Origin of the sequence: Candidatus Borrelia undatumii, assembly GCF_020882015.2 — a bacterium.
Lineage (GTDB): Bacteria > Spirochaetota > Spirochaetia > Borreliales > Borreliaceae > Borrelia.
This window is the reverse complement of the sequence record NZ_CP086555.2, coordinates 461,373-576,715: the sequence shown is the minus strand read 5'-3', so window position 1 is coordinate 576,715 and position 115,343 is coordinate 461,373. Positions and strand designations below refer to the sequence as shown.

General features: G+C 34.2%; 117 protein-coding genes, 6 tRNA genes and 1 other RNA gene (2 of these 124 cut by a window edge). 35 read left to right on the top strand and 89 right to left on the bottom strand.

All coding sequences use genetic code 11. The annotated features are described in order from the left end of the window. Positions 1-424, top strand: partial view of a molecular chaperone HtpG gene (gene htpG, locus LKV13_RS02825; protein ID WP_229089095.1) — the end only. 1,424 nt of this gene lie to the left of the window's left edge; 424 of the gene's 1,848 nt are visible here — the last part of the coding sequence; the start codon falls outside the window, past its left edge; it ends in the stop codon at positions 422-424. A gap of 24 nt (positions 425-448) precedes the next feature. On the opposite strand, the gene crr is transcribed toward htpG, so the two are convergent. The 6 genes from crr to LKV13_RS02795 all read right to left on the bottom strand — a co-directional run bounded on the left by crr (position 449) and on the right by LKV13_RS02795 (position 6,327). After that, positions 449-1,018 carry a PTS glucose transporter subunit IIA gene (gene crr, locus LKV13_RS02820; protein ID WP_229089093.1) on the bottom strand — a complete coding sequence of 190 codons (570 nt, stop codon included), beginning with the start codon at positions 1,016-1,018 and terminating at the stop codon, positions 449-451. Positions 1,019-1,020: 2 nt separating this feature from the next. Continuing rightward, the gene (gene ptsP / locus LKV13_RS02815) at positions 1,021-2,742 is read right to left on the bottom strand and encodes a phosphoenolpyruvate--protein phosphotransferase (RefSeq protein WP_229089710.1); all 1,722 of its coding nucleotides are present in this window, start codon (positions 2,740-2,742) and stop codon (positions 1,021-1,023) included. A gap of 14 nt (positions 2,743-2,756) precedes the next feature. Next, the gene (locus tag LKV13_RS02810) at positions 2,757-3,017 is read right to left on the bottom strand and encodes an HPr family phosphocarrier protein (RefSeq protein ID WP_229089090.1); all 261 of its coding nucleotides are present in this window, start codon (positions 3,015-3,017) and stop codon (positions 2,757-2,759) included. Positions 3,018-3,174: 157 nt separating this feature from the next. After that, positions 3,175-4,038 (bottom strand): FAD binding domain-containing protein, encoded by an 864-nt coding sequence (locus tag LKV13_RS02805; protein WP_229089088.1) that lies wholly within the window; start codon positions 4,036-4,038, stop codon positions 3,175-3,177. Continuing rightward, a complete protein-coding gene (locus LKV13_RS02800; RefSeq protein WP_229089086.1) occupies positions 4,035-4,496 on the bottom strand; it encodes a (2Fe-2S)-binding protein in 462 nt (153 codons plus the stop codon). The genes LKV13_RS02805 and LKV13_RS02800 overlap by 4 nt, the downstream gene beginning before the upstream one ends. After that, entirely contained in the window at positions 4,483-6,327 is a 1,845-nt protein-coding gene (locus LKV13_RS02795; RefSeq protein WP_229089084.1) for a hypothetical protein, read from the bottom strand. Before LKV13_RS02795 ends, LKV13_RS02800 begins: the two co-directional genes overlap by 14 nt. A 253-nt stretch (positions 6,328-6,580) precedes the next feature. Here LKV13_RS02795 and LKV13_RS02790 point away from each other — a divergent pair, with 253 nt between their 5' ends. After that, complete coding sequence (locus LKV13_RS02790) at positions 6,581-8,305, top strand: hypothetical protein (protein WP_229089082.1); 1,725 nt, start codon at positions 6,581-6,583, stop codon at positions 8,303-8,305. 5 nt (positions 8,306-8,310) lie between these two features. On the opposite strand, the gene ligA is transcribed toward LKV13_RS02790, so the two are convergent. Further along, positions 8,311-10,323 carry an NAD-dependent DNA ligase LigA gene (gene ligA / locus LKV13_RS02785; protein ID WP_229089080.1) on the bottom strand — a complete coding sequence of 671 codons (2,013 nt, stop codon included), beginning with the start codon at positions 10,321-10,323 and terminating at the stop codon, positions 8,311-8,313. 344 nt (positions 10,324-10,667) lie between these two features. Between ligA and LKV13_RS02780 the strand changes: the two genes are divergently transcribed. The 6 genes from LKV13_RS02780 to LKV13_RS02755 are packed head-to-tail and all read left to right on the top strand — an operon-like array spanning position 10,668 to position 15,870. Then, a complete protein-coding gene (locus tag LKV13_RS02780; protein WP_229089078.1) occupies positions 10,668-11,048 on the top strand; it encodes a response regulator in 381 nt (126 codons plus the stop codon). Positions 11,049-11,058: 10 nt separating this feature from the next. After that, complete coding sequence (fliS, locus tag LKV13_RS02775; protein WP_229089077.1) at positions 11,059-11,478, top strand: flagellar export chaperone FliS; 420 nt, start codon at positions 11,059-11,061, stop codon at positions 11,476-11,478. A 31-nt stretch (positions 11,479-11,509) separates the two neighbouring features. Then, positions 11,510-11,866 (top strand): hypothetical protein, encoded by a 357-nt coding sequence (locus tag LKV13_RS02770; RefSeq protein WP_229089076.1) that lies wholly within the window; start codon positions 11,510-11,512, stop codon positions 11,864-11,866. Beyond that, entirely contained in the window at positions 11,863-14,631 is a 2,769-nt protein-coding gene (gene polA / locus LKV13_RS02765) for a DNA polymerase I (protein ID WP_229089075.1), read from the top strand. The genes LKV13_RS02770 and polA overlap by 4 nt, the downstream gene beginning before the upstream one ends. Next, on the top strand, positions 14,610-15,221 hold the full coding sequence (gene coaE, locus LKV13_RS02760; RefSeq protein WP_229089074.1) for a dephospho-CoA kinase: 612 nt from the start codon (positions 14,610-14,612) through the stop codon (positions 15,219-15,221). Before polA ends, coaE begins: the two co-directional genes overlap by 22 nt. Beyond that, positions 15,205-15,870, top strand: coding sequence for an SPOR domain-containing protein (locus LKV13_RS02755; protein ID WP_229089073.1), 666 nt, complete (start codon positions 15,205-15,207; stop codon positions 15,868-15,870). Before coaE ends, LKV13_RS02755 begins: the two co-directional genes overlap by 17 nt. Here LKV13_RS02755 and LKV13_RS02750 read toward each other — a convergent pair. The 6 genes from LKV13_RS02750 to LKV13_RS02725 all read right to left on the bottom strand — a co-directional run bounded on the left by LKV13_RS02750 (position 15,853) and on the right by LKV13_RS02725 (position 21,482). Continuing rightward, positions 15,853-17,220, bottom strand: coding sequence for an FGGY-family carbohydrate kinase (locus LKV13_RS02750; protein ID WP_229089072.1), 1,368 nt, complete (start codon positions 17,218-17,220; stop codon positions 15,853-15,855). The genes LKV13_RS02755 and LKV13_RS02750 overlap by 18 nt on opposite strands. A 4-nt stretch (positions 17,221-17,224) precedes the next feature. Beyond that, the gene (locus LKV13_RS02745) at positions 17,225-18,445 is read right to left on the bottom strand and encodes a ribose-phosphate pyrophosphokinase (protein WP_229089071.1); all 1,221 of its coding nucleotides are present in this window, start codon (positions 18,443-18,445) and stop codon (positions 17,225-17,227) included. 201 nt (positions 18,446-18,646) lie between these two features. Further along, complete coding sequence (locus tag LKV13_RS02740) at positions 18,647-19,279, bottom strand: hypothetical protein (RefSeq protein WP_229089070.1); 633 nt, start codon at positions 19,277-19,279, stop codon at positions 18,647-18,649. 95 nt (positions 19,280-19,374) lie between these two features. Next, positions 19,375-19,908 carry a tetratricopeptide repeat protein gene (locus tag LKV13_RS02735; RefSeq protein WP_229089069.1) on the bottom strand — a complete coding sequence of 178 codons (534 nt, stop codon included), beginning with the start codon at positions 19,906-19,908 and terminating at the stop codon, positions 19,375-19,377. A 73-nt stretch (positions 19,909-19,981) separates the two neighbouring features. Continuing rightward, positions 19,982-20,953, bottom strand: coding sequence for a hypothetical protein (locus tag LKV13_RS02730; protein ID WP_229089068.1), 972 nt, complete (start codon positions 20,951-20,953; stop codon positions 19,982-19,984). A gap of 301 nt (positions 20,954-21,254) precedes the next feature. Continuing rightward, a complete protein-coding gene (locus LKV13_RS02725) occupies positions 21,255-21,482 on the bottom strand; it encodes a KTSC domain-containing protein (protein ID WP_229089067.1) in 228 nt (75 codons plus the stop codon). Positions 21,483-21,854: 372 nt separating this feature from the next. Here LKV13_RS02725 and fusA point away from each other — a divergent pair, with 372 nt between their 5' ends. The 7 genes from fusA (at position 21,855) to LKV13_RS02690 (ending at position 27,562) form a co-directional block, all read left to right on the top strand. Continuing rightward, positions 21,855-23,933: an elongation factor G gene (fusA, locus tag LKV13_RS02720; protein ID WP_229089066.1), complete on the top strand. Its 2,079-nt coding sequence runs from the start codon at positions 21,855-21,857 to the stop codon at positions 23,931-23,933. A gap of 15 nt (positions 23,934-23,948) precedes the next feature. Continuing rightward, positions 23,949-24,644 carry a Bax inhibitor-1/YccA family protein gene (locus LKV13_RS02715; RefSeq protein ID WP_229089065.1) on the top strand — a complete coding sequence of 232 codons (696 nt, stop codon included), beginning with the start codon at positions 23,949-23,951 and terminating at the stop codon, positions 24,642-24,644. A gap of 72 nt (positions 24,645-24,716) precedes the next feature. Beyond that, positions 24,717-25,067 (top strand): bactofilin family protein, encoded by a 351-nt coding sequence (locus tag LKV13_RS02710; protein WP_229089709.1) that lies wholly within the window; start codon positions 24,717-24,719, stop codon positions 25,065-25,067. Further along, positions 25,064-25,699 (top strand): tetratricopeptide repeat protein, encoded by a 636-nt coding sequence (locus tag LKV13_RS02705; protein WP_229089064.1) that lies wholly within the window; start codon positions 25,064-25,066, stop codon positions 25,697-25,699. Before LKV13_RS02710 ends, LKV13_RS02705 begins: the two co-directional genes overlap by 4 nt. 46 nt (positions 25,700-25,745) lie before the next feature. Continuing rightward, positions 25,746-25,818: transfer RNA gene (locus LKV13_RS02700), tRNA-Lys, on the top strand. 85 nt (positions 25,819-25,903) lie between these two features. Beyond that, positions 25,904-25,976, top strand: a tRNA-Lys gene (locus LKV13_RS02695). 122 nt (positions 25,977-26,098) lie between these two features. Continuing rightward, a complete protein-coding gene (locus tag LKV13_RS02690; RefSeq protein WP_229089063.1) occupies positions 26,099-27,562 on the top strand; it encodes a hypothetical protein in 1,464 nt (487 codons plus the stop codon). On the opposite strand, the gene LKV13_RS02685 is transcribed toward LKV13_RS02690, so the two are convergent. From LKV13_RS02685 to LKV13_RS02670, 4 genes are read right to left on the bottom strand one after another with little or no spacing between them, the layout of a single operon-like run. Beyond that, positions 27,563-30,373, bottom strand: coding sequence for a M16 family metallopeptidase (locus LKV13_RS02685; RefSeq protein WP_229089062.1), 2,811 nt, complete (start codon positions 30,371-30,373; stop codon positions 27,563-27,565). It abuts the gene before it with no gap. Continuing rightward, positions 30,370-31,113 (bottom strand): hypothetical protein, encoded by a 744-nt coding sequence (locus LKV13_RS02680; protein ID WP_229089061.1) that lies wholly within the window; start codon positions 31,111-31,113, stop codon positions 30,370-30,372. The genes LKV13_RS02685 and LKV13_RS02680 overlap by 4 nt, the downstream gene beginning before the upstream one ends. 19 nt (positions 31,114-31,132) lie before the next feature. Then, a complete protein-coding gene (xth, locus tag LKV13_RS02675) occupies positions 31,133-31,891 on the bottom strand; it encodes an exodeoxyribonuclease III (RefSeq protein WP_229089060.1) in 759 nt (252 codons plus the stop codon). 20 nt (positions 31,892-31,911) lie between these two features. Then, positions 31,912-32,670 (bottom strand): MBL fold metallo-hydrolase, encoded by a 759-nt coding sequence (locus tag LKV13_RS02670; RefSeq protein ID WP_229089059.1) that lies wholly within the window; start codon positions 32,668-32,670, stop codon positions 31,912-31,914. 316 nt (positions 32,671-32,986) lie between these two features. Between LKV13_RS02670 and LKV13_RS02665 the strand changes: the two genes are divergently transcribed. From LKV13_RS02665 to LKV13_RS02655, 3 genes are read left to right on the top strand one after another with little or no spacing between them, the layout of a single operon-like run. Further along, positions 32,987-34,279 (top strand): hypothetical protein, encoded by a 1,293-nt coding sequence (locus LKV13_RS02665; RefSeq protein ID WP_229089058.1) that lies wholly within the window; start codon positions 32,987-32,989, stop codon positions 34,277-34,279. A gap of 2 nt (positions 34,280-34,281) precedes the next feature. Continuing rightward, on the top strand, positions 34,282-34,899 hold the full coding sequence (locus tag LKV13_RS02660; RefSeq protein WP_373464033.1) for a glucosaminidase domain-containing protein: 618 nt from the start codon (positions 34,282-34,284) through the stop codon (positions 34,897-34,899). Continuing rightward, complete coding sequence (locus LKV13_RS02655; protein WP_229089057.1) at positions 34,886-35,692, top strand: TIGR02757 family protein; 807 nt, start codon at positions 34,886-34,888, stop codon at positions 35,690-35,692. Before LKV13_RS02660 ends, LKV13_RS02655 begins: the two co-directional genes overlap by 14 nt. A gap of 262 nt (positions 35,693-35,954) precedes the next feature. Here the strand turns inward: LKV13_RS02655 and LKV13_RS02650 are convergent, their stop codons facing one another. From LKV13_RS02650 to LKV13_RS02640, 3 genes are read right to left on the bottom strand one after another with little or no spacing between them, the layout of a single operon-like run. Continuing rightward, on the bottom strand, positions 35,955-36,107 hold the full coding sequence (locus tag LKV13_RS02650; protein ID WP_229089056.1) for a hypothetical protein: 153 nt from the start codon (positions 36,105-36,107) through the stop codon (positions 35,955-35,957). A gap of 58 nt (positions 36,108-36,165) precedes the next feature. Beyond that, positions 36,166-36,963, bottom strand: a complete 798-nt coding sequence (locus LKV13_RS02645) for a type III pantothenate kinase (protein WP_229089055.1) — start codon at positions 36,961-36,963, stop codon at positions 36,166-36,168. After that, a complete protein-coding gene (locus tag LKV13_RS02640) occupies positions 36,956-38,764 on the bottom strand; it encodes a hypothetical protein (RefSeq protein ID WP_229089054.1) in 1,809 nt (602 codons plus the stop codon). The genes LKV13_RS02645 and LKV13_RS02640 overlap by 8 nt, the downstream gene beginning before the upstream one ends. Before the next feature lie 118 nt (positions 38,765-38,882). Here LKV13_RS02640 and LKV13_RS02635 point away from each other — a divergent pair, with 118 nt between their 5' ends. Further along, positions 38,883-39,335 carry a hypothetical protein gene (locus LKV13_RS02635; protein WP_229089053.1) on the top strand — a complete coding sequence of 151 codons (453 nt, stop codon included), beginning with the start codon at positions 38,883-38,885 and terminating at the stop codon, positions 39,333-39,335. A 93-nt stretch (positions 39,336-39,428) separates the two neighbouring features. Here the strand turns inward: LKV13_RS02635 and LKV13_RS02630 are convergent, their stop codons facing one another. From LKV13_RS02630 to LKV13_RS02620, 3 genes are read right to left on the bottom strand one after another with little or no spacing between them, the layout of a single operon-like run. Beyond that, the gene (locus LKV13_RS02630; protein WP_229089052.1) at positions 39,429-41,009 is read right to left on the bottom strand and encodes a SpoIIE family protein phosphatase; all 1,581 of its coding nucleotides are present in this window, start codon (positions 41,007-41,009) and stop codon (positions 39,429-39,431) included. Continuing rightward, complete coding sequence (gene nadE, locus LKV13_RS02625; protein ID WP_229089051.1) at positions 41,002-42,552, bottom strand: NAD(+) synthase; 1,551 nt, start codon at positions 42,550-42,552, stop codon at positions 41,002-41,004. The genes LKV13_RS02630 and nadE overlap by 8 nt, the downstream gene beginning before the upstream one ends. Before the next feature lie 42 nt (positions 42,553-42,594). Continuing rightward, a complete protein-coding gene (locus LKV13_RS02620) occupies positions 42,595-43,077 on the bottom strand; it encodes a glutathione peroxidase (protein ID WP_229089050.1) in 483 nt (160 codons plus the stop codon). 256 nt (positions 43,078-43,333) lie between these two features. On the opposite strand from LKV13_RS02620, the gene LKV13_RS02615 reads away from it, so the two are divergent. Genes LKV13_RS02615 through rlmB form a run of 4 tightly spaced genes read left to right on the top strand, consistent with a single transcriptional unit; the run spans position 43,334 to position 47,638 of the window. Further along, complete coding sequence (locus LKV13_RS02615) at positions 43,334-43,882, top strand: nucleotide exchange factor GrpE (RefSeq protein ID WP_229089049.1); 549 nt, start codon at positions 43,334-43,336, stop codon at positions 43,880-43,882. Between the two features lie 24 nt (positions 43,883-43,906). Beyond that, positions 43,907-45,805: a molecular chaperone DnaK gene (dnaK, locus tag LKV13_RS02610; RefSeq protein WP_229089048.1), complete on the top strand. Its 1,899-nt coding sequence runs from the start codon at positions 43,907-43,909 to the stop codon at positions 45,803-45,805. Beyond that, the gene (dnaJ, locus tag LKV13_RS02605; RefSeq protein WP_229089047.1) at positions 45,805-46,902 is read left to right on the top strand and encodes a molecular chaperone DnaJ; all 1,098 of its coding nucleotides are present in this window, start codon (positions 45,805-45,807) and stop codon (positions 46,900-46,902) included. The genes dnaK and dnaJ overlap by 1 nt, the downstream gene beginning before the upstream one ends. Before the next feature lies 1 nt (position 46,903). Next, positions 46,904-47,638, top strand: coding sequence for a 23S rRNA (guanosine(2251)-2'-O)-methyltransferase RlmB (rlmB, locus tag LKV13_RS02600; RefSeq protein WP_229089046.1), 735 nt, complete (start codon positions 46,904-46,906; stop codon positions 47,636-47,638). A 179-nt stretch (positions 47,639-47,817) separates the two neighbouring features. Here the strand turns inward: rlmB and trxB are convergent, their stop codons facing one another. From trxB to der, 7 genes are all read right to left on the bottom strand, one after another. Further along, positions 47,818-48,798: a thioredoxin-disulfide reductase gene (gene trxB, locus LKV13_RS02595; RefSeq protein WP_229089045.1), complete on the bottom strand. Its 981-nt coding sequence runs from the start codon at positions 48,796-48,798 to the stop codon at positions 47,818-47,820. A 70-nt stretch (positions 48,799-48,868) separates the two neighbouring features. Then, on the bottom strand, positions 48,869-50,605 hold the full coding sequence (gene pheT / locus LKV13_RS02590; protein WP_229089044.1) for a phenylalanine--tRNA ligase subunit beta: 1,737 nt from the start codon (positions 50,603-50,605) through the stop codon (positions 48,869-48,871). Next, on the bottom strand, positions 50,606-52,153 hold the full coding sequence (gene pheS / locus LKV13_RS02585) for a phenylalanine--tRNA ligase subunit alpha (protein ID WP_229089043.1): 1,548 nt from the start codon (positions 52,151-52,153) through the stop codon (positions 50,606-50,608). 12 nt (positions 52,154-52,165) lie between these two features. Continuing rightward, positions 52,166-58,756, bottom strand: coding sequence for a SpiroCoCo family coiled-coil protein (locus tag LKV13_RS02580; RefSeq protein ID WP_229089042.1), 6,591 nt, complete (start codon positions 58,754-58,756; stop codon positions 52,166-52,168). A gap of 16 nt (positions 58,757-58,772) precedes the next feature. Beyond that, the gene (locus LKV13_RS02575; RefSeq protein WP_229089041.1) at positions 58,773-59,459 is read right to left on the bottom strand and encodes an HAD family hydrolase; all 687 of its coding nucleotides are present in this window, start codon (positions 59,457-59,459) and stop codon (positions 58,773-58,775) included. 5 nt (positions 59,460-59,464) lie between these two features. After that, entirely contained in the window at positions 59,465-60,715 is a 1,251-nt protein-coding gene (locus LKV13_RS02570) for a hypothetical protein (protein ID WP_229089040.1), read from the bottom strand. Beyond that, on the bottom strand, positions 60,712-62,031 hold the full coding sequence (der, locus tag LKV13_RS02565) for a ribosome biogenesis GTPase Der (protein ID WP_373464032.1): 1,320 nt from the start codon (positions 62,029-62,031) through the stop codon (positions 60,712-60,714). Before der ends, LKV13_RS02570 begins: the two co-directional genes overlap by 4 nt. 143 nt (positions 62,032-62,174) lie before the next feature. On the opposite strand from der, the gene LKV13_RS02560 reads away from it, so the two are divergent. Next, complete coding sequence (locus tag LKV13_RS02560) at positions 62,175-62,870, top strand: GerMN domain-containing protein (RefSeq protein WP_306701192.1); 696 nt, start codon at positions 62,175-62,177, stop codon at positions 62,868-62,870. 17 nt (positions 62,871-62,887) lie between these two features. Here LKV13_RS02560 and LKV13_RS02555 read toward each other — a convergent pair whose 3' ends face one another. The 31 genes from LKV13_RS02555 to tuf all read right to left on the bottom strand — a co-directional run bounded on the left by LKV13_RS02555 (position 62,888) and on the right by tuf (position 80,222). After that, positions 62,888-63,679 (bottom strand): TlyA family RNA methyltransferase, encoded by a 792-nt coding sequence (locus LKV13_RS02555; protein WP_229089038.1) that lies wholly within the window; start codon positions 63,677-63,679, stop codon positions 62,888-62,890. Beyond that, positions 63,660-64,451: a TIGR00282 family metallophosphoesterase gene (locus LKV13_RS02550; protein ID WP_229089037.1), complete on the bottom strand. Its 792-nt coding sequence runs from the start codon at positions 64,449-64,451 to the stop codon at positions 63,660-63,662. The genes LKV13_RS02555 and LKV13_RS02550 overlap by 20 nt, the downstream gene beginning before the upstream one ends. Continuing rightward, a complete protein-coding gene (rny, locus tag LKV13_RS02545) occupies positions 64,441-65,982 on the bottom strand; it encodes a ribonuclease Y (RefSeq protein WP_229089036.1) in 1,542 nt (513 codons plus the stop codon). Before rny ends, LKV13_RS02550 begins: the two co-directional genes overlap by 11 nt. Positions 65,983-66,056: 74 nt before the next feature. Beyond that, positions 66,057-66,428, bottom strand: coding sequence for a 50S ribosomal protein L17 (gene rplQ, locus LKV13_RS02540; protein WP_229089035.1), 372 nt, complete (start codon positions 66,426-66,428; stop codon positions 66,057-66,059). 16 nt (positions 66,429-66,444) lie between these two features. After that, positions 66,445-67,476 (bottom strand): DNA-directed RNA polymerase subunit alpha, encoded by a 1,032-nt coding sequence (locus LKV13_RS02535; protein ID WP_229089034.1) that lies wholly within the window; start codon positions 67,474-67,476, stop codon positions 66,445-66,447. A 12-nt stretch (positions 67,477-67,488) separates the two neighbouring features. After that, a complete protein-coding gene (gene rpsK, locus LKV13_RS02530) occupies positions 67,489-67,878 on the bottom strand; it encodes a 30S ribosomal protein S11 (RefSeq protein ID WP_229089033.1) in 390 nt (129 codons plus the stop codon). A gap of 27 nt (positions 67,879-67,905) precedes the next feature. Continuing rightward, complete coding sequence (gene rpsM, locus LKV13_RS02525) at positions 67,906-68,283, bottom strand: 30S ribosomal protein S13 (protein ID WP_229089032.1); 378 nt, start codon at positions 68,281-68,283, stop codon at positions 67,906-67,908. A gap of 9 nt (positions 68,284-68,292) precedes the next feature. Continuing rightward, positions 68,293-68,406 (bottom strand): 50S ribosomal protein L36, encoded by a 114-nt coding sequence (gene rpmJ / locus LKV13_RS02520; protein ID WP_229089031.1) that lies wholly within the window; start codon positions 68,404-68,406, stop codon positions 68,293-68,295. 9 nt (positions 68,407-68,415) lie between these two features. Then, the gene (secY, locus tag LKV13_RS02515; RefSeq protein ID WP_229089030.1) at positions 68,416-69,720 is read right to left on the bottom strand and encodes a preprotein translocase subunit SecY; all 1,305 of its coding nucleotides are present in this window, start codon (positions 69,718-69,720) and stop codon (positions 68,416-68,418) included. A gap of 12 nt (positions 69,721-69,732) precedes the next feature. After that, positions 69,733-70,170: a 50S ribosomal protein L15 gene (gene rplO, locus LKV13_RS02510; protein ID WP_229089029.1), complete on the bottom strand. Its 438-nt coding sequence runs from the start codon at positions 70,168-70,170 to the stop codon at positions 69,733-69,735. Beyond that, on the bottom strand, positions 70,163-70,474 hold the full coding sequence (gene rpmD, locus LKV13_RS02505) for a 50S ribosomal protein L30 (protein WP_229089028.1): 312 nt from the start codon (positions 70,472-70,474) through the stop codon (positions 70,163-70,165). The genes rplO and rpmD overlap by 8 nt, the downstream gene beginning before the upstream one ends. A gap of 3 nt (positions 70,475-70,477) precedes the next feature. Beyond that, entirely contained in the window at positions 70,478-70,972 is a 495-nt protein-coding gene (gene rpsE / locus LKV13_RS02500; RefSeq protein WP_229089027.1) for a 30S ribosomal protein S5, read from the bottom strand. 14 nt (positions 70,973-70,986) lie between these two features. Then, complete coding sequence (rplR, locus tag LKV13_RS02495; RefSeq protein WP_229089026.1) at positions 70,987-71,346, bottom strand: 50S ribosomal protein L18; 360 nt, start codon at positions 71,344-71,346, stop codon at positions 70,987-70,989. Positions 71,347-71,363: 17 nt separating this feature from the next. Further along, positions 71,364-71,906 carry a 50S ribosomal protein L6 gene (gene rplF, locus LKV13_RS02490; protein WP_229089025.1) on the bottom strand — a complete coding sequence of 181 codons (543 nt, stop codon included), beginning with the start codon at positions 71,904-71,906 and terminating at the stop codon, positions 71,364-71,366. Positions 71,907-71,919: 13 nt separating this feature from the next. Next, on the bottom strand, positions 71,920-72,318 hold the full coding sequence (gene rpsH, locus LKV13_RS02485; protein ID WP_229089024.1) for a 30S ribosomal protein S8: 399 nt from the start codon (positions 72,316-72,318) through the stop codon (positions 71,920-71,922). 9 nt (positions 72,319-72,327) lie between these two features. After that, positions 72,328-72,513: a type Z 30S ribosomal protein S14 gene (locus tag LKV13_RS02480; RefSeq protein ID WP_229089023.1), complete on the bottom strand. Its 186-nt coding sequence runs from the start codon at positions 72,511-72,513 to the stop codon at positions 72,328-72,330. 15 nt (positions 72,514-72,528) lie between these two features. Further along, positions 72,529-73,077, bottom strand: coding sequence for a 50S ribosomal protein L5 (gene rplE / locus LKV13_RS02475; protein ID WP_229089022.1), 549 nt, complete (start codon positions 73,075-73,077; stop codon positions 72,529-72,531). A gap of 3 nt (positions 73,078-73,080) precedes the next feature. Continuing rightward, complete coding sequence (rplX, locus tag LKV13_RS02470) at positions 73,081-73,386, bottom strand: 50S ribosomal protein L24 (RefSeq protein WP_229089021.1); 306 nt, start codon at positions 73,384-73,386, stop codon at positions 73,081-73,083. Positions 73,387-73,395: 9 nt separating this feature from the next. Continuing rightward, positions 73,396-73,764 (bottom strand): 50S ribosomal protein L14, encoded by a 369-nt coding sequence (gene rplN, locus LKV13_RS02465; RefSeq protein ID WP_229089020.1) that lies wholly within the window; start codon positions 73,762-73,764, stop codon positions 73,396-73,398. A 27-nt stretch (positions 73,765-73,791) separates the two neighbouring features. Continuing rightward, a complete protein-coding gene (rpsQ, locus tag LKV13_RS02460; RefSeq protein WP_229089019.1) occupies positions 73,792-74,046 on the bottom strand; it encodes a 30S ribosomal protein S17 in 255 nt (84 codons plus the stop codon). A gap of 4 nt (positions 74,047-74,050) precedes the next feature. Continuing rightward, the gene (rpmC, locus tag LKV13_RS02455; RefSeq protein ID WP_229089018.1) at positions 74,051-74,251 is read right to left on the bottom strand and encodes a 50S ribosomal protein L29; all 201 of its coding nucleotides are present in this window, start codon (positions 74,249-74,251) and stop codon (positions 74,051-74,053) included. A gap of 3 nt (positions 74,252-74,254) precedes the next feature. After that, complete coding sequence (rplP, locus tag LKV13_RS02450) at positions 74,255-74,671, bottom strand: 50S ribosomal protein L16 (RefSeq protein WP_229089017.1); 417 nt, start codon at positions 74,669-74,671, stop codon at positions 74,255-74,257. An 18-nt stretch (positions 74,672-74,689) separates the two neighbouring features. Then, positions 74,690-75,547 carry a 30S ribosomal protein S3 gene (gene rpsC, locus LKV13_RS02445; RefSeq protein WP_229089016.1) on the bottom strand — a complete coding sequence of 286 codons (858 nt, stop codon included), beginning with the start codon at positions 75,545-75,547 and terminating at the stop codon, positions 74,690-74,692. A gap of 3 nt (positions 75,548-75,550) precedes the next feature. Next, positions 75,551-75,913 (bottom strand): 50S ribosomal protein L22, encoded by a 363-nt coding sequence (gene rplV / locus LKV13_RS02440; RefSeq protein WP_229089015.1) that lies wholly within the window; start codon positions 75,911-75,913, stop codon positions 75,551-75,553. Between the two features lie 5 nt (positions 75,914-75,918). Next, entirely contained in the window at positions 75,919-76,197 is a 279-nt protein-coding gene (gene rpsS / locus LKV13_RS02435) for a 30S ribosomal protein S19 (protein ID WP_229089014.1), read from the bottom strand. Between the two features lie 9 nt (positions 76,198-76,206). Beyond that, positions 76,207-77,040, bottom strand: coding sequence for a 50S ribosomal protein L2 (gene rplB / locus LKV13_RS02430; RefSeq protein ID WP_229089013.1), 834 nt, complete (start codon positions 77,038-77,040; stop codon positions 76,207-76,209). A gap of 21 nt (positions 77,041-77,061) precedes the next feature. Beyond that, entirely contained in the window at positions 77,062-77,358 is a 297-nt protein-coding gene (gene rplW, locus LKV13_RS02425) for a 50S ribosomal protein L23 (RefSeq protein WP_229089012.1), read from the bottom strand. Between the two features lie 21 nt (positions 77,359-77,379). After that, on the bottom strand, positions 77,380-78,009 hold the full coding sequence (gene rplD, locus LKV13_RS02420; RefSeq protein WP_229089011.1) for a 50S ribosomal protein L4: 630 nt from the start codon (positions 78,007-78,009) through the stop codon (positions 77,380-77,382). A gap of 1 nt (position 78,010) precedes the next feature. Continuing rightward, positions 78,011-78,640: a 50S ribosomal protein L3 gene (gene rplC, locus LKV13_RS02415; RefSeq protein WP_229089010.1), complete on the bottom strand. Its 630-nt coding sequence runs from the start codon at positions 78,638-78,640 to the stop codon at positions 78,011-78,013. Between the two features lie 38 nt (positions 78,641-78,678). Next, entirely contained in the window at positions 78,679-78,987 is a 309-nt protein-coding gene (gene rpsJ, locus LKV13_RS02410) for a 30S ribosomal protein S10 (protein ID WP_229089009.1), read from the bottom strand. Positions 78,988-79,037: 50 nt separating this feature from the next. Next, entirely contained in the window at positions 79,038-80,222 is a 1,185-nt protein-coding gene (gene tuf / locus LKV13_RS02405) for an elongation factor Tu (protein WP_229089008.1), read from the bottom strand. A 603-nt stretch (positions 80,223-80,825) separates the two neighbouring features. On the opposite strand from tuf, the gene LKV13_RS02400 reads away from it, so the two are divergent. Continuing rightward, positions 80,826-81,155, top strand: a complete 330-nt coding sequence (locus tag LKV13_RS02400; protein ID WP_229089007.1) for a hypothetical protein — start codon at positions 80,826-80,828, stop codon at positions 81,153-81,155. A gap of 93 nt (positions 81,156-81,248) precedes the next feature. Here the strand turns inward: LKV13_RS02400 and LKV13_RS02395 are convergent, their stop codons facing one another. The 16 genes from LKV13_RS02395 to LKV13_RS02320 form a co-directional block, all read right to left on the bottom strand. Beyond that, positions 81,249-82,610, bottom strand: coding sequence for an MATE family efflux transporter (locus LKV13_RS02395; RefSeq protein WP_229089700.1), 1,362 nt, complete (start codon positions 82,608-82,610; stop codon positions 81,249-81,251). A 282-nt stretch (positions 82,611-82,892) separates the two neighbouring features. Beyond that, positions 82,893-84,176, bottom strand: coding sequence for a UDP-N-acetylglucosamine 1-carboxyvinyltransferase (gene murA / locus LKV13_RS02390; protein ID WP_229089006.1), 1,284 nt, complete (start codon positions 84,174-84,176; stop codon positions 82,893-82,895). A gap of 47 nt (positions 84,177-84,223) precedes the next feature. Further along, positions 84,224-85,048 (bottom strand): YmdB family metallophosphoesterase, encoded by an 825-nt coding sequence (locus tag LKV13_RS02385; RefSeq protein ID WP_229089005.1) that lies wholly within the window; start codon positions 85,046-85,048, stop codon positions 84,224-84,226. A gap of 247 nt (positions 85,049-85,295) precedes the next feature. Next, on the bottom strand, positions 85,296-85,799 hold the full coding sequence (gene lspA, locus LKV13_RS02380; RefSeq protein WP_229089004.1) for a signal peptidase II: 504 nt from the start codon (positions 85,797-85,799) through the stop codon (positions 85,296-85,298). Positions 85,800-85,808: 9 nt separating this feature from the next. Further along, a complete protein-coding gene (locus tag LKV13_RS02375; protein ID WP_229089698.1) occupies positions 85,809-86,555 on the bottom strand; it encodes a Nif3-like dinuclear metal center hexameric protein in 747 nt (248 codons plus the stop codon). Between the two features lies 1 nt (position 86,556). Next, positions 86,557-87,246: a peptidoglycan editing factor PgeF gene (gene pgeF / locus LKV13_RS02370; RefSeq protein ID WP_229089003.1), complete on the bottom strand. Its 690-nt coding sequence runs from the start codon at positions 87,244-87,246 to the stop codon at positions 86,557-86,559. Further along, positions 87,243-88,034 carry an LPS export ABC transporter ATP-binding protein gene (lptB, locus tag LKV13_RS02365; protein WP_229089696.1) on the bottom strand — a complete coding sequence of 264 codons (792 nt, stop codon included), beginning with the start codon at positions 88,032-88,034 and terminating at the stop codon, positions 87,243-87,245. The genes pgeF and lptB overlap by 4 nt, the downstream gene beginning before the upstream one ends. After that, positions 88,012-88,701 carry an LptA/OstA family protein gene (locus LKV13_RS02360; RefSeq protein ID WP_229089002.1) on the bottom strand — a complete coding sequence of 230 codons (690 nt, stop codon included), beginning with the start codon at positions 88,699-88,701 and terminating at the stop codon, positions 88,012-88,014. Before LKV13_RS02360 ends, lptB begins: the two co-directional genes overlap by 23 nt. After that, positions 88,698-89,228, bottom strand: a complete 531-nt coding sequence (locus LKV13_RS02355; protein ID WP_229089695.1) for a hypothetical protein — start codon at positions 89,226-89,228, stop codon at positions 88,698-88,700. The genes LKV13_RS02360 and LKV13_RS02355 overlap by 4 nt, the downstream gene beginning before the upstream one ends. A gap of 476 nt (positions 89,229-89,704) precedes the next feature. After that, positions 89,705-90,220 carry a nucleoside-diphosphate kinase gene (locus LKV13_RS02350; protein ID WP_229089001.1) on the bottom strand — a complete coding sequence of 172 codons (516 nt, stop codon included), beginning with the start codon at positions 90,218-90,220 and terminating at the stop codon, positions 89,705-89,707. 282 nt (positions 90,221-90,502) lie between these two features. Further along, complete coding sequence (gene recR, locus LKV13_RS02345; protein WP_229089000.1) at positions 90,503-91,087, bottom strand: recombination mediator RecR; 585 nt, start codon at positions 91,085-91,087, stop codon at positions 90,503-90,505. Between the two features lie 3 nt (positions 91,088-91,090). After that, on the bottom strand, positions 91,091-91,390 hold the full coding sequence (locus LKV13_RS02340) for a YbaB/EbfC family nucleoid-associated protein (RefSeq protein ID WP_229088999.1): 300 nt from the start codon (positions 91,388-91,390) through the stop codon (positions 91,091-91,093). A gap of 3 nt (positions 91,391-91,393) precedes the next feature. Beyond that, positions 91,394-93,019, bottom strand: coding sequence for a DNA polymerase III subunit gamma/tau (gene dnaX, locus LKV13_RS02335; protein WP_229089694.1), 1,626 nt, complete (start codon positions 93,017-93,019; stop codon positions 91,394-91,396). A gap of 133 nt (positions 93,020-93,152) precedes the next feature. Continuing rightward, positions 93,153-93,250: signal recognition particle sRNA small type (ffs, locus tag LKV13_RS02330), an RNA gene on the bottom strand. A gap of 2 nt (positions 93,251-93,252) precedes the next feature. Further along, positions 93,253-93,339 (bottom strand) — tRNA-Ser (locus LKV13_RS02325). A 15-nt stretch (positions 93,340-93,354) separates the two neighbouring features. Beyond that, a tRNA-Arg gene (locus tag LKV13_RS02320) sits at positions 93,355-93,428 on the bottom strand. A 123-nt stretch (positions 93,429-93,551) separates the two neighbouring features. Here LKV13_RS02320 and LKV13_RS02315 point away from each other — a divergent pair. Further along, the gene (locus LKV13_RS02315) at positions 93,552-94,250 is read left to right on the top strand and encodes a DUF3298 domain-containing protein (RefSeq protein ID WP_229088998.1); all 699 of its coding nucleotides are present in this window, start codon (positions 93,552-93,554) and stop codon (positions 94,248-94,250) included. 38 nt (positions 94,251-94,288) lie between these two features. On the opposite strand, the gene LKV13_RS02310 is transcribed toward LKV13_RS02315, so the two are convergent. The 4 genes from LKV13_RS02310 to LKV13_RS02295 form a co-directional block, all read right to left on the bottom strand. Next, positions 94,289-94,375: transfer RNA gene (locus tag LKV13_RS02310), tRNA-Ser, on the bottom strand. 67 nt (positions 94,376-94,442) lie between these two features. Next, positions 94,443-94,531 (bottom strand) — tRNA-Ser (locus LKV13_RS02305). A 64-nt stretch (positions 94,532-94,595) separates the two neighbouring features. Next, positions 94,596-95,903: a tetratricopeptide repeat protein gene (locus LKV13_RS02300; protein ID WP_229088997.1), complete on the bottom strand. Its 1,308-nt coding sequence runs from the start codon at positions 95,901-95,903 to the stop codon at positions 94,596-94,598. After that, positions 95,896-97,413, bottom strand: a complete 1,518-nt coding sequence (locus tag LKV13_RS02295) for a fibronectin type III domain-containing protein (RefSeq protein WP_229088996.1) — start codon at positions 97,411-97,413, stop codon at positions 95,896-95,898. The genes LKV13_RS02300 and LKV13_RS02295 overlap by 8 nt, the downstream gene beginning before the upstream one ends. Positions 97,414-97,529: 116 nt before the next feature. On the opposite strand from LKV13_RS02295, the gene uvrC reads away from it, so the two are divergent. Continuing rightward, complete coding sequence (uvrC, locus tag LKV13_RS02290; RefSeq protein ID WP_229088995.1) at positions 97,530-99,329, top strand: excinuclease ABC subunit UvrC; 1,800 nt, start codon at positions 97,530-97,532, stop codon at positions 99,327-99,329. 68 nt (positions 99,330-99,397) lie between these two features. Here uvrC and LKV13_RS02285 read toward each other — a convergent pair whose 3' ends face one another. Beyond that, positions 99,398-100,054 carry a hypothetical protein gene (locus tag LKV13_RS02285; RefSeq protein WP_229088994.1) on the bottom strand — a complete coding sequence of 219 codons (657 nt, stop codon included), beginning with the start codon at positions 100,052-100,054 and terminating at the stop codon, positions 99,398-99,400. A gap of 33 nt (positions 100,055-100,087) precedes the next feature. Further along, the gene (gene holA / locus LKV13_RS02280; protein WP_229088993.1) at positions 100,088-101,077 is read right to left on the bottom strand and encodes a DNA polymerase III subunit delta; all 990 of its coding nucleotides are present in this window, start codon (positions 101,075-101,077) and stop codon (positions 100,088-100,090) included. A gap of 59 nt (positions 101,078-101,136) precedes the next feature. On the opposite strand from holA, the gene LKV13_RS02275 reads away from it, so the two are divergent. Continuing rightward, entirely contained in the window at positions 101,137-102,318 is a 1,182-nt protein-coding gene (locus LKV13_RS02275) for a glycosyltransferase (protein WP_229088992.1), read from the top strand. Here the strand turns inward: LKV13_RS02275 and LKV13_RS02270 are convergent. After that, entirely contained in the window at positions 102,284-103,123 is an 840-nt protein-coding gene (locus LKV13_RS02270) for a mechanosensitive ion channel family protein (protein WP_229088991.1), read from the bottom strand. The genes LKV13_RS02275 and LKV13_RS02270 overlap by 35 nt on opposite strands. A gap of 168 nt (positions 103,124-103,291) precedes the next feature. On the opposite strand from LKV13_RS02270, the gene LKV13_RS02265 reads away from it, so the two are divergent. From LKV13_RS02265 to aspS, 7 genes are read left to right on the top strand one after another with little or no spacing between them, the layout of a single operon-like run. Continuing rightward, a complete protein-coding gene (locus tag LKV13_RS02265) occupies positions 103,292-103,870 on the top strand; it encodes a chromate transporter (protein ID WP_229088990.1) in 579 nt (192 codons plus the stop codon). Positions 103,871-103,872: 2 nt separating this feature from the next. Continuing rightward, positions 103,873-104,412, top strand: a complete 540-nt coding sequence (locus LKV13_RS02260; protein ID WP_229088989.1) for a chromate transporter — start codon at positions 103,873-103,875, stop codon at positions 104,410-104,412. Then, complete coding sequence (rpoN, locus tag LKV13_RS02255; RefSeq protein WP_255643247.1) at positions 104,409-105,680, top strand: RNA polymerase factor sigma-54; 1,272 nt, start codon at positions 104,409-104,411, stop codon at positions 105,678-105,680. The genes LKV13_RS02260 and rpoN overlap by 4 nt, the downstream gene beginning before the upstream one ends. Next, on the top strand, positions 105,655-105,951 hold the full coding sequence (locus LKV13_RS02250; RefSeq protein ID WP_229088987.1) for an HPF/RaiA family ribosome-associated protein: 297 nt from the start codon (positions 105,655-105,657) through the stop codon (positions 105,949-105,951). The genes rpoN and LKV13_RS02250 overlap by 26 nt, the downstream gene beginning before the upstream one ends. Before the next feature lie 6 nt (positions 105,952-105,957). Next, the gene (locus LKV13_RS02245; protein ID WP_229088986.1) at positions 105,958-106,236 is read left to right on the top strand and encodes an HPr family phosphocarrier protein; all 279 of its coding nucleotides are present in this window, start codon (positions 105,958-105,960) and stop codon (positions 106,234-106,236) included. A gap of 59 nt (positions 106,237-106,295) precedes the next feature. Continuing rightward, complete coding sequence (locus LKV13_RS02240; protein ID WP_373464040.1) at positions 106,296-108,356, top strand: cation:proton antiporter domain-containing protein; 2,061 nt, start codon at positions 106,296-106,298, stop codon at positions 108,354-108,356. A gap of 3 nt (positions 108,357-108,359) precedes the next feature. Then, entirely contained in the window at positions 108,360-110,126 is a 1,767-nt protein-coding gene (gene aspS, locus LKV13_RS02235) for an aspartate--tRNA ligase (protein ID WP_229088984.1), read from the top strand. A gap of 15 nt (positions 110,127-110,141) precedes the next feature. On the opposite strand, the gene LKV13_RS02230 is transcribed toward aspS, so the two are convergent. The 5 genes from LKV13_RS02230 to yidC form a co-directional block, all read right to left on the bottom strand. Then, positions 110,142-110,552, bottom strand: coding sequence for an Hsp20/alpha crystallin family protein (locus LKV13_RS02230; RefSeq protein WP_229088983.1), 411 nt, complete (start codon positions 110,550-110,552; stop codon positions 110,142-110,144). A 215-nt stretch (positions 110,553-110,767) separates the two neighbouring features. Further along, complete coding sequence (gene fbaA, locus LKV13_RS02225; protein ID WP_229088982.1) at positions 110,768-111,847, bottom strand: class II fructose-bisphosphate aldolase; 1,080 nt, start codon at positions 111,845-111,847, stop codon at positions 110,768-110,770. A gap of 126 nt (positions 111,848-111,973) precedes the next feature. Continuing rightward, positions 111,974-113,029, bottom strand: a complete 1,056-nt coding sequence (locus LKV13_RS02220) for an NAD-dependent epimerase/dehydratase family protein (RefSeq protein ID WP_229088981.1) — start codon at positions 113,027-113,029, stop codon at positions 111,974-111,976. Between the two features lie 125 nt (positions 113,030-113,154). Next, positions 113,155-113,865 carry an RNA-binding cell elongation regulator Jag/EloR gene (gene jag / locus LKV13_RS02215; protein WP_229089693.1) on the bottom strand — a complete coding sequence of 237 codons (711 nt, stop codon included), beginning with the start codon at positions 113,863-113,865 and terminating at the stop codon, positions 113,155-113,157. 9 nt (positions 113,866-113,874) lie between these two features. Then, a protein-coding gene (gene yidC, locus LKV13_RS02210) for a membrane protein insertase YidC (RefSeq protein ID WP_229088980.1) crosses the window boundary here: on the bottom strand, positions 113,875-115,343 show its 3' portion. It continues 154 nt past the right edge of the window; the window shows 1,469 of its 1,623 coding nt (coding positions 155-1,623); its start codon lies beyond the right edge, outside the window — the gene reads right to left on this strand; it ends in the stop codon at positions 113,875-113,877.

The following is a 115,343-nucleotide window of genomic DNA, read 5'->3' as shown; positions in this document are numbered from 1 at the left end:
AGCGATTAATAAAAACGAAACAAGCAATGAATTAAAAGATGAAAACTTTAAAAAAACTGAGGAAGAATTCAAAGATATCTTGCTAAAAGTAAAAGAAATGCTTGAAGACCAGGTCAAAGACGTTCTGCTATCAGCCACACTAATAAAAGAACCATCGGCAATCATTATTGATAGCGCAGACCCTACGTATCAAATGCAAAAAATTATGCTGTCAATGGGGCAAGAAGTGAAAGAAGTAAAGCCTATCCTTGAGCTCAACCCGAACAACAAAATCATTCAAAACTTAAAAAATCTAGACAGTGAAAATCTGAAAAAAATAAGCATCATTCTTCTTGAAGAGGCAAGAATAACTTCAGGACTACCCAGCAAAAATCCAAGCCAATTCATCAATATTCTGAATGAAATCCTAGAGAAAAGCATATGATAACTAGGGAGGGGCACTCGCCCCTTATTTTCTAACTCTCAGAACTAAATCCTTGCCAGCCTCAACGGGCTTGGTTTGGGATATCTTGTTTCTAATATCTTCCGTTAAAGAAGTAGAAGCGGGCAAGATATACTCGGAACCGTCATCAAACTTACCAAATACATATTCAATACTTGAGACCTCATCAGAGTTTGCAATAACAACGGGGGTAACCACGGATTCTGCGTGCGCCTTTAAATAGTCAAGATCAAGTCTAATAACAACATCTCCCTGCTTCACACTCATACCCTCTTCGGCAACCCTTGTAAAACCCTTCCCATTTAAATTAAGAGTATTAATACCGAAGTGAACAAAAATTTCAACACCTTCTTTAGTTTCAAGACTAAAAGCATGATTTGTCTTGAAAATCTTACCAATAGTTCCGTCGCAAGGCGCCACCAATTCACTACCCGTTGGCACAATAGCAACTCCATCCCCAACTATCTTTTCGGCAAATGCCTCATCTGGAACCTTATCAATCGAAACAACCTTCCCACTAACAGGTGCTATCAAATCCAAAGTAGCGGCCTTTTTAAAAAAATCTAAAAACCCCATAACTAATCTCCTATAAATTTATCTAAATATTTTAAAGTCTCTGACTCTAATTTACTATTCAATACCCTATTAGCCAATTCACTAAGCTCAGATATCGTATATTTTTTTAGTAAATACTTAATCCTGAGTGAAGCGCTAGGGATCATGCTCAAAGACCTAAATCCAAGACCAACAAGAATTAAAGCTCCAGCCTCATCGCCCCCAAGCTCACCACAAACAGACACATCAATCTCAGAGCTATTCCCAACATCAAAAACATTCTTTATTAGTCTTAAAACAGCGGGATTATACTTGTCATACAAATTTGCTATCTTCTGATTCCCACGATCTACTGCTAAAGTATATTGAGTCAAATCATTCGTACCAATACTAAAGAATTTTAATCTACTAGAAAGTTCGGAAGCAACTAAGGCTGCTGAAGGCACTTCTATCATACAACCTATTTCCAAATCCTCATCAAAAGGTAAATTCCTAGATCTTAAATTTTCTTTAGCACGACTGACAAAGTGATCAATTATGTCAATATCCTCATATCTAGTAAGCATAGGAACCATTATTCTTACCCTACCATAATGACTGACTCTAAAAATTGCATTAAATTGAACCTGTATCAACTCTTCATAGTCCATATACATTCTAAGGGCTCGATATCCTAAAAAAGGATTATCTTCCTTTGGGAAGTTAAGATAAGGTATTTTCTTATCTCCTCCAACATCAAGAGTACGAATAGTAACTACGCCCTTCTTCTCAACAGTTTCCACAACTTTCTTATAAGCTTCAAACTGTTCATCCTCTGTAGGCGGTTTTCCAGATTCCATATACAAAAACTCTGTCCTAAACAGCCCTATCCCCTCAAGTCCATATTTATTAACATAAGAAATATCCGCAGGAGTTCCAATATTAGCCTTTAAAGTTATCGTAATGCCATCCTTCGTTTCTGCACTCTTATTTTTTAATAAAAAAAGCTCTTCCTCAATCTTATTATGCTTTAACATTTTGTTCATATATTTATTAAGTTCACTAGTTGATGGATTATTAATAACAATCGAAGAGAGACCATCTATTATTAACCTATCGCCATTTTTAATATTGCCAATTTCTAAAGAAGACATAACAAGAGCCGGGAGGCCCATTGTTCTTGCCAAAATAGCAGCATGAGAGGTCTCACCACCAACTGTGGTCAAAAATCCTCTAACATAACTTAAGTCAACCTGCATCGTATCAGAAGGAGTCAATTCTTCGGTAATTAAAATTACATCTCGATTAATTTCAGACAAATCTGTTAATTGTCCCAAAATATTTGAAATAAGCCTATTCCTAATATCTCTGAAATCAGAGGCTCTCTCCTTTAGGTAAACATCTGTATACTCCTCCACACACTTAATCAACTCTTCAAAAGATAAATAAACAGCGTAAGCAGCACTCCAATTCTCACGCTTAATAAAATTTAAAACGGCATCTGTAAGCTCAGCATCTTCAATAATCAACATCTGCCCCTCAAAAATGCCTTCCTTATCAGCGCCAAGCTGATCCACTGCCTTCTTCGTAAGCTTTTCAAGCGTAGATATAGCCCCAACCCTAGCATCGTTAAACTTTCTTATCTCATCATCAACTCTAGAAGAATCAATTTTTGACTTATCAATCAAGCTATCAAAATCTTTTCTAATAAAAAGAGCCTCCCCTATCCCTATCCCCTTAGATATTCTTTTTCCCGATAAAGTCATAACACCTTCCAAGCCTACTCTTTAAAAGACTCGATGAGCTCAGAAAGCTCACTCGCAGCTTTCTCCTCATCATCCCCATCAGCACAAATCAAAACTTTCTTACCAGAAGACAACTCCAAAGTTTGCAAACGAAATAAGCTCTTACCACTTACAGATTTTCCGTCAGCTTCCACAGTTATATCACTAACATACTCTTTAGCTCTTTTTACAAAAGTCGATGCTGGTCTTACATGCAAGCCATTAATAGCCCTAATCGTAGCTTCTTTTTTTACCATAAACTCAAGAACCCCTTTTTTTTAAAATTATTTTTGTAAAACATTAACAAATTAACATTATAATACATAAAAGCAAATTGATAAATTAATTCTATTGGTTTCAGATAAAACATTAACAAAAATTAACAGTTATTTAACTTTTCTAATTTTTCTAAGATCAAAAACTAACTAATATATCAAAATAAAAACTTTTGATAAGCTTCAAGCTTCTCTCGCCAAGACTAAAATTTTTCACATCTCGAACATTTTTATCCAACATTTTAATAGAATCCTCAATCTCAGAAACAGACAAAGGCAAAGATTTATTGAGAAGCAAAACCTGAGAATCCCTTAACGTGATAACCTTGTCGTCATAAAATATTTTCATCAAAAACTCACTTATAATATCCCTTTTAACATTTAAAAGCACACAAATAAAAATTATGTTTACACTTGCTAACATTTCAAATGATAAAGCATCAACAAACACCCTACCATAAAAGCTCTTATTCCACAGATTTGTAATTGGAAATTTCAATTTTGTTAAAAACAAAGTATTACGATTTTGTATATAATCATCCCTATTAATACTATAAGCATTATAGGTATACGTTTTTTTAGTTAAAACATCTCTGAATTCAAGCTGAGCGTCAAGGCTTAAAAACAAAGGATGCAAATCAAAAACGGTATTTTTATAATAAAAACCGTTGGCAATGTTAATACTGTTTAAGTATATTTTGTCACCTAACCTTGCAATAAGCTCATAAAACAATCTTGGAATATTTCTCTCTCCAAATTGTAATATTTCATTGTAAGTAACACAAGGCCCTATTTCCAAAAAATTACTTTTAAGTGAAATTTTTCTAAATCTTTCAAAATTATTAACCAAAAATAAATTGTCAACCCTATCCTTTTCTTTAAAAAGCTCAATATTTTTATGAAAATCAATTTCGTTATACACGATACAATTATTTAATTCTTTATCAAACAAACTAACAAGCGCATTAAAATGCTCTGGATAATACACTCTTATGCCGCTCATTTTCTCTCTAATTCCTCTAACTGCAAATAAACATCCAGGAAGGTATTAACATCAACGCAGTAACATCTCAACGTACTATAATATCCCAAAATATCCTTTCTAATTATTACCTTGCTCTTCAGAAAATAATAAAACAAAAGGGCATTGGACGAAAAACAGTTTTCACAAAACCCAAAGTCATTCTCTAGTAAAACCTTAACTAAATTACCATAAAAAGATGTATTCTTTAACCCTTCGACAGTAGTGATGCTACTTCCATTTAACATAAAAGCCGGAACTAGAGTTGAATATACCGGTCTTAAGTTTAATAGCACCAATGAAGGGTTGTTATTAGCCCCTTCAACTAATTTTTTTCCGCCCGAATAAAAAACACCCTCTAAAAGGTCTCTAGTGCTTAAAGAAAGATCAACACTTTTTGAAAGATTTTCTCCATTCAAATTAAAGCTAATCAGTATCAATCTTCACACTCCAGTTATTCAGAACATCTTCCATCTCAATAGGAATTCTAGATAGATTGAAACCAAAAGCTTGAATCAAAGCTGTTCTAATTGCAGAGACAGACGAAATAAACAAAGCTCTGAAAGAAAGAAAATCTTCTCCATCTTCAAAAAACTCAAACGTCAACGAGTCATCAATATCGTAATTGACTTTTCCGAAAACATAGCTGGCCGCCAAACTAAAAACTGAAAATGCCCTCTTATTATTTAACCCGATCTTATCAATCTTGCCACACTGAACAAAAAAAGTTACATTTCTAAATGTAATTTCAAAAGAATATATTTTTATACCAATTTCAAGAGAACATGCCGTCTTAAACCTAGTATCCGTGCTTAGAACAAAATCTTGTTCAATCACAACAGGATAATCACCTTTAAAATTTTCACCAACCATTAAAGAAAGATTTTTTTTAACAGCTAAAATTTCTCTTCCAATAAAGTAAGATTCTTTAATCAATGCACCAACATCATCTTCACAAGCATCGCCTATAACAAACCCTACACTGTCATACGCTAATCCAAACTCCCTAGCTAAAGCATTCCTTAAATAATTTATTAAGTTGTCATCCAAGATTTTATAAGGAATAAATATATCTAATTTATTCTTATGCAAACTCATAGAAATAGTTTGCCTCCCTCCCATAAGAACAGTATCTATGTCTATGAAACTAAATCCTACACTTTTCCTACTTACATCAAAAATACCATAGCTACTATTTAAACTTACAGAAGATGATTTTCTCATAATAGAATTTTTAAGATCTATCTGCTCAAAAAATTTTAAGAACTCATCGTATTCAGTCTTAACATGAGCGAGTAAATAACCAAGAGGTTCAATTGCAAAATGCATAGCAAGATTGTACAAGTTTGAATAAATAAAGTTATAAACAGAAGTCTCAAATAAGAAATGATTATCATAAAAAAATACAATATCACTATTGGATGCTATAAAATTGATATGCACTTTAAAATCAAAAAACAAATTATTGAAAATGCGTTTGAGGTAATTAAAATAAAATTTGTACAAAAAATTCAATGGCCTGTTAATCTCAAGATCCAGAACAATCTTTGAAAGTTTATTTTCTACCGATAAGCAATTGATAGCTGAAAATTTTAATCTCAAACTACTTGCCATTAAAAAGTGTCTTTTGTAATAGACAATATTAACTTTCTTCTTAAGTCTGACTGCAAGCACAACTCCCTGTAAAACTGCATTAAAATAAATTGGGAAAAGGGTATTAATGCAAGAATCATTGAAAGAATTAATAACTATCTTATCTCTATTAATACAAAAACTATCACTGATAACCTTCTTCAAAAGAACAGTGTTATCAATAGCTGCATCAACGATTAAAAAATCACCCTCAAAGTAAACTTTAACCATAAGAGAGTCTTTGCAACAATTTACATAATCTGAAAACTCATAATAAGATCTGTAAGTATCTACTTGGTCAAGTTCCTCAGTTCCTGACTCAGAATAGCCTTCGCCCTGTCCAATCGCCTTAAGCTCAAAAGATATGCTCTTCTCCGCCTCTAGTAAAACATTCAGGTTGCCAGAATATAAAACCAAAGAAACTTGGCCTTCAAAGGCTAATTTATTATCAAAAAGTTTCAAATTAAAATCATCAGAATCAACAATACCGTTAAATTTTAAAACGATATCATCCTTATAGCTAATGCTGCAAATCTGATCTTTATACTCATCTAAAAGTGTAAAATTTTCAACGATAGCACCCCTACTATCACAACAAACCGGCAAACCCCAAATCTCGTCTACACTTTCTAAATTCATATACACCAAGAAAACCAAGAAAGAAAAATGAGCAATTATCTTTCAGCTACGCCATTATGTCATAATACCAACAAAATTACTATGCAAATAAAAACGTTAACGATACCAAAATTTACTAAATGGTAATATCTAGAGGTCTACTTTGTCACAAAATTGTTCCAACATTGACTCTGGGCCTTTTTTGATAATTTTTAAAGATTATGTTACTATTAAGGCATGGGCGTGCCCATCGGACGCTCTCAATAGGGTGTTTATGGATAAAGGTAGCAAGAGATTTTTTGTACTTCTTAAGGTTTTTTCATCGTTTTCATGCACATCACTTTTTGGTGAGACTTTGAATGATGCAAATGATGCCGTAATAAGCCCTTCTGCAGTTTACATCCCCAGGGAGGATTTAAGTGAGGATTTTAGAGATGACAATGCAGAAACTCCAGAAGAAGATGTTTCAGAAAAACCTGACTTCGAAAGTGAAAGATCAAATAAGCTTGAATTTGGCGATTTAGAACAGCTTCAAAGATTAGACAAAAGTAGATCAACAGACGGCAGCTTCAGCGGTAAGGAATTACAATATCCGCAATACTTAAGACCAAAAAAATCTTCCTTCGGAAGCCAGAGTATGCATGAGTCGAGATTTATAACGAACATAAATGAGTTAAGGCTCAGAATTGAAAGCTATGAGAATAAAATGGAAAATATAGAAAGGCTTTTAAATAACAGGAACATAGAAACTATTCAAAAAAAGAACGAAGAATACGAGGCTCTAGCAAAGAGCTTAAAACAAGAAATTGAAGAGATAAAAAAATTAATAAACAAGAGAGGTCTCTTACTAGGCAATGCCTCTAATGAACAGGAAGACACTCATGGAGAAGATGATCACATTCAACATGAGAACACGCCAGATCAAAATTATGATTATCCAACAGAAGAGTTTGAATATTATAAAAGAGAGCCACAACGTTTTAGTTCAGAAGCACAGGCAGTAAGGGAGATTGAAAATAGAGTTGCCTACAATGAAGATGCCATTACTAACAGCTCCAATGTGCTCAAGGAGATTGACAATAGGGTTGCCTACAATGAAGATGCCATTGCTAACAACTCCAGTATGCTCAGGGAGATCGACAATAGGGTTGCCTACAATGAAGATGCCATTGCTAACAACTCCAGTATGCTCAGGGAGATCGACAATAGGGTTGCCTACAATGAAGATGCCCTTTTTACTCTTCAAAAAGAATTAATAAATTTACAAAAAAATAATAATGAAAATAACAGTTTGGAAGATATCGAACTTAATTTATCTTCTGTAGAAAAAATAATAAATGAGCTGAGGGAAAGAATTGAACAGACTGAAGATTCATACAAGAAAAATGAAAATGAAATTAATAAAAAGCAAGATAAAATGAATGCATTAGAGAAAAGATTAGAAGAAAATGAAAGTGCTATTTCAACATTAAAAAAAGAATTATCAGATTCCCAAAAGAGGGATCTTTTGACAAAAGAGCATAAAGAGGTAAAGGACAAACAAAAAGATGAAAGTCTAGAAACACACCCCCTCATAACCAGAAAAAAGCAAGAAAGTATGGCAACAAACATCACAGAGCAGCCCCTAGAAAAAACGAAAGTTGAAGAATTGACTCATACAAACACCGAAAAAACGACTGGAATAAAACCTGCCAATTTTCAAATATATCCGGACGCATATTCAAACAACTACAGTTTCAAGGAGAAGGGAAGTAATTTCGCCTTCAGAAAACCCAACAAATATTACGTTGAGATAGAACCAACGAAGAGCTTACATAGGGCAAGGGAAATTTACAAATTAATTTCAAAACACCATATCAAGAATTATTTCATTAATCCATCATTAAAGCACAAAGAGCCTTTCTTCAGAAACTTAATAGAAATAGAAAGCAAAAACGAAATAGATTCCTTATATAGGAATCTGGAGTCCGAATTTAAAGACATAAGAGTAATAAAGTAGTAGGCCTAATCGTCTAATTCTAATAGACCTTTAATGTCAGAAATACCAATAATTTTAATGCCCAAATCGCTAGCTTTTCTTGCTTTCAAGCCAGGCTTCTTTCCAACAATTAAAAAATCTAAATTTCTGGTAACTGAGTTATTATAAATGGCACCTTTTCTAGTTATTTTATTAATAAGAATATGTCTAGGGCATTCTTCAAAAGAACCTGTAATACAAAATTTTTTCCCAAATAAAGAAGAGCTTAAATCATCCTCCTTGTTATTCTCCTCCATTCTAAAGCCCAATTCTTTGAAAACGTTAAATTTACCCAAAATACTCCCATCATTAAATGACTCAATAATATTTAAAGCTGTTCTTTCCCCTATCCCCTTAATCTTTAAAAGCTCTGCAAAGGCATTCTCTTTATTCTTACAAAGAGTACTAATAGCATCAAACGAATTTAAGTTGTTACCAATTAACAATGCTATTGTATTCTCACCAACCTCCTTAATACTCATACTAAGGAGCAGCTTTCTGAACGGTTTCTTTTTACTGTTTTCTATGGAACTTTTAAATTTATCTATTTTCTTAAACTTGAATCCTTTCAAATCAATAAGCTTATCAAAATCAAAAGTGTAAAGATCGATTTCTGAACATATAAAACCCTTTTTAAAAAGAAGCTCAATCGTTCTATCTGAAAGTCCTGTAATATCCATACATTTCTTACTACAAAAATATTTTATCTGCTCAATTACCCTAAAGGGGCAAATTTTATTTTCACAAAAAAGATGAGAACCCTCGCTTATTAAAGGGGTTCCACATGAAGGACAACTACTTGGAATTTTAAAACTACCAACGGAAAACTTTTCAGCGACTGACTCAACAGCTGGAATTACATCTCCACGCCTTGAAATTGAAACAATATCTCCAATATTTAAACTAATAGAATCTATGTAATCTTGATTATGCAGAGTAGCATTTTCAATAAAGGCTCCCGAAACAAGAACCCTCTCAACGTGTGCAACAGGAGTAATCTTGCCACTACGTCCAACCTGAACAAAAATATCAATCACCTTGCTGAGGCTCGTAAGAGATTCGAATTTATAAGCTATTGACCACTTTGGATGATGAGAGGTGTGCCCTAGAGTTTCCCTTAAAAAAAAACTATCTACCTTCAGAACAACCCCATCAATCTCATATCCAAGATCACCTCTTTTGCCCTCTATCTCTCTTACATAACGCATAATATCTTCTTCTAATTTTTTACCATCAAAAATCTTAAAGAAGGGATTAACTTTAAATCCTAGTCCTTTAAGTTTATGCAAAGCATCATGATTTGTATTAAAACCTAAACTAGAGTACAAAACGTCATAAACAAAAATATCCAAGGGAAATCTAGCAACTTCCCTACTATTTACTCTTCTGAGTATACCCGAAGCTAAATTTCTAGCGTTAACATAAGCATTTTCCAGCGTTTGGTTTATCTTTAAAAAATTTTCCTTATCAATGTAAATCTCGCCTCTTAATACTAAATCAATATTTCCATCAATACATAAGGGAACATTTTTGATTGTTCTAACATTCTCAGTAACATCATTTCCAATCCTTCCATCTCCCCTAGTCAATGCTTTCGTAAGCATGCCATCTTCATAATAAAGAACAATTGAACACCCATCAATTTTTGGCTCAACCGAGATACCATGAAAAATTTCCAAGCCGTAGCTAAACTCCCCTAACCCCAACCTCCTAATCCACAAAAACAATTCCTTTTCATCGTAAGCCTTATCCAAACTCAGTATGGGAAAAGAATGTTCAACTTCTTTAAACTCATTTAAAAGATCGCTACCAAACTTAAGAGTGGGAGTATCTAATGTCTTATATTCAGGGTACTTACTCTCTAAATCCTGAAGGCGCAAAAGAGACTTATCATAATGTAGGTCATCTACACTCGGTGAAGAATCTACATAATACTCCCTGTTCCATTTTCTGATCAAATTTTTTAAATTCAAAATCTCATTTTCCACTTTTTTGTTCATAAACTCAGCATCAAAGTTACTAAAAATTCAGAGTACATTTTAACAAAATAATGCAAACAATATACGTTATCCTTAAGGAAAGAAATAAAAGTATAAGCAATTCTTATCTAAAATATAAAAATAACAAATATTAAAAGTTTAAGACTAAAAACAATGTCGAAAATTTAACTTAATAACTAGAAGGCAGTTCGAACCTAGATACTTAAGAGATAAATAGGCCAACTTTAAAATATAAAGAAAATAGCTAAAAAAGAACAAAACTGGCAATTGTGAATTATATCTTTAATTGATATTAAAATCACTTTTGATGTCTTGTTATGCTAAAATTAAGCGAGGAGTGGAGTTTGAAAGAAAATAGAAAAGCCCTAGTTGTTGATGATTCTGTCTTTATGAGAAAAAATCTAATAAAGATATTAAAAAAGTTAGGCTTTAGCGAGTTTTTTGAAGCAGAAGATGGGTTTGAAGCGGTTAGAGAGTTTGAACAACGGGAGGAAATTGACCTAATAACTCTTGATATAACAATGATGGGAATGGATGGCATTACGGCTCTTGAGAGAATAAATGAAATCAATAGTAAATTTTCAAAAAAAATTAATGTATTAATGGTTACAGCACTTGGAAAGCAAGAACTCATTAAAAAAGCTTTGGAGCTTGGCGCTAGTGGCTATATTACAAAACCCTTCAGAGAAGATCAAATAAGAGAGCAAATAAGAACACTGAAATAGGGGAAGATTCTTGACAGCAAAAGAAGATATATACAAGAAAACACAGATCAATACATCAAGTCCACTCTTGTTGCTAGTAATGCTTTATGAGAGGGCTATACAAGATTTAGAAATTGCTGAGGAATTCTACCAAAAAGAAGATCCAAAGAGCATAGTGCAGGCTGATAAAAAGGTATACCATGCACAAGACATAATTACTGAGTTGATGTCTACCCTGAATTTTGAAGATGGAGGCGATATCTCTAGACAATTATTCTCGATATATTCCTTTTTAAACAAAGAATTAGATCGGGTTATATTAGAAAAAAATAGAGAAAGCATTCAAGAGGTAATCAGACATCTTAAAAATTTGCATGCAGCTTGGAAAGAGACGCTCAGTAAGGATCGTGATACCTGCAACAAGAAATTAGGAATCAACATTGTCAGCTAACCAAGTATTGGAAAAATATTTGCGAGATTTAATGCTTGAGCTTAAAAAATTAAGAGCCATTTTAGTATTTGAGAGTGAAAGCGTCAATAAGGGAGCAATTGGTGTATTAAATTTCACAAACCCTAGAAAAGATTTAATTTCAAGCTCCATCAGCAACTATTACATCACTATAAGTGCATGGCTAGGGGCGCAAGACAGACCGCAGAAAGAAGTTGAAACATTAATCGAGGATATTAACTTACTCAAAGAAGAAATATGCATAATGTACCAAAATTCATATAAAACTATGAAGGGACTTTATGAACAAAAATCAACAATACCGAAGGCAAACTTCTCTAGGCGTCTTTTTAAGCACAATAACCCGATTTTAGTAGATGTTAAGATATGAAAACGATTTATCTCATCGATGCCTTAAATATAGTATTTAGGAGTTACCACGTAATGAAGGGCACTCCTCTTTTTAATAGGAGAGGCGAAAACATTAATGCATTTTTTGGATTTTTCAAAACTCTTTTTTTTATAATGAAAGAGAAAAATCCAGAAAGCCTTGTTGTAACCTTTGATTCAGAGACTCAAACTTTTAGAAAAGAAAAATATCCAAGCTACAAATCAACAAGAGACGTTCCTCCTGATGATTTAATACCTCAAATCTACTGGATAAAAGAAGGACTAATGAGGGCAAATATTCCAATTTTTGAGATACAAGGGTATGAAGCCGATGACCTTATTGCTAGTTTTGTAAGAAAAGCGGAAACAAACAATTATTTAACATATATCATATCTCCAGACAAAGATTTATTGCAAATGATGTCAGATCAAACCAGAATACTAAAACTCGAAAACGGCAACTTTGTAGAAATGGATTATGATTATGTGAGGAGAAAATTTGCAATAGATAGTTCTCAAATAAAGGATTATTTATCCATTGTTGGAGACAGATCAGACAATATCCCAGGCGTTAAAGGAATCGGAGAAAAAGGCGCTGCTAGGCTACTGAGTGAATTTAAGACATTAAATGGAATATACGAAAACATAGATTCTATTGACAATAGATACAAAGAAATTTTAATAAAAGAAAAAGAAAATGCTTTTTTAAGCTATGAACTTGTTAGTCTTGTAGAAGATCTAGAGTTACCTGATCTTGAAGAATTTAAACTGGGAAATTTTAAAGAAGATGTTATAGAACTTTTTGAGGAACACTCTGCGATAAAATTAATTAAGTCTTATAAGAAAGACATCTTAAAGCAAACATCTATAAATCAGATACAAAAGTCAATCTTCCAGGAAAGGGTGCCGACTATCAACCAAGCAGACAAAGACATCTTGAAGACAATAACGCCATATTCAAGCAATTTAAAGACAATACAGGAAGAAAATATTAAATATGAAACGATATTAACTAGGGAACAGCTTGACTCATTAATAGAAAAACTAAAAAAAACACAGTATGTAGCAATAGACACAGAGGCGACCTCTTTGAATGCCTATGACGCTAAAATAATTGGAATCTCAGTTGCATTTAAAGAGTTTGAAGGGTATTACATTCCAATAGACAATAAGGAAAAAAAATTTATTGAGAAAGAATACATAGTAAAAAAATTTAATGAATTTTTCAAAACAGAACCTAAATTAATTGGTCAAAATTATAAATTCGATTACAAAATACTTAAGCATAACGGCTTTGATCCAATTTCTCCTCACTTTGACACAATGATAGCAGCTTATATTATTGACTCAAACACAAAAGTATCTCTTGATTTTTTAGCAGAAAAGTATTTAATGCATAAGAATATCACATACGAGGAGATAGTTGCAAAAAATAGCACATTAAAGAGCGTTCCACTTGAAATAGTATCCAATTATTCTGCTGAAGATGCTGATATCACTTTCAGACTATTTAAAGTCTTTACAAAAAAGCTTAAAGAAGATAACCTTGAGGGCTTGATGATGGAAATAGAAATGCCATTTAGTAATGTTATTACAGATATGGAAGAAAATGGCATTTATGCTGACAGAGATTACTTGAGGCAATATAGCCATGAGCTTGATAAAGAATTAAAGTTACTTGAAAATGAAATAATCGAGAGCATAGGCATTGAATTTAACCTAAATTCAACAAGACAACTACACGAAGTCTTATTTGAAAAATTGAATCTGAGTATACCAGAAGATGCTAAGCAGGACTCAACAGAGAGTAGGTTACTAGAGGCAATAAAGCCTCAACATGCTGTGGTAGAAAAAATCATACAACACAGACAGCTTGTAAAGTTGAAAAGTACGTACACGGATATTCTAGTAGATTTTATTAACAAAAAAACAAATAAAATACAAACTAATTTTTTACAAATAAGAACGGCAACGGGGAGGATTTCAAGTACATCACCTAACTTACAAAATATTCCAATCAAGGATGAGAGAGGTCGCAGAATAAGAGAGGCTTTTAAACCGGAGAAAGGCAATATTTTCATTTCCGGTGACTACTCACAAATTGAACTTGTAATACTGGCACACCTTTCAGAAGATGAAAATCTAATCGAGGCTTTCAAAAGTAAGAAAGACATCCACACAGAAACAGCATCGAAACTTTTTAAAGTAGACAAAGACAAAGTAACTCCCTTGATGAGAAGAATGGCAAAATCAATTAATTTTGGAATAATTTATAGAATGTCAGACTTTAGACTTGCAAAAGATTTATCAATTTCAAGAGAAGAGGCAAAAAAATTTATTGACTCCTACTTTGCTCTTTATCCCAAGATAGAAACTTTTATGAAAAACCAGATAAACTTTGTAAGAAAAAATGGTTATAGCGAAACTCTTTTAAAAAGAAGGCGATATGTTAAAGAAATTAATAGTCAAAATTATACGGAGCGTTCGGGTGCTGAACGCATAGCTATAAACAGTACAATTCAAGGAAGCGCAGCTGATGTAATGAAAATTGCAATGATCAAAGTTTATGATGAATTTAGGCTCAGAAAGTTGAAGTCAAAGATACTCTTACAAGTTCATGATGAAATGCTAGTTGAGTCTCCCGAGCAAGAGTGTGAAGAGGCAATAAAGATAATTAAGGAAATGATGGAAAATGCTTATCCCTTAAGGCTTCCCTTAAACTCAAATATTGAAACCGGAAAATCATGGGGAGAAATGCATCCATAATTGGGATAACAGGCAGGATAGCGACTGGCAAAAATACTGTTTCAAAAATAATTATAAGTGAGTATGGGTATCATGAAATAGATGTAGATAAAATTGGACATGCGGCTCTAAGTGAAAAACGAGATCAGATAGTCAAGATCTTTGGTAGGAAGATATTAAATGATAGAAATAAAATAGAAAGATTTAAACTCGGAAAAATTGTTTTTAATGATAAAGGAAAAATGGAAGACCTAGAAGCAATAACACACCCCTTTATAAAGAAAGAAGTAAAGAACAAAATATTGAAAAATACATTTGATAAAGTGATAATAAATTCCGCGTTGCTTTTTAAGTTGAATCTTGAGCAATTCTGCAAACACATATTTGTTATAACATCAAGTGATACTGTAATAAAGACAAGACTCAAATTAGATCGCAACCTTGATGATAATTTGATTACAAACATCCTCAAGCTGCAAAAACGCATTTTTTTCAACAAAAATACTCTAAATCTAAAAATAATAAATATAATTAACAATGGAAGTTATTATTATCTGAAGAAAAAAGTTAATGCAAAAATGAAGGAGGTAATGGGTGAAAGATTTGAATGAAAATAGTAACAAAGGCTTTTTAGTAGCGCTTACTTCGATTATAGCCGTTTGCACGATAATATTTCTTGGAATAATTATTTTCTTCCCAAACAAAAATCTGGCCTCTGATATCGCAAGCAAAAATATTGTTTTACAAGAAACAGAAGGAAAAAAAGCTACAGAAAATGAAAATACCGAAGAAACGTTAAAAATAACTGACAATGCAAACGAAATTATAATTGATCTTACAAAAGATCTTAAAAAGAATAAAAATTTAAGTAGCAGTATCGATAATAAAAAAGAACTACAGGTTGTCAAACAACATGAGACTACAAAAAAACATATAAAAGAACCGCTTCAAAAACCAAAACCCATTGTAAGGGCAAAAAAGCAACGCCAAGATAAACTTGAAAGCAAATATGACCCTAACAAAGAATACTACATACAATTTGTATCACTATCAGATCCTATCTCCGCTGATAATAACATTCAAGCATTAATGAAATATAAAATAAGAGCAAAAATCTACTCAGCAACGATAAATGAAAAGGATATCTACAGAGTTAGGTCTGGGCCTTACAAGACCATATCAGAAGCAAAGTCAGATCTGGGAAGAATATCTACATTAAATGAATTTAAAGATGCCTATATCTTAACTGTTAATAAATAAATTAAAATTCGAAACATATTTTTGGTACTTCTCCACATAGATATCATGAACGCCAGCATTAAACGATATAGTCTTTCTGAATCTAGCGAGCTTTTCAAACGCCTGCCCTAGAGTTTTAAACTCCTTTAAACGGCAAAAAGCTAAAATTGCATTACCGATAATTTCTGAATGCTTAAATTCAAAAACTTTTAAATCCCTACCAATAATATTGGCCTTTAGCTCATTTAAGAATGAATTATCCGAATTAGAACCACTTAAAAAAATATCCAACACATCTTTTCCTAAGGACTTAAACTGCAAGAGCCTATTATAGAAGGCAAAATAAGAAGATTCAAGTATTGCAACACCCATCTGTAAAGGATTATCTAAACTCCCCAAAACACCTTTACTTAAATCCTCCTTTATTTGCGAATCTACCGAAATATGATCAGAAAAAATCTCTTTTTTGCTTCCATAAAAATAGACACCACCCAAATCATTTACCATGCTGGATATTGCTTCAAAAAAATCTTTAAAAGATCTCGTCTTATCAAAAAATCTATCCTTAAGTATCTGCAATAAATACCCAGAAGGAACTATTCTTCCAATAACGAATAAATCATCTAAAAAATAAGGATACTGTAAATAAAATCCCTCTAACTGCTCGTCTGAAACCAAATTAAAGCCTTCAGTTGTTCCAGTTCTGTTTGATAAAATCCCGGGGGAAAACGCCCCGCTCCCAATAAGAACACTCAAATAATCCATACCAGCATTAATTACTTCTACCCCATCCTTAATTCCAAACTCAATACTAGCACTGTTAGTAACTCTGCCAGCAATCTCCCCCATCCTCAAAAAGGGAGGAAATTTATTTTGATCAAGATTATACTCTCTCATCTCAGCATCACTCCAGATAAAAGGCACATAAGCTGAGCTGGGATAGCTTGTAATAAGATTGCCTGTAAGCAAATAAATAAAATACTCAAAACAAGATACAAAGTATCTCACCTTATCATAAATCCCTCTTTCACATGCTCTCAGAACAAGTGGCAAAAAGACCGACTTACCCCTAAAGCTCCCAAAAGTTTTGGAAGAATTCCAGTGTAAAACTTCCAAAGGAACCAGATTTGCATCAAGGGCTATTAAACATGGAGAGATACCACTAATAGAAATACAATCTATATTCTTATCTTTGAAATTAGCAATTGCCCTTCTTAAAGCAAAAACCCATATTCTGTAATCAAAATTCTCAAAATCAACCACAAAATAATCGAAGTAGTTTACATCAAGACTTTCTAAAACTCCATAATGAGAATTAACTAAAGCGGATTTTAAAGTACTAGTACCAATATCAATACTTAGCACATTCATAAAATTATCTCTTCGAAATTAAATTTTGAATATCGTCGCTTCTATCAAGAATTTTTTGTAAACTGATTCTATTGTGAATTGCAAAAATCGCACCCGCAAAGATATGCGCAACATTAGCCTCGCAATACCAAGGTTTATTTATAAGCTCAGAATCATGATAAACTGCATTTGTACCTATTATTTTGTAAAAATACCCCTCTTCATAAGCCTTATCAAAATACTTAATCGCATCCCCATTGAAAAACGGCAAACTTATCGCACATATTATCTTTTTAGCTCCCATACTTTTGAGTAATTTTACGGCCTTAATAAAAGTTCCACCAGTAGCCAACATGTCATCACTCATAAAAACATTTTTACCCTCAACATCCCCTAAAAGCTTAGTAACAGATATATTAGAATCACTAACACTATGTACTACCCTTGAGTAGTCTCTCTCTTTATAAAGCAAAGCCAAGGGTCTTTTAAGATTAGATGCAAAAAATTTGTTCCTATTAACGGCCCCCGTATCAGGGGAAACAACCACCAAATCTAAATCTTTAATATCTATTAGTTCAGCTAAAACTTCAAAGATTTCATAAGATACATTCAAATTTTCAAAATACGCCCTTCTGAAAACATTCTCAATAGCTTTTGAATGAATATCTAACGTTAGAATATGTTTAACTCCCAATTCTTCTAAAAATCTACCAAAGAGACTTGCCGTCAGACCCTCTCTTGAGTGTTTTTTATCCTGTCTTGAGTAAGGATAAGAAGGGACAATAACACTCACAGAATTGGCCTTAGCTTGCATGCATGCATCTACAGTAGTCATCAAATTCATCATATGATCATTAATTGTCATGACTACTTTTTCATTACCATTCACATCAACTGGAAAAGTATTGGAAACATCTTGAACAATGAAAATATCTTTATCTCTTATGGTCTTCAAAATCTCTGATTTAAATTCACCATTAGCAAATTTAACGAACTTTACAGGAATCGACATGTCTTCGTCAACTCCTATGTTAGAGAATTCAAGCCCCTCTAAAAAAGGTGGCAAAATTCCCTCAAGTTTTAAGATATCTTCTTTCAAACGACCAGACGTTTGCGAAATTTTTTCAACAACCTGCCTCTCGGCGCGTATAAATACCTTCTTAAGCTCCTCGATTATTTTACCGGCAAAAACCTTCCCGCCGGGGCAAGCAACAATCCCTATTGACTTTTTAATAAGCAAACTCAAATCCGAAACTCCCCCACTTTAAAATTCTCCTATTCTACATTACTCCAGCAAAGCGCAAACAACATTAGAGAAAAGCTCAAAATCAAGGCAACAAGATACCCTCTTAAAAAGCAGACATCACTCGGTCGAGGAAGTCAAGTCAAATAAAGCAACAGACAAACAGCACAAACCTAACAAAACTGCTCATCGACCCACAGCGCTTTATATAACACCGAACTCAAACCCCAAACCAACCTTTAAGTCAGAAAACACGTTATTATTAATGTTCCAACTGTAACATAACTCAAGCATTAAGAAAGAAAACATAATCCTTCCTCCTAAATCCCAAGCAAACACGCCAAGCTCATCCAAAACAGAATCCTTAACACCAGTAGCCAAATTCAATCTAGGCCCAGTAAAAAATGCAACAGCACCGATAAAAAAATCTAATCTTGTGTAAAATCTAGGCTCTAACGCTCCGATAAATGAAAAGCTATTATTTAATTGTCCATCACGTTTTATCGCCTTAAACAAATTTAAATCGAATGCGAGCTCAAACCCAAGTGACAAAAGATCATCAAATCTTGCTCCCATTTGAGCATGCCCCCCATAACTTAAACCAGTCTTGGACACGTTAACCATATCTGAAAAACTTCGAATTATTTCCTCCCTCTCAACAGAATCCACGTCCTTCTTAAGTTTTTCACCCAAGTTCAAGGCAGTATCATAAAAGTTTGAAATAATGCTAACCGGCATATCTAATCCAACCCCAAGGTTAAGCTCAAAAGTGGTGTCTGAGAATCCATTGACAGAAACAAGCACAAGCAAACTTAAAAATAAAATTTTTACTCTCATGTTAATTAAACCTCCAAAAATACCTAAACAAATTTTCCCAAAAAACCCGATGCAACAAATATTGGCTCATTATATCATAAAAACTATCTTTAGACTCAATTCTCCAAGACGGAGGAAACTAAATCGCTTGCATTAGGAGGTATTGGATAATTTAATTCCCTATATTTTAATATGTATTTTCTCGAATTTTCTCTATCATTTCTTACATGGTAAATGTAGAAAACATTAAACAATGCTTCTTTATTAGCGGGGGCAACCTCTAAAGTATTTAAATAAAATTTTAAAGCTTCTTCCAAATCACCCTTCCTTAGAAATAAATAAGCTTTTAAATTGGTCAATAAGATATTACTAGTATCACTCTTCAACAAGGACTCAAGTCTAGATTCAGCCTCATCATACTTTTTCAGATTTATGTAAGCTAAAACAAAATTGTAGCTAGATGCATTATTCGAACTTGAATTAAATTTAATAGACTTCTCGTAAAGAGATACAGAAATCCCATCATTTCCAAGGGCTTCATTCAGTTTGGCAAGCTTATAGTACTCATCGGATATAACCTGATACTCTCCGGCAAGAGTACTGCAAGAAAACAACAAACAAAAAAACAAAAAAACGAGGGCTTTATACATAAAAAACACAATGTTCACCCACTCAGGATAAACATTGTACAATTAAAATTCAATAAGGATCAATTACAAAACCCTAAATAATGATTGGAATCTCAAATCCAAGTCCCAGTCTTAAATCCCTATACTTGAAATCGCTAACAGAAAACAACACAGATGTCTCCAGATTAAGAAATGTTAACCTCACTCTAAACCCGGTCTCAATAACACTGAAAGGACTGGTTATCTTATTCCCATTACCCAAATTTCCCACATAAACAGGATCTGTCACCAAAGATTTATCACCAAAGCCCGCAAAAAGGGTGGTAGCCAAATAATAAACATCATATTTGACAAAAAGTCTTGGCATTACTCCAAATCCCAAATTATCAGACGAAGAATCTCTTAAAAGTCTAACGTTTGGCGCAAGCATTCTTCCAAAATTCATACCAAACCCGAGCTCAAACCCGAAATAAAAATCACTGTTTAGAATAGGAAGACCAGCTTGAAAATATCCCTGAAGACCAGTACTAAATAAAGGCGACAATTTCTTTCTTAAAGCACCATTTAAAGCATTCCCTGGTGTAGAAATTCCATCCAACAATGCGAAAATATCATCCGAACTTCCAACACCAAATTCGCTCAATTGATCAAATACCATCTCCTTTAACTCAACAGCATGCCTAGTAGTCTCTCCTAACTGATCTATAAACTTTCTAATGCCAATTCCACTAACCCCATCTAGCCTCTCAATCAGAGTTACAACATCTAACCTACTTAATTTTAGAAAAACGTCTCTGAGTTGATGGGCATTAGCCAAAATAGACCTAACATCTTTTAGAGAAGACAAATCCAGCTCAAAAACATCCGCTATCTGCAGAGATCTTAACCTATTAGGCAAGTTAATAATGGCGCTGTAATTTCCTCGATAAGAGTTATAAACAGCAGTCGCACTATTAACAAGCACGTTAAAACGAGGCATAGCCCTTCTCTTAAAATCCTTCAAGATGGAGAAAAATCGCATACTCAACCAATTGTCTAGTACCGTACCCGTGCTCCTGTTAAACAAAAAAAATGACTCAAGACTCGTCTGAAAATTAAACCCCGCCGAGAAATAAAAAACTTTAGCAAAAGCTGTCTGAACACACAAAAAACAAACTTAAGACAATCAAAACCCTTCTCATATCTTCCTCCTTTAACACATTAAAATACAAATTTAACCATTCCTAATGATACATCTTATGCTAGCAAAATCCAACTAAGTCTTAAAAAGTAATTAGTACTTTTTAAGACTTAAACCAAAACTCAGCATACGGGCAAATAAAAAAAAGGGATCCCCATATATGGGATCCCTTTTCATTAACTAAAATTTAAAGCTTTTCTTGATCATATTTATTAAATATATGCTCAGTTAAATATTTACCAACCGATTTTCTCTCCTGAACAAGTTTAGATATCGTACTAAAATGCCTTGGCTCAATCTTAAAATATTTGTAAGCTCTCCCGTCTTTAAAAAACACAGAAAGCTCAGACAAGGCAGAATCATAATCAACCTGACATATCTTGCTCAACTCATGAGATATTGTTAAAGTATTCAAACTTATACCCTCCAAATGGTTATCCTTAGGAGTATAAAATATAAAGTAAAGAAAGAGTAAATTCATTAAATATAAGAACTTTTAATCAATAAAATCAAAATTTACTAAATGATATATTCCCTAGGGACGATTCTATAATGTAAGAAAAAATTAGTCAAGGGGACTCAAAGCATATCACACAAGCTTGACGCTCCAACAAGCCTTAAAAACAAACCCCTTAAACACAACCGGAAGTATATTTCGCCTTTAGATAAAGAGTCTTAAGTCAAAAATCACTTGACACAACCACAATAGATTTTTTGAAAAAAATCATGTAAAATGTGCTAAAGGGATTAATGGTCTATCACACAAACTTAGGAGGGAAGGTATCCCATGGATTATAAAAAGCTGCGAAACATAGGCATCAGCGCTCACATTGATTCAGGAAAAACTACACTTACGGAACGTATTCTTTTTTATTGTAACAAAATCCACGCCATTCATGAAGTTAAGGGAAAGGATGGGGTCGGAGCAACAATGGATTCGATGGAACTTGAAAGAGAAAGAGGGATCACCATAGCATCGGCAGCGACTCATGTTGAATGGAGGGATCACCCAATAAATATTATCGATACTCCGGGTCACGTTGATTTTACTATTGAAGTTGAGCGTTCGCTTAGAGTCCTAGATGGGGCTATACTTGTCCTTGACTCTGTTGCAGGCGTTCAGTCTCAGTCAATTACAGTTGACAGACAATTGAAAAGATATAACGTACCACGTCTTGCGTTTGTAAACAAATGTGATAAAACTGGGGCAAACCCTTATGGTGTAAAAGAGCAACTCAGAGAAAAGCTTGACTTAAACTCCGTTTTAATGCAACTTCCAATCGGACTTGAAGATAAGCATCTTGGGGTTGTGGATCTCGTTTTAATGAAAGCTTACTACTTTGAGGGCAAAGACGGAACAGAAATCATAGAAAAGGAGATTCCCACTGAACTGCTGGGAGAGGCGAGGGAGAAGCGAGAGCAGATGCTTGATGCTTTGTCTGACTTTAACGACGAATTGATGGAACTTCATATGGAAGGAAAAGATGTTAGTGAGATGGTGATATATGATGCCATTAGAACTGGTACTTTGGCTTTAAAGCTATGTCCTGTATTTATGGGTTCTGCCTACAAGAACAAGGGAGTTCAACTTTTACTTGACGCTGTGACCAAATTTTTACCTTCTCCTCACGATATTAAGAATGTGGCGCTTGATATAAACAACAATGAAAAAGAAGTTATTCTTAAAACCGATGATAACTTGCCCACCGTGGCGCTCGCTTTTAAGTTAGAGGATGGTCAATATGGGCAATTAACTTATGTGAGAATGTATCAAGGAGTTTTAAGGAAAGGGCAAGAACTTATCAACTCAAGAACTTCTAGGAAGTTCAAGGTTGGAAGGCTTATTAGAATGCACGCCAATAACACTGAAGACATTGAATTTGGAAGTAGCGGGGACATTGTCGCCCTATTTGGGATAGAATGTGCATCAGGAGATACCTTTTGTGATCCCTCGATTAATTACTCGATGACATCGATGTATATTCCAGACCCCGTGATATCTCTTTCTGTTAAGCCTAGGGATAAAAAATCAGCCGATAACATGGCCAAGGCTCTTGGAAGATTTACTAAAGAGGATCCCACGTTTAAAACCTATGTGGATCCCGATTCAGGTGAAACGATAATACAGGGAATGGGAGAGTTGCATTTAGAAGTTTACATTGAAAGAATGAAGAGAGAGTTTAAGGCAGAGGTTGATACGGGTATGCCTCAGGTGGCATACAGGGAGACCATTACAGAAAAAGCAGAATTTAATTATACACATAAGAAGCAATCGGGAGGAGCTGGTCAATTTGGAAGAGTTGCTGGGTTTATGGAACCACTTGAAACAGAGGAACAGACTTACGAATTTGTCAACCTCATAAAGGGCGGAGTAATTCCAACAGAATATATCCCATCATGTGATAAGGGATTTCAAAAGGCTATGGAAAAGGGAACCCTAATCGGATTCCCCATTGTCGGTATTAAGGTTACAATCAACGACGGACAATACCACATTGTCGACTCATCCGACATTGCGTTCCAACTTGCAGCGCTTGGCGCCTTCAGGGAAGCTTATAATAAGGCAAGGCCTACTATACTTGAACCAATAATGAGAGTAACTCTTGAGGGTCCAACAGAATTTCAGGGCAACATGTTTGGTCTTCTAAATCAGAGGAGGGGCATAATTTTAGGCTCCCTTGAAGAGGGAAGTTTCTCAAAAGTTGAAGCCGAGGTGCCTTTAAGCGAAATGTTCGGGTTTTCAACTGTTTTAAGATCATCTACACAGGGAAAAGCTGAATTCTCGATGGAGTTTTTAAGATACGGCAAAGTTCCAAGCACTGTGTTCGATGAGTTATGCAAAAAATTTAATGAAGGAAGCAAATAAAAAGGAGGAACTATTATGTTTGAATTAACTCAAGATAAGCAAGAGATAAGGATAAAAAATAAATTCTTGGCTCAAGTTTTTGGACTAATGGCAGTTGGTCTTTTAATATCTGCGGTATTTGCCTATACAACGTCTGAGAATGTAGTGATGAGGGCCATAGTTTTCTCAAACCCGATGTCATTTATGGCGATAGTACTTGTACAATTCGGGCTTGTTTACGCAATAAGCGGTGCGATTGAAAAAATATCAAGTAGTACAGCAACGGCTCTTTTTTTAGGATACTCAGCTCTAACAGGCGTAACACTGTCTTCTGTTTTCTTGATATACACCCAGGGTTCAATTTTTTATACATTCGGAATCACTTCTTTAACCTTCCTTGCAATGTCTTTTTATGGATATACAACCAGCACAGATCTTACAAAAATGGGAAGTTACTTTGTAATGGGTTTATGGGGTGTTGTTATCGCTTCTATTTTTAATATATTCTTCAGGAGTTCAGGGCTTAATTTTTTAATCTCAATAGTAGGGGTAGTATTGTTCACAGGCTTAACAGCTTATGATGTTCAAAATATTTCTAGGATGAACAGGAGGTTGGAAGATGGAACTGAGCTTAAAAATAGGATGGTGGTCGTGGCTTCCTTAAAACTCTATCTAGATTTCATAAACTTATTCCTGTACCTACTGAGATTTCTAGGACAAAGGAGAGACTGAAGGCAAATTGTTTTTAAGTTGTTACATTAGGCCAAAAGTGGGTGCGTATTGCATTCATTTTTGGGGGTTAGCATGAGCGTAGACAGTCTAGAATTTGAAGAAAGTAGTACTCAAAATGTTATAAAGAGTAGTTTTGAATTTGAAGGGTATATAGAAAGCAATAAGCCAATAGTGGTTGAAGGCTTACTTAAAGGGTACATAAAATCCACGAGTTCAGTATATTTAAGAGAAAAGGCTGATGTAGAGGCGGAAATTAAATGCAACAATTTTTTGACTCACGGAACTATGAGGGGCAATGTTGAAGCTTTGGATGCAATAAGAATTTACAAAACTGGCAAACTGATTGGTAATATCAAAACGAAAGAACTTTCTATAGATTCGGGGGCAATATTTAAAGGGAATTGCGTGATGGAGGAAATATGATACATAGAATATCTCCCTTGAAAACAATCTTGCTTGTCTTTTCGTATTCAAGTCTTTTGGTTGCGCAAGAGAGGGAAGATTCGCTTCTGCTGTACAGAGAAGGTAGATTTAAAGAAGCCATTATAAATACCCAAGAGGAACTAAATAGGAATCCAAATAACCTAGATGCGAGAGTGATACTCATATGGAGCTTAATAGGTGCAGGAGAATATAAGAACGCCGAGCTGGAATCTATGAAGGGACTTACAATAAAAAGATATGATTCAAGGGTAATCCAAGCATTGGGGGAGTCTTATTTTTTTCAAAAGCAATATAAAAACGCTCTCAAGTATTTCCAAGAATACATTGGCCTTGACCCAAATGGAGCAAGGATAATGAAGGTATACAATCTAATGGCAGATTGTTTCTACAAACTTGAAAGATATAATGAAGCCGATTTTGCATACGAGAATGCTTTAAGGTTCTTGCCCAATAATCAAAATTTGCTACTAAAACTTGCAAGGGCAAGAATTAATGCAAAAAACAAAGTTTTAGCAAGGAAGGCTCTAACAACATTACTAGGCTTAAACCCCAACCATTTAGAAGCAAGAAAATTGCTAGAAAATATTGAAAAAAGTGATCATAATTCTTGACATTGCACTTATAAAAACTTATTCTATTTACTAGTTTGACAATGAAGGGCTGCTAGCTCAAGTGGTAGAGCGTCGGACTCTTAATCCGCCGGTTACAGGTTCAAGTCCTGTGCAGCTCAAAAACTTGAGACTTGCTTTGGGGTGTATGTTGGTGTATTCTTAGGCAGTGGTGTCATTGGATTTGGTAGACTTAATTTGTCTGTTGGGCTCATAGCTCAGATGGTAGAGCAGCGCCCTTTTAAGGCGTTGGCCGTAGGTTCGAGTCCTACTGAGCTCATCGTGTCCTCTTCGTCTATCGGTTAGGACTCCAGGTTTTCATCCTGGCAAGAGGGGTTCGACTCCCCTAGAGGATGTTTCAAGGAGAGGGTCTTATTGACTTCTCTCTTTTTTTGTGTAGTGGTGAAAAAGTTCTTAGCAGTATTGTTTTTATTAACGAGTCTTGGTAGGGTGGATGCGAGCAAAGGAGAGGGGGTGCCAGACGAAGATCATCGGGCTGTCTTAAGGTGCGACAGAAGGGTAAGCACCCTTTTTCTGGATCTTAAGATAAACGAGAACGCAAGTATAGAAGTTACTACTCAAAGTGGTGCCCGTCTGTATGAAATCCCAAAAGTAATCAATCCGGATGTAAAGCTGGAAGTAGAGATAGCAATGGACGATATCTCGTCTATTACCCTGAATAATATTGAAAGAAAAGTCGCAAACACAGAAATAGAAGAATCAAAATCCAAAAAGCTAAAAGTGCTAATTAGTCAAAACGAGTATTCTATTGAATTTAATCTTGAAAAAAACACCTTTCCTATTATGGGATTTAAAGCTCGAGAAAAAATATTAAATCCCATAATTTCGGAGTTATATTCCGAAAAAGAAACTCAAAAAATAGCATTATCTAACATCTTAAAGTACACATCACTGAAAAACGAAAACGACGAAATAAAACTTAGTAGAAATAATAAGATGATTCAAATAAGTGAAATTGGATATATCAATATGAATGACTATTATGATATCAACAAACCAATAAATTCTGATTTAAAATTTATTCTTAACTATAAAAAAGAGAATTATAGAAGAGATTCTTTTGAGATCTTTAACCTCATAGCAGATCCTGAAATATACATATTAAAATTTAAGCGCTTAAAGGATCAATCTTTAATGCTTAAAAGATTGGCCTTTTTTACAGAGAAGAAAAATTTTAGAGGTAAGATATTATCAAACAAAGAACTAGAAAACAAAAAAGGATGGACGGGACATAACTACAGACTAGAGGATATAGTTGAATTTTTCAATATGGCTAAAAAAATGAATGCCAAGTTAAACAAAGAGGAGCTTATATTAAGAAACATCATCATAATTAATAAACTAGTATACATTAAAGACCATACATTGCGAGTCAAAGATAAATCGAGAAATATTGCATTAGCTTCTTATTCAGAAGATGAAAGTATGTCAAAAGCAGCTCAAATGATAATATTCATGCATGAAATTTTACATATGTATTTCTTCACAGATAACAATATTAATAAAGAAATCTCTGATTTGTGGCATAACGATATCCCTCAAAAAGAAAAGAGAGCTTGGATCAAATTTTTAGACAATAAGGGTTATGATATTAAAACTAATGGACTAGTAATAAACGAATTTTATGCCTACACTATCCAAATTCCAAAAGAGGACATTGCAGAATTTTTGATTAGTACTACATATTTCCCCAAATCCGGTGTCAAAAATTACGAAGGGTGGGCTTCGAAGTTAGAAGAACTATTGTGGAACAAGAAAGGACTAATAGCCGGAGAGCTGCTAGTCCTTTTAAAAGATGAGATAACAAAAGATAAAAACATACCTTTTAGCCAAAATCCAAATTAATTATTCCTTTTCTGGTACCAAAACAATTTCTGTCTTCTGATTAAAATCAATCTTCTTCAACAATGAATTTATAGTATTTTTGTTTAAATTATTTTCAATAAAAGTAGTGCTCATATTATCCCCGAAAGTGCCCGTCCAAAGAAGAGAATCTGATATTGAAGAACACCAATACCAATTAGATTGAGATTTAATTTCCTCCTCTTTAATGATATTTTTCTTAACGTAATCAAAATCTTCTTCTGTGTAATCTATCTTTTGTCTCTCCAGTATATAGTCATTAACAGATTTCAAGACATTATCAAGTACTTTAGGCTCAACTGTAAAATTCACAACTACAAAGCCATCTGAATGCGCATATTTTCTAACAGAATAGTCAAAATATGCGCTTATTGAATAAACACTAGACATATCCCTTCTAATATTCTTAATAAGACCATCTGTTAAAAGCAAAGTTAAAGCCTCATAATTTAAAGCATCCTCGGGTGTATAATTGAATTTAAAGGGATACAAAACATGCACAATGCCACTTGAGTCCTCGCCTTTTCGTACAACTATTCTATCCGTACCTTTCTTATAGGAAAAGTCTAAATCTTTAAACTCATCCCTTTTTTCAGAGCTCAGATTGCCTATGTACTTCCTTGAAAGAGTCTTGATTATATTTAAATCTATATCTCCCACAAACACAAATTTGAAGTTATTTGCATAGGTAAATCTTTTTTTATAAAAATCCAAGAGGACTTCTTTTGTCATATTTGTCAAATCAGATTCCTTAATATCTCTGTAACGATAATCATCATTATTATAAAACCCCTGAACAACTCTCCTAAACAGATATTTAGAATCATTCTCATTACTCTTAATGACAGCTTTTATGTCCTCAACAGTATTCTGCAAGACAATATCATCTATTTTTGGTTCTTTGAATGTAAAATATATGAGCTCAAAAAGAGTTTCAAGGTCCTTGACCTCAGCACTACCACTAATCCTTGTCTTTTGAAAATCAACTGCTGGATTTAAATTTACGACCTTGTCTGCCAAATATTTTTCAACTTGAAGTTGAGAATAATCCCCATATCCTGATTTTGAAACCAATCTTGGCGCTAGAGCCAAAACAGGAATAAAATCAGCGTCCTCATTTAACAAACCACCCCAAGAATTTGCTTGAAGAGCAACCACATTCTTCTTTTGTTCATTATATTTAAAGTAAACCTCAACTCCATTCTCAAGCGTAAAGGATGAAACTCCTCCAAATAATTCCTTCTCGTCAATAATATCTTTGCTTTCTAAATCTTCTTTTAAAAATTTTCCCTGAACTGACACGTCTTCATAAGGAATACTTTCTCTTTTTAAAGCAAGCTCTTTCATCTCCTGAATTTCCTCAAAAGTCAAACTAAGATGAGATTTACTAGAATAAGAGTAAATAATAGAACTGGCTTCCACATACGCCTCACTCCTAGCAAATTCCGTTATCGCAGCTAGGCTAATTTTATTTAGATAATCAATAGCAATGTTGTAATATTCATTCATATCAAGCATCTCATTACCTTCTGAGGCAGCTTTTACTAAAATATCCATGATACTAGATGAATTTCTCTTCCCTATGTTATCTCTGGCTAGCTTGTAAGAACCTATAAGCTGAGACTTAACCTTGTCTACTTCTCCTTGAGTAAACCCAAATTTCTTTATTCTTTCAAATTGATAAAAAAATTCTTCAATGCCCTCTTTTAAATGATCTGGGTTTAAATCAACAGAAATCTGATCAATTAAAATGTGCCTATCATCCGACTTTAACGGAGAACTATGTTTATCAAAAGACATAAAGTGATTAATTCCAGAAGTCTTTAACTCGGAAAACCTATTCCCAAAAAGACCATCCAACAAAGCTTGCTCTGTATTTTTTTTAACATAATCAATAGTGGGCGAAACATCGTAAATCTCCTTTTTAATAAAAGCCACACCAGGAAACGGTTTCTCAAAATCTTCTATGCTAACAAATTTTTCACCCATTACTGTATCCAGATTTACTCTAATCTTTTCTATCTCACTCTCAGGTTTTGTCAAGGATGAAAATTTTTCCCTTATCTTTTTTTCAATCTTATCAGGCTCAATGTCTCCTACAATAATAATACTAGTAAGATCTGGTCTATACCACTTTCTATAAAACTCCTTAAAATTTTCTGATTTAAAAGATAAAATCCTCTCTTCAAGACCAATAGGAAATCTGTCCGCATATCTACTATTGCCAAGAATAAACTTAAACATTTTTTCAATAATTCTATTAGGATAACGCTCTCCACGCTTCTTCTCTTCAATAATGATATTACGCTCTTTCTCTATTTCTACTTCATCTAATTCCATCTGAGAGGCCCAGTTCTTCAACACATTTAAAGCCTCATCAACCTCTTCCTCATTATTGCCATCAGGCAAATCAAGACTATAGTAAGTCTTATCAAAAGTAGTGTATGCGTTAATATCAGCTCCAAATGCCATTCCAAACTTTTTAAGAACTTTCAAAATACTCTCACCACCCGGATAATCTCCCGTCCCTTTAAAAGCCATATGCTCAAGATAATGAGCCAGACCTCTCTCATGTTCTTCCTCATTTAAGGAACCAACATTAAATAAAATCCCCATATATACAGCCTTCTCCGGCGTTTTATTAGCATAAACATAATATTTAAGACCATTATCAAGCTGACCATTTATTAGGCTTTTATCTGTCTTCAATTTGGCGGGAGCACAGGATAGAAGAAGAAACGCTAAAATTAAAACGATAACCTTAAACATACTATTGACATCTCGATATTTCATTTAATTCTCCTTGAATTTGTCTCTACATTATAAGCTTTTTTAATCTCTTTAAGGATAGATGAAAATCCAAAATCATACCAATCCTTTGTGCTCTTTAGTTTTGCAATAGGAAATAGTTCGTAAAACAGAAACAATAGTTCCATCCTAGATAAACTCGAAATATCACCAAGGTACACCTTTTTATCAAACTCACTAATGTAGACAAAAGGACCATCTTTATCTGATTCGAATCTATTAAAATTAGGGTTTAAAATACTCTCCTTATAAATCTCAATAGTAGTATGCTCGCTGGGCGCATCACCATAGCTTTTAACATGAAAAGAATCCAGAATAACAAAATTACCATTTTGAAACCCCACATTTCGCCCATCTAGGGTTTTTAAAAACCTATCTTCACTGTCACAATAAACCAAAATATTTAAGGCCTCTGTTACATTTAAAGCAAGTTTTGCACTACTATAGCTATCCGGTCGTCTTAAAGACTCAGCATGTTGTAGATCACCCACTTTATCATCTTGCAACACCCGAATATCTCTTTCAGCTAAAGCTTCCTTTGCCAAGCCAACATATGTTGAAATGTTGCCGTCTTGACTCAAATACTTTTCCCGCTCAAGTAAATGAATTACCAAAACTAGTTCTTTCCTATCAAGACTGCGATAGAAATCAATATCTTCTAAATCAGTGCCAAAAGTAAATCCGTGAACAAAAAAAATAAGAATAATTAAGAAACACTTATTCATATACCATCCCCAGTTATTACTAATCTAGGTGCAAAAAAATAGGACAATGATCACTTCCCATTACTTCGCCCAAAATTAAAGAATCTTTCACTCTAGATCTAAAAACTTCATTCACAATAAAATAATCAATCCTCCAACCAATATTGCGTTCCCTTGCCCTTGTTCTATAATCCCACCAAGTATAGTTACCTGGTTCCTTATTAAACATTCTAAATGTATCAACATAGCCCTCATTTAAAAAATTACCCATCCAAGTAGTTTCCTCAACATAATACCCAGCGGAATCTCTGCTAGCCTTGGGATTAGATAAATCAATCTCAGTATGTGCAATATTAAAATCACCGCATATGATAAGGTTCTTTCCAGAACTTGTAAACGAATGTGCAAGGTTCCTAATATTCATTAAAAAATCAAGCTTGAACTGTAGTCTTCTTCTTAACGATTGAGAATTGGGGAAATAGGCATTAATAAGAATAAAATCACGATAATGCGCAACAAGACTTCTTCCTTCCCTATCAAAGATATCCTTACCCATATTTTCCACTCTAACGGGCTCACTCTTCGTATAAATACCAACCCCGCTATACCCCCTTATTGTGGTTTCTGAAAAATATGAAAAATATCCCTCAAGATTAACAAGCTCTTTTGGCAATTGCTCCCTACAAGCCTTAGTTTCTTGAAGACACAAAATGTCTGGATTATATTTTTCAACGAATCCAAGGAAACCTTTCTTAAAAAGAGCTCTTATTCCATTTACATTCCAAGAAATCAAATCCACAAAGCCTACCAACCTTTAAGTCAAATATGTATCTGAAGCCCGTCGTAAGCCAAATAAATACCATCCTTATTTAAATAATCAAACTCTTCATGCATTATATCATGTGCTATGTGGGTAAAATAAGCAACTTTGGGTTTTATTCTTTTAACCTCACTAATAGCTTCATCAAAATTCAAATGTCCAGGATGGGGCCTGATTCTTAAAGCATCTATTATTAATACATCTAAACCAGTTAAATATTTATAAGAAACTTCCGGAATAGACTTAACATCAGTAAGATATGCTAGATTGTTTATTTTATACCCTAGGCTAATTACATCCCCATGCAACAAAGGGATTGGCATTATTTCTACTCCCTTAAAAACAATCGGCTCTAATTCTATGGCTAAATTGGGGATGATGTTAGCTCTTCCACTTATGGACGCTTCTGTTGTAAAATTGTGGGGGAACGCATTTCTAATGTGTTGCATCGTGCTCCCTCGAGCGTATACATTCAAAGGAATGTGTCTTGTATAAAATTTAATATCATCAAATCCCATAACATGATCGTAATGCTCATGTGTGTACAATACTAAATCGAGACTAGATATATTCTCTCTTAAAAGCTGAGCTCTAATATCAGGCCCTGTATCAATCAACAAGTTAATCCCATCCACACCTAGAAGAAATGAGCTTCTAAGTCTCTTGTTTTTACCAAAACTTGAACTACACACCCTACAATCGCAGTTCAACATAGGGATGCCACTCGACGCACCTGTTCCCAGAAAAATCCCCAACACACTGCCTTCCCTTCATCTTTCAAGACATCTCATTATACCACATAAACTAAAAGGATAAATCCACACCCACAGAAAACCACACAGTCAAGTTACAGCTACTCTCTAATTTCAAATTAGATAATGGCTGTAATTCAAAATACTTTCTAAAATCACAAAATAAGTAATTACTTTGTCAACGGATGTCAGTAATTTGGCAGGCGAAAATCATGTGGTCTATATATTCTTCTTATCTTCAAGAACGTTAAGAACGTTCCATACAAATCATTTTGTAAATAACATTTTTATGCTTATAATTACTTAAGGAAAAAGTGCTTTTATGAGTGGACAGTTTTATGAGATTATGTTTTTGCTGAGTTTCAGCGCGTTTTTGGTCATAAACTTCTTCAATTTTAAAAGAGAGTTCTCGTACGAGGACTACTTCATAATTCTTCCAGGGGTATTTTTCCTGTTAGATCTGTATCTGGTGGAAATCAAGCCACTCATGTTGTATGTTGGATCTCTATTTTTAGCCTTTTTGGTAATGATCATAATTAAAAATATAAACACGATACTGTCTAGAAGAAAAGGGATAGATGGACAGCGTAATAAATTTAAGGGAATGGTTTACTCCTTACTATTTAAAGGAATATTAGTGATGCCATCAATATTGATATTACTAGTCGCTACTACATTTTCGTATCTTGGCCTGTTTACAGATTATCCAGAGGATGAACAATCTAGTTATAAAATAGGCTTTACTAGAATTAAAGACCATACAAATAACTTAAGTCTATCTGTTTGGTATCCAACCAGCCTAACTCTGGGACTTAAGAGTCAAAATCCTTTTCTTTCATACGAATTTAATCCATTTTTCATAAACGAAATGAACTATATACCAAGGTACATAAATGTGTATAAAGATGCCTTTATTAGCAATGATCAGGAGTTATACGACAGTGTGCTTATTATACTGCCCTCTCACTCTCATGATTCAATGTTTAAATTACTGGTAAATAAGCTAGTTAAGAGAGGGAACATTGTCTATTCATATTCACCCAAATATCAATCATCCCACACTAGTGACTTTATTAAAAATAACGATAATAGCTTATTGACGGATATTTCAAACAAAGCCATTAAATATTTGGTTGAACCTATGAAAATTTTAGATGAAAGAGCAGATAAAACATCTGAGATTTCCGAGGTTCAAAACATTTTTGAACTCATTAAGTCGACTCAAAAACTAGAGTTTTTGAATCTGAAGATGAACTTGGACAAGCTAACATTAATTACAATTGGAAATCAAGCAGATATCGCTAACCCAATTATTAGTCAAAACAAACAAATAAGGAAATACATAAACATAGGAGGCAAGCCCCAAACTTTAAATAAAATAAAAACTTTGCAATTGCTAATAAAGCAAGACGAAAATGAATTAAAAGAAACCCAAATGAATTCTTCATCGATAAAAGTTATAAACATGACTAATATTGGAGAAATCTCTGATTTTATATTTAGCAGAAGTTATTTAAGGAGTTTCAATTTATTTAAAGAAAAGAAATTAATGTTGCCAAGGTTTAATTTTGTTCTTAAAGAAATCGACAAATTTATTGGAGAAAGAGGGTTTTAAAAATGTTTAAAAAATCTATGCTTTTAGTAATATCGAAAATATTAGTGTTACTAACCGTAGCAGGTTACTGCGAAGACGACATAATTGAGATAAGCACTGAAATAGAGGAAGAAGGGTATATTCCTTTTCTTCTGAGCAAGGGAAGAAGTCAAGTAGGGGATCTTGTAGAATATACATTAAAAATGAACCCCTATCTTGAATCAGAATATGTTCAGATGATTGCACAGACCTACATAGATGAGGCTTTGATTGAGGGGATAAATTGCGACATAGCTTACGCACAAATGTTGCTTGAAACGGGCATTTTAAGATTTAACGGCATTGTCTCTAAAGAACAGCATAATTTTTCAGGGATAGGAGCCACTGACAATGTTACAAAGGGAAACTCCTTTTCTAACATCAAGGAAGGAATCAGGGCTCACATTCAGCACTTAAAAGCCTACGCTTCAAGACAAGATATAAATTCTAATATGGTTGATCCTAGATTTTACCTTGTCAAAAGGGGATCTGCCCCAACCATATATGACCTTACGGGCAAATGGGCACAGGACAAACTTTATGACAAAAAATTAAAAAAAATATTGATTAGATTGTTAGCATTCAACGATGCAAAAAGCTAGAGATATTACATTTGATATCCTGGAGTTTATATACAATCGATATAACAAGAGAGAGTTTATTCATCCCGATCCTTTGGAGTTTTTGTATCAATACTCGGAAATAGAAGATATTGAGCTTGTGGGTCTTGTTAGTTCATCACTGGCGCTTGGGAGAGTCGAGAAAATATTGGAAGCAATCAACAGAATTTTAAGGCCACTGGGTACAAAACCCTCGAAAAGTCTTAAATATTTTACAAAAGATGAGTTAAACATAGTATATGAAGACTTTGTTTATAGATTCTTCAAAACAGAAGACATTGTAAACCTAATAATGGCCATTAAGGAAATACAAAGCAAATACTCAACAATCGAGAATCTTTTCTACAATATTTACAAAAAAAATGGAAATTTCATATCAAGCCTAGACAACCTAATAAGTTACATGGAAAAAATTAATGAAGAACCCTTTGGCTTGTTGCTTCCAAAACCCTCAAAAGGAAGCGCATGTAAAAGATTATTTTTATTTTTAAGATGGATGATAAGAAAAGACGACGTTGATTTAGGAACCTGGAGCAGATTTAGCCCCTCAGACTTAATAGTTCCAATGGACACTCACATGACAGATATATCTTTTAAACTGTTCAATCTTAAGCATAGCAAGAGCGTAAATCTTAAGAAGGCAATAGAAGTCACGAAATATTTTTCAAAGAGTAATAAAAATGACCCCGTCAAATATGACTTTTCATTGACTCGTTTTGGTATTAACAGAGAATTTAAAAAAGAGGATTTGTTTATAAATATTCTAAAAATTTAATACTTGTACTACAAAAGTAGAAATATTAAAGAAAACCTATGCTTTTGGATACAGCACCAATACTGCAAGGAGTTATGGATATAGCACTTCATAGAACCAGCAAGATCATACCAAAGCGCAGGGGGATCCACCTTAAGAGAAAGCAGACGCCATCCAGCAAAAACGGAACAACATAGACAACTATTTCCAAAAATCTAAAAGCCCTCAGCCCATCATAGATCCCAATATGCCCAATATAAAGGGAATCCTACAACCGAAACACCTAATTGGTTTTTCTTCCGGATCTGAAAACAAAATTAACTAGACCGTAACTTACAAAATCAAAAATACAAAAATAAATCCCCAGCATACACAAGGGACAAGAAGTAAAAAAAGCAACAGCCATCGTAGACAAAATGACAAATAACAACCTCATTTACACACTCCTCACGTCTTACCACTGGTACAATAGTAACACAATATAGGTAAAATCATTAAACCTGACAGCCATAATCGCCTTTAAAAGAATTCCCCAAAATCCTAATTCCCTCAACGGTCAAATATAAATTGAAAGCAAAATCTATACTCAATAGGGGTAAAACTAAATGAGAATTGCCTCCTGTAATTATCAATTTAAATTCCTCCCTATATTTCCTAACAAGATCATAATAAACTCCCTCTATTAGGTACTTGTATTGATAAATGATTCCACTATTAACACTAGCAATTGTTGAGATCCCTAGTAATTCTTTTGGTATTGTAAGGACATAATCCTTTAAAAGATATGCGCTCTTAATTAATGCATTAAAGTTTACGAGAGGGCCTCCATTAATAAGCCCTCCTAGTATTCCATTTTCTCTACTAACAGCAAAGATAGTACAAGCCGTTCCAAGATCCACAACCAAAGCATTATCAAAATTATAAAACTCAATAGCTCCAATAAGATTTGCAAAAACATCTGAACCTAACAAAAACCGACTGTTTTTATACGGATTAAAGCTTAAATCATAATTTAAGTCGAATTTGATAAATAAAGGAATCACCTTATAAAGAGAAGTAACAACGCTTATGAGTACTTTATCAATAATTGGCACAACACTACTTACAAATACTTGACAAATCTTGTTGTCAAATTTCAAGTTAAGAAATTCATAGATCTCATTAAAGCTTAAATCGTGCTTCATTTCAAGCCTACAAAATATCTGCATTTCATCTTGCCTATATGATGCAAAAGAGATACTTGTATTTCCAACATCAATTATTAACTGGGTCTTATCAATAAGATTATTCATCAATATTCCTAGTTATCTTAATATCATCAAATCTTAATAAAATATTTGTATCTTCATTCTTTTTTGGGGTTATTTTTAAAACCAACATCTTGTTACCAGGATAATATTTCCATCCATCAGAGTATATGTAAAATTGAGGATCAGTATACCAATTAATACTTCTAAACCTAACCAAAGTAGGATTTGAAATACCCTTGAAAAAAAAATATCCAGGAGAATTTAAACTACGATTAAAATCAAGAGAATAACTAACATCGGAAATATTATAATTTGAAATTTTTGAAGCACCATATATCCAGTTTCCAATTCCAGCACTTGGAATCAAGATGAATTTTGGAAGATAATCGTTATCTACAATATCTGCATAATAAGCTTCATAAGGAATTCGATCAACCTCTTTACTCATCAAAGCATAATATATGGCGTTAAAAGAAAGTCTTAATATTAAATCATCTCCTAGCTCATAAGCCAATCTTTTAAGTAATCCTGCCACCTTTAATGTATATTCAAAATCCCAAGATAAATTATCCCTATCGCTGGGGATATAAGCCCTACCATTGCTAGATACAAGAAATAAAGTGGATATGAAATTAGCTAGCTCTTTTTTCAGTTTTCCAAAAACAAAGCTATCATCATTCAACTTTAAAAATACGATATAATTAGATAGTATGTTGTATGCTTGTATCACATTAAAGTCAAAGTTGAGTACTATTTCTGGCTCCTTTAAAATATCTAATGCCTCACTGAAAAGAGAAGCGTTCTCAGATAAAAAAATCTTCTCCAAAAGAGAAGAATCTTCTTTTAAATACCCTAAAAGCTTATCCGACTCAAGAGAATTGATAAAGGTCTTATTGACAGATAAATAGCTAAAAAATTTATCCAGCTTCTCTTCATTAACATAATAACTTGAACTTAAATAAGTTAACTTATGTTCGTTAAGATTCATCAAAGGCTCAAGCTTTGAAAAAATATCCTCATGATCCAGTCTTGTCAAAGACTCAGCCAAAAGATAGACAAATATCTCCTCATCAAAAGAATATACACTATCCTTAAGCCACCCACCCTGCTTAACGCTAAAAGCAGAATCACTACTCCATGCATTATATGCTTTGTTTTTAAACCTAACTATTGCAGAGTCAAAAACCCCTTTTTCGACTTCCTCGATTGATACATACACAACAGAAGAACTCATATCTAAAGAAATGCTTTCAGGAGCCTCTTTAGTTACAAGATCTTTGGGCTTTTCAATCTCTTTAATCAAATTTCCAATCTTAAAAAATTCTTGAGGACCAATCAGAATTTCTCTCTCATTAATTTGAGTATTTTCTCCCAAAAAAATTTCAAAATAGCAATCTTTACCCCTGATTAAAACATCTTTATCAAAAAAAATTTTATAATCATCTTCAATTTCATAATTTAGTATTAACTTCCTGGAAAGATTTGAACTAATACTAAAATTGTCCTCCGGATCAAAAGCAAATAGCAAGAAAACGTTATTCTCAAAATAAACATGGACCTCATTATGCTGCAATCTATAGGAAACAGGATTAAGATAAAGTTCACTACTAGGAATAATAAGCGGACTTTCTTTAGATAAATTTATTCTCATTCCCCTCACGCTAAGGGTGATATTATTTAAAGCATATTTGCTATCTTCAACTTTATTACTAACCAATAATTTTAAATCTTTTAATAAAAAAACACTCTGACTCAAGTCTCTAAATTGAATAAATATAATAAAAAACAAAATGAGCATACCAACTAATAAATTAAAAAAACTTATACTCAAATATTTCTTCATACCACTAGATTCTAATAATAAAAAATCAAAATATCAATGTCAGTTTGTCAGTTGTATAAAAGCAAAAAACCTAATAAAATTAACCAGGTCTAGCTTATTTAAACAGGAGTAAATGTAAATGAAAATTACAAAAAATCACATCCCAGGCACGAATCCGTATAAATCTCTCCCCAGAAAACCAATTATTGAATCGAATAAAAAAATATCAAAGAAACAGGAACAAATAAATTCAGAAATAATGAGAACACAGGAGAGAATACTGAAGCTGTATATGAGAAGATTACAAAAAAAAGATCAAACGATGCTTCAAAATTTTATTATGGAGGGGCATAGAGTCGGTTCTAAAATTTTCAATAACCTTCCTAAAATTTTAAGAGAGATAATAACTATAATGAACCTGGAATCCCTCAAGATACTACTCAAAAATACAAAAAATCCTTTCAAAATACTTTACATAAAGTTTTCTACTTGGACACTAAATAAACTATTAAAATCTCTTACCGGATTGAGCACGAACAAAGACAAACAATCTAGAAAGCAAGAGAATAAACGAGAAATCAAAAAAAGGTAAACTTATACCGTCGATTTAGAAGTTCTAGAAAATTAATCAATACCGTTTCAAAAGGCGCTTGGATGGAAAAACCCCTCTTTCCTATTTTAGCTACTAGTTGATAATAAATTCTAAAACGGAAAAATCATCCCTAAATTTATTATACTTAGACAGGCTCAGCATGCTCTTATAAATGCTCATTAAAATAAAATCATCTAAACAACGCGAATTCTCTTTGATTATTGTATGAAAGTCATCCATGGACATTATTAAGTTTCTCTTATTCTCAATTTCATAAACACCATCACTGAATAGTAGGAGATGCGAATTTTTATTTAATAAAAACTCACTTTCTTGACAAGAATATATCTCTTCAATTCCAAGAATCATCCCCCTTGAATGAAGGCAAATACTATTACCATGGCTTAAAACAATAGCGGGAGGTGCTCCTGCTGCTGCAAACTTTAAATACTTTGTCTTTACGTTCAACACACCATACCATAACGTAATAAACATATCACTCCTAAACTTAACAAAATAACTGTTAATGTATCCTAAAACCCTAGAAGGACTAATATCATCATTATTCATAACATAAGAATTAATAACGCTTGCAACACTTAAGGATAAAAGTGTAGAACCTACCCCATGTCCTGAAATATCTATTAAATAAATTACTAGTTCGTCATCACTAACAAAATAGTAGTTAAAGAAGTCACCTCCAATTCTCTCTGAAGGAATAAAAATCCAATTAGTGCTAAAAAACTCGTTTTGTACCTTATCAGGCAATAAATTTTCAATATAGTTCCCAGCCTCAATTAACCCACTCTCAAGATATTCTCTGCTTTTAAGTATAAGATCTAAATATTTCTGACCCTGTTCTACGTCCTTTTTCTTCTCAATAAAACTGCTTATCCTAGCCTCCAGAACTAACAAATCTAAACTTTTGAAAAAATAATCATCCACTTTCTCTTCAATAAAAATTTTAACAATATCTCTTCTAATTATATTGGAAACAATAATGACTGGAATCTTTTCATAAAGACTATTTTTTTTAATTTCTTTAAGTAAATTTAAAATTACCTGTACATCTCTGTCTGATAAAAAATCAAGAATGATTAAATCATAAAAATCATTACAAAGCTCTTTATTGAAAAAATCTACAGAATTTACAGAAATTACATCGTATTTCATGTTGAAATACGATGTAATTTCCTCATTGTAAGTTTTATCTCCAGAAAAAATTAATATCTTATGCCTATCCTTATCTAAAACTTGCAGTTCCTTATATTTAAGAGAGAGAGCCAAATTTTCAAGTTCAATCTCCGTAGAAGATATTATCGATGAAATCTTAAAAGAAATAGCCTTCAAAAAAGCAAGCCCAGCGTCTTTAACCCCACCATAACTCATAGAATTGTTTATCAACTCTAAAGACAAATACAGATAGGAGATTAAATCACACTTCATGCTTTTAATAAGAAATTTACCTATTTTTAACTCTTCAGAAGCTTCAAGCTCTTCTTTAAACTTATTCGATGCTTCCAGAGTTAATTCAAGATAATCTGTAATATCATCATAAAAATATCTGGGAGTTTCTTTATAAAGCTCATAAGAGTAAGTATTGATCAGCAAAAAAATCTTTTCTAACTTCAAGTTAAATTCATTTAATATACTAACAATACCAGCATTATCCATCTATCGCTAATTCAACACCTGAAACAGGCAGCAGAATATCATTACCAAAAGTACTCCTAGAAACTTTAACTACCATAGCGCCTTGCCTCCTCTTATACTCACTACCAGAATAAAGGTCTAATACTTTCGTGACTAATTCTTTTCCAAAAGCTTCATACAGCAAATCCAAAGGTTCATTTTCAATTAAATATCTAGTCAATATCTCATCAAGAACTTCATATCTGGGAATAGAATCGCTATCTTTTTGCTCAGGCCTTAACTCAGCAGAAGGCTCTTTTAAAATAATATTAATAGGGATAACGTCTCTACCCTCTTTTAAATTAATATGTTTTGCAAGTTCATATACATCGCCTTTAAACAAATCCCCAATCAAGGCAATTCCCCCACAAGAGTCGCCATAAAGCGTGCAATAACCAACAGCAACTTCACTTTTATTGCCGGTATTTAGAAGCAAAGAACGATTTGCATTGCTATAAGACATTAAAAGAAGGCCTCTAAGCCTTGCCTGCAAATTCTCCTCAGTAATTCCCTCTGTATTAAAATATGCACTCAAAAATTCCAAAGTGGTTGAAAACACCACCTCAATGGGCATGTTAATCAACCCAAATCCTAATCCCCTAGCCAGCTCTTTTGCGTCAGAAACAGACCCATCCGATGAAAATCTACTAGGCATAGAAATGCCAATAACTTTATCCGAACCTAAAGCATAACACGCAAGATAAGCGACAACAGCAGAATCAATGCCTCCCGAAATACCCAAATGAACTCTATCAAACCCAGCAAGGCAAACATATTCCCTTAAAGCAGTTACCAACGCTGAGATCATCCTATCAAGCATTACAAAAGAAGAATCAAATTTCAACACATGAAATCCTTCATTCAATAAAGTATCTTCTTCAAACTCTCTAGCTTGAATTAGCTTTCCGTGTTTGTTAATAAAAAAACTCAGGCCATCAAACACAACGGAATCATGAACACCATATAAATTAGCATAAGCAACTTCCATATCATTCTCAATAGCCACTCTTTCAAAAAAAGAAAGTCTTAAATTATTTTTTTCTCTAGTAAAACAAGATTTTGATGGAATCAAGAGATATTGAGATTCCCCTAAACAAGTCCTAAGCCCATCTCCAATCTCCTTAAATAAAAGACGATCCTCAAAATTCAAGACGGCAATACATTGCTCCCTGTATTTAAATAAAACTGGAACATTGACTTCTCTGGTTGTCAAAACAAATTCATTACCGCTTACTACAGACACACAGTCTACTATCTCTCCCCCACAAAGATCATAATGCCCAAATACAACACACAGCCTATTGTCAGTTTGATTTTTTATAAAATTAATACAATCAAGATTTATTTTCAAAAATTCTGGTCTATTTAATAAATTTTCATATCCAACATGACCGACAAACAAAAAAGGAAAAACCACGATGTCAACATTATTTTGTAAGGCATACTCACACTTTTTTTTAAATTCATCTAAGGTCTCATTAAGCCCAGAAACCCTGTGCCTCGTCTGAGCTATGCATATTCTCACAAGCTAAATCATAAGCAATAATATCAAAAATTACAACAAGAGCTACCTCAAATTCAATAATCTTTCAATTTTACCCTTGATACTCATTGGAGTAACCCTAGAATCATACCTACCCACTATCTCACCTTCTCTGTTGACTAAAAACTTAGTAAAATTCCAGCGAATATCTCCTTTAAACGCTTGAGGAGACTTTTCTGTTAAATACTTATATAGGGGATGCGCATTCTCACCATTAACTTCAATTTTAGAAAAAATCGGAAATGAGACGTTATAAATTGTCTGACAAAATCTTAAAATCTCCTCATTTGCCCCAGGCTCCTGTAAACCAAACTGGTTGCAAGGAAATCCTAATATGAAAAGCCCCTTCCTCTTATATATCCTGTAAAGCATTTCAAGATCTTGATATTGACTTGTATAACTGCAATTACTTGCCACATTCACAATAAGTAATACCTTGCGCATATAATCTGAAATGGAAATCTCAGGACCAGATGCAAGCCTTACCCTAAAATCATAAATACTCATAAAATCCTCCAAAGGCATTTAGCAAATTAGGTGCCTCGCTTTTAAATAAAGGAATAAATATTTTTTGACAAAAAAATACACATAAAAATTTTCCAACTTTAAAATATGTGTAAATATTATACTAATACAACTGAATAGTCAAAATTCATTCTTTTAAAGGTAATCAAAACGAACCAAACTTATCGCAAATTCTTCTTCAAAAAAATTTGTAAAACATTTTTTTTAAAGATAGAATACTCTACGGAAGGAGGCTAAAATGGAAGAAAAGAAAAAAGATGAAGAATCTGAGAAGACTAAAGAACAAGAAAATAGTATGCTCCCAGGGAAAGATAGCTTCAGTATGGAGAAGAAAATTGCCGAACTAGAAAGTGAAATTTCGAATATGAAGGATCTGTATTTAAGGAAACAAGCGGAATTTGAAAACTTCAGAAAAAGACTTGAAAAGGATAAGGATAATTTCATTAAATTTGCAAACGAAAACATAATGAAAGACATAGTTAACTTTCTTGACAACCTGGAAAGAGCAATAGATTCATCACAAAAATCAAAGGATTTTGATACTTTACTGTCAGGCATTAGCATGATTGAAAACGAAATACTCTCTAGTTTTGACAAAAAATATAACCTGAAGAAATTTGGAAATCTTGGTGATATTTTTGATCCAAGTCAACATGAGGCGCTGGGTATAGAAGAAAAAGAAGATCTTAAAGTCCCAGAAATAGTGGAAGTGTACCAAAAAGGGTATTGCTACAATAATCGCATATTAAGAACTGCGAAGGTTAAAGTCGCACAAAGCAAGAACTAACATAAAAATAAAAGGAGGTTATGTATGGGAAAAATTATAGGAATTGACTTGGGAACAACAAATTCATGTGTTGCCATAATGGAACACGGAAAACCTGTCGTGATACAAAATTCAGAAGGAGGAAGAACCACACCGTCAATTGTGGCCTACACAAACAAGGGAGAAAGACTTGTGGGGCAAGTTGCAAAGAACCAAATGGTTACAAACCCTGAAAATACCATATATTCAATAAAAAGATTCATGGGAAGAAGGTTTGAAGAAGTTGCAAGTGAAATCAAGATGGTTCCTTATAAAGTAGAAAAGGGTCAAAACGGAGATGCTCGTGTAAATATTTCCAACATAAAGAAACAAATGTCACCTCCGGAAATATCTGCTGCAACTCTTACAAAAATGAAAGAAACAGCAGAGGCTTATTTGGGAGAGGCCGTTACGGAGGCTGTAATTACAGTGCCTGCTTACTTTAACGATGCACAAAGGCAGGCAACAAAAGATGCCGGCAAGATCGCAGGACTTGATGTTAAAAGGATTGTTAATGAACCTACAGCTGCAGCTCTTGCTTATGGAATTGAAAAAAAGCATGAGGAAATAGTTGCTGTTTATGACCTTGGTGGGGGAACCTTTGATATCTCAATACTTGAACTCGGGGATGGTGTTTTTGAAGTTAAATCAACAAATGGTGACACTCATCTTGGTGGAGACAATTTTGATGATGAAATCATTAAACACTTGATTACAGAGTTTAAAAGAGATAGTGCTATTGATCTGTCAAATGATAAAATGGCACTTCAAAGACTTAAAGAAGCTTCTGAGAAGGCAAAAATAGAACTCTCTGGCGCTCAGGAAGCATCAATTAATCTTCCATTTATTACAGCGGATGCAAATGGCCCTAAACACCTACAATACACTTTAACAAGGGCAAAATTTGAACAGATGGTAGATCACTTGGTTCAAAAAACAAAGGAACCGTGTCTTAAGGCTATTAAAGATGCTGGTCTTAAGGCTTCTGATATAAATGAGGTAATACTAGTTGGGGGATCTACAAGAATACCAGCTATTCAAAAAATTGTAAAAGAAATATTTGGGCAAGAACCAAACAAAGGGGTAAATCCTGATGAAGCTGTTGCCATAGGAGCTGCTATTCAGGGTGGGATTTTAACAGGAGAAACTAAAGACATGGTTCTACTTGATGTTACACCCCTCTCCCTAGGAATTGAGACTCTTGGTGGGGTCATGACAAAATTAATTGAAAGAAATACTACAATTCCTACGAAGAAAAGTCAGGTATTCTCAACAGCAGCTGACAATCAGACTTCCGTAGATATTAAAGTTCTACAGGGAGAGCGTGAAATGGCAGCTCAAAATAGAGTGCTTGGCAATTTCATTCTTGACGGAATACCAGCAGCACCAAGAGGAGTTCCACAAATTGAAGTCAGCTTTGACATTGACGCCAATGGAATAGTCCATGTTTCTGCTAAAGATATGGGAACTGGAAAAGAGCAAAAGATTAGAATTGAATCTTCATCAGGTCTATCTGAAGATGAAATTGAAAGGATGGTTAAAGATGCGGAGGCTCATGCTGAGGAAGATAAAAGACTAAAAGAAGACATAGAGGCGAAAAATACTGGCAATTCCTTGATTTATCAAACAGAAAAATCTCTTAAAGAACATGGCGATAAAATCACAAGCCAGGACAAACAGACTATTGAAAGTAAAATTAAGGAGCTTAAGGACGCACTGGAAGGGACTGATGTATCTTTAATCAAATCAAAAACAGAAGAACTTCAACAAGCTTCATATAAAATAGCTGAGGTGATGTATAAGGATGCTCAAGCTAATGCGTCAAGTCAAGACAATACTCAAAACAATGCAAGTGGTGAAAGCAAGGAAGCTGATTACGAAGTTGTCGATGAGGATAAGGGGTAGTGAAAAAGGATTATTATGAAATTTTGGGGCTCTCAAAAGGAGCCTCAAAAGATGAAATCAAGAAAGCATATAGAAAAATAGCAATCAAATACCATCCTGATAAAAATCAGGGTAATAAGGAGGCTGAGACTCGCTTTAAGGAAGCCACCGAGGCTTACGAGGTTTTGGGGGATGATAATAAGCGTGCTCAATATGATAGGTTTGGACACACGGCTTTTGAAGGTGGTTCCGGGTTTAGTGGATTTTCTGGTGGATTTAGTGGGTTCTCAGACATTTTTGAAGATTTTGGAGACATTTTTGATTCATTTTTCACCGGAGGACGCGGACAAGAGAATCAAAGACAGAGCACAAAGGGCAAAGACATACCATGCCAAATAGAGATATCACTCGAAGATGCTTACTTTGGCTACAAAAACAACATTAATATCACAAGAGAAAAACTGTGCGAATCCTGCCTTGGGAAAAAATCTGAAAAGGGAACAAGTCCTTCAATATGCAACATGTGCAATGGTAGTGGACGTGTGATGCAAGGAGGAGGGTTTTTTAGAGTAACGACAACATGTCCAAAATGTCATGGAAACGGGAAAATAATATCAAATCCATGCAGATCATGTAAAGGGAGAGGAAGCTTTACAAGTCAGGAGACAATTGCACTCAATATTCCACCAGGAATTGACGATTCGCAACAAATAAAAATGAGAGAAAAAGGAAGCATAAACCCTGACAACAAAAAATATGGTGATCTTTATGTAAGAGTATCAATAAGACCCCATAAAATTTTTAAAAGAAACGGAAGAGATCTATATGCAGCTCTGCCAATAAGTATCACTCAGGCAGCGCTTGGTAAGGAAATAAAAATAAAAACAATATCCGATAAGAAGATCAAGATTAAAATTCCAAAAGGAATAGAAAATAATGAACAAATCATTATTAAGAATGAGGGAATGCCAATATTACAGACAGAAAAATTCGGAAATCTCATTTTGGTTACTAGGATCAAAATTCCTAAGAATCTAAATCAAAATTCCACTAGTTTACTGGAGGCTTTAAGTCAAGAAATAAAAGATAGCGAGGTGGTAGATTTAAGTAAAGTCTGATATGTATATTACACACACCAACTCTGTAATTGAAAGTATAAAAAACAACAAAGGATTTGAGTTATATGTTTCAAAGGTAAGTCCAAAAATCAGGAATATTGAAGAATTGGCTAGAAAACACGATGTAAGGGTGATCAAAGTCAGTGATGTTTCTAGAATAATTGGAAGCAGCTCTCACAGGGGGTTTGCTCTGCGATTGGATAACTTAATATTCCAAAATATGAACACTAGCAAGAAGAGTTTAGAGGAATCTTTAAAAGAATTTAAACAAAAAAGTGATGCGTTTATCTTAATACTGGACGGGATTGAAGATCCTCAAAACCTTGGCGCAATTCTTAGGACTTCAGAACAATTTGGTATTGATCTTGTAATTACTAGTCAGAGGCACTGTGCCAAAAATAACTCAACCATCCTGCGCACTAGCTCTGGGGCAAGTCAATATGTTAATAAAATAGCAATCCCAAACATAAACAGTACAGTAAAACTTTTAAAAGAAAACGGATTTTGGATATATGCTAGTGACACCAAAGGAAAGGAAATAAACAACATTAAAATCAATGACACAAAAATTGCACTAATCATGGGAAATGAAGGTAGAGGGATACACAAGCTTACGAAAGAAAATTCCGATTTTTTAGTCAAAATTCCAACCAGTGGTAAAATAGACTCATTAAACGTATCTGTTTCAACAGGAATTTTAATATTTGAAATCAAAAGACAACTTAATCTACTTTAGAGTACTCATCACCCTTGGAACACATAAGAACCCACCTAACAAAACGAAGCTCTAGCTCCCATAAAGCATCAAACAAGAAGATCTGGATCTGTGAGACTAGAAAGGCATCTGTATAAAAGATTAAAAACCTGTTAAACGATACATGATAGATCTTATTATTAAATACGGAATTTTCATAATCAACCTAAAAATTTTCCAAGTTCAACAGAAGCTATAAACCCTTCAGCAGCTGCTGTAATAGCCTGAGCATAAAGCTTATTGCTAACATCCCCACAGGAAAATACACCCTCGACACTTGTTTTAACACAATCTTGTGTCAAGATATACCCATCCTCATCAAGTTCTAAAAATCCTTTCAAAAACTCTGTGTTCGGTCTGTACCCAATAGCCATAAACAACCCACCCACACTTAGTTGAAAAATAGAATTATCTTTATTGTTTAAAATTTTTACTCCAGATACAGAATCCTCTCCATTAACCTCTACGGCCTCACAATTGTATAAAATTTCGACATTAGATAGACTCGCAACATTTTCCCTCAGCATAGCAACAGCTCTTAAATAACCTTTCCTAACAATAACATATACTTTTGGAGTTAATTTACTCAAATAAATAGCCTCTGTAATTGCTGTATCGCCCCCACCAATTACTGCTACATTTTTCCCCTTAAAAAGATGTCCATCACAAATTGCACAAACAGAAATACCCCTGTTCCAAAATAAATCTGAATTCTTAAGTTTGTTAAGCTTTTTAGGGGCTGATCCTACTGCAATAACAACAGCCCTACTTTTATAAACATGATTATCAGAAGAGAGATAAAAAACATTATCTCTCTTCTCTATAAATCTTACAGTCTCAGGATAAGTAGTGGCCCCCAAATTAACCACCTGATCCCTCATATTCAACATCAATTCTCTTCCATTTATACCATTTCTAAATCCTGGATAATTATATACCTCTGTTGTTGTTGTAAGCTGTCCTCCAGGTTCAGGGCCTTCCAAAACAACCGTTTTATATCCGCTCATGACAGTGTAAATTCCAGCTGTAAGCCCAGCCGGACCTGATCCAACAATTATTACATCTTCAAGAGAATCCATCTCTATTCTCAAATTCTCTTCAACAGACCGTTTTTTTATATCAAGTGATTCAAACTTTAACATAAATCTTTTAACCCCTTTGTAAATCTCAAGATACCACTAACAACTATTTAACGTAAAACAACACATGTCATCAAATATTAAAACCCGATTTTAAAAGCTTGCTGAGGTTAATCTCCAACACAGAACATGGAACAGTAATCCCAAAATTACCCAACACATAAGGAGACACCTCACCAAAATTGCCCACACAAAAATCACCTGCCAAAATATTAGCCCCTCTTCCACTTATATAAAGTCTTGCCTTCGATTCCTCCAGTTTAAATTCGATATTTAAGTAATAAAAAAAAGATGCAACCAAAGAGCTAATTTCATTAAATGTAAAATTTTTATCTGCCATCAGAAAACCCAAATTATCATAAGTAGTAGTGCCATCGTGAGTACTTGATTCCCTTAAAGCAACCTTACCAATTTCAAAAATTTTATGTGGGTAAGGAAAATTAGAACTAACGCTTTCAGACTTAAGCAAATCAGGAATTATAGAGGCTCTAACATACTCATAATTTTCTGTCATAGGATTAGAAATACTGAAAAAACAATCTTCTTGCATGAACACCTTTTCAACAAGATCTTTCCTAGATCCCAGATAGTTATAAATCATTTCCTGGAATCCCATACCAATCATCAAAGATCTAATCTTTCTTGAAAATTCTTCTATCTGAGTAAGTCCGCCTATGGTAAAAATTCTGGGAAGCTCTGGCTTAAAACTACCTAGTCCTCTTGCTATCATTATCTCTTCAATAGCATCCACCTCATGAAGAAAATCGTTTCTGTAAACAGGGGGATTAATATAAATCTTGCCTATATCCCTAGAATCATCTCCACTAGCATAACAAGGGTATGCAGGCACTCCTAACTTTTTCAGATCAAAACATATATCACTTGAGGTTAATTTGCTTCCAAGCATCCTATTAACGTTGTCAACGCTAACTTCCACCTTATCCTGAAAATAATAGGGACAAATTACTTCTTTCCCAAACAAGGTATCCTTGGGAAAAACTGTCTTTATTGGTAAAATATCGAACCCCATATCATATAAATCACAAGCAACAACCGACAGGGACAATAAAACAGCCTCAAGGCTAGTCCCTGTAACCTCAATGAATAAATCAGTATCGCCTACTTTTAAAGCTCCAATATCATGAGAATTAATTATTGGAGGATAAGAGAGAACTTTACCCTTGTTATCTATTAACAGGGGATATCTATTGCAATCTTTAAGAATTGAAGAATATTCTATTCCTTTAGGATGTCTTTCATTGATTTCCGAAATAGACATCTCGGTCTTCATACCTAGCGGAATAAATTTATAGTCACAGTCACATCCAATATAGTTTATTGGAAACTCAATAAGTTCTGCCGAATACATCCCCATTGCAACTCTTTTACGCTTTTGTCCATAATTCTGGCAAAGTTTTTCCTGCAGCTGAATTAAAGTATCAAGCATTTTATCACTCCAAACCATCCCCTTAGCCAAAAATCCAAAGACAAAAGGCCTAACACCAGACATCATTTCGGGAGAAACTTCAATCTCACCATAAGACTTTTTTAAATCATCAGGCTTAGAGAAAAATTTAAAAGAAGGTAAACTACCAAAAAGGTATGTTTTAATTTGACGTGCAAGTCCTACAGCTGACCATAAGTCTGGTCTGTTCGTATCATTAAACTCAATTTTCATCTTATCATTTTCTGTATCAAATTCATCAATCTCGGCCTTGGCTATCTCAAGCATAGTCTCAAGCTCATTATCTGCTAAATGTTTTCCTATTTTTTCTAATAAAATACTCTTATAAACTTCAACCTTAGGCATCTACCTTCCTCGCCTTAAAACAACATTCCCAATATCATGAGTAAAAAGCTCCCTTAAATCATTTAAACCTAAATGCATTAAAGCCATTCTGTCAATACCAATACCCCAGGCAATAACGGGCGAATCGACTCCAAATGGTTTTGTAACCTCTGGCCTAAACAGACCGCTACCCCCCAACTCAAACCAACCAAGAACAGGATGTTTAACATGCACTTCAATCGAAGGCTCTGTAAATGGGAAATAAGCAGGAACATATTTAACCTCAGTAGCACCAGCAAGTTCTTTAGCAAAAATCTCAAGCAACCCAAGTAAGGTCTTAATATTAACGTCATCTCCAATAACTATCCCTTCTGTTTGATAAAAATCGGCTCCATGAGTAGCATCAACTTGGTCATATCTAAAACACCTAACAATCCCAAAATATTTGCCAGGATTTTTTGCATTCATTAACTGCCTTGCTGATAAAACCGTACCCTGAGTTCTTAATACTAACCTTTTTGAAATATTATCATTAAAATCATACCTCCACCCCCTCGACCCTGTATTAAACCCATGCTCATGCGCGGATTTAACATTAAAGAAAAAAGGCTCTGGTAGGAGTTCTAATGAGCTTGGTTCTTTAATATAATAAACATCCCTTACATCACGTGCAGGATGAAATTGAGGCATAAAAAGAGCATCATTGTTAAAAAATTCTGACTCCACTAGAGGGCCATCAAACTCTTCAAATCCAAGACCAACAAGTCTATCTTTAACCCTAGCGATGTACTCAGAATAAGGATTTGCACGTCCAATGAAAGCCCTGTTCGACAAAACATGAATATCATACGCTCTAAATTTTTTACCTAAATAAGACCCATTCTTTAAAATTTCGGGTGTTAATTTTACAATTTGATCCGTTGGAAACTCACGATTTACATACTCAGATCTTACCTCCAATCCAAACTTGGTAAACTCAAACTTTAAATCCAATTTTTCTTTCACCTTAAATAGGGTATCACTGGCTCCTTTTCTCCTAGATACTTTGGCAATAACAAATAACTCATCACCCGACAAGGTATCTTCCAATATGTCACCATCTTGAGCTCTTAAAAGTAGTCTGCTAACCATTTTATAGTTAGCAGACTTTTCTAGATCTTTAGCAATAACCTCTTTATCTTGCCCTAAAGATACCACCCCTTCTTTAATTAGACCTCCAAATGCCTTGCCGACATCCTTAATATCAACGCCTAATTCTGAGGGCAAGTCGGGAATCAAAACTTTTTTACTAGATACAAGATTTATTATTCTCTCCTCAATCAAACCATTTTTTAAAACATCAAGTCCTTTCTCAGTTAAACAATAAAACACATTAACCTTTCTAAAAACTTCACCAATAATACCCTTACAAGAAAGCCATTCAATTACTTTATTTGATTGTCCCTCGTCATATGATAAGTCTCTAGAAAGACTGAAGGCAGAAATTCTATCACCCTGTCCATAACGCAAAATTACCCCTACCTCAAGAGGATGCAATGTTTTTAATGTCTTCTCTAACCTATCTTCCACAAAAACATCCTTTTAGTCATCACCTTTACTACCAATTCCAAGTTCCAAAATAAGTTCTACCTCTCCAACAGATAATTTGGTAGCTCTTGAAATTTCTGAAGCACTCCAGCCCTGCCTCATAAGTTTAATAACAGAATCTCTAACGGTTTCATTATTAAGCCCAACATTATCCTTATATCTAGACTCTGTCTTTACAAGAATTCCAAGGGTTTTTATTCTCTCTTCTGCAGCAATATTTAAGTTCTCCAGTCTAGTCTCAGCCTTGGCAACTTTCTCTCTTATGTTCCTAGTATGCTCCAACTTGCTCTCAATCTCTGCCAGCATTTCTGTAAGAGTTTGAGTGTTACCCAAAACTTCCTGTGATAAATTCTTATTCACCATTAACTCTGCTATGATCACTCTTAGTTCTCTAAGACTTTCATGAAATTCTGAACCCTCTTTAACTAATATCTGCATTTTGTTCTCTATTTCAACTATTAAATCAAAATTTTTATCAACAGATTCTATGGTAGACTTTAGTATGCTCTCTTTGTTACTGATCCTATCATAATTATCAAGGATATTATTCTGCTCCTCCCTGATTTCCTTAATCCTGGTTTTATAAATCTGAATCTCATCATAAGTTTCCATAAATTTCTTATATCTATCCTTAAAGGAAGCATAAAACTCAAGAAATTGCTCAAAATCCTTCTTAATTCCATTAAGATCTGCTTGCTGTGCCCTTAACTCATTAAATACCCCAAAAATATCTGATGATTGATTCTGAATACTTCTAATTTCTTTATTAATTTTTTCAAAATCCTTCTTGTAGTTTTGAAAAAGCTTCATCTCATCTGTTAGAGTTCTCCATAAAGCTCCCAATTTGTCCTTGAGGGAATAAGCCTCTTCAAGAACATCATTATTCCTTTCCAACTCAACTTCAAGTTCTTTATATTTTTCAACTTGAACGCTTATGGCAGCGTATCGATCCTCAAACTCTTCTTTTAAGCCCGCCTTGTATAAAATCAGATCATTTTTAACCCCATCAACAAAATGCCCAAGCTCACTATCATAATCCAACATCTTCAGCTTAAGTTGTGAGACATTCTCATCTATACTTTTAAAAATTGCCCCATACGTATCCTTAAGGTCGGCTTCTATCTGATTAATCTGAACCCCCAATCTATCTTTTAAAGTCTTAATTTCTTCTTCTGAATAGCTAAAACCACTCTTAATTTCATTTTCAAATGAAATGTAATCCTCTCTTATAGAACTGGAAAAAGAATTGTAACTATCCCTAATCGTTCTCTCAATATCAACCCTGTATTCGTTTAATTTCTCAGAAATTTCTAAAACATCATTTCTTATAACATTTACTTGAGATTCAAAGTCGTCTTTGCTATCTAAAAATTTGTCTACAATTTCCTGCTTCTCTCTCTCAAGTCTTGAAGCTATTAAACTAAATTCGTCTTCCAACCTCTGATTAGCCTCTTCCATTTTAGCTTCAACTTCTTTTTGTTGACTTAAAACTTTATTCTCAACCCGAACCCTAACCCTTTCAATATAAAAATTTATTTTCTCATCTATAGACTCAACCCTAGAATTAATAATTTTCTCAATATCTAAAACCCTATCTTTAAATTCATCTGCAACATTTTTCAAGTTAAGGCTGGAGCTGTCGTTAAACCTCTTAATATCTTCTTTCAGATTATCAAAAATTTCTTCTGTCCTTTGCTCAATACTATCTTTAAGTACTCTTACAGTATTCTCAATAATGGAAATATCCCCTTCAATCCTTTTTACATTTTTTTCTGCAAAATTTATTCTCTCTTCAAGAGTCTTGTAAGTATTTTCCTGCCAATCCTTCATATCATCTTTAATCCTTAAAAACCAAGAGTCAACATTATTTTGACGATTGTCTATCAATTCAATAAATTTATCCATACGACTAGCAGTATTTGTTTCCATCAAAGTTATTCTACTCTCCATATCCCTCCTTCTAGTGTCAAATTCCTTGCTAAATTCTGAGTAAAAATTTTCTTTGTTCCGTATAAGTTCCTGCTCAACCTCGATCTTAAACCTTTTCATAAGGGCTGATTTATCTTCCAAACTCCTGTTTATATCTCTTTCTAAATTCTCCATCCTCTGGTCTGACATCTCTACAAAACTTTCCAAAGAAATCCTTAAATTTTCATTTCTTTTCCTCAAATCTTCAAAAAAATCCTCCTCAATAATCTTTAGATGTGATGACACATTTTGATAAGAATCCTCCTTAAGTTTTATGACGTCTTTTTCAATATCATTTAAACTTAACTTAAGCTCTTCAAGATTTTCCAATTGCTCTCTAATTTCTCTGGTCATTCTCGTATTTGAATTGGCAAGTTCCTCACCTAATTCAGAAACGCACGAGTTTAATCTACCCTCCATGTCAAGATGCATCTTAATGTACTTCCCCTCCAGCTCAGTGTACTTACTCAATATCATCTCTTCTACAAAATTACTCCCCTCCTCTATCTTGCCCTCAATCTGCTCTTGCTTCTCATTGTACTTCCCCTCCAGCTCAGTGTACTTACTCAATATCATCTCTTCTACAAAATTACTCCTCTCCTCTATCTTGCCCTCAATCTGCTCTTGCTTCTTGTTGTACTTCCCCTCCAGCTCAGTGTACTTTAAATAAAGATTATCACTTATCTCGCTATAAAACTTACTAATTTTATCTTTTAAATCTTTCTCTATATCCTTAAAACTATTTTCAATCAACTTCAGAGAAGATATTTTATTATTAATCCCATTCTCATACTTTGCAATCTCCTCATCAATTGAAACAGTTGTCCTCATCATATGTGACTCGAACTGTATTTTCATTTCTTTCTCAATATCTGACTTAATTAAATCAAATTGACAGCTTATCGTGTTGCTATTCTCACTTATCCTTTTTCTTAAACTCTCTTCAAGCTCTAAAATCTCCTTTGACCTTTCTTCTATCATCTCAAAATTACGATCCATCTCACACATTTTTACTCTTAAGTTTTCATCATTATCTGTAAGTATCTTATATATTTCATCTCTAATCTTCAAAATAGCATCTTCACTCTCAATTAAGAACGTTGAATACCTCTCCTCAAGGTTATTCTCAACAACCTTAAACCTCTCCCTATAAAGATCATTTAAAAACTCAGATTTATCCTCAATGTTACCCTTAAGTTCACTAATCCTTTCTGCAAGCTGCTCTTTTAAACTCAAAATATCACTATCCATTATTCTCTTATAATCGACAGCTTCTTCTCTTCTGATCTCATACTGTTGTTCAATATCCTTTAAAAATTCGCCAATTCTTGTTTCTTCTTTTTCTATTGTGTCCTTAATCTTGATTTCAAAATTTTCAACCTGATACTTTGACACATCAAAAGATGATTTAAAAATCTGCAAATTTTCATTCATATTCCTACTAAGGACATCTATTTTGTCTGTTAATTTTTTGTTTATATCCTCGATCTCGTGTACTATTTCGTTCTCCAATTTATTTGAAAGAGCTTCTGAATATCCTCTAGAATTAAGTATTACTTCATTATATTTTTCATTAATCTCCTTATTTAAATCATTAAATCTTGAACTGAGAGAATCAAGAGTAATATCAATATTTGCCTGAAAAGAAGTAATATCCGTTCTTTTATCTTGCAACAAACTGTCAACTTCTTTAACAAACTCCTCAGATCTTTCTAGCACCATAGCAAATTTTTTAGATAGATTTTCTTCTACTTCCTTAGTATCTGCTTCAAAATGACTAATGATATTATTCAGCAATTCATCCGAATATACGTTGCCCTGATTTCTAAACTCATCTATCTTTTCAAGGTAATAACTGTCAAGTCCCTCAATGGTAGTTTTTAGCTCTCTAATCTTTAGAGATATCTCAGAATCTATTAAATTGATATCAACCCTTCCTGAGGATAATACATTCTCAATATTGACTGCTATTTCGCTTAATTTCCCCTGCCATTCATTAAGCTTACTATCTATTTCAACATTAAGCATATCCTTTTTACTTAAAATGTCATCAGATATAGCTCTTAAAAAATTATTTATTTGATTTTGATTCTCGTTCTTAATTTCTGAAATCTTCTGCACCCTAGTTTCAATAAACGAGTCAAGATCAGCCCTAAAATTATTCAAAACATCTTCACCCTCAAGTTTAAAATCTTTCATTCTATATTCAAGCTCTTCCATTTTGTTTCTAATCAACTCTTCTTTACCAGAAAATCCCTCATTAAGGCCATTAAGCATCATAATGGCCTTATCATGAATCATTTCGGCTTGATTATCAATAAACTCTTTAATACCTAACAAAGTATCGTTTCCCTTCACATACGACACATCTTTCAACTCTTTATACTTTTCCAATATTGAACTTTCAAGATCCTCCGTCTTTGATGAGACATATTCAAGCCTTTCATTAACATCCCTTTCTAAAGACTCCACTTTGGAAGAAGCCGATAAAAGCAACTCTTCACTTGAGATTTTAATATCTAGTAAAGATTTATTTAAGGCGATAAGTTCATCTTTCCAATTCCTATGCATATCCATTGCTTTCTTCTGTATATGTTCTGAGAGTTCGCAAAAGATACTTTCGCTGAGTTCCTTTCCCTTTATCCTTTGCACCTCAATTAAATCTAAAAATTCTTCATTGGCTTTATTCAAATTAGACTTAATATTTTCTAAATTATAACCCGCCTCTTTCTGCCACTCTTCATACTGCAGCTTGGTGGTTTCCATTCTACTAATAAATCCACCTATCTCCTCTCCATAATTACTCTTTAAATTAGATATTTCCTTACTAATATCATCATTAATATTAACTAAATTAGATTCAAAATTTCCTCTTAAAATGTCAACATCCTTCTTCAATAAATCATTTAAAGACCTAATATCGTCTTCTAGCTTTTTACTAACAGTATCAAAATACTGATAATTAATATTTGACTTTTCAAAAGCTTTTTCAAATTTCTCATTGTACCCAGTAGTAAAATCATCAATTTCACACTCAAGTTTGTCTGCAATATTCCTATATTTACTCTCCAGTTGATTTTCCAACTCACTACTTTTTAAATTCAAAGATTCAAAGAGGGTATCATACTTTGAATTAATACTCTCATCCAAGTAAGAATAATCACTAACAAGCCTATCATTGATCTTTTTAAAATCTGCATACAAATCATTACCCAAATTAAGTATCTTATCTTGAATGTCTCTTTCAATATTTAAAATCTTTGCTTCTAATTCCCCCCCAGTATCATTCATTCTTGAAAATATACTCTCACTAAATTTATCAATATCCCCTTCCACTTTAGTCTTAAAGTCAAAATATATTTTATTAGAATCTCCCTCAAGGTCATCTAATAACGTTCTAACATTTATCTCTACACTTTCCATCCTAGAGTTAGCATTATCTAGACTAGACTCTATTCTCTCTCTTATATCCTTATTAAACTGATTTATTTTGCTATCATACTCTTTATAAACTTCCTCCACATTAGATTCAATCTGAACTCTAAATTGATCAAAGGTATCCGCAACTTGCTCTTCATACTGTCTTATTTCCTGCTTGATGGTCTCCTCAATAGAATTTAGCCTAGAATAAGCATTATCCTTAAAAACAGAACTTACAGAAGAAATTTCATTATCCATTAGCATAAGTTTGTCTTCAAGCTTGTCTTTCATTTGAACAGAACGTTCATTGACATACATAAATAGTTCATCAGACTTCACCTGTAACTCTTCGTTTAATCTGGTTAAAATAAAGTCTTCTTTTTCATTAATTTTAGTTTTTGCCCTCTCAAGTATAAGTTCAACAGAATTTTCTATTGATTTATACTTATCCTCATACACACTCAAAGAGTCTTCCATTGATTTATTATAACTATCCATACCAGATTCGATCTTAAATAAGAATTCTTTAAATTCATTCTCAAGCCTATCGTTACCCTTATCCAAAATTTCACTCTTCCTCTCCTCAAGCATCATCAAAGACTCCTGATAAGACATAAGATCCTGGTCTAGGCTACTCATCCTCAAATCAAGTTCTTTAACAGTGTTATCAAACTTATCCCAACTTTCAATCTTAATAGCTTCAAGATTTTCCTTATTCGTCTTATCAAATTTTTCAAAAACCGTATTCAGTCTGGAATCAATAGAATCAATCTGGGTACTAAAATGTTTTAAAGTTTTTGAAAGTTTATCTACAATTTTTCCATCAACCTGAAGTCTTTGTATGTTGTCCTGAACCTTAAGAGTCATGTCATCTAGCTCTTTAAGCATAGAGTCATGATAGGCAATCTTTTTCTCTACTTCTGCAAAATCATTACTTTTATTTTTAATTTTTTGTTGAACTTCATCTATCTTTTTTATAATTTCTATGCTAGAACGCTGATACGCCTCCATGTCAACGGCAAGATTACTAATTTCTTTTGTCTTCTCTTCAATAAAATCTTCAAGGTTATCCTTGGCAATGTCGACAAATTTTTTAATCTTATCTAAAGCCCTTGAACGCCTATCATACTGCCTATAGATAAATAAAATTATAAAAACCAATAAGAGATTAACCAGAATGGTTACAAAATCTACCATAAAATATTTTACCCATCTATATATTCAAAAGTATATATTTCTGTAACTCTTTATATTTACCAAAGATAAAATCACATTTAACATTATTCAATAACATTTTTCGAGAAAAGTACGCAGTTCTCATTGAAACACCACCAGCCCCTAAAATATCATACTCATAAGAATTTCCAACATACAAAATGTGATTACTATGCATACCAAGCTCATCAATAATCCTTAAGAAAGCCATTTTGTTTGGTTTCAAATAACCAGTATCCTCTGATGAATAAAGAACATCCCAAAAACTGTCCTTAATTCCTAATAAATTGCTTACACGAGTAGAAATTGGAAAATCTGACATTACTCCTAATTTTATTCCCATAGCTTTAAGAGAATAAATTAAATCACAAACACCAAAATAAGGCCTAAGCCTTTTAAATTTACTTCCAAAAGCTTCACCATAGTAAATCTTATTTAGTAAAAACTCACACCTGCTTTTACTAAACCCTAAATACGTAGAAAGCATTTCAATCTGCATAGATATCAACTTATCTCTACTAGAAGGATTACTCTTATCCCTTTGCAAAACTCTTATTTCCTTTCTTACCCTCTTAAAAGCCAAAAAAAACCTAATATTTCTTAAAAATTCAGGCAGCATTACCAAATTCATGCTAATCTCGGGATAAAGAGTCCCATCAAGATCAAATACTACAGCTTTTATCATAATAGCTAATTACTTATCCCTTCTGGTATTGGAACTATAGATACACCCTTTACAGCTTTTACCCTAACTAAATGAATATACGAATTTGGATACCTCTTCCTGAGCGATTTAATTGAAGTTTCATCGTTAACCTCCATCACAGAGATTCTAAAAATCGATTCTTTATCAATAAATGGAAACAACACAACAACATGTTTATGAAACACCTTCCCAGAATGCACCTTCGTTGTTGTATTAATAGAACCAAAATACATATGACCAGGCTCATTTAAGGTTAAGTAATATAAAATAAACTCTAGACTATCAATAGCATACCCACGATTTTCAACATATTTAAGGAAACCAACATTAGTTACATCATTTTCTTTAATCCTAGTCAAATCCAACCCAATATTAGCATTTTTAAGCCTATACCCAATATTACGAGTCCAGTCAAGGCCAAAAAATAAATCTTTACTAAATTCATACTTTTCAGTAAAACTGTTACCCCTAACCCCAATGTGCCTAATCTTAAGATCTTCTATTTTTAAAAGCGTCCCAGCCATCGTCTTGTAAATTGAATCAGCTACCCACTTGCCAAATCCGGAACAATTGAATCCCTTAACCTCTCCCTGAGGCTTTCCCGTCTTAATGTAGACCATCTCTCCAAATTCATTCATTGCCCCATCTGGAACCTCAGCTATTGAGGAAGCCTTTAAAAAGGCTCTAAACTTGTCAACAGTATCAGAAACATTCTCATAAACTTCCAAATACCTAGGATTAAAAAATTTTAAGTCAATAAAACTACTAACATATTTAGCTATTTCCAGAAAAGAACCAGTAGCAATATCCATAATTTTAAAAGGCAGCTTGACCTCTTTATGTATTAAAGTATTTATTAAATAAAAGTCGGCACTAGAATGTAGACCGTCCGGTTTTATCCTAATAAAAGTATCTGCTCTGTTTATAAAAAATATTTTTACTTGCTCAATTCCATCTTTTCCAACTTTAACTACGTAGGACCCTGGAAAAATATAGGACACACCATCTTTCCGGTTAAAAAAAGAATAGTAAACGTAATCTCCCTTTATTAAACTTGAAATCTCAACATAATGACCATCTGTAGTATAATTCCTGTAAGGCCTGATCTTTTCCCGATTACTACCAGAACTGAAATATTGCGAATAATCTGATCTGACGGTAAAGTCGTAGAAAAAACCCCCATGCGCCAGAAGATCTAATCTACCAACGATTAAGAATAAAAGTACGCACCTCACCTTAAGCTTCTTGCCTTTTCTCTCATTTCTACCAAAATTGGAATGTTTGCATAGCCAATTTTACGAATATTATTTACTAAATAATTATAGTAGGATTTTGGGAAATTAGTCATTTTATTGGCAAATAAAATAAACTTAATGGGGTTAACACTAACTTGAGTTATATACCTCACCCTATGTGTAACACTTAAGTGGTAATCCTTAATCCAAAAATTTAGCATCTTATTCAAATCAGCAGTATTAATCTTAAGTTCGAGTTGTTTTTTTAATTTAATTGCTTCCTTAAAAAGACCATCCAAACCTATCCTTCCATGAACAGATATTCTTAATATGGGAGCAAAGTTTAAAACTGGGAAAAAGAAATTAACACGATCCTTTATGGCCTCAAAATAACCTTTCTTTATTTCTACACAATCCCATTTGGTAAATACAATGACAATGCCCCTACCTTTCTTGGTTGCATAATGAGCAATTTTTTTGTCTTGAGCTGTTAAGTCTTCATTAGTATCAATCAATAAAAAGACAACATCTACCATATCAATTACCCTTAAAGCCCTATTCACAGAGTAATGCTCAATAAGATCATCTACTCTTGATCTTCTTCTTATCCCAGCAGTATCAATAATTTCAAATGTCTCTCCGTTCCTTCGAAATTTTGTCTTAATAAAATCCCTTGTAGTGCCCGCCTCCTGAGAAACAATCGAAACTTCATGTCCTGCCAAAAAGTTAACAAGAGTGGATTTGCCCGAATTTGGCTTACCTATAATACCAATCTTAACATCAACATCTCCACCACCACTTTCCAATTTACCAATCGAATTTTTTAAAAAAATCTTTAAAGAATTAATCCCCTTTCCATGAGCTGAACTAACTAAAAATCTCTTCCTGAATCCCAATTTTTCAAACTCACAAACTAAAGCCTCCTTACTGCGACTATCTACTTTATTTAACACCAAAACTACCTTATCACCATACCTTCTTAGCTTCTCAATAAGCTCATAGTCTTCTGATAACACTTCATTTATGTCTAAAACAAGTAGAATTAAATCAACATCATCAAGCGCGCTTATAACCCTATCAACCACAATCTTGCTAATTTCATCCTTTGAAAGTGTAAATCCTCCAGTATCCACCAAATAGAATTTATGAGAATCCACCTCACAAATCTCCCTAATCAAATCTCTAGTAACGCCATAAGTTTTGTCCGTAATGCTTCTCTTTGAGTTCAAAAGCCTATTAAATAGAGTAGATTTCCCAACATTTGGCCTACCCACAATAAAAACACTACTATAGTCTTGTGTCTCAGAATTAATCAAAGATAACTTGCCTCTTTCTTTATGCAGCTGTTTTTATTATAATATCAAACATTGTGTGTTTATGCCAATTATAATAGACGGATGCCCGGTTGAAGATAAGGAAAAGAAGTAGACGAAAGAGAGATGCTTTTAGCAAAGCAGATATGTTCTTGGTGTTGTTTGCCATTTTTGCGTCAGGGCTTTGCCTACTGCTAATAATTAAGAATTCGTTGATTAAGAATATATTTAATGAGCAAGTTACCAGTTATGAAGGGTTTGAGCTTGATTCATCAAGGCCTAGTAGGGTAATAGAGGCGGAGCTTGATAGTACAAAAAGAGAAACCGTTAAAATGGTTGATGATGAAAAATTTTTAATCAAGCCTCCTGAAATACAAAGAATTGAAGAGGAATTTAAAGATCAGCAGCAAAAACTTTCAAGAAAGAAGAAAGTAGTTAAACTATATTTCATAAAAGTTACCGCTGAGGGTCATTTTTTAAAACAAGATGTCAAGAGAACTATACATTATGACAAAAATATCCTTGAAGAAACGCTAAAGGCACTTATTAATGGACCAAATGAATATGAACTTAAAAATAACTACTTAAGTTTAGTCCCCATTAATACCAAAATATTAAATTTAAGCATAAGTGATGGTGTTGCGCACATCAACCTATCCAAGGAATTCTATGAAAATAGCTTTGGGGTAGAGGGGACAATCAATCAAGTGAGCCAGATTATTTTAACATGTCTTGAAATTCAAGGTATTAATGGAATAACTTTAAGAATTGAAAATAATCCAATAATACTTGAAGATCTAAATTTAGATTTTTCGGGTATTTTGGATAAAAGAATATTTTAATTTACTATTTAAAAGTTTCAAGAATTTATGGTTTCAAGTAATTTAAGGGCTTGCCCAGGATCTGATAAATCGCTCCTAGTAATTAAAAACATAAATTCTTGATTTCCCTTTCTGCCCTTAGTTTTAAGTTTTAATATATTTTTAACTTGTAGATTGTTAGCATAAAATTTTCTAATTACCCTATCTAATATTTCAGCTAAATGCTTAGCCTCGACCACACCACCAAAATCTTTTATGTCTAGACCCAATCCCTTAAGTTCAAACTGAGGCTTAATAAGGACAATAATAAACCCATCAGAAAGTTTATTAATCAAATCTATGCATACACCAACTGCAGATCTAAAAGAAACATCAATGACAGCCAAATTGGGACATAGATCAAATCTTTTAATATCAAATATATTAGTCTTCTCAAAAACTCTAACCCTTGGATCAACTCGTAACTTATAAGCAATCTGATTAAATCCAACATCAACGGCATAAACCAGCATAGCGCCTTTTTGTAAAAGACAATCTGTAAAACCTCCTGTTGAGGCTCCGACATCAACACAAACTTTATCTTTAATTTTAATTTTAAATTTTTCCAAGGCCTCTGAAAGCTTATATCCTCCTCTTGATACAAACCTATCAGTTTCGCCTTGCATTAAACTTATTGCACTATTCCTTAATAATAAAACTTTGGGGTTTAGTTCCTTGTGCGAATTTACATACACTCTTCCAGTTAAGACCAAGATTCTCAATTCTTCTCTTGTCAAGTTCGGATACTTTTTACAAAGTAAATTGAGTAAACTATTTCTGTATTCTCTCAATTTTCAAAGCACGTCCAGTCTTTACATCAGAAGTAATAACAACGCCTTGTATGATCACATTATCCTCAATAACCTCCGTTCGTAAGGACACATATTCAAGTAACCCCTTAAGAGAAATTTCAGGACTAAATCCTATCACGGAATTTAAACTGCCAGTCATACCAAGATCGCTAATATAAGCAGTCCCCTTTTCTAAAATTCTCTCGTCTTGAGTCATTATATGCGTGTGAGTACCAACAACTCCTGTGACAAGCCCATCTAAAAAATATCCAAAGCTTTCTTTCTCATAATTACTCTCGGCATGAAAATCAACAAAAATGGTTCTAGTCTTACTCCCAATCATATTTACAAACTTTTTTATATTTTCAAAAGGGTTTTTAACAATAAAAGTCATTCCTAAAAATCCTTGAATATTTACAACAGCAACTTTTTCATTTCTAATATTTAAGACACAATAACCATGTCCTTCAAGTAAATCTGAAAAATTATTTGGCCTTAAAATATATTTTTGCTTATTTAAATACTCTTTTATACTATAATCAGAGTAAACATGGTTACCTGTAGTAATAACATTAACGCCAGCCTTGAAAAGATTATCCGCTATCTCTGGAGTAATTCCAAATCCCCCGGATGAATTTTCTCCATTAGCGATAACAAGGTCTACATTGTGCTTATCCTTGAGAGACTTGAGATTAAAAAAAACCTTCTTTAACCCCGAATCGCCTATTATATCCCCAATCATCAAGGTTCTAATAATATTACTATCTTGCATATTCAATAACTCTGGTTTCTCGAATAATGGTAACCTTGATTTTACCAGGATATCTCATTTCAACTTCTATTTTCTTCGCAATGTTTCTTGCAAGCATAGTAGCCTTCTCGTCATTAACCAATAAATTATCAACAATAATTCTAACTTCACGGCCGGCCTGTATTGCGTAACATTTCTGAACACCCTCAAACCCATAAGCAATTTCCTCTAGCCTTTTAAGTCTGTTTATATAATTATTCAAACTTTCACGTCTTGCACCAGGGCGAGATGCAGAAATAGCATCCGCTATTTGAACAACAATAGCCTCAAGGCTCTCAGGTTTTATTTCATTATGGTGAGCTGCGATAGCATTAACAACGATATCGCTCTCTCCACAGCTCTGAGCAAGCTCAGCTCCCGTAATAGCATGTCCCTCACTATTTTCGGAAATACTTTCCATACCCTTGCCTATGTCATGCAAAAGACATGCTCTCTTTACAACAACAGGATCTAATTTCATCTCTTTAGCTAAAATTTCCCCCATTATTGCTGTTTCCTTTGAGTGACTTAAAACATTTTGCCCATAGCTGCTTCTAAAATAAAGCCTACCAAGTCCCCTAATAAGCCTTTTGTCAAGTCCATGAATATTTAAATCAAATACTACCTTCTCACCTTCTTCAAGGATAATATTATTGATTTCATTGGTAACGCTATGCACAACTTCTTCAATCCTAGCAGGATGGATCCTCCCATCTGTAATAAGTCTTTCAAGTGTTCTTTTAGCTATTTCCTTCCTTACTGGATTAAAGCAAGATATAACAACAGCCTCAGGTGTATCATCAATAATGATATCCGCCCCTATTAATGTTTCAAGAACCCTGATATTACGCCCTTCCTTGCCAATTATCCTACCTTTCATCTCATCATTAGGTAATGCAACAGAAGCAATAGTAAATTCAGAACTAACCTCTGTGACCATCCGTTGCATGGTAGAGACCAGTATATCTTTTGAAAGTTTATCCGCTAAAAGCTGAGCTTCTTGTTCGCTTTTATTAATGATAAGTTGAGCATCCCTTTTGGACTCATTTTCAACTCTTTCGATGACGATCTTTTTCGCTTCTTCTTTTGTCAAACCAGAAATACTTTCTAATTTTTTGCCTAAAGATATCTCTTTTTCCCGTATAGTTTTTTCTTTTTGTTCAAATTCCTTAACTTTAGAATCAATTCTATTTTGTTGCTTATCAAGAGCAGACATTCTTTTGTCCAGAGTTTCCTCTCTTTGCAACAATCTTTTCTCTATGTTAAAAATCTCATTTCTTCTTTCTCTTATTTCCTTATCTTGCTGGTTTTTTTCTTTAAGCATCTGAGCTTTCGCAGTCGAAATAATCTGCTTTTTTTCATCGTCTATCTCTAAAATTGCTTCTTCTTTTATCTTTTCTAGCTTTTTACCTAAATTTAATAAAGAAAACCTACCTAAAACAATCCTTATTGTAAACCCTAATATAACACCTATAACGACAGCAAGAATAGAAGAAAAAGTAATATACAACATACACCTTACCTCTTACTTTCTAAACTAACTAAACATAACTCCTTAAAAAGGAAATACTTAATACGTAAAGACTATTACCCTTCTTTTGGGGTCTTATCAACTAGCTCAAGAATAGCCATCTCAGCAGCATCTCCATATCTCCGTCCTAGTTTAACAACCCTAGTATAACCGCCCTTTCGTTCTTTAAAAATGGGGGAAATATTGGCAAATAATTTATTAAGAATATACTTATCGTGTATAAACTTTGACACCTCTCTCCTATTATGTACACTATCTACCTTTGCCCTAGTAATTAACTTTTCAGCAAATCTCTTAACTTCACCCAACTTAGCTTTAGTAGAAGTTATCCTCTCATGTCTGAAAAGGGAAATTACCATATTCCTCAAAAGCGCTTTTCTGTGACTTGACTTCCTGTCTAATCTGTTAAATCCCACTCTAGTCTTCATATAAAACAGTTTCCTTTTACCTAGATATTTTATCGTTTTTGCTTAGTACTTTAAGAGCCTCTGTCTTAGCCATTCCTAAAAATAACCCATAAACACCAAGCTTTTCAATTATTTCCTCTAAACTTTTTTTTCCAAAGTTTCTTGCTTTTGAAAGCTCATCTGAAGTCTTGCTAATAAGCTCTCCCAAAGTTTTAACATTTTCCTTGGTCAAACAGTTCAAAGATCTGACAGACAAATCCAACTTCTCAATACTCATACCAAGCAAATCAGAATCCTGCAATTCAGGATTTCCAAAAGACGGTACAATTGAATCTTCAAAACTCACCAACGGAAGCAAAAATTCTCGCACCACAGAAGCAGCCTTTCTTATAGCATCATTAGCACTAATCACACCCGTTGTCCATATTTCCATAATAAGCTTATCATAATCAGAACGCTGACCCACCCTAGTGTCCTCAACGGAATACGAAACCTTTTCTATCGGAGAAAATATAGAATCAAGTGCAATAGTATTAACCTCTTCTAAATACTTCGCATTTTGCTCAGAAGAAACATAACCTCTTCCATAATTAACCTGGAACTCAAAATCTAAACTTGCATCACTTGAAAGCGTAGCAATGACCAAATCTCTATTTAATACCTCAACGCCCTCCCTTTCAAAATTAGCGGCCTTTAACACATTAGTCTCCCTGCCATTAACAGAAAAGCTTATCACCGTACTATTAATCCCCTTATCCAACTTTAAATGAATATTTTTAATATTAGCAATTACTTCAAGAGTATCCTCCACAACTCCAGGTATTAAATCAAATTCACTTGAAACAACTTTAGTCCCCCCCCCCTGGTTAGACTGAATCCTCATAGCAGATATAGCATACCCTTCAATAGAAGATAACAAAACCCGTCTTAAAGTATTTCCAATAGTAACACCAAACCCTTTTTCAAAAGGATATATTACAAATTTCCCATAGGAACCATAATCATCTCCTCTTAAAAACTCAACTCTATCAGGTATAGTAAAATCTTTCAAAAGTTTATCTAAAGACATCATCTCCTCCAATTAAACTCGTCTAGTTTTCTTAGGCCTACACCCATTATGCGGTATCGGAGTTACATCTGAGATTGATTTCACAACCATACCCGTTGATCCAATAGCTCGTATAGCAGACTCTCTACCAATTCCCGGTCCCTTCACAAAGACATGCACGTAATTAATGCCAAAATCTTTAACCTTGCCCAAAGCAGCCTCAGCAGTCACCTGGGCAGCATAAGGGGTTGATTTCTTAGCGCCCTTAAATCCCATGCCACCAGCACTTGCCCAAGCCAAAGTATTACCCCTTATGTCGGATACAGTTACAATCGTGTTATTAAAAGTAGCTTGTATGTAAACATTACCCTCTCCAATACTTCTCTTTACTTTTTTTCTGTTAGCCGATAATTTTGTACTCAATCTTCTCCCTCCATACACAAAACAACTCTATTTAGCGGCTATTTTCTTATTAGCCACAGTTCTTCGCTTGCCCTTTCTAGTTCTTGCATTAGTTTTAGTTCTCTGCCCTCTTAAAGGCAACCCCTTCCTATGTCTAAGCCCCCTGTAACACGCTATGTCCATAAGTCTCTTAATAGACATAGCCAACTCACTTCTGAGTTTCCCTTCAACGATATAATCACTTTCAACTATCTTCCTAAGTTTATTAACTTCATTGTTATCCAAATCCTTAGCCTTTTTATCTGGCGAAATATCCGTTTTTCTACAAATCTCTAAGGCTCTAGCTCTTCCTATGCCATAAATAGCCATAAGAGCTATTTGAAGTTGCTTACCATTAGGCAAATCTATTCCCGCTATTCTAGCCATTATGTCCCCTTATTTTTGTCTTTGTTTGTGCTTAAGATTGTCACAAATAATCCTTAAAACACCTCTTCTTTTTATCACCTTACATTTCTCACAAATTGGCTTCACACTTACTCTAACTTTCATAAATCACCCCTAAATTTTTTGCAAAAAAGCACTCCTTTTGTCATTTCCACAAGACACTCCCCGGGACTTTAAATAAGCATCAATCTGAATTAAGGTATCAAGAGCCACTCCCACCATAATCAGCAACGAAGAGCTACCCATAATCCTTGAGACATCGTACGGAAATCTGAAGATAGTCTGCACCAAAAATGGAATTATTGCAATAACAGACAAAAAAATAGAACCCGAAAATAGTGTTCTATTCATAACTCTATCCAAATAGCCTTCCATCTCATCTGCCTTTATACCCGGAATAGTGCCTCCATTCTTCCTGATATTGTTACTTATATCCTTTGGACTCAACTGTATCTTTGAATAAAAATACGTAAACCCTATTATCAAAACCACATTCAAAAGTGTATAAAAAAGCCCATTAGGTCTTAAATAAGACAAAACCTGCCTCGCGAGTGCAGAAGCCTCAGCAAACCCGCTCAAAATCTGCAAGGGCAAAGTAATAAGAACAGACGCAAAAATAACAGGCAAAACACCTGATGGGTTAAGTTTTATCGGCAAATATGAACTAACAGTATTCCTTGAATTTGCCCTAGCATAGTGTATAGCGATCCTTCTTTGTGCCTTATATTCATATATAATCAGTATTACAACAACAATAAAAACGCCTAAAACCAATACAACAAAAACAGGATTAATATTCTGAGATGGATCTCTCATGCCCTGAAACAAATTAAATAAAGCCGCCTGTAGCCTAACAACTATCCCTGAAAAAATTATCAAAGATACACCATTTCCAATTCCTCTCTGATTAATTTGCTCACCAAGCCATAAAAGTACGAAAGTTCCCGTTGTAACTGTTAAAATAGCAACAAAAATATACCTACTAAAAGGCATATTAAGTGCTCCTGGTATACTTCTAGCGTAAAGGCTGGTAGCGTACCCTTGAGCAAATGATGCAACAATAGTTAAATATTTTGTATACTTCTTAATCTTTTTCCTTCCACCGTCACCTTCTTGCATTCTCTTAAGAGAGGGAAAAGAATAAACCAAAAGCTGCATAATAATTGAAGCTGATATATAAGGCCCTATACTAAGCATAAACACAGAAAAATTGCTAAAGGCACCACCCGAAAAAAAATCAAAATAATTAGTGATTGAAAAATCTGACTGCGCCTTAAAATAACTTTTAAGAGCCACAGGATTTATTCCTGGTATCGGCAAATAAGAACCCACTCTAAAAATAAAAAGAACAGACAGAGTAAACAGAAACTTAGCTCTTAAATCCTTGATACTGAATAAGCTTAAAAACAAATCTTTCATTTCACTCCCATTCTAAATTAATTTAACATTACAGCCAATTTTTACCACAAGCTCTTCTGCAGATTTTGAAATACTAGAAACTTCAAAATCAACCCTCTTAGTAAGCTCGCCATTAGCTAAAATTTTAATATTCCTAGAATTCTTACCCACAAGTCCTTTCTCAAACAAAGTACCATGGTTCACCACATCCCCAGCCTCAAATTTTTTATCTATATCTCCAAGCCCCACAACTTCATACCTTAACCTATAATCATGATTGGAAAATCCTCTTCTGGGAAGCCTCCTATAAAGAGGAGTTTGCCCCCCTTCAAACCCAGGCCTTGGTGAATTATTCCTAGCTCTCTGTCCTTTTTGACCCCGACCAGACGTCTTTCCAAGTCCAGAGCCCGACCCCCTACCTAAAACTTTGCGTGCCTTATTAGCACCCAAAGGCCTCCTCAATTTAATCACCCTTCACCTCACTTATTAAAACCATATTAACCACCCTACCAAGCATCCCCTGCATTGACTTATCTAACCTATGCTCTCTTATATCCCCTATTTTCTTTAATCCCAAAGCCCTTAAAGTTCTAACCTTGTTATCTAACTTCCCAATCAAACTTCTCAAAAGCTTGACCTCAACACTAATGCCACTTTTAGAAATAATCTCTCGATTCTCCTTCATTCTCCTAATAAAAGCCCTATTCTTAACCCTAGATCTTGAAGCATTAAACCTACTCTTCTTAAGCTGAAGTCTTAATTTTCTCCTAATCATAAATCAACCCCACAAAGTTCTTAAAGTTTTTCCCCTTATCTCGGCCACCTTCCTACCATCCAAAACAAAATCAAATGCCTTAAAGGTTGCCTTCACCACATTCATAGAATTATTCGAACCAAGAGACTTGCTTAAAATATCATGTACCCCAACAGCTTCCATTACAGCACGAACAGGACCACCCGCAATAATACCAGTACCCTCCGTAGCCGGCTTAATTAAAACCCTAGCTTTCTTGAAATCCCCAATAACCATATGAGGAAGAGTACCCTTCTTAATAGGAACAAATCTTAAGTTTTTCCTAGCATTCGTCGAACTCTTCTTTATAGCATCACTAGCATCGTTAGCCTTACCAAATCCCCAGCCAACTCGTCCTTCTCCATCACCAATAACCATAAAAGCAGCAAAAGAAAACCTTCTACCCCCCTTTACAACTTTAGTAACCCTATTAAGTGATATTAACTTCTCTATCTGCTTCTTCTGCCCCTGAGCTTCCATTCTATTTACTCCTCCTAAACATCAATACCAGCTTCACGCAAGGAAGTTGCCAGACTCGCGATAAGACCATGGTACTTATAACCATTCCTATCAAAAATAAGTCTATTTATATTCTTCTTTCTAAGTCTATCCACAAGAACCTCGCCAAGCTTCCTCACATCGTCAACATTCTTATTTAACTTGAGATCTTTTTCAATGGTAGAAGCACTTGCCAGAGTATGACCCACCACATCGTCAACGACTTGAACATAAAAATACCTGTTAGACTTAAAAACAGTAACCCTAGGCCTTTCTGCAATTCCAAGCCCGATCCTACCCCTTATCCTCCTCTTGCGCTTTATGTTTCTTTTCTCAGCCTCTTTTATTTTTTTCATAAACACTCACCTAAAATTTATTTCTTTACCCCCGACTTTCCTACCTTACGTCTAATTACCTCATCGTCATACTTAATTCCCTTACCCTTATACGGCTCTGGCACCTTCAAACTTCTAATCTCAGCAGCTACCTGTCCAACCCTACACTTATCTATCCCCTCAACCGAAATTTTAGTATTACCATCAAGCTTAACGGAAACTCCCTCCGGAATCACATATTCAAACTGAGTTGAATACCCCAAATTAAAAAAAAGACTACCACCCTGCTGTTCTACCCTATAACCTATCCCATTAATAGTAAGGGATTTCGAAAACCCATCCGTTACCCCTTTAACCATATTGAAAATCAAACTTCTATAAAGACCGTGAAAAGCTCTTGTCCGCTTATCCTCAAAAGAACGCTCAACAACAATCTTATCACCATCAACTCTAACTCCAATACCACTCCCCAACACCTGACTCAACTTACCCCTCTTCCCCTCAACTGTTACCAAATTATCTTTAAAATCAACCCTAACAGAATCTGGCACCCTTATAGGGAGCCTACCAATACGTGACATTTACACACCCCCTTTACCAAACCGAGCAGATGAGCTCACCGCCCACCCTGCTATCTCTAGCTTTCTTTCCAGTAATAACACCCCTAGAAGAGGATACAATTAATATTCCATAACCGTTCTTTATCCTCGGCATATTTTTATACGAAGAATAAACCTTCCTGCCAGGAGTCGAAATGACATCTATTCTGTTTATAGCCGGATTTCTCTTACTATCATAATTTAACATCACTCTAATAGAAGGAATATTGCCTTTATCGAAAAAACCATAATCCCTAACGTATCCCTCTTCTTTAAGAATATCTAGAATTGATTTATTTATTCTAGACATTTTCAATTCCACAGTCTCGTGCCTAACTCTACTTGCATTTCTTATCTTAGTTAACATATCTCCAACTGAATGCGTAACCGACATAAATTCTCCTTACCAACTTGACTTTGAAACACCAGGAATTAATCCAGCAGATGCGTATCTCCTAAAGCACACGCGACACATCCCAAAATCCCTCATATATCCCCTCGGACGCCCACACAATCTACATCTATGATTTTGTCTCGTTCTATACTTTGGCTTTCGTAAAGCCTTAATTACCATTGACTTTTTAGCCATAAAACACAAACTCCTTCAACTGCTAAACGGCATACCAAACTTGGAAAGCAAAGCCTTCCCCTCTCTATCACTTAAAGCCGTTGTTACTATGGTAACATTCAAGCCAGATATCCTCTCTATTTTATCATAATCTATCTCAGAAAATATTATCTGTTCTGCTATCCCAAAAGAATAATTACCGTTGCCATCAAAAGCATTGCCATCAACCCCCCTAAAATCCTTCACACGAGGTAACGCCAAATTGATAAGCTTGTATAAAAACTCATACATAATATTGCCCCTAAGCGTGACCTTAGCTCCGATTTCTTGTCCCTGCCTGATTTTAAATCCAGCAATAGCCCTCCTAGCCCTAGTCTTAACGGCCCTCTGCCCAGTAATTTGACTAAGCTCTGCAACGGCTGAATCCAAAAGCTTTTTATTCTTAACGGCCTCACCAACTCCCACAGAAACAACTATTTTTTCTACTTTAGGAACCTGCATGATAGATTTATACTGAAACTCCTCAGCAAGCTCCTTCATAACGCTTTCTCTATAATATTTCTTCAACTCAGGCAAATAATTCATACGCTAAACATTCTCCCCATTCTTTTTAAGAAACCTCTTCTTCTTATCACCTTCAAATCTAAATCCCACCCTAGAAGCTACACCCCCCACAAACAACATCACATTCGAAATATCTATAGCTGCCTCTTTGTTAATTATTTTACTCTTTTCCTGAGGTGTTCTTGCTTTAACAACCTTTTTAACTATATTACAACCCTCAACGACGATCCTAGATTTCCCCCTATCTATGCTAATAATCTTGCCCGTCTTTCCCCTATCTTTACCACAGATAATTTTTACATTATCACCTGTTTTCAACTTCATCTTCATAACTATCCCCTATACCACCTCTGAAGCCAATGAGACAACTTTCATAAAATTGGCATCTCTTAACTCCCTTGCAACAGGCCCAAAAACTCTTTTACCTCTCGGATTCAAATTGGCATCAAGTATGACACACGCATTATCATCAAACCTAACATAAGTCCCATTTCTACGTCTTATTTCCTTCGAAGTTCTAACAACCACAGCCTTATGCACGTCCCCTTTCTTAACAGCAGAATTAGGAATGGCTTGCTTTACAGCAATAACAATCACATCCCCAACCCTAGCATACCGCTTCTTGCTTCCACCTATAACTTTTATACACTGCGCCAACTTACCACCCGTATTATCAGCAACCGTTAAATAAGTCTGCATCTGCACCATATTAATCTCCTCTAAAGAACAAAAAAACTACTTTGACTTTTCTAAAATTTCAACAAGCATCCACCTCTTTTCTCTACTAATAGGTCGTGCCTCAATAATTCTCACCTTATCTCCAACTTTTGATTCTTCTTTCTCATCATGAGCCTTAACTCTTCTGCTAACCTTTAGGTACTTATGATAGATGGGATGCATTCTCCTTTGAACAATCTCAACAACTATAGTCTTACTCATTTTATCACTAACAACCCTGCCAACCAGTTCTCTCTTATTCTCTCTTGCCATACAACTAAACCTTCCTAATACCTATTTCATATTCACAAATCATCGTATTAAGCCTCGCAATATCCCGCCTTATTTCCCTCTTCTTTAAAGGATTTTCAACATGCCCCACAACCATCCTAAACCTCAAATCCATATACTCTCTCTTCAACGCCAACCGCTTGGCTTTAATATCATCAAGAGACATGTCCTTAAATTTCTTTAACATATCTTACCTCAAATCCCTTCTTACAACAAACACAGTTTTAACTGGCAGCTTAGAACTAGCAAGCGTCATAGCTTCTTCAGCAAGCTCCCTAGCCACTCCAGCCATCTCAAACATAACAGTCCCAAGCTTAACAGGAGCATTCCAATGGTCAACGCCTCCCTTCCCCTTACCCATTCTAATTTCGGCCGGCTTTTTAGTATAAGGAATATCTGGAAATATTCTTATCCAAACTTTACCACCCCTCTTAACCCTACGAGTCATGGCAATACGAGCAGCTTCAATCTGCCTTGAAGTAATAAAGTTCGTCTCAAGAGAAATAAGCCCATACTCTCCAAAAGATATCTTATTCCCCTTCTGCGCCTCTCCAGTAAGCCTACCTCTCTGCCTCTTCCTATATTTAACCTTTTTAGGACTCAACATTCAACTCTCCTTAAGACCCTAGACATCAAAATCCTTCCTGTAAACAGAATCACCCCTAGGCTCAGACCCAGACCCAATACCCGATTTTCCCTCAGAAAAATTATCCTCATCCATGACTCTTCTATTCCTGTTATCCGGATTAATCCTGTCCTGAGACGCTCTGTTTCTCTCAAAATTTTCACTTCTTTCCTTTGCAAACTTTCTATTTATCACCTGACCAGCATCTGAATTAACTTTCCTTCCTAAAAGCTCTCCCTTAAATATCCAAACTTTAACTCCAATAACACCATAAGTTGTCCGTGCCTCAACAAAACCATAATCTATATCAGCCCTGAGAGTATGCAATGGAATTCTTCCTTCCTTAACTTCAAAACTCCTGGCAATTTCAGCTCCACCAAGCCTACCGGAAACTTTAATTTTGATCCCCTGAAGTCCCTTTGCAATAGAAGACGAGAGTGACGTTTTTAAAAGCTTCCTATAAGAAACCCTATTCTCAATTTGTCTTGCTATCCCATTAGCAATAATTTGAGCATCGAATTCCGGCTTCTTAATTTCCTTTATCTTAATATTAATCTTTTTAGAAATTTTCCTAGTCAATAACTGCCCCACCTTTTCAAGGTTGGCACCCTTGGCTCCAATAACAGAACCAGGCCTTGGAGTAGAAATTACCATCGTAACCCTTTGCAGATTATTTCTAATAATCTCTATATCGGAAATATCAAACTTAATACCCTTAAGATACTTCATTGTCTCCCGCCTTATCACAAAATCTTCATAAAGTATCTCCGAATACAATTTCTTATCAAAATACCATTTCGACTTCCAATCCTTATTAATCTTTATTCTTAAGCTATAAGGATGTACTTTTTGACCCATATCTTATTCTCCACTCCCCATCTTTTCATCAACCTCAACAAAAATATGACAACTTCTATTAATCAGTCTGTCGGCCCTACCTCTAGCTCTCGGCCAAATACTCCTACGCCGTCTCCCATCGTCTACCATAACCACTTTCACGATTATCATATCCTCAGAAAGATTTTTATTATGATACATGGCATTTGATGCTGCCGACCTAACTACCTTTCCCAGCAACCTAGCCCCCTTATTAGGCATAGAATAAAGTATCGCAATAGCTTCAATATAAGACCTACCCCGTATGTTGTCGGCTATAGGCCTTACCTTCTTTGGAGAAGATGGCAAATTTTTACCCCTTGCCGTATATCTTCTATTTACACCCATAACCCCTACTTCCTTCCCTTCTTATCTGATTTAGCATGCCCCCTAAAAATCCTTGTCGGAGAAAATTCACCAAGCTTATGCCCCACAAGATCCTCAGTAATATAGACAGGAATAAAAGATTTTCCATTATAAACAGATATAGTAAGACCCACCATATCAGGTATTATCGTTGAAGCTCTAGAATATGTCTTAATAACAACTCTTTTCTCTCTACCAGAAGCCGTCAAAACCTTTTGGTAAAGACTTTTCTCTATGAAAGGCCCTTTTTTAATAGATCTTGCCACTACAATCTCCTACTTATTTCTTCGCTTAACTATAAATTTATCTGAGTATTTCTTTTTCTTTCGAGTCTTATACCCCTTAGTAGGCTGACCCCAAGGAGATACGGGATGACGACCCCCAGAAGTCTTACCCTCCCCTCCACCATGCGGATGATCAACAGGATTCATAGCAACCCCCCTTACCCTAGGCCTCTTCCCAAGCCACCTACTCTTACCTGCCTTACCCGCAGAAACATTCATATAATCCTCATTCCCAACCTCCCCAAGAGTTGCCATGCATTTCTTAAAAACCATGCGCATCTCACCAGAAGGAAGCTTAACAGTCACATAATCCTCATCAGAAGCGAGTATCATGGCATAACTACCAGCACTTCTCACAAGCTGCCCACCCTTTCCAAGATTAAGCTCAATATTATGCACCATCTTGCCAACTGGAATATTCTCAAGAGGAAGAGAATTGCCACTCTTTATTGGAGAGTCTGGCCCACTTTCCAATGTATCACCAACCTTAATTCCTTTGGGCGCAATGATATATCTCTTATCCCCATCCCTGTAAACAAGCAAAGCTATGTTAGAGCTCCTATTTGGATCATACTCAACAGACGCAACTCGCGCGCAAACTCCAAATTTATCCCTTCTACCAAAATCAATCTCCCTATACCTCCTCTTATGGCCACCACCTCTTCTCCTAATGCTAATTCTTCCAGAAGAGTCTCTCCCAGCTCTAGATAACTTCCCCCTAGTCAAAGACTTTAAAGGATCATTACCCTTGCTTAAATCATCAAATGACAAAGTCGTCTTGTACCGCAAAGATGAAGTCTTTGGCCTATAAGTTTTAATACCCATATTTTTCTTTCTCCAAAACCACTAAAATATATCTATCCTATCTTCTTTTCTAAGATAGATGTATGCCTTTTTCCAGGAAGAAGTTTTCCCCTTACCAATAGGGTACCCCTTCTTTGACACCACCACCTTATTTCTGCTTTTAACATTGAGAACATTACACGATAACGGAACAACATTGAAAAGCTCTTTAACTGCAGCGCTGACGTCCTTCTTATTCGCCTGCTTTTTAACCCTAAAAGCATAAACATTTATACCTTCCCGCTGAACATTAGTTTTCTCGGTAAGCACAGGTGAAATCATTATATCATAAGCTTTCATAACTCATCCTCAACATTCCTCTTATTTAACATAAAACTCATTAAGTCCCCTAATAGCAGATTCAAGAGCTATCAAATTCTTGGCATAAAACAAATCAACAACTCTAAGTTTATCAAAGGACAAAACCTTCAAATCTCTAATATTCCTTCCTGCTCTCTTAATCATCTGATTATCATTTCCCAGCAGAACAACTGTTTTTCCATTATTTTTTGTAAAATTCTTTATTATCAAAACAAGCTCTCTCGTCTTTCCCGAATCGACAGTAAAATCCTCAACAACCTTAAAACTATCCTCTGCGGCCGCACGCAGGCTAAGAACAGATCTAAAAGCAAGTCGCTTAACCTTCCTAGGCAACCTATAGCTATAATCCCTCGGTTTTGGCCCTAAAGCTACGCCCCCACCAACCCAAACAGGATTCCTCTTAGTACCGACCCTTGCTCGCCCTGTACCCTTTTGTTTCCAAGGCTTCCTAGAACTACCCCTAACCTCAGACCTAGTCTTGGTTGAAGCCGTACCAACCCTGAGATTAGCTAACTCGTTTCGAATAGCATTATATATAGAACCATAACTAATATCAATATTAAAAACCCTGTCTTCCAACCCTATAGATCGAAGCTCCTGCCCTTCTTGAGAAAAAACTTTCCTTTCCATACTAAACACCCACTTTTTTTGCCTTTTTAACAATAACAAAAGAACCCCTAAACCCTGGCACGGCTCCCTTTACCAAAAGGGCTCTCCTTTCCTCATCGATAAAAACAATCTCAAGGTTCTGAATAGTCTGTTGAACACCGCCCATCCTACCAGCCATTTTAGTTCCCTTAAAAGTCCTAGCAGGTGTAGTGGCCTGTCCCGTGCCACCAAGATGTCTGTGAAACTTAGACCCATGAGAAGAAGGACCACCGCTAAAATTGTGCCTCTTCATAGCCCCCTGAAAGCCCTTACCCTTAGTAGTACCAGTAACATCCACATATTTAATTTCCTTGAAAACATCAAGCTTAATCTCATCGCCGGCATCATAACCCTTAAAGTCTCTAAATTCTATAACGTACTTCTTAGGTTCAATACTTTTCAAACCCTTATATTGACCTCTTACGGGCTTTGAAACCTTAAAGCTTTTAAGATCAACAGAACCCATAACAAGAGCATCATACCCATCCCTATCTACCGTTTTTTTCCCTATAACATAATTGGGCTCAAACTCTATCACCGTAACAGGCACCACAACTCCATCCTCTTGAAATATCTGAGTCATGCCCACCTTTCTTCCAATCAATCCCAACATTAAAACACCTCAAATTCATATACTTAACATCTTATCGCCTACTTGATATCCACTTCCACGCCCGCGGGTAGCTCCAATTTCATCAAAGAATCCATCAAAGCAGAAGTAGGATCTAAAATATCAATAAGCCTCTTATGAGTTCTCATTTCAAATTGCTCTCTTGATTTCTTATTAACATGAGGAGAACGCAAAACAGTATATTTCTTTATCTTTGTCGGCAAAGGAACAGGACCCTTTATTTGAGCTTTAGACTTCTGAACAGCTCTAACAATAGACTCAGCGCTCTGATCCAATATCTTAACATCAAAACTAAAAAGCCTTACCCGTATTTTATCTTTCGCAATCAATTTACTCTCCTATACTCTCTAGGGGACACAAGAGCATCCCTATTCCCACCCTATTCCAATATTTCAAGAATACGCCCTGAAGCAACAGTTCTGCCTCCCTCTCTAACGGCAAACTCAACATTCTTATCCATAGCTATTGAAGAAATAAGCTCAACAACAATATCAACATTATCTCCCGGCATAACCATTTCCTTTCCTTCCAAAGCTACCATACCCGTAACATCTGTCGTTCTGAAGAAAAACTGCGGCCTATATCCTGGGAAAAATGGCTTATGCCTCCCGCCCTCCTCTTTAGTCAAACAATATATAGATGCCTTAAACTTCTTATGAGGAGTAATCGTCCCAACAGCAGAAATAACCTGCCCTCTTTCAATATCCTTCTTATCGACACCCCTGAGCAAAAGTCCAACATTATCCCCTGCTTGACCTTGCTCAAGAATTTTTTGAAACATTTCAACGCCAGTCACAGTCGTTTTTTTAGTTTCTCTAATTCCAACAATCTCAACTTCTTGTCCAACCTTAATAAGGCCTCTCTCAATACGTCCAGTGGCAACAGTACCACGTCCAGATATAGAAAAAACATCCTCAACGGCAAGCAAAAACGGCTTATCAATGTCCCTTACAGGAAGATCAAAATAATTATCCATAGAATCAAGAAGTTCCTTTATACACTTTGTAGCCTCAGGATCATCAGGATTTGACATAGCTCCAAAAGCAGCTCCCTTGATTATCGGAGTATCCCCAGCAAATCCATACTTCTCAACAAGCTCTAAAACCTCAACTTCAACAAGTTCAACAAGCTCAGGGTCTGCCAAATCTAATTTATTCAAAAACACTATTATCTTCTTTATTCCCATTCTCTGTGCAAGAAGCAAATGTTCTTTAGTCTGAGGCTCAGCCCCACTATCAGACGCCACCAAAAGTATAGCAGCGTCCATCTGAGCCGCTCCCGTAATCATATTTTTAATATAGTCGGCGTGCCCCGGACAATCAACATGAGCATAATGCCTGTTTGCTGTCTCGTACTCAATGTGTCTAGCGTTAATAGTTATTCCCCTCGCCTTCTCCTCAGGCGCATTATCAATATCTTCATATTTAAGCGCCCTGACATCCTTATTCACTTTCGAACAATAAATACTAATAGCCGCCGTTAATGTTGTCTTTCCGTGGTCAACGTGCCCTATTGTGCCAACATTCATGTGCGGCTTTGTTCTCTGAAAAACTTCTTTAGCCATGAATTACCTCCTAAACTTATAACCCCAAATATTTACCCAGTTCTTTAAAACCCCTACCTCAAGGATTCCATCCCATTTCCCTAATAATATACAACAATTACAAAATAAATAGAACTACCATGCCATACACCAAAAGAATATCCCTTACTAGAAATTGACCCGACTTCCGTGTTTTTCTAAAAGAAATTCTCAATGACTCTGATAGTCTACAAATTATTCGACATGTAGTCAATAGCTCTAATATTTTATTCCAGTTACAATCTTATTTATATTAGATTAGATGAGATAAAAGATAAAAATAGTGACACACCATTTCTGTACGCCATATTTATGATCTATAAACATAGCAACTACTCTTCAAAGAAAGCAACCTCAACCACTTAAAGAATAACCCTTGAACACATTATTTACCTTTACTATTCCCATGTAACACATTCCGTATTATTATACAAGTCAGTGTAAATGAAGTGTAGAAGAAACCCTCCCCTTAATTATAGTTATTTAGTCTCTATTCATGCTCACTTGACTTTGATTGCTAACTACTTACAAAAGCTGTACTTAGTGCGAAATATATCAAAAATCATCACGATATTTGTTATATCTGTGAGCATATCGTGTATAAAAAATAAGCCTATAAAATCACAAAATATTACTAGAGAGCTTACCTACATTGTTAGCATAAATAAAAATACAAATAAAATTGAAATAATAAAATTCGAAACTGATAATAAGAGCAACTTAATAATTACCCTTAAAAACAACAGAAAAACAGATATAAAACAGAGCTCATTGGCAATTTTTAAAAAAGGCAATAAAACGGGCCACATAATCAAAGAAGGCCTTAGAGCGGGAGAGAGGAAAAAATTTAAATTGAATATCAAAGTCAATAAAAGAAAAAAAAACGTATTTCATATTTTCCTAAAACAAGATTGATAGATTAAACTTCAATTTTATGTGAGTTTATTATTATAAACTCACAATTTCAATACCACTGGGACATTTATCTAGTTATAACTGCTGCAATTATTAATTGCTTAGACTATGCGGCAACTTCAACCAGTATTTTGTAAGGGTAAAGTACAACAAAATTAAAAAAGCCGCATAATTTGATATTATAAAAGCGTAACCTAAAGAGTTTTCCATGACTCCAAAATACTGAAAAACAAGCACAGCCGGCAGACGAATAATCCAAAGACGAACGCAAACGATGACCATGACAAGTTTTGTAAATCCTGAGCCAATCAGCCCTCCAAAAAAAACTTGTTGCAACCCGTATCCGACAGTACCAATTGATGCTAATAACAAATAGTCGCTAGCATAGTTTAAAACTTCTAAATCACTTGTAAAAAAAGTCACAATAACTTCTCTGAAAAATATTACAACTGCATTAATTGTAAGTAATACTACCAAGGAAACAAAAAAACCCTTTTTTAAAGCATACCCTATTCTATCAACGTTTTTTGCTCCAAGATTTTGACCAACAATTGTAATAAGTCCAGTACCAATGCTCATCCCAGGGAGAAGCAAAAATGCAATAATACTATTTGTAAGACCGTAAGCGGCTAAAAATTTGGGGCTAATTTGGATCACAAGATAATTGAAAACCAAAAAAGAAAGAGATGTCATAATCTGTCCAAAAGCTGCTGGGAAACCTAAGTTGAAAATATTTTTCATAATAGCAACATCTGGCATAATATCTCCAACATTTATCTTAAATCCACGATTTAATCCATAAGTTAGAAGCAAATAAGAAAAAACTGTTACTAATTTTGAAAAAAAAGTAGCCCAAGCAGCACCAGCAATACCCAGGTCAAAATTAAACATTAAAATTGGGTCAAGAATGAAATTAATAATATTTGCAATTAAAATTATTATCATCGAAGTAATGGTTTCTCCTTGAGAATTTAATATGTATGTAATAGAAACACTTAAAAACATTACAGGTATCGCATAAGTTGTGACATAAAAATAAGACTTAGTGAGCTCCCTAAGCTCACCCTTAACGGACATAAAATCCAGAATAAAATCTATAGACAACAAAATAAAAACTGTAACAAACAAAGATGATATGAAATTTAAAAATAACAATTGTCCTGCATATTTTGAAAACTTAGAAAATGTCCCTTCTCCAATAGATTTAGACATAAATGATATGCTTCCCATAGCCATTCCCATAGCAAAAACCATAATAAGAAAATTAATAGGGCCTGTAAGAGATAGTGCGGCAAGAGGAACAGCGCCAAGTTTTCCCACATAAAACATATCTGTAAGCTCGTAGCAAGCTTGAATAATATTAGTTACCAAAATAGGAAAACTAATAGCTAAAAATACTTTATACAAATTCCCATGTAATATTAACTCTCTAATTTTGGTTTGATTTGTTACCATATGAAGTTCACCTTTCATCAATTCATCAATTATTGTTATTAAACCATAAAGCTTTTCAAAACAAGCCACCTAATACAACTAAAGCCACAAACAAAATAAACCGCTAAGCTATTAAAACTTTTGTGATCCAAAGAACTATTAAGAAACAAGAATAATCAAGAATCCAATATAACGTAGGATTACAGCCAATAACAAAAATTACTTTACATATATTTCCATCAATAACAAGCTCTTATCTTGTTTTCCCATCAAAAAATATTATCCCTCAATAAAACAAAGCTCCTATTCTTCTGAAACTTTCTTAATCCTTGCTCCTAGAGAAGTTAGTTTATTAACAACTTCTTCATACCCTCTTTCAATTTGATAAACATTTTGAATCTGGCTCTCTCCTTTAGCACAAAGAGCTGCAATAAGCAAAGACATACCCGCCCTGACATCAGGAGAAGATAGAACACTTCCCTTAAGAATCGTTTTCCCTGTAATCACTGCCCGATGCGGATCACAAAGGACAATTTGAGCACCCATTTTTATAAGTTTGTCTACAAAAAACATTCTCGATTCAAACATTTTTTCAAAAACAAGAACTGTCCCCTGTGCCTGAGTTGCAGTTACTATAACTATGCTCATAAGGTCTGTTGGAAAAGCGGGCCAGGGGCCATCATCAATTTTGGGAATGTGCCCCCCAAAATCCAATCTTACTCTTAAATCTTGTTTCTCCTTAACGTATATATTCTTCTCATCATAGTCAAAATCAATGCCAAGTTTTGAATACACATGCCTTATTAAAACAAAATGCCTAGGGTCGGCTTTATTAATCTCAAGTTCCCCGCCTGTTAAAGCAGAAAGGCTAATTAAGGAACCTACCTGCATAAAATCAGCCCCTATCCGGTACCTAGCTCCCCTTAATTTCTTAACACCCCTTATCTTAATAACATTAGAGCCAACGCCAGAAATACTAGCTCCCATAGTATTTAACATCTTGCACAAATCTTGCACATGCGGTTCACATGCAGCATTCATTATAACGGTCTCACCAGGAGCAAGAACAGCAGCCATTATAATGTTCTCAGTGGCAGTAACTGACGCCTCATCTAAAAACATTTCAGCTCCAATCAATTTATCTACTTCTAAAATAATACGCTGCTCGTCATCTATTAATACAGCACCAAGCTTACAGAACCCATAAAAATGGGTATCAAGCCGTCTCTTTCCAATCACATCACCACCAGGAGGAGCAATATTAATCCTCCCACATCTGGCAAGAACAGGACCGACAAATAAAATAGAGGCTCTAATCAAATCCGTTAAAGAAGAGTTCATCTCAGTCTTGGTAATATTTAAAACCTTAATTCTGACAATATTACCATCTCTTAAAACCTCAGCACCCAGATCCTCTAAAATCTTTAAAATAACTTCTACATCCTTAATGTTTGGAATATTTTCCAAAACAACCTCTTCATCTGTAAGCAGTGAAGCTACAATACAGGGCAAAGCTGCATTCTTATTACCACTAGCAGCTATTTTTCCACCTATTTTAAAACCGCCCTCCACAAGGTATTTATACATTACCCCACCTCCTGCTTGAACACAATGTTGATCTAAACGCCAATAGACTAAATATCATCATTCTGACCTCTTAAGCTGCCTTTAAAACTGATATATTCTCTTACATTCTCTACAAAAATAGCCTTGCCATCATCATTGATCTCAACTATAGCACCATTAAATCCAAGACCTTCCCAAGATTCAGTAAATCGGTTGTGCAGAAATCCTTTTAAGAATTTATCTATCTCAAGTTCAGGGACACAACCAATAACACTGTTTAGACTCCCAACCCTACCAAGATCAGTAATAATCGCAGTGTCATCCAGAATTCTAAGATCAGCTGTTAATATTCGCCTGCCAATACCAAAACAAACACTGACCCTAGATTTTAAATAAAAAAACATGGCATTCGTCTCAGCCGTAGTATTTGAATCAAAAAGCACGATTATATTATTTGTTTGTAACTTTATTTTTTCGCAAATATAATCAAAAGCAAAAAAAGGATTATTAAAGTTATATTTCGTAGTGCCCGTCTGCCCAACAAGCCTAATTACAGCAACTCTAACACCACTAACGTTGTAAATGAAGTAAGAGTAACCTTTCAACCTAGCAGGATAATTTAGAGGTTTTAAAATAAAACTATATTTATCAAGTTCATCTCCCAGTAAAGATCTTGCAAATGCATTCTCCCCTAAAGTTAGGACATCAACACCATACTTTCTTAACAAAAAAACATGTCGCTTACAAAGACCTCTAAATCCCGTAGTAAAATTATTGCCGGATATCACAAAATCAATTTTTTTATCCTTTTTAAAAGTGGACAAAAACTCTTTTATCACAACAATGCCAGGCTTACCCACAACCTCCCCAGCAATCAAAACTCGCAAAGCCACCAGAACCTCTTTCTCTTTATTTATCTAGATTGAAAAACTTAGAAATAATACTCTTTACAATAAAATTTGATAAAAAATAGCTTATGGTAATTGAAACAATAATCAACAGCAAAACCAAAAATAACTGAAAAAAAGGAGAAACAATAATGTTAAGTTTAGCAACAAAAAAAAACTCTAGAAAGAAAACCAAAAGCATCAAAGATAAATTAGTCAATGAACACAAAATAAAATATAAAATTTTCATGGATTAACACTTTCTATTTTTTATAAACAAATCACAAATCACAAACAAAACTATGCCTACTACAACATAACTGTCTGCAAAATTAAAAGTTGGCCATCTCTGCAGTCCAAAAATGCCAAAAAATTTTACATCTAGGAAATCCACAACTCCCAGGGGTCTAAATAGTCTATCAATAATATTCCCGATACCACCAGACAAAATCAATAAAAGTGAAATTCTAATTAAACCATTCCTCTCTCTTAAGGAAAAATAAAAAACAAAAATCAAAACAACAATGGGAAGCACGAGAAAAAACAAATTCTTTAAATTATCATCAATATTAGAACCTATTGAAAATAAAATCCCAGTATTCCTAACATGTATTATTTTAAAAAAATCTCCAAAAATAGATAAATACTCATCCCCAAGTTCAACATACCGAACAATCAAGTACTTAGATAATTGATCAAAAAAAACTAGAACGGAAATAAACAAGTAATTATTAGCCAATTTGTTTCTTACATTCATATAAAATCCTCATAAATTGGTGTCATTGTCAATGAATTTAAGCTGCAATTCTGCATAATTCCTAAAGTACTCCATTAATTTTATTAAGCCAAATGTCTCGGTGAAATAATGACCAGCAAATATCAAATTCACACCACACTCTTCAGCCAGAGAATATATTTGATGGGAGGTATCCCCTGTTACGAACAAATCAACAGCATACTCCAAGGCCTCCTCAAAAAAAGAATACCCAGAACCACTAACAATCGCCACCCTGTAAACATATTCCTTAAATTCTTTGTAATAAAGAAGACGTTTATTGTGCTTCTTAATCTCGTTAAGAATCTCAGAAAAATTAGTGTTAGCAACAGAAATAATACCCAGACTAGCTCCCTTATAATTTGCAAAAGGAATAGGATCTTTAAACCCAAAAAAATCGGAAAATGTCTTGCTATGAGAATAAATGGGATGGGCATCCATCGGTAAATGTATAGAATAAAGAGCTATGCCGTTATCGATAAGATACTTAACCTTTTCATACATTGCAGAAACAATTCTTTCAGACTTTGACCAAAAAATACCATGATGAGTTATTAAAAAATCACAACCCTTGGCCTCTTTTAGAACCATCATGCTTGCATCAACAGCAAAAGCAACCTTACTAACCCCAGCTTCCAAATTGCCCACCTGAAGACCATTAAGGCTTTTGTCAATATCCTTAAAATCCTTTACCCGAAATACCTCATCCAACTTGAATGATAAATCCTTAACTTTCAAGCTAAACTCTCCAAATTGCAGCATAACTCCTTCCACCTTTATGCTCTCTGTGAGAATAAAGATTTCGCTCACAATAAGTACAAAGCCCCGAATCTCTAATATCCAATTCAAAATTAGAAACTAGCCTTAAATTAAAACTGCCATTATCGAAGTACATTCTACCATTTCTACTACAAAAAGATAAATCCAACAACTTCCTACCAAATTTTGATTTTGCCTTTGCTAAAAACTCCGAAGAAATCTCATAACAACATGCCCTGTTATAAGGGCCAAATACAACCTTTAAATCCCCAAAATTTGATCCCATACTTTCAAACATAAGCAGCATTTTAAGAAAAATGAGTTTAAAACTACCCCTATATCCACTATGAATAAGTCCTATATATTTTTTAACACTATCAAAACAATATATTGGAAGACAATCTGCATAGTAGGCAAGCAGAGCAACGTTGTGGGAAGAAGAAACAAATCCATCCCCCTCTTGAAAATTAACAAAATCATCAAAAACCTTATAAACAATATTTGTATGTAGTTGTTTTAAATATTTTACTTTCTTGCTACTAGGAATAAAACATAGATTATAGTTATTAATGTTTTTAATATCCAAATCAAAAGGACGCTTAGTATAGATCAATTTAATGCTAGGGTCTAATTCAAACTCGTAATAAAGCTCCCTCTCAATTACTCTCACAATCTAAACTCTTCACCAAGGTAAAGCTTTTTAGCCTTTTCGCTGTTTATAATATAGGAGACATTACCCTCATCAAGCACCTGTCCTTGGTAAATAATATAAGCTCTGTCTATTATATCAAAAGCATCTCTTACATTGTGATCTGTAATTAACACACCAATATTTTTACTTTTTAAAACCCTTATTATGTCTTTTATATCACAAATAGCAATAGGATCAATACCTGCAAAAGGTTCATCAAGCAACAAAAAATACGGATTGACTGCCAGAGCCCTAGCTATCTCAGTTCTCCTCCTCTCCCCACCAGAAAGAGTATAGGCCTTTTGATGCCGTATTCTTTTTATCTCAAATTCGCTAAGAAGATTCATAAGCTCCATATTACGCTCAGCTTGAGATAGATCCTCTCTCCTCTCAAGCGCAACTAAAATATTGTCCTCTACTGTAAGCTCTCTGAAGATAGAAGGATCTTGTGGTAGATACACAATACCTATCCGAGCCCGCTCATACATATTAAGACCAGAAACATCATAATCGTTTATCAGCACACGCCCACTGTTAGATTTAATAAACCCCACAATAGTATAAAAGGTAGTGGTCTTCCCAGCGCCGTTTGGTCCAAGTAAACCCACAACCTCGCCGCGATGAATATCAATAGTAACACCACTAACAGCTACTTTTTCCCCATACTTCTTAACAATACTATCCGCCTTAAGGACAATATCATTAGCATGACCAACATCAAGTTTTTCCTTTACTGATTTTATTTTATTTCTTTTCCCTAGAAACATCTTCCTCTGTCTGAGTAAATTTACCCTCAACGCTCCCCTCAAGATTATATTTACTAGTCTCAGTGTTAAAAATTATTCTTGCCGCAGAATAATAATTATCATCTTGATAAATCACCGGAACACCCTCAAGGACAATTTCCTTTTTTTCTTTGTTATAAATTCCATTCTCAGCTCTTGCAAAAGTATCTCCTTTGTATATCTTAACAGAATACTGCATAACATAAACGTTTGACTTATGTCCCCCCTCTATTCTTTCAGCCTTAACAACAAGTTCATTCTCTAAATCTTCAAGCTCAACATCCCTTTGAAGATAAAAATTATCCAATTTTCTATTAAAGAATAAAAATTGCGCCTTAACATTCATTTTATTTTTATAATCTTCATAATAAACACTTCCACGAGCCTCAATATAAGAACTACCTTCTCCATAAATTTCAATCTCATCGGCCCTGAGTTTAAAATCAGACGAGATAACCTCAGGATTTCCCTTCAAAACTACTCTCCTATAAAGAGAGGACATGACCCCTTGGGAGAAATCTGCTTTGAAAGTAAAACTATTTTTCTTCTGTGAATTTTTTTCTACTTTAGTCTTTTCAGGTCTATTGTTACCTTGAGCATAACCACTGAACAAAGAAACGAAAAGCAAAAAAACAATGCAACTCTTCATCTTACCAATCCTTCCATACCGGAATAAAAATAAAAATGATTGTGATTTAAAAAGTATGAAAATCCTTTTCCTTTTATATTGCTATCATCAAATCTAATTAAAACTATTTCGTTTGGGGGTGAAAACATTTTCTTGTCGTTATCCCGCCATAAAAGCCTATTGGTATTAATCAAATAATAGTTGTTCACATCTTCTATTTTCAACTCCACAGAATCTTTCATATCTAGATTTTTAGTAATATGAGAGCCTTCTAATTTATTAAATTTACCTGAAATCTTATTATCTAAAGAATGATACAAAAAACGTCCATTCTTCACCTCATAAATTTTGTAATCATGAAAATAATTAAAACTCAAGGATTCTAGCACAGTTTGCTTCTTCCCGCCCACAATATTATGATAACTAATTCCCAATATCTGTATTGAAGGAGTTTTCTTAGCAGCCTCTGACCTACTGGAATACTCATCGTAATTAAAAGTACAGCCTACAAGAAGCAAAGATATTAAAAAGAAAGGAGGATCAAATATTTTCACATAAACACCCTGCACAAACTTACAAAGTCTCCTGTAGTCTCCTTAATGAAACAAGCAAATATTAAATTTTGAAACAACCCTCATTAACCAACTTAGGTAATCACATTTTACATCATTAAATCTAAAAAAAGCTCACAGACTTTTAAAGTATCAACACTTTCCTTGAAAATATCACCCTTTAAAAATTAGCTTTAGTCTGCTTATGAATTACAAAAAAATCACAAAATATTTCCCAAGGCCTACCATGAAGTTTATTTTATACCTAACAACTAGTTAAACTGAATTAAAATACCTTCTGTTGTTAATAACCCGTATACAACTTCGAACGAATCTTCATAGGATTAAAACTCTAAAATCGAAAGTCTAACGCTTTTCTCAAAACGAATTACAAAAAAATATCATCTTGAACAGATATCAGCAAATCATCTTGTTGATACCTCCTATTGTAGTTCCTTGCTCAATATGTCAAACTAAAAACAATCATAATAATGTTCAAGTTCATCGTCCCTTCTATAAGTTAAAATTTCATTTTCTTTAAACCAAATCGGTATTTCACGAATGGCATCCTCAATATTGGCTGAGGCATGGATAACATTGTAAATTGAAAATTTTTTTCCATTTGCGTAGTTAAAACTATGATAAGAAAAATCACCTCTTATTGTGCCAGGAGAAGCTGTTTTTGGCTCTGTAGAGCCACAAAGCTTTCTGGCAACCTCAATAGATTCAACACCTTCAACCACAAACGCAAAAACCGGAGAACTCGTTATAAAATCAATTAAAGACTTCCAAACAACTTTTCCATGTCTTGTAGCAATATCATCATACAAATAATGATCCTCTGCCATTTTTCTATCAACTAAAACCATCTTGGTGGCCACAATTTTTAGTCCCGCCCTCTCGAATCTAGTAAGCACACTACCAATCAAACCTCTTCTAACACCATCAGGCTTAACAACACACAAAGTCTTTTGTATTAAATTAGGCACGAAACCCTCCTCTATTTAGAATACAAATCAAGCTAATTGTAACTTATAATTAACTTCATTAATCAACATCTGCCTCAAAATACACAAATTACAAAAATTAATTACTAGGATAAAATAACACCCCCCTCCAATATTTCAATTAATAAGCCTTACAATAAAATAAACATCACATAAGTGAAATTCCTTAAAACTATAAATTAAAATGCCTAATTAGCATCAACCAATATTACACACATTAAACCCATAGAAGCACTAACACATCTAACAATAAATTACCAAACTTTATATCTTAAGTCTCAAACGAAACGCCCTAAGGGCAGTAATTTTATCTGAACTACTAATGCTTCCCCCAACAGGAAGGCCAGAAGCTATTCTTGTAACATTAATATCTAAATCTTTCAAAATGCTCTTAATATAGTTGGCCGTTACATCTCCTTCAATGCTAAATTCTGTAGCAACAACTACCTCTTGAGCTCCAAGTCTACTAACATATCCTGCCAGTTTATCAAGATTTAATTTACTAGGGCCAACATCTTTTAAAGGATTAAGATGCCCATGAAGCACAAAATAAAGTCCATCATACTCCCTAGTAGATTCAATAACTTCCAAGTCTTGTGGTGTCTCCACAACACAAACTAGACCCTTATTTCTATTTAAATCTGTACAAACATCACAAAATTCTTGTTCAGTAAAATTGTAACAATTCTTACATTTTCTTATACTAGAATGAAGATTAATTAAACTTTGTCCAAGATTTTGCGCATATTCATCACTACTAGATAAAATGTCATAAACCATCCGTATTGCAGTCTTCTTGCCTATACCCGGTAACTTGGAAATTAAATTAATTAAATCTTTTATAATCAAATCTTAAATCCCAAATGGAATAGAACCCATTGCCTTTGATTTTACCTCTTCCTTAACCTTAGAAATAGCATCATTGAAAGCCGCTTTCATCATATGTTCAAGAGCCTCATTGTCCAGATCACTAAAAAATTCTTCCTTAACTGTAACCTTTTTAACAAGAAACTCCCCATTCATCTCAACAATAACAACATCACTCCCTGCCCTACCATAGACAACAATCTGAGATATTTCCCTTTTAATATTATCAACATTATCCTTAAGGTTTGACATGTTTTTCAAAAAATCTAACGGACTACCCACCATACTTCACTCCTTCACCTCAATCGCTCCAAAGATGCCTTTAACTCTCATAACTTCATTTTCAAATCCATCATCAATATTCTTAAAATGACTCTGAAATACAACCCTTAATTTAGGAAACTCCTTGCAAAACTCAGACCTTATCTCACGTTGATAAGCCTGGAGCTGATTGTACTCAAAAAGACTAAAAATTTTATAATAAAGCACATCGTCCTCAATCACAATCTCACCCGAATACACCAAAGTTTGCACATATTTGGATACGAAATAAATAAATCTCTCCTTGATTTTATCACTCTCTTCTAACTTGTTAAAGTCATCTTCCTCCTCCATAAAAATCTCATCAATTGCATCAGAATCTAAATTTTCAGAAAGCTCCTCTTTAGAACCCGAAGAGATAGATCCACTTTTATCCAGTTCATCTTCTATTGAAGCAATATCCCCTGTTCCTAGCTTTAAGCCAATATCATCTACGCTAAGCCCATCCTCTAAACATACCCTGTCTTCAATGTCTTGTATTTGTTTAATTAAAACATGGTTCGGTATATAATCTTTAAGCCTGACTATTTTAATAAAGCAGATCTCAAGTTCATACTTGGGGTTTACCGAAAACTGTAAATCCCTATAAGTCTCAAGCAGTACACTAATACTCCTTTCAACATGATTTAAATCAAACTCCAATAACTTTTCTTTTAAACTCTCAGATTTAACCCCAATAAAGGCAATATTTTTAACATCTAACTTTAAAAACAATATTTCTCTAAAAAATTCAATCACATCAAGAAGGAACTGTTCACATGAAATCCCCGTCAAAAAAGACGTATCCAGAACATGAATCAGTTCCTTCAAATCCCCATTAAGAATACTTAATGCTAATTTTTCCAAAACTTCATCGCTAGACACACCCATCCTAGATTTTATCTGATCAAGTTTTATGTCAGAACTACTAAAGGCGACAATTTGATCAAAAAGAGTATAAGAATCTCTTACACTTCCTCCACTCTTATACGCAATCCATTTCAATGCTTCGTCCTCGTATTTAATATTATCTTCAAGACAAACCCGCTTCAGCATCTCATAAACCTTATTTAGGGGTAAAAGCCTAAAATTAAAATGTTGACACCTACTCTTTATTGTGTCGGGAAGTTTATGCACTTCTGTGGTAGCAAAAATAAAAACAATATAGCCAGGGGGCTCCTCAATTGTCTTTAAAAGAGCATTAAAAGCAGAGTTTGAAAGCATATGAACTTCATCGATAATGTAAACCCTATATTTTGAACTAGCGGGAGGAAACATTATTTCTTCTTTAATTTGCCTAACATCTTGCACAGAGGTATTCGAAGCACCATCAATTTCAACAACATCAAGGCTACTATCATTATCAATAGATTTACAACTTGTACATACCCCACAAGGAACAACCGTTGGACCTGTTTTACAATTCAGACATCTAGCAAAAGCCCTTGCAGAAGAAGTCTTGCCAACACCTCGTGGACCTGAAAATATATAAGCATTAGCTATCTTATTATTTTCTATTGAATGCTTTAAAGTCTCAGCAACAAAATCTTGTCCCTCAAGAGAATTAAAATCTTTAGGACGCCTCTTAACAGCAGTACCCCTTAAAGACATCATCTCATCTCTCCACACATAAACAAAAACCCCAATCAAACCCCAGATGCAACGGTATAACCCCCACCAAATAAAAAAGATCACTCTTCAAACAATACAAAGCACTAATCTAGAGAACATCACTCATTCGAGCAAAAAAACCCAAGACTTACGCACTCATCAAGAAATCACTTACCGCTGCTACCTTCCAGTCCTGACGGGATTGGGCAATCCTCAATAGTGCGGGTCCTAGGAACCGGAAAGAATGGGATTCGAACCCATGATACACTTACATGTATACACGCTTTCCAAGCGCGCGCCTTCAGCCACTCAGCCATCTCTCCAAATTTGGCAACTTCCGTGCCCAAGAGGACTTGAACCTCTGACCTTCAGAACCGCAATCTAACGCTCTATCCAGCTGAGCTATGGGCACAATAAATATTAAGTTTATTGTAATAAAAAACATTATTTATTACAATAAACTTAACTCACAAAGTACAGTTAATATCTTTGGTGCGAAAGGAGTGGAAACGGTTGTTTGTGAAAGGAGAAACAAATGACGTTTAAATTTTCAGCTACTTGGAAGGTGGTGGCAATGCTTTTGCTACTTGCGTCTTGCTCAAAATCTGAAAAAGAAACAGAAGAAGATGAAATCAATATTGAAACAAAAGTAATGAAAGAAACCGGAACTTATCAAAACGGCAGTATTTTTCACATAGATGCCCAAATTCCAATTTTATCAGGGCTAGATCTTGGACTTGAAAATCTTATAAAAGAGTGGAAAGTCTATAATGAAACCGAAAGATTAGGAGAAAAAATCCCAGAAGAATATAAGCATGAATATTTTTATCATTCTGGGTTTGAGATATTTAAAAATGAAGACCTTCAAATTATATCAATTCTATACTCACAATACACGATAGAACGAGGTGCTGCAAATGGAGTTACAACATACTCTCCCATTAATCTAAAGGGAAAGAAAATAATAGAAATATCGGACATAATTTCAAAAGATCAGCTAGACTCTCTGATACAAGTATTGAAAGAACAGGTGAAGAAAGAAGTTAAAAAATTCAGCAATGACAACATTAACCATACTGCCTTTGAAAACAATTTTGAAGAAATCTTCAAAAAGCACAAACATTACTTTAAGGACAACAACGTGATATTCTTCTACGACCCGCTTACGATAGGGGATCATGCAAGCGGAAAGATCGAGTTCACATTCCCAGTCAACAGGAACACGGAAAGCTAGACAGCCAATCCCAACTCACTAAATCCCACAACCAACCACGGAGAGGGTGAGATTCGAACTCACGGTAGGCTTACACCCACGACGGTTTTCAAGACCGTAGCATTCAACCACTCTGCCACCTCTCCAAATCACTACAATTCTATTAAATCAAAGAAACTCCTGTCAAGATAAATGTCTAGCAAGAACCCCCTACGGAGAGAATGGGATTCGAACCCATGGTCCCCTTTTAAAAGGACAACTTCTTAGCAGGAAGCCCCATTCGGCCACTCTGGCATCTCTCCTCACACACTAGTAAATAGTATATTAGACAAATAACATTGTCAACAAACAAAGTAAATGCTCAAACTAATAATTGATCCTAAAATCCCTATAAGCATCGATTAAATCCCTAATTTCTCTAACTGAAACATCGATATTAATATTCCTAAGCTCGTTTGACAAAACCTCTTTAGTAATAGAAACTTCATTACTATTAGCCCTGAGCTCAATGTGCTCATTTTTAACCTTCCAAATATATGGACAAATCCTGATATCATAATCAAATACAAAAACAGGATCTTTTAAGTTTAAAGAATTATCAACAAAAAACAAATATTCTAATACCCAATTTCCCCTTAAAAATATTGCAAGCTCCTCCAAAAGTTCTTCAATTAAAACATCCTCCCTAGACTCAAGCAACTTTAAGAAGTCAGAATAAGTATCTGGCTTAAGTTCGCAAAGCCTTTTCATATAGAAATATGCATCCTCAAGATCACGATTCCTCAAAAAGAATAAAAAAGCATAAAAACAAACCAAATCCATACCAGGATAATCTAGAACCATTCTTTCGATTGCTTTTTTAGGAGAAAAGTCTAAAAGCTCTATTGTAGCTATATGCATATTGTATATCGTATAAATATTGGGAAAACTCAAGATAGCTCTTACATAAGATTTAGTAGCCTGTGTCATGCTTCCTATTTTATGCAAAACAGTGGCTCTATTGTGCCAAATATATCTAGAATAATTGGAGTCAGTTAAAAATCTCTCAGAAAGCTTAACCGAATTACTTATCTCTCCTATAGTGTAGAGGTAGTAGATCAAATAGTTGACAACGAAGGCGAGGTTAGCCTCAGAAAAGCTATCATCTATTTCTAAAGGCCTTGCAACATCAAGAGCAAAGTTATTCTTCAAAAGCCAACTATTCAATTTAACAAGAGGATTATCCTTGTCTATATCAATGGCCATACTAATGTTACGACTAGCGTCCTCTCTTCTGTTTAACATCTCAAGCAAAACGGCAGCATTATTAGCAGCCTGAATAAGACTTGAGTTTTGCTCACCCGCCCTTAAAAAACAATCCAAAGAATTTTCATATTCTCTTAGTCCAAAATAAAAAACACCAAGATTATAATTTTCAAAATAACTTAATTCATCTCTCCCGCCCTCAAACTTACCATAATTTAAAAGCTTAACTAAAAATCTACACTCACTCAAAATAGGATAAACATCCAAAATATACAAAAGCGCCTTATAATCCTTAAGCCTAAAATAAATCAGAGCCTTAAGGGAAAGAGAATCAAAATTATCGTCAAAAACATCCAAATTTAGAAGAGCATTCTTAAAATCGCCTTTCTTGTAAAGCTCTAACGCTTTTTCAAAATCTCCATTACTCATATTTTTTAAATATCTCCATGGGTCTTACTGAAATCTCTTTCGAAAACGAAGCTTCGTTTACACCCTTATCCAAACCATAAGAAGCAACACTAATATAGTAAAGCCTTCCATCCTCAAGACCCGTAATTTTGAAAGAAGTATTATTGCCCACATCAATAGGAGATGACAACACGCCTCCAGATTTGACATAATAGTTACCGGGACTAACTCCAATGTAAACGTAATAACCCATAATGTTACTATTAATGACAGGAACCCACTCAAGTAACACCTCTCCTGAACCTGGAATGGCTTTTGTTATTACAGGCGGAAAGGGCGCCACCTCAGGTATATAGGTAATCATCATACTATAAAGAGCCGGACTGTCTAAAGGATTACCATTTGGATAAAATTCAACCTTAATTTGTATGTATTTTGATACATTAGAATCAGGAAATCCGACAATAGGATCAAAATGAATCCAATCCCCCTCCAAATTTTTCCTTATCTCTCCACTTTCATTCGCTCCATAAAACACCTTATTATCTAGCCTATAATAATAAACAATCTCTGTATCTTTGGGTTTCGTACTATCAAAGTCAATAGAGATAATTTGAGAATAATCCTTGGACAGCTTAATTGGCTCGGTAATGATATAGCCCTTACTTCTTGAGAAAAAAGCATTGCCTACTTCCTCAAAACTTTTGTGAATTTCAAAATTTTCAATCGCTCCCGTGAAATACTGTCCCAAATTAAAATCGACAAAATTACCAATATTTAACAAATAACCAGATCCCTCTCTTCGATCGCTGGTAATATACTCTATAGCCTGTGGTCTGGAGTCTATCAAATATTCAAGCAACCCCTCCTTCTGCCTATACCTTATTGTATGCAAATGCCACTCTTTCGGAACAAAATCGTCATCGCTTTTTATTTTAACCTTGATGGGATCCCCTTTTTCATTCAAAAACACATTGTTAAAGCTCCAAACAAAAGCCCCTCCTTCACTCTCCAATCGGATAGCTTGGTCTAACCAAGTGTTCTTAATATTTTTATACCCATTCCAATTCACAACAATCTCTCCAGTAACAGAAGTGGTACGGTACAACCAAAATTGAATAGTAAAATCAGAAATTACATTGCCTGAATAAAAAAAAGCCTTCCTCGTTAGCGGCTTAAGCTTAACGGTATTTCTACCCGAATAAAAAATTAAAGAACTACCTGAAATATTGTGAAAAGAATTTGAAATCTTCGCCTTATTTGAATCAACAAAATAATTTAAAGAGTTATCTTTAAGAAGATTACCCTCCTCAATTTCTAACCTCAAATCAACGCTACTAGAATCCAAAGCACCCTTGTGTCTATCCAAATAAATCCCAATAATACCCCTATTATCCTTCTCAAAGCTGACATTATGAGATTCTTGAATGAACTTAAATCCATCTTTTGAATCAAGAACTAACTTAAGCTCCTGTGGGAAAACACCACGAGCACACACAAAAAACAGCAAAAATGCAAAAACTAATCTCATTACGAACCTTCAGCTCTCCAAACAAAAAACAGCGCACTCATCATTACTCAAATATGGTATATTCATTATATCATAAAAGTAGAAATGACTGTTTTAACAGTCAATGGTAAAACAACATGAGTGAACGCTTACAGGGTTTGTATCAAAAAGTACAAGAATTTCCAACTACCAGCGGATGCTATAAGATGTACTCTGCATCTGGCAGAATATTGTACATTGGGAAAGCAAAAAATTTAAGATCAAGAGTAAAGAGTTATTTTCTGGAAAGAACTGGACACAGAACAAAAGTATTAATGAAAAATGTAGAGAGAATAGAAATAATTACTACAAATAGTGAGTATGAGGCTCTTCTTTTAGAATGCAATTTAATAAAAGAGCATAAGCCAGACTATAACATTAAACTAAAGGACGATAAGGGATATCCCATGATAAGAATAACTCGCGAAAAGTATCCAAGAGTCTTTAAAACTAGAAAAATAATAAATGACAGAAGTGAATATTTTGGACCATACGTTAATGCAAAAAATTTGGATTTAGCACTAGGCCTCATTAACAAAACATTTAAAACTAGAAAATGCAAAAGTAGATCAAACACTCCATGTTTTTACTTTCATATGGGTCAATGCCTCGGAGTGTGCTACAGAGATGATCTTGAAGAAGAGTATAAAAAGGAAATAGACAAGATAAGATCTGTACTAAATGGGAACATATCTGAACTTTTAGATGAAATTGAAAAAAAAATGAAAGAGGTAATTAAAAAAGAAGATTTTGAGCAAGCAATAAAATTAAAAGAAACCAAAAAATCGTTAATAGAGATAAATCAAACTCAAATAATTACAAAACTTAACAAGTTAAGTGCAGATTATGTATACATCTATAAATCCGATATGATAAATATCGTCGTAATACTTAAATATAGAAACGGAAAATTAGTAGAAAAAGACATCAATTTTGACGAGAGCATATATGAAGAGGATGAGCTAATAGTAGAGTTTTTGGTTCAATATTACACAGCCGTGAATATGATAGTACCTGATAAAATATACGTCTTTAAAGATATTGAAACTAAAAATATCACTAAACTAATAAATGAACTTAAAAACACACAAACTGAAATAATTTATGAAGAATCTGAAAATACCATCAAGATAATGGAAATGGCAATTTCTAATGCAGAAATCGCACTAAGGGAGTATGACAACGAGAAGCATAAAGCATTAGAAAGCCTGAGAATTACTCTTGAAATGACAAAACTTCCAAAAAAAATTGAAGGATTTGACATTTCTCACATTAGTGGACACAAGACAGTAGCATCTTTGGTCACTTTTACAATGGGGAAACCCTTTAAAAGCGGATACAGAGTTTATAAAATAAACTCGTTAAATAACGGAGAAATTGATGATTTTAAGGCAATAAAAGAAGTTGTATCAAGAAGATATTCAAAGCTAATCAATGAAAACCTAGAGCTTCCCGATCTAATTTTAATAGATGGAGGAAAAGGGCAATTAAGTTCTGCTTACTCCATTTTAAAAGGTTTGAAAATTGAAAACAAGGTGGCCATTTGTGCACTAGCAAAAAGAGAAGAGACAATATTTGTACCAAACAAGACACAAGGTATTAACCTTGCAGAGGGAGATCCTGCTCTTAAGATATTACAAAATGTTCGAGACGAAGCACACAGGCGAGCAAGCAGATTTAATAGCAAGATTTACGGAAAGATAAAGCTAAATTACAGCGATATAGAAGGAATAGGTGAAAAGTTTGCAAAAAATATTTTAAAAAAACTTGGCACGTATGAAGATATTCTTCCTTTAAGCGAAAATGAAATAGCTGAAAAGATGAACATCAACGTTGATCTTGCAAAAAAGATAAAAAAATTTTCAGAAAAGAAACACTTTGAAAGTATGGACTCATAAAACAATCTTTCCTATTTTAAGGACTTGCATAAGGTTCTATTATCAATATTGAGGCTCCATTTTCTTCCTCAGGAGTTTTCATTGCGTCCAACTGAGAGATTTTGGAATATCCCCGGAGATAATTTTAAAAAAAGTTCGTCAAAAAGCTTATTCCTATCGGACACAGTCAACTCTTCCCCCGATAAGTCTATTTTATACTCACCAGACTCTGTTTTGATAAGATTAAATGTATGTAAAACTGAAATGTAATCCAATTCACTTAAATCGTTTATAACATCATTTACTACTTTTTCAAATAAAATTTTACGCTCATGAATTAAAAGATTTTTTATATTCCCCAATTCTAATTCCGATTCTTTAAGCTTATTTAAAAATTTCTCCATACCATTTTTAAATTTAATATTTCTAATCTCAACCTCAAATTTAACTGCATCCGAAACGACGGCTCTACTCTTAATTACATATTTCATATGATTAAAAAACAACGGATAAAGAATAAAATCACTCCCTGCCTCTTTCTTAAGGCCAGTAATCCTTGCGACCATATCATCATCATTGGCAATATTAAAAAACCCATAAAACTTCTCAGGATTATTTTGAAAATCTTTAACAGAATCCAAGAATTCCACTAACACAATCCCCGCAGTATCACTCCTTGAGGCGCAAGAGATTAAAAAACAAATGAATAAAGTTAGAAATTTAAATTTACTTCGCTCAAAAGCCAAATCATATCCTTTCAATTTAAAATCAAAAATTATTTAAAAATTATACTTAAATTTAGAAGAAAAATTATTAAGAATGGTTTCCTCTTGTCTTAATAGTATACAAACCATAAAGTATGCTAGATTCAAATGTAAATTCTTACTATAAATCCTCGAATATAAATCAAACTTATGAAATACCTTTAAAATAAATTTGATATCAAAATATGAATAATTTTTAAGTCCCGTCTTATAAATTCCCTCCAGTGAGGCAAATATTTTGTGTTTTTTAAAAACAGATGAAATGCTAACAGAACCTTGGAAATCTACTTTTATCTTTAAAAGTTTCCTAAATTGCCAACCAAGGCTCATTAATACACTAACAAAATCTTCTCCCTGATCCAGGATAGACTTCATCTTGATTAAAGAACTCTCCATTTCTCTTTTTAAAAGAGACTCAAACAGGGAAAAAGAATTCTCCGGCCTTATATACCCTATCCAAGACTTCACATCACTCTCGTTAATGGTCCTGTCTTTAACAAGAAGAGAAAGGGAATTTATATAAAATTTCAAGGTTTTGGTATCCGAATCTAGCATGAAAAGCATCAGGTTTATGGCTTTATCTGTGACTTTCATGCCAAGTTCAAAAAAAGTTTTCTTAACAAATAAAAACCTATCGGAATTGGATAATTCATAAAAAGTTTTCTTAATCAACCTCAAAGAATCCTTGGGATCAAAGCTGATTGAATTTTCGTCGGAAACAAGAATAACAGTTTTATTTAAAGATTTTTCAATGGTACTATAAATTAATCCCAGCTCCTTCTTGTTCTTCAAACTCTCAGCCTCATAAACAATAAAAACTTCTTCCCTAGCAAAAAAAGAATTGGTTGAAAGTAACTCAGAAAGCTCAACCGAAGACAAATCCGACAGAAAAATTTTACTCACCAACAAATCACTGTGCAAGGCACCAAGCTTACTTAAAATACCATTTAGATAGACCTCTTTTAGTCCCTGCTCTTTACCCAACAATAAATAAACCTCTCGCATTTAAGCAATATTATAATTCAACTGCCAAATATATTATACTTTAACCACTGAGACGAAGCATGAGAATCGCAATATTTACAGACACATATCTTCCAGATAAAAACGGAGTCGCAACATCCGTAAGGCAAATTAAGGAAGGTTTTGAAAAAAAAGGGCATACTGTTTACATTTTTTGTCCAAATTCCAGAAGAGAGATTTTAGGAGAAAACAACGTTTACCGTTGTTTATCAATAAAGCTTAACCACAAGGTAGATGCCAGAATAGCGTTTCCAAATAAATCAAGAATAAGAAAGATAATATGCAAATATCAACCTGAAATAATTCATACACACTCCGAGTTCACTATGGGCAAGATTGGAAAAAGATTGGCTTTGGAGCTTAACATTCCAATAGTTCATACAAATCACACAATGTGGGATTTCTATCTACATTACCTAGGGATATTAAAATATTTAACCAATCCAGACAAAATAATGAAAAAATTTTACGACCAAATACATCATTTTATCTATCCATCAATTAAGGCAAAGGACAAATATTTTAAACTTTCAAAGCAATCAGATTACAAAATCATTCCAAATGGGGTCGACAGGGATCTTTTTATAAAACAGATAGATAAGTCAAGAGAAAAAGAAATTTTAAGCAAATATGGGATAATCGAAAATGATAGGGTCATAGTGTTTGTTGGCAGATTAAACAAAGAGAAAAACATCCACTTACTAATAGAACACTTAAAGGATTTTTTAGTTGACAATAAAAATTATAAATTAATTCTTATAGGGAAGGGGCGAGAAGAGAGCGCAATAAAGCGTTTCAGACAGAAATTTGGACTTGAAAAACAAATAATACTGATTGGAACAATTCCGTGGGAGGAGATGTATTATTACTACAGAGCCTCTGATGTCTTTGCAAGTCTATCAAGAAGTGAGGTGTATCCAATGACAGTAATTGAAGCTTTGACCGCTGGTGCGCCCGCCGTACTTATTAACGACGTAATATATAAAGATGTAATCTTGCAGGGTAAAAATGGCTTCCTAATAGATAATTATGGGGATATACACAAATATATTGACGAAATAACAGGGGATGAGGAGAAATTAAGGGCTTTTAAAAAGAATACAGAAGAAACTTCTCCCGCTTTTTCAAGTCTATTCTTCATAGAAAGAATTGAAGAATATTATTCCGAAATAATTAAGAATCACGCTACTAATGCAATTTGTAAAAATCGACAATGTGAATAGGAAATTTTATTCCCATATTTGCTAATACGTCCTTAATGTTTTCTGCTATGAAGTACTGAAAATCCCAAAAAAACTCCGTATTTACAAAACATCTTATCTGCATGACTATGTAGTAAGGTGTGTAGCTTTCCACAACAACACTAGGACTATCAATGCCATACTGTTCTTTATTCAATGAAAACGCCAGGTTTTCCATCTTATCCTTAAGCAGCCCAATATCTGTATCATAGGGAACTTGAAAGCTTAAAGAAACTCTTCTTTTAGGGTTTGTGGAAAAGTTAATAACTGATGTGTTTGTAAATTTACTATTTGGAGCCTTTACAACCCTGCCATCTACAGTCTTAAGTGTAGTGAAGAATATCTGAACATCATCTACTTGCCCCTCAAAATCATCACATTTAATGTAATCCCCAATTTTAAAGAAATTAGAGTTTAGAACAACTAAACCACTAACAAAATTGGACAAAATCCCTTGAGCAGCAAGCCCAATTGCAATGCTTAAAGACCCAAATACAGCAAAAATAGAAGTTGTGGGAAACCCGAGATAAGGCAAAATTATCAAAATTAACACCATATCCACCATTACGCTAAACAAAGACTTTAAAAAGTTGAAAATAGTAGAGTCCAGCTTTGTCTCTAACCTTGATTTTTTTAAAGTTCCAAAAAATAGCTTACTCAAATTCTTAATAAATACCCTTAAACAATACCATACAAAAACTGCTACAAGGATTTTAAAACCATAACCTATTATCGTTTCAAGCATTTTATTGACGTAATCTTGAAAGACAAATATCTCTTTAACCACATTCGACACCTTTAGTTGGTCACTCATAAGCCAGTGAATTATATCATATAAAACCACACAAAATAAAATTGCAATATCCACCTAAAACACTTAAACCGACAAACAATCCATTTAACCGTGATATAATTACACCCTATATGCCGGCTGTTAAGTTTAAAAAATGGATATATGACTAAACCAAAAGAAGAATCATATGGTTTATTTAGATTATTTTGTCTCGTGTTTAAAATAACAACGCTTACCATTGGGGGGGGGTTGCTGATAATATCTGAGCTTAAAAAGGCAATTGTGAATGACAAAAAATTAATATCTGAAAAAGAGTTTAATGATATACTTGCTACATCTAACGTAGTTCCCGGCGTTACTGCAATCAATTTTGCATTCTTAATTGGCAAAAAACTTAAAGGCTCCAAGGGAGCAATTTTATTAACTATTGCTGGAATCTTGCCTTCCATAATCGTAATCACAATGCTAGCACTTTATGTGAATCTGGATTCACATAACATTTATTTAAAAAAATTCCTTGAAGGCGCAAAAATATCGTCAACCATAATAATGTCAATGGTCATGCTCGAATTCTCAAAAAAAATGCTGAAGAAATCAATAACCAAATGGATAATATGCTTCGGGATAACATGCACAGTATATAAATTTAAAATAGACCTATCATACATACTACTGGTGTTTTTCTTAATATACTTTGCGAAATACACAATAAAAAAAAGATTTTTTCAAGAAAAGGCGTAGACTTGACTTTGGTAAATTTATTTATCACCTTCTTTAAAATAGGAATTTTAAATTTCGGTGGTGGCAATGGAATTACGGCAATAATTAATAAGGAAATAATTGCTAATAAGGAATGGATAACAAAAGAAGAATTTATAAATATTATTACAATATCTAGAATTACTCCCGGACCCATTGCTACCAATATAGCAACATATGTGGGTGCAAAAATCGCTGGTGTTAGTGGCGCTGTCGTTGCTACAATGGCTCTAATCACCGCACCATTATTAATCATTGTCTTTATAACACTAGTACTACACAGGATAAGTTTCTTGACGTATTATCTTGAGAGCTTAAGGCCTGTAATCATAGCATTATGGCTGATTACCATAATCATTTTACTTGAAAGTATATTTGTAAAAATAAGTGTCAGTAGTACAGAAATTTTAAAAAGTTTTTCACTTGCAGCACTAAATCTAATTATTCTATTACGTTATAAAAAAATTAGTCCTGCAATACTGATAATATCTAGCGGAGTACTATATATTTTTATGTATAGATGATTAAGCAAACCCTGCGACTCGCACAAAAAATGCATATAACCCAAATAAATACAATCAGAATGCTCAGTCTTGATACAAAAGATTTGGCTCAGATTATATTAAACGAAGTTGAAAATAACGAATACCTTCAAGTGGATTCAAATCAGATATTTTTTGAAGCACTTAAAACCCACAAATTTAGAAAACTCTTCTATAAAGAAGATGAGGGTTCTAAAACCCAATATGAAATTGCATTAGAGAAAAAGGCAATTCAACCCTCCCTTAAAGAACACCTTTTATTTCAGCTAAGAATTCAAAAGTTGAGTAGAGACGAGATTAAAATGGGAGAAACAATAATAAATAATCTAGACAACAAAGGATTCCATATAATAAACCCCTATGAATTATTTAAAAAAGAAGATTGGATCCAAGTCGCTCAAATAATTGAAATAATTCAACAATTTGATCCAATAGGAATTTGTGTATTTAACATAGTAGAGTCATTAATACTACAAGCAAAACACCACAAATTAGACGAAAACGTAATTAAAATTCTTGAAAGAGCAGATTTACTTGATAATACTCAAGAAAAAATAAAAGAAGAACTTAAAATAGATACTGAAGCTTTCAATCAGGCACTTAAAACAATTAAAATCACCCTTAATCCTAATCCAACACTTGAGTTTGAAGACATAAAAGACACAAACCATTATATTGAACCTGATATCATCATAATAAATAAGGACAATAAACTTAAGATAAAAATTAAAGAAGTAAACGTTTTTAAAAAAGAATTAAGAAAACCAGAGGTTAAAGACTTAAAAAAATACAAACAGGCAAAATGGCTGATTGAATCTTTAAGATACAGAGACGAGGTGCTAGCCAAAGTAGCAATAGCCATATACACGCTTCAAAAAGAATTTTTCCGAAGAGGGTTTAAGAGTCTAAGGCCGATGAAATTGGCTGACATATCTGAAAAAATCAACCTGTCAAAATCAACGATATCAAGAACAATAAAGAATAAATACTTAAAGTTCGATTGGGGCATAATCGCTGTTAGAAAATTATTTAACTCAGTGGGGGGCGCAAAAACAAATGAATTTTCAAAATTAAGTATTAAATTAGTAATGAAAGGAATTTTGGCCGAAAACAAAAAGATGTCTGATAGTGGAATTTCTGATATACTGAAATCCAAGGGGATCTCTATTTCAAGAAGGACTGTAAATAAATACAGAAATGAGTTAAAACTTGAGGGGGAAGGTTATGGAACCAAAAATACAAGCTATTAACTATCACCTAAGTGCTGCTACAGAGGATTTTATTTTAAAAAAATTGGGCAGGATTGGAACGCATATTAAACAAAACTCGGAAAGTCTGAAAATTACAATAAAAAAAGAAAACGATATTTTTGACATAGATGCCCATCTTCATTTTAACTGGGGCAAAATAATCCACATTAAAGAAAAGGGCAAGGAATTATATCAACTAATAGAGAGCCTAATGGATAGGCTTCAAAACACGGCAAACAAAGAAAAAAGTAAAAAAGAAAATAATAAGTAAAATTAAATGCAAACAGTAGAAATCGAGATAACCAACAAAGAAGGCATTCATTCAAGGCCGTCTAGTATGATTTCCTTGCTTGCAAGTAAATATCCTTCCTGTGATGTAAGGTTAACTACAAAAGACGGTAGGCAGGCTGACGCTAAATCTACGATTGAAGTCATCATACTTGGAGTAATATATAGGGAAAAAATAACCATCATGGCAAATGGAAAAGGAGAAAACGAGGTTATTGAAAGCCTATCAAAACTGTTAAAATCAAATTTTAAAGAAGAGATTAAATAATGAACAGGAGAACCTTGTACAAAATAATGCTCATTCTAAACCCCATAGTTGCATTTGGCATGCTAGACTATGTACAAGACGCAGGCCCTCATGTTGAAGCTAAAATGTCTTCATTTTTAATGAGCCTGGCTATTATTGTAATTAGTGCCAGTTTCCTTGGTAACCTAGTAGGAAGACTCGGAGTTCCAAAAGTTATAGGACAAATAACAGCCGGAATTATCTTAAGTCCAACGTTCGTTGGAAGGGTTAAAATTCCCCTACTGTTTCCATTAGGAATTACTCGCATTGGAGACAATTACCTAATAAACGAGGAAATATTTGCGATCTCAACAATAGCCTCAATCATTCTGCTCTTCACAGCAGGCCTTGAGACTGACCTAAAACTATTCCTTAAGTTTTTACCTCGTGGAGGGTTAATAGGAACCACAGAGGTAATTGGTACCTTTTTAAGCTTCATGCTAATATCTACTATTCTTTTTGACGTTCAACTCATCAGTCCCACATCTCTTTTCATAGGTATCATTGGCACACCCACCTCCGCAGGAATTGCTGCAAGCATACTATCGGCAAAGAAAAAGATGAGCACCTCGGAAGGAGTTACGATAATATCCACTTCAATAATCGATGATGTCCTTTCTATGATAATGTTGACAAGTGTAATAACTATAGCAAGATCAATATCAGAACTTGATATTACAAGTTCAATTATAGCCACAATACAGAACATACTAATATGGCTCTGCTTAACATTTATATTGATTTTATTATCAGAACCAATCTCAAAATTGCTTAAAAGATTAAATAGCGTTACGCTAGCTACTGTAATAACTATTGCCTTAACTTTTATTGTCGCAAGCTTTTTCCAAAATCTAGGAATGTCATTTGTGATTGGAGCCTATGTATTCGGCCTTGCTATGTCAAAAACAGATATTGTGTATGTAATTCAAGACAAATTAACAATATTTGAAAGGTTTTTCATACCAATATTTTTTACATCAATAGGCCTTATGGCTGATGTTAATGAAATACTATCAAAAGAAGTCTTGATATTAGGAGTCTTGCTCAGTTGCGTGGCAATAGCAACTAAACTTGTATATTGCTTTATCCCGGCATGCTTCCTAGGCTTTAACAAGCTAGGAGCGCTGAGGATAGCTTTTGGGATGATTCCAAGAGGTGAGATATCGTTAATTATTGCAAATGTAGCGCTTTCTTCCGAATTCATAAGTCAGAAAATATTTGGAATAGTTATAATAATGGTTTTCTTGCCAACAATAATTTCAACGCCAATAATAAACTGGCTATTTAAATTAAATAAAAATGGGTTAAGAAAAATATTTAGAACAGAACAAAACACTCAACTCACAGTATCATTTGCATATGATAATTTGGCCAAAATACTTACATGGGATTTAAAAAATGAACTGAGGAAAGAGGGGTTTTTCACTCAACAAGTAAAGAATGATTTTTCACAGTACATCAATGCAAGACGAGATGACGTTTCTTTATCAATTAAGAGAGAAGGAAGCAAAATCACATTTGAATGCCCAAACAAACATTTAATGATAATACAAGACTTATTCAGAGAAACCATACTACATCTGGAAACAATAACTGAAGAGGTTAAAACAGCTTCTTTGAATGCAAAAAAATTAGACTATTCAATAAATTATGACAAAATACTTAGGAACATTAAACTTAATAAAAGAATTAAAAGGGAAAACATTATTCTAGAGCTCAAGGCAACAAACAAAATTGAAGCTTTAAGAGAACTTTTAGGTGTAATAAAAGTTGAAATTGACAAGGAGATGATACTGCAAGATTTAATGGCAAGAGAAAAGGTCATAACCACAGCCCTAAAGGAAGGATTTGCAATCCCTCACTTGAAGACAAATTTGATCAAAAAAATGCATATCGCTATTGGAATAAGCCATAATGGAATAGACTTTAATGCTATTGACAATAACTTAAGTCACATATTCATATTAATACTCTACCCAGCAAAGGATTATGTTAATTACCCTCCCATTCTAGCATCTATTGTGGGGAAAGTTGACCTAAATAAACAAGAAATGCTTAATGCTAAAACTGACAAAGAAATTTATAATATTATAGTAGGGTAAATTATGTTTAAAATTGTTAGGTGTAATCAGCTAAACAATAAGCTTGTAAATAAGAGAATAGAAATAAATGCTTGGGTCAAAAAAATTAGACATCACGGAAAAGTCACTTTTATTAACATCAGAGACAGATACGATGAAGCACAGGTGCTTGTAAATGACGAAGTCCTTCTGAGGAGGGTATCTTACATCAAGATGGAGTATTGCATTAAGGTACAAGGGAAATTAGAACTCAGACCTGTAGAGCTTTTAAATAAAGAAATGAGAACAGGAGCATTTGAGATAATTGCAGAAAACATAGAGGTAATCTCAAAATGCAACGAGCTGCCCTTTATGATTGAAGATAATAATAATGCAAGTGATAACGCGAAACTTGAATACAGATATCTAGATTTGAGACGAGAAGAACAAAAACAAAAAATAATACTACGAAGTAAGGTAACGCAAATAATTAGATCTTATTTAACAAAAAAAGATTTCCTAGAGCTAGAAACTCCAACTTTTGTAAAATCAACTCCAGAAGGTGCAAGAGACTTTTTAGTTCCATCAAGAATACATAAGGGTAGATTTTATGCATTACCGCAATCACCACAAATTTATAAACAACTTGCAATGATAGCTGGTTTTGATAAATATTTCCAAATAGCTAGATGTTACAGAGATGAAGATTCAAGGGGCGATAGACAACCAGAGTTCACACAACTTGACCTAGAGATGAGTTTTATAAAAAAAGAAAATGTCTTTAAATTAATGGAAGGCCTTATCTGTTACGTTTTTAAACAAGCACTCAATATTAAACTTCCCAAAAAATTTAGAAAAATATCCTATAAGGATGCGATGAACATCTATGGAAGTGACAAGCCAGATACAAGGTATGAATTGCTAATACAAGATATGAGTCATTACCTTAAGAAATCTTCATTCAACATATTCAGAGAAGCATTAAAAAGTAAGAAAACAATAAAAGCGCTTATAATCAAGAATGAAGCCCATAATTTCTCAAGGACTAGGATTAATAATTTAGAAGAGCATGCGAAGCTTTATAAGGTTAGTAATCTTTACTTTACAAAAATAGATAACAACAAATTTAAAGGTGGAATTGCCAAATTCTTAACTAACATAGAACGGACTTTAATTGAAAATTATTCCCTAAAGAATAATGATATCGTATTCTTTATATCTGACTCGTGGGAAAATGCTTGCAAAGCTATGGGACAAGTTAGAATAAAGATTGCAAACGAACTCAATGTAGTGAACAGAAATGCATTTGAATTCTTATGGATTGACAATTTTCCTATGTTTGAATACGACGAGGATGCTAAAAGATACAAAGCAGCTCACCATATGTTCTCGCTCCCTCAAAAAAAATACATTAATACTTTGGAAGAAGATCCAAGTAAAGTTTTAGGGGAGGTGTATGACCTCGTATTAAACGGAATGGAACTTGGATCCGGGTCCATTAGGATACACACAAGGGAACTTCAACAAAGGATATTTAACATAGTAGAGTTTGATGATGCAATGGCAGAAGAGAGATTCGGGTTCTTTTTAAAAGCATTAGAATACGGAGCGCCCATTCATGGCGGGATTGCGATTGGAGTCGACCGGCTACTGATGCTGATGACAAACTCAAGCTCAATAAAAGACGTGATACTTTTTCCAAAAAACTCATTTGCAGCCAGTCCCCTTGACAACTCCCCCTCCAGAGTTTCAAATGAACAACTATCAGAGTTAAATTTAGGACTTGAAGTCTATAAAAGTAAGGATGCCTAGGCATCCTTACTTTTTTTATTCAATTGAAATCTTTTTCTCTTGAGCCTTCTCAACAACTTCGGACTTTTTAGGAAGATTAATGATTAGCACGCCATCCTTTAGTTCAGATTTGATTTTGTTCTGATCAATATTAACAGATAACCTAAAACTTCTTGAGAAGGATACATCTCTTCTTTCCACTCTCAAGTACTTGCCGTTTTTCTCCTCCGTCTCATCCTTACTCTCATAGCTTATTGTCAAATAATCATTTTTAAGCGAGATGGAAACATCCTCCTTCTTTATCCCTGGCAAGTAAGCCTCAAGGGTGAATGAATCACCTTCATCCTTAATATTAACTGGAACATCTTGAATTCCTTTAGGACTCATAAAATCAAAATCATCATTCAAAAAATCCAAAAAACTCTTCTTATAATTTGTTAACCACATATACGCCTCCTACTTTACCACTTTATGCATAGATCCATGCAAAAACCATACCAAATATCTAACTCACATATTAAAACATAAGAGATAAAAAAAGCAATGACATGAGAACAGATTACACATTGATTACAATTAAGGACACCATTTATGTGTATTTATTATACATAAAAAGTCGCCCTCAAACCGGACGACAACACTTAACTTTTGTTACTCTTATTTCAATTTCTGTTAATATTATTAAGATTCTTACAGGCAAGCTTAACACGCTCTTTCATACTAATCTCAGCTTCTCTGAGCCACACTCTTGGATCATAAAACTTCTTATTTGGCACATCAGAATCCTTGCCATCACCAAGTTGACCCTGTAATCTATTTTCATTTTTCTTATAATAATTCAATACACCTTCCCAAGCAGCCCACTGAGTATCCGTGTCGATGTTCATCTTAACAACACCGTAAGAAAGCGCCTCATTAATCTCCTCTACAGTAGATCCAGACCCCCCATGAAACACATATGAAACAGGTTTTGGATTACTTGTTCCAGTTTTAGATATAACGTAAGCCTGGCCATCTCTTAACACCTTAGGAGTGAGTTGAACATTTCCAGGTTTATAAACACCATGCACATTTCCAAAAGCCGCAGCAATTTGGAAATTAGGACTAACCTCCATAAGCTCAGAATACCCATAATAAATATCCTCAGGAGTCGAAAATAATTCTTGAGGTGCCCTATTTGAATTATCAACACCGTCTTCTTCACCACCAGTGATCCCAAGTTCAATTTCCAAAAACATTTCAATCTTATCCATTCGTTCTAAAAATTTCCTAGATATTTCAATATTTTCCTTAATTGTCTCCTCTGACAAATCCAACATATGTGAAGAAAACAAAGGTTTCCCATGCTCCCTATAATATTTCTCCCCATACTCCAACAGCCCCTCAACCCAAGGAATTAATTTCCTAGCACAGTGATCTGTATGAAGCACTACAGGAACCCCATAGTATTCAGCCATCAAATGAACATGCAAGGCTCCAGAAATGGCTCCAAGTACAGAAGTCCCCTGAGGTTTTTCAATTTTTAACCCCTTGCCAGCAACGAAAGCAGAACCACTATTCGAAAACTGTATCATAATAGGAGAATTTATTTCCCTAGCAGCTTCTAAAACAGCATTAATTGAATTCGTACCTATGCAATTAATCGCAGGGATAGCAAACCCCTCATTCTTACATATTTCATACAAAGTGTGCAAATCTCTACCATAAACTACACCAGGCTTAATCTTATCTAAAACACCCACCTAGACCCTCCTTATAACATATATCTACATTATACACCCAAACCCCAAGAGCAATCCCAGATTAAAACAAAATCTAATAAAGCACAGATAATAGCACCAATTCATTTCAACCTAAATACAGCGAAGCTAGATTACTCTAGATTTATACCAGTTTACAAATTTTTTTATCCCCTCTTTAATAGAAGTCAAAGGCTTATAAGCAAAATCATTTTTAAGCTTTGAAATATCACAACAACTCTCCACAGCATCTGCTTTCTGCATAGGCAAAAAGTTTTTCAAGGCCTTATTCTCAAGAGCTACCTCAAGCTCATCAATAAAATTCATCAATTTAACAGCGTGTCCCGTCCCTATATTGTATATTTTATACGGAGCAAGTGAGCTTGAAGAACTAGGATTTTTTGTATCAAAACTGCCATCACTCTCAGCAGGTTTCTCGAGCACACTATAAATACCATCTACAACGTCATCAACATATGTAAAATCTCTGGCCATATCTCCGTTATTAAAAACATCAATAGTGGTATTTTTTGAAATTCCATCTGCAAACAGATACAAAGCCATATCAGGTCTACCATAAGGACCATAAACCGTAAAAAAACGCAAACCCGTAGTTGGAATACCAAAAGATGAGCTGTAAGCATGCGCTATTACCTCATTAGACTTTTTACTAGCCGCATACAAATTTAAGGGATGATCCGTAATATTGTCCTCACAGGAGGGCATATTTTCATTTATCCCATAAACTGCGGAAGTTGAAGCATAAACAAAGTGCTTGATATTCTCCCTGTGTATCCTACACGCATCCAAAACATTAAAAAACCCAACAATGTTAATTGAGATATAACTGTCTGGATTTTCAATGCTATCTCTAATCCCCGCTTGGGCTGCTAAATGGCAAACATGGGTAAACTTATACTGAGAAAAAAGACTCAATATATGCTCCTTATCTAGAATATCAAGATAAATAAAACTCAAATTATCGTATATATTGCTCTTAATAACCTTTCCGCTCTTTATCTCCCCACGCTTTAATCCCAAAACTTCCAATCTCTCATATTTCAACCCAGATTCATAATAGTCATTCAATACATCTATACCCAAGACTTCATGCCCACTATCAGCAAGCTTTTTAGCAACATGAAACCCAATAAAACCCGCAATACCTGTTAAAAACACCTTCAAACGCTAACCCCTTAGCAAAAGCCCCGCCAGCAATACCCCAATCAACGAGCCGGCACCCCTTTAGATATAACCCTTACGACTATTGGCAAAAACTTATTAACAAGCAAAGGATTGAGACGGGCTTGTTAATATCCCCTTCTTTGATAACTACGAACATTGCCGCTGTACTTACTGTTCCTAACGTAGGAAACCCTTACTCTCTTTAAGTTTCCATCCCCCTCGCTTTCTGTCCTAATATCATTATAACGATTCAAAGTAGTATGAATAATCCTTCTCTCAAAAGGATTCATTGTTGGCAAAAGGACAGAACGTCTACTTCTTTTTACCTTATGCAGAGAGCTTATTGCTAGATTAATAAACCTTGACTTAAACCTTTCTCTGTAATCCTCAATATCTAGTATAACCTTGTTAAAATTACCATCTTTCCCTACAAGTTTAGAAGCATAAATATTGGCCAAAAGCTGCAAAGCATCCAAATTACGTCCCTCTCTCCCGATTAATATGCTGGGACTGTCCGTTTCAATAGATATTTTAATATACTCACCTTCACTAGATTCAATCTTTAAATCAACACAATAACCCATCCTAGTTATTGTATCCTTAACAAAACCTAAAACCTTATTATAAACATCGTCACTATATCTAACCTCAGAGCCTCTACTTTCCTCCCTTACATGAGGAGATACTCGTATCTTAATCATCTCTTTTTTAAACAAAAATCCAACTTTTTCCTTATCTAGAATCTCTACGTCAAATTCCCCTTCTCTTAAATCAAGATCCCTCATTGCCTTTTTAATAGCTTCTTGTTCTGTCTTTCCATAAAATTCGTAACTCATCATTCCTCCTTAAGACACGTGCTTCTTTATATAGTACTGCTGTAAAATGGTGAAAACATTTGTTGTAACCCAATAAATTAAAAGCCCCGACGGCATATCATAAAGTATGAAAAAAAACATAATCGGCATTCCAAAATACAAAAATTTCTGCTGACCACCAAGATTCTTAAAATCAACATTAGAGCTGACAATTGTAGAAAATAGCTGAGTAAACATCATAATAAAGGGCAAAATCCTAACATCTGTCCAGAAGAAAACTTTATACCCGAAATAGTACACGCTATCCCCAATTGATAAATCATCAACCCAACCTGGAATAAAACTAGCCCCCCTCAGCAAAAAGAAATTATTTACAAGCCCATAAAGAGCAAAAAATACAGGAAGTTGCAAAAGAATAGGAAAACACCCTCCAAGAGGATTAACACCTTCTTCCCTATAAAGCTTGCCCATCTCCTCATTTAGCCTCCTAGGATCATCTTTAAACCTAGCCTGTATTTCTTTCATCCTAGGTTGCAATTTAGAAAGTTCTGCTGTGGCTCTGAAACCCTTAAAAGTCAAGGGGAATATAAGTATCCTTACAACAATTGTCAAAAACATTATCGAAAGCCCCCAATTGGGAATAACGTTATAAAAAATTTGCATTATCAATTGCATGGGAACTTGAATGAAATGCAACAAGCTCTTCTCAACAGATATGCCAAACTCCATATCAGACAAACCAAAGCTATTCTCCTGCTCTGTGTCAAAAATATCTAGGTACCTATTATCCCTAGGGCCTGCATAAATATAGAAGGTATCGTTAATGCCCTTGTTATTTGCTTTATTTGAAATGAAAGCCTTTAAACCTCCATTTTCATTTCTAAACTCAACGTTCATATCTTTCTTTGAAACCAAAATCTCAAAATACTTGGTGCTAGCACCCACCCATTTAGGTCCAACAACACTCAAACCATCCTTACCGTACCTAAACTTAGTATCATAATAAATAGCATGAGACAAATAGCTGCTGTATTGAAGCCTACCCCTATCACTCAATTTTTCAACATTAGAACTTAATACAAATTCATAAGAATCAATATCAAATCGATTACCAGAACCAAGACTATCTAATAAAATTTCAAGCTTTATTAAATATTCATCTTTCTTTGAAAACTTGTATCTTTTCGTGTATTCATAAGTTATACCATCGTATTCGATATTGGTTTTAAAATCATGTGTATAGTCATCAACCTTCTTATAAGAGAATAAATTTTTGGCCAGTCCATCAAAATTAACATAGTAAAAACTTTCTTTGCTCATGCCAGCATTAATCAACTCAGTAGGCTCTTTTTCTAAATTTAAATGGCTCTTAAGCCTCAAGGAAGTCAAATTTCCTCCAAATGTTGAAAACACAGCATAGTATACGCCAGTCTCAATCTTAATATCTTCAGAATTAACACTTAAACCTAAAATATAATCTTCATCAGCTAAAGAAGCAT

What these genes read in the sequence shown, in the direction of transcription:
- LKV13_RS02245 (WP_229088986.1), top strand. Translation starts at nt 105,958, where the DNA reads ATGCAAACAGTAGAAATCGAGATAACCAACAAAGAAGGCATTCATTCA.
- rpsE (WP_229089027.1), bottom strand. Translation starts at nt 70,972, where the DNA reads ATGGAAGCTCAGGGGCAGAAGAAGCAGATAGAGAAGTTAATATCACTT.
- polA (WP_229089075.1), top strand. Translation starts at nt 11,863, where the DNA reads ATGAAAACGATTTATCTCATCGATGCCTTAAATATAGTATTTAGGAGT.
- rpmJ (WP_229089031.1), bottom strand. Translation starts at nt 68,406, where the DNA reads ATGAAAGTTAGAGTAAGTGTGAAGCCAATTTGTGAGAAATGTAAGGTG.
- rplP (WP_229089017.1), bottom strand. Translation starts at nt 74,671, where the DNA reads ATGTTGAGTCCTAAAAAGGTTAAATATAGGAAGAGGCAGAGAGGTAGG.
- murA (WP_229089006.1), bottom strand. Translation starts at nt 84,176, where the DNA reads ATGTATAAATACCTTGTGGAGGGCGGTTTTAAAATAGGTGGAAAAATA.
- dnaK (WP_229089048.1), top strand. Translation starts at nt 43,907, where the DNA reads ATGGGAAAAATTATAGGAATTGACTTGGGAACAACAAATTCATGTGTT.
- lptB (WP_229089696.1), bottom strand. Translation starts at nt 88,034, where the DNA reads ATGTTTCTAGGGAAAAGAAATAAAATAAAATCAGTAAAGGAAAAACTT.
- rpoN (WP_255643247.1), top strand. Translation starts at nt 104,409, where the DNA reads ATGATTAAGCAAACCCTGCGACTCGCACAAAAAATGCATATAACCCAA.
- LKV13_RS02635 (WP_229089053.1), top strand. Translation starts at nt 38,883, where the DNA reads ATGAAAATTACAAAAAATCACATCCCAGGCACGAATCCGTATAAATCT.
- rplF (WP_229089025.1), bottom strand. Translation starts at nt 71,906, where the DNA reads ATGTCACGTATTGGTAGGCTCCCTATAAGGGTGCCAGATTCTGTTAGG.
- ptsP (WP_229089710.1), bottom strand. Translation starts at nt 2,742, where the DNA reads ATGACTTTATCGGGAAAAAGAATATCTAAGGGGATAGGGATAGGGGAG.
- LKV13_RS02230 (WP_229088983.1), bottom strand. Translation starts at nt 110,552, where the DNA reads ATGTGGTTAACAAATTATAAGAAGAGTTTTTTGGATTTTTTGAATGAT.
- rplE (WP_229089022.1), bottom strand. Translation starts at nt 73,077, where the DNA reads ATGAATTATTTGCCTGAGTTGAAGAAATATTATAGAGAAAGCGTTATG.
- rpsH (WP_229089024.1), bottom strand. Translation starts at nt 72,318, where the DNA reads ATGTCGGTTACGCATTCAGTTGGAGATATGTTAACTAAGATAAGAAAT.
- LKV13_RS02295 (WP_229088996.1), bottom strand. Translation starts at nt 97,413, where the DNA reads ATGAGATTAGTTTTTGCATTTTTGCTGTTTTTTGTGTGTGCTCGTGGT.
- rplR (WP_229089026.1), bottom strand. Translation starts at nt 71,346, where the DNA reads ATGAAAAAAATAAAAGAGGCTGAGAAAAGAAACATAAAGCGCAAGAGG.
- LKV13_RS02740 (WP_229089070.1), bottom strand. Translation starts at nt 19,279, where the DNA reads ATGAGAGTAAAAATTTTATTTTTAAGTTTGCTTGTGCTTGTTTCTGTC.
- rpmD (WP_229089028.1), bottom strand. Translation starts at nt 70,474, where the DNA reads ATGATTAGGAGAAAATTAAGACTTCAGCTTAAGAAGAGTAGGTTTAAT.
- rpsM (WP_229089032.1), bottom strand. Translation starts at nt 68,283, where the DNA reads ATGGCTAGAATAGCGGGAATAGATTTGCCTAATGGTAAGCAACTTCAA.
- trxB (WP_229089045.1), bottom strand. Translation starts at nt 48,798, where the DNA reads ATGTTAAAGTTTGAATCACTTGATATAAAAAAACGGTCTGTTGAAGAG.
- rplN (WP_229089020.1), bottom strand. Translation starts at nt 73,764, where the DNA reads ATGGTGCAGATGCAGACTTATTTAACGGTTGCTGATAATACGGGTGGT.
- dnaX (WP_229089694.1), bottom strand. Translation starts at nt 93,019, where the DNA reads ATGATGTCTTTAAGGGGTACTGCTGTTAAGAGGCGTCCTAAAGATTTT.
- coaE (WP_229089074.1), top strand. Translation starts at nt 14,610, where the DNA reads ATGGGGAGAAATGCATCCATAATTGGGATAACAGGCAGGATAGCGACT.
- LKV13_RS02645 (WP_229089055.1), bottom strand. Translation starts at nt 36,963, where the DNA reads ATGAATAATCTTATTGATAAGACCCAGTTAATAATTGATGTTGGAAAT.
- LKV13_RS02640 (WP_229089054.1), bottom strand. Translation starts at nt 38,764, where the DNA reads ATGAAGAAATATTTGAGTATAAGTTTTTTTAATTTATTAGTTGGTATG.
- LKV13_RS02360 (WP_229089002.1), bottom strand. Translation starts at nt 88,701, where the DNA reads ATGAAGAGTTGCATTGTTTTTTTGCTTTTCGTTTCTTTGTTCAGTGGT.
- LKV13_RS02710 (WP_229089709.1), top strand. Translation starts at nt 24,717, where the DNA reads ATGAGCGTAGACAGTCTAGAATTTGAAGAAAGTAGTACTCAAAATGTT.
- LKV13_RS02770 (WP_229089076.1), top strand. Translation starts at nt 11,510, where the DNA reads ATGCTTGAGCTTAAAAAATTAAGAGCCATTTTAGTATTTGAGAGTGAA.
- fusA (WP_229089066.1), top strand. Translation starts at nt 21,855, where the DNA reads ATGGATTATAAAAAGCTGCGAAACATAGGCATCAGCGCTCACATTGAT.
- crr (WP_229089093.1), bottom strand. Translation starts at nt 1,018, where the DNA reads ATGGGGTTTTTAGATTTTTTTAAAAAGGCCGCTACTTTGGATTTGATA.
- LKV13_RS02580 (WP_229089042.1), bottom strand. Translation starts at nt 58,756, where the DNA reads ATGGTAGATTTTGTAACCATTCTGGTTAATCTCTTATTGGTTTTTATA.
- LKV13_RS02705 (WP_229089064.1), top strand. Translation starts at nt 25,064, where the DNA reads ATGATACATAGAATATCTCCCTTGAAAACAATCTTGCTTGTCTTTTCG.
- LKV13_RS02715 (WP_229089065.1), top strand. Translation starts at nt 23,949, where the DNA reads ATGTTTGAATTAACTCAAGATAAGCAAGAGATAAGGATAAAAAATAAA.
- LKV13_RS02265 (WP_229088990.1), top strand. Translation starts at nt 103,292, where the DNA reads ATGACTAAACCAAAAGAAGAATCATATGGTTTATTTAGATTATTTTGT.
- LKV13_RS02665 (WP_229089058.1), top strand. Translation starts at nt 32,987, where the DNA reads ATGAGTGGACAGTTTTATGAGATTATGTTTTTGCTGAGTTTCAGCGCG.
- LKV13_RS02650 (WP_229089056.1), bottom strand. Translation starts at nt 36,107, where the DNA reads ATGAGGTTGTTATTTGTCATTTTGTCTACGATGGCTGTTGCTTTTTTT.
- LKV13_RS02250 (WP_229088987.1), top strand. Translation starts at nt 105,655, where the DNA reads ATGGAACCAAAAATACAAGCTATTAACTATCACCTAAGTGCTGCTACA.
- holA (WP_229088993.1), bottom strand. Translation starts at nt 101,077, where the DNA reads ATGCGAGAGGTTTATTTATTGTTGGGTAAAGAGCAGGGACTAAAAGAG.
- LKV13_RS02810 (WP_229089090.1), bottom strand. Translation starts at nt 3,017, where the DNA reads ATGGTAAAAAAAGAAGCTACGATTAGGGCTATTAATGGCTTGCATGTA.
- rplB (WP_229089013.1), bottom strand. Translation starts at nt 77,040, where the DNA reads ATGGGTATTAAAACTTATAGGCCAAAGACTTCATCTTTGCGGTACAAG.
- LKV13_RS02575 (WP_229089041.1), bottom strand. Translation starts at nt 59,459, where the DNA reads ATGATAAAAGCTGTAGTATTTGATCTTGATGGGACTCTTTATCCCGAG.
- rplD (WP_229089011.1), bottom strand. Translation starts at nt 78,009, where the DNA reads ATGGAAAGGAAAGTTTTTTCTCAAGAAGGGCAGGAGCTTCGATCTATA.
- uvrC (WP_229088995.1), top strand. Translation starts at nt 97,530, where the DNA reads ATGAGTGAACGCTTACAGGGTTTGTATCAAAAAGTACAAGAATTTCCA.
- ligA (WP_229089080.1), bottom strand. Translation starts at nt 10,323, where the DNA reads ATGAACAAAAAAGTGGAAAATGAGATTTTGAATTTAAAAAATTTGATC.
- LKV13_RS02535 (WP_229089034.1), bottom strand. Translation starts at nt 67,476, where the DNA reads ATGTCTTTAGATAAACTTTTGAAAGATTTTACTATACCTGATAGAGTT.
- LKV13_RS02480 (WP_229089023.1), bottom strand. Translation starts at nt 72,513, where the DNA reads ATGGCTAAAAAGTCAATGGTAATTAAGGCTTTACGAAAGCCAAAGTAT.
- pheT (WP_229089044.1), bottom strand. Translation starts at nt 50,605, where the DNA reads ATGCCTAAGGTTGAAGTTTATAAGAGTATTTTATTAGAAAAAATAGGA.
- LKV13_RS02240 (WP_373464040.1), top strand. Translation starts at nt 106,296, where the DNA reads ATGCTAGACTATGTACAAGACGCAGGCCCTCATGTTGAAGCTAAAATG.
- LKV13_RS02300 (WP_229088997.1), bottom strand. Translation starts at nt 95,903, where the DNA reads ATGAGTAATGGAGATTTTGAAAAAGCGTTAGAGCTTTACAAGAAAGGC.
- LKV13_RS02395 (WP_229089700.1), bottom strand. Translation starts at nt 82,610, where the DNA reads ATGGTAACAAATCAAACCAAAATTAGAGAGTTAATATTACATGGGAAT.
- rpsC (WP_229089016.1), bottom strand. Translation starts at nt 75,547, where the DNA reads ATGGGTCAAAAAGTACATCCTTATAGCTTAAGAATAAAGATTAATAAG.
- LKV13_RS02620 (WP_229089050.1), bottom strand. Translation starts at nt 43,077, where the DNA reads ATGAGTATTTATGATTTTAGGGTAAGGCTTGCATCTGGTCCTGAGATT.
- LKV13_RS02735 (WP_229089069.1), bottom strand. Translation starts at nt 19,908, where the DNA reads ATGTATAAAGCCCTCGTTTTTTTGTTTTTTTGTTTGTTGTTTTCTTGC.
- rplV (WP_229089015.1), bottom strand. Translation starts at nt 75,913, where the DNA reads ATGGGTGTAAATAGAAGATATACGGCAAGGGGTAAAAATTTGCCATCT.
- LKV13_RS02660 (WP_373464033.1), top strand. Translation starts at nt 34,282, where the DNA reads ATGTTTAAAAAATCTATGCTTTTAGTAATATCGAAAATATTAGTGTTA.
- LKV13_RS02630 (WP_229089052.1), bottom strand. Translation starts at nt 41,009, where the DNA reads ATGGATAATGCTGGTATTGTTAGTATATTAAATGAATTTAACTTGAAG.
- rny (WP_229089036.1), bottom strand. Translation starts at nt 65,982, where the DNA reads ATGTTGTATATTACTTTTTCTTCTATTCTTGCTGTCGTTATAGGTGTT.
- LKV13_RS02685 (WP_229089062.1), bottom strand. Translation starts at nt 30,373, where the DNA reads ATGAAATATCGAGATGTCAATAGTATGTTTAAGGTTATCGTTTTAATT.
- rplX (WP_229089021.1), bottom strand. Translation starts at nt 73,386, where the DNA reads ATGAAGATGAAGTTGAAAACAGGTGATAATGTAAAAATTATCTGTGGT.
- secY (WP_229089030.1), bottom strand. Translation starts at nt 69,720, where the DNA reads ATGAAAGATTTGTTTTTAAGCTTATTCAGTATCAAGGATTTAAGAGCT.
- LKV13_RS02680 (WP_229089061.1), bottom strand. Translation starts at nt 31,113, where the DNA reads ATGAATAAGTGTTTCTTAATTATTCTTATTTTTTTTGTTCACGGATTT.
- rplC (WP_229089010.1), bottom strand. Translation starts at nt 78,640, where the DNA reads ATGTTGGGATTGATTGGAAGAAAGGTGGGCATGACTCAGATATTTCAA.
- rplW (WP_229089012.1), bottom strand. Translation starts at nt 77,358, where the DNA reads ATGAAAGCTTATGATATAATGATTTCACCTGTGCTTACCGAGAAAACT.
- jag (WP_229089693.1), bottom strand. Translation starts at nt 113,865, where the DNA reads ATGAGTTACGAATTTTATGGAAAGACAGAACAAGAAGCTATTAAAAAG.
- rpsQ (WP_229089019.1), bottom strand. Translation starts at nt 74,046, where the DNA reads ATGGCAAGAGAGAATAAGAGAGAACTGGTTGGCAGGGTTGTTAGTGAT.
- LKV13_RS02805 (WP_229089088.1), bottom strand. Translation starts at nt 4,038, where the DNA reads ATGAGCGGCATAAGAGTGTATTATCCAGAGCATTTTAATGCGCTTGTT.
- rplQ (WP_229089035.1), bottom strand. Translation starts at nt 66,428, where the DNA reads ATGAAGACTAGAGTGGGATTTAACAGATTAGACAGGAAGTCAAGTCAC.
- LKV13_RS02655 (WP_229089057.1), top strand. Translation starts at nt 34,886, where the DNA reads ATGCAAAAAGCTAGAGATATTACATTTGATATCCTGGAGTTTATATAC.
- LKV13_RS02615 (WP_229089049.1), top strand. Translation starts at nt 43,334, where the DNA reads ATGGAAGAAAAGAAAAAAGATGAAGAATCTGAGAAGACTAAAGAACAA.
- tuf (WP_229089008.1), bottom strand. Translation starts at nt 80,222, where the DNA reads ATGGCTAAAGAAGTTTTTCAGAGAACAAAGCCGCACATGAATGTTGGC.
- LKV13_RS02560 (WP_306701192.1), top strand. Translation starts at nt 62,175, where the DNA reads ATGTTCTTGGTGTTGTTTGCCATTTTTGCGTCAGGGCTTTGCCTACTG.
- aspS (WP_229088984.1), top strand. Translation starts at nt 108,360, where the DNA reads ATGTTTAAAATTGTTAGGTGTAATCAGCTAAACAATAAGCTTGTAAAT.
- LKV13_RS02315 (WP_229088998.1), top strand. Translation starts at nt 93,552, where the DNA reads ATGACGTTTAAATTTTCAGCTACTTGGAAGGTGGTGGCAATGCTTTTG.
- LKV13_RS02550 (WP_229089037.1), bottom strand. Translation starts at nt 64,451, where the DNA reads ATGCAAGATAGTAATATTATTAGAACCTTGATGATTGGGGATATAATA.
- rlmB (WP_229089046.1), top strand. Translation starts at nt 46,904, where the DNA reads ATGTATATTACACACACCAACTCTGTAATTGAAAGTATAAAAAACAAC.
- LKV13_RS02275 (WP_229088992.1), top strand. Translation starts at nt 101,137, where the DNA reads ATGAGAATCGCAATATTTACAGACACATATCTTCCAGATAAAAACGGA.
- rpmC (WP_229089018.1), bottom strand. Translation starts at nt 74,251, where the DNA reads ATGTTAAAGAAATTTAAGGACATGTCTCTTGATGATATTAAAGCCAAG.
- LKV13_RS02340 (WP_229088999.1), bottom strand. Translation starts at nt 91,390, where the DNA reads ATGGTGGGTAGTCCGTTAGATTTTTTGAAAAACATGTCAAACCTTAAG.
- lspA (WP_229089004.1), bottom strand. Translation starts at nt 85,799, where the DNA reads ATGAATGTAAGAAACAAATTGGCTAATAATTACTTGTTTATTTCCGTT.
- LKV13_RS02750 (WP_229089072.1), bottom strand. Translation starts at nt 17,220, where the DNA reads ATGAATGTGCTAAGTATTGATATTGGTACTAGTACTTTAAAATCCGCT.
- LKV13_RS02790 (WP_229089082.1), top strand. Translation starts at nt 6,581, where the DNA reads ATGGATAAAGGTAGCAAGAGATTTTTTGTACTTCTTAAGGTTTTTTCA.
- LKV13_RS02795 (WP_229089084.1), bottom strand. Translation starts at nt 6,327, where the DNA reads ATGAATTTAGAAAGTGTAGACGAGATTTGGGGTTTGCCGGTTTGTTGT.